The sequence below is a fragment of the Tunturibacter empetritectus genome, from assembly GCF_040358985.1.
Lineage (GTDB): Bacteria > Acidobacteriota > Terriglobia > Terriglobales > Acidobacteriaceae > Edaphobacter > Edaphobacter empetritectus.
In genome coordinates this window covers 3733861-3848221 of sequence record NZ_CP132932.1, presented here as the reverse complement: position 1 = coordinate 3848221, position 114361 = coordinate 3733861, and the positions used below count along the sequence as shown (strand labels likewise).

Annotated in this window: 107 protein-coding genes, 2 tRNA genes and 1 pseudogene (2 of these 110 running past the window's edge); 60 read left to right on the top strand and 50 right to left on the bottom strand. The window is 59.5% G+C overall.

Annotated features, from left to right (window positions below; all coding sequences use genetic code 11):
* Positions 1–851, bottom strand: the 5' portion of a protein-coding gene (locus tag RBB75_RS16055; RefSeq protein ID WP_179637701.1) for a glycosyltransferase. Its footprint begins 241 nt before the window's first position; 851 of the gene's 1092 nt are visible here — the first part of the coding sequence; it begins with the start codon at positions 849–851; the stop codon falls past the left edge of the window.
* A 30-nt stretch (positions 852–881) separates the two neighbouring features.
* On the opposite strand from RBB75_RS16055, the gene RBB75_RS16050 reads away from it, so the two are divergent.
* From RBB75_RS16050 to RBB75_RS16035, 4 genes are all read left to right on the top strand, one after another.
* On the top strand, positions 882–1364 hold the full coding sequence (locus tag RBB75_RS16050) for a TlpA family protein disulfide reductase (RefSeq protein ID WP_353068647.1): 483 nt from the start codon (positions 882–884) through the stop codon (positions 1362–1364).
* Positions 1365–1393: 29 nt separating this feature from the next.
* A complete protein-coding gene (locus RBB75_RS16045; protein WP_353068646.1) occupies positions 1394–1657 on the top strand; it encodes a hypothetical protein in 264 nt (87 codons plus the stop codon).
* A 63-nt stretch (positions 1658–1720) separates the two neighbouring features.
* A tRNA-Arg gene (locus RBB75_RS16040) sits at positions 1721–1797 on the top strand.
* A 198-nt stretch (positions 1798–1995) separates the two neighbouring features.
* Positions 1996–5532 carry a TonB-dependent receptor gene (locus RBB75_RS16035; protein WP_353068645.1) on the top strand — a complete coding sequence of 1179 codons (3537 nt, stop codon included), beginning with the start codon at positions 1996–1998 and terminating at the stop codon, positions 5530–5532.
* 64 nt (positions 5533–5596) lie between these two features.
* Here the strand turns inward: RBB75_RS16035 and RBB75_RS16030 are convergent, their stop codons facing one another.
* Genes RBB75_RS16030 through RBB75_RS16020 form a run of 3 tightly spaced genes read right to left on the bottom strand, consistent with a single transcriptional unit; the run spans position 5597 to position 9546 of the window.
* On the bottom strand, positions 5597–7846 hold the full coding sequence (locus RBB75_RS16030; protein ID WP_179637698.1) for a xanthine dehydrogenase family protein molybdopterin-binding subunit: 2250 nt from the start codon (positions 7844–7846) through the stop codon (positions 5597–5599).
* 10 nt (positions 7847–7856) lie between these two features.
* A complete protein-coding gene (locus RBB75_RS16025) occupies positions 7857–8864 on the bottom strand; it encodes an FAD binding domain-containing protein (RefSeq protein WP_353068644.1) in 1008 nt (335 codons plus the stop codon).
* A gap of 13 nt (positions 8865–8877) precedes the next feature.
* Positions 8878–9546, bottom strand: coding sequence for a (2Fe-2S)-binding protein (locus RBB75_RS16020; RefSeq protein ID WP_257030893.1), 669 nt, complete (start codon positions 9544–9546; stop codon positions 8878–8880).
* Positions 9547–9710: 164 nt separating this feature from the next.
* On the opposite strand from RBB75_RS16020, the gene RBB75_RS16015 reads away from it, so the two are divergent.
* Positions 9711–9787, top strand: a tRNA-Arg gene (locus RBB75_RS16015).
* Positions 9788–9854: 67 nt separating this feature from the next.
* Here RBB75_RS16015 and RBB75_RS16010 read toward each other — a convergent pair.
* Both RBB75_RS16010 and RBB75_RS16005 read right to left on the bottom strand, forming a co-directional pair.
* Positions 9855–10235 carry a hypothetical protein gene (locus RBB75_RS16010; protein WP_179637696.1) on the bottom strand — a complete coding sequence of 127 codons (381 nt, stop codon included), beginning with the start codon at positions 10233–10235 and terminating at the stop codon, positions 9855–9857.
* A gap of 12 nt (positions 10236–10247) precedes the next feature.
* Positions 10248–10958 (bottom strand): GNAT family N-acetyltransferase, encoded by a 711-nt coding sequence (locus tag RBB75_RS16005; protein ID WP_353068643.1) that lies wholly within the window; start codon positions 10956–10958, stop codon positions 10248–10250.
* Between the two features lie 264 nt (positions 10959–11222).
* Between RBB75_RS16005 and RBB75_RS16000 the strand changes: the two genes are divergently transcribed.
* The 4 genes from RBB75_RS16000 to RBB75_RS15985 are packed head-to-tail and all read left to right on the top strand — an operon-like array spanning position 11223 to position 15720.
* Entirely contained in the window at positions 11223–12497 is a 1275-nt protein-coding gene (locus RBB75_RS16000) for a Fe-S-containing protein (RefSeq protein ID WP_179637694.1), read from the top strand.
* 11 nt (positions 12498–12508) lie between these two features.
* Positions 12509–13819, top strand: coding sequence for an ABC transporter permease (locus RBB75_RS15995; protein WP_179637693.1), 1311 nt, complete (start codon positions 12509–12511; stop codon positions 13817–13819).
* Entirely contained in the window at positions 13819–14922 is a 1104-nt protein-coding gene (locus RBB75_RS15990) for an ABC transporter permease (protein WP_353068642.1), read from the top strand. Before RBB75_RS15995 ends, RBB75_RS15990 begins: the two co-directional genes overlap by 1 nt.
* 6 nt (positions 14923–14928) lie before the next feature.
* The gene (locus RBB75_RS15985; RefSeq protein WP_218884513.1) at positions 14929–15720 is read left to right on the top strand and encodes an ABC transporter ATP-binding protein; all 792 of its coding nucleotides are present in this window, start codon (positions 14929–14931) and stop codon (positions 15718–15720) included.
* A gap of 399 nt (positions 15721–16119) precedes the next feature.
* Here the strand turns inward: RBB75_RS15985 and RBB75_RS15980 are convergent, their stop codons facing one another.
* A complete protein-coding gene (locus RBB75_RS15980) occupies positions 16120–16977 on the bottom strand; it encodes an NAD(+)/NADH kinase (RefSeq protein ID WP_353068641.1) in 858 nt (285 codons plus the stop codon).
* 266 nt (positions 16978–17243) lie between these two features.
* Here RBB75_RS15980 and RBB75_RS15975 point away from each other — a divergent pair, with 266 nt between their 5' ends.
* Positions 17244–19484, top strand: coding sequence for an AsmA family protein (locus tag RBB75_RS15975; protein ID WP_353068640.1), 2241 nt, complete (start codon positions 17244–17246; stop codon positions 19482–19484).
* Here RBB75_RS15975 and RBB75_RS15970 read toward each other — a convergent pair.
* Positions 19481–20308: a TlyA family RNA methyltransferase gene (locus tag RBB75_RS15970; RefSeq protein ID WP_353068639.1), complete on the bottom strand. Its 828-nt coding sequence runs from the start codon at positions 20306–20308 to the stop codon at positions 19481–19483. The genes RBB75_RS15975 and RBB75_RS15970 overlap by 4 nt on opposite strands.
* Before the next feature lie 282 nt (positions 20309–20590).
* Here RBB75_RS15970 and RBB75_RS15965 point away from each other — a divergent pair, with 282 nt between their 5' ends.
* Positions 20591–21157 (top strand): RNA polymerase sigma factor, encoded by a 567-nt coding sequence (locus RBB75_RS15965; RefSeq protein ID WP_179637688.1) that lies wholly within the window; start codon positions 20591–20593, stop codon positions 21155–21157.
* On the top strand, positions 21154–22062 hold the full coding sequence (locus RBB75_RS15960) for an anti-sigma factor (RefSeq protein ID WP_353068638.1): 909 nt from the start codon (positions 21154–21156) through the stop codon (positions 22060–22062). The genes RBB75_RS15965 and RBB75_RS15960 overlap by 4 nt, the downstream gene beginning before the upstream one ends.
* A gap of 132 nt (positions 22063–22194) precedes the next feature.
* On the opposite strand, the gene RBB75_RS15955 is transcribed toward RBB75_RS15960, so the two are convergent.
* Positions 22195–23718, bottom strand: coding sequence for a YncE family protein (locus RBB75_RS15955; protein ID WP_353068637.1), 1524 nt, complete (start codon positions 23716–23718; stop codon positions 22195–22197).
* 75 nt (positions 23719–23793) lie between these two features.
* Here RBB75_RS15955 and RBB75_RS15950 point away from each other — a divergent pair, with 75 nt between their 5' ends.
* Entirely contained in the window at positions 23794–24681 is an 888-nt protein-coding gene (locus RBB75_RS15950; RefSeq protein ID WP_353068636.1) for a DUF92 domain-containing protein, read from the top strand.
* A gap of 193 nt (positions 24682–24874) precedes the next feature.
* Here RBB75_RS15950 and RBB75_RS15945 read toward each other — a convergent pair whose 3' ends face one another.
* Together RBB75_RS15945 and RBB75_RS15940 are read right to left on the bottom strand one after the other, a co-directional pair.
* Positions 24875–25546, bottom strand: coding sequence for a YdcF family protein (locus tag RBB75_RS15945; RefSeq protein WP_179637685.1), 672 nt, complete (start codon positions 25544–25546; stop codon positions 24875–24877).
* A 132-nt stretch (positions 25547–25678) separates the two neighbouring features.
* Positions 25679–26323: an L-threonylcarbamoyladenylate synthase gene (locus RBB75_RS15940; protein WP_179637684.1), complete on the bottom strand. Its 645-nt coding sequence runs from the start codon at positions 26321–26323 to the stop codon at positions 25679–25681.
* A 142-nt stretch (positions 26324–26465) separates the two neighbouring features.
* Between RBB75_RS15940 and RBB75_RS15935 the strand changes: the two genes are divergently transcribed.
* The 4 genes from RBB75_RS15935 (at position 26466) to RBB75_RS15920 (ending at position 29706) form a co-directional block, all read left to right on the top strand.
* The gene (locus tag RBB75_RS15935; protein WP_353068635.1) at positions 26466–27269 is read left to right on the top strand and encodes a TrmH family RNA methyltransferase; all 804 of its coding nucleotides are present in this window, start codon (positions 26466–26468) and stop codon (positions 27267–27269) included.
* A 97-nt stretch (positions 27270–27366) separates the two neighbouring features.
* Complete coding sequence (locus RBB75_RS15930; RefSeq protein WP_353068634.1) at positions 27367–27825, top strand: hypothetical protein; 459 nt, start codon at positions 27367–27369, stop codon at positions 27823–27825.
* Positions 27826–27828: 3 nt separating this feature from the next.
* Positions 27829–29199, top strand: coding sequence for a replication-associated recombination protein A (locus tag RBB75_RS15925; protein WP_353068633.1), 1371 nt, complete (start codon positions 27829–27831; stop codon positions 29197–29199).
* A gap of 51 nt (positions 29200–29250) precedes the next feature.
* Positions 29251–29706, top strand: coding sequence for a VOC family protein (locus RBB75_RS15920; protein WP_353068632.1), 456 nt, complete (start codon positions 29251–29253; stop codon positions 29704–29706).
* A 139-nt stretch (positions 29707–29845) separates the two neighbouring features.
* On the opposite strand, the gene RBB75_RS15915 is transcribed toward RBB75_RS15920, so the two are convergent.
* The 7 genes from RBB75_RS15915 to lnt all read right to left on the bottom strand — a co-directional run bounded on the left by RBB75_RS15915 (position 29846) and on the right by lnt (position 37729).
* Positions 29846–31963: a protein-disulfide reductase DsbD family protein gene (locus RBB75_RS15915; RefSeq protein WP_353068631.1), complete on the bottom strand. Its 2118-nt coding sequence runs from the start codon at positions 31961–31963 to the stop codon at positions 29846–29848.
* A gap of 37 nt (positions 31964–32000) precedes the next feature.
* A complete protein-coding gene (locus tag RBB75_RS15910) occupies positions 32001–32420 on the bottom strand; it encodes a CoA-binding protein (protein ID WP_353068630.1) in 420 nt (139 codons plus the stop codon).
* Positions 32421–32447: 27 nt separating this feature from the next.
* Positions 32448–32984, bottom strand: a complete 537-nt coding sequence (locus tag RBB75_RS15905) for a DinB family protein (protein WP_353068629.1) — start codon at positions 32982–32984, stop codon at positions 32448–32450.
* A 51-nt stretch (positions 32985–33035) separates the two neighbouring features.
* Positions 33036–33785, bottom strand: a complete 750-nt coding sequence (locus tag RBB75_RS15900) for a class I SAM-dependent methyltransferase (RefSeq protein WP_353068628.1) — start codon at positions 33783–33785, stop codon at positions 33036–33038.
* Between the two features lie 110 nt (positions 33786–33895).
* Positions 33896–35027 (bottom strand): peptide chain release factor 2 gene (gene prfB, locus RBB75_RS15895; protein ID WP_179637678.1). Its coding sequence is split into 2 segments (ribosomal slippage): positions 33896–34957 and positions 34959–35027, totalling 1131 coding nucleotides; the frame shifts between segments, so codons are not numbered across the junction.
* Between the two features lie 107 nt (positions 35028–35134).
* Positions 35135–35878 (bottom strand): SGNH/GDSL hydrolase family protein, encoded by a 744-nt coding sequence (locus RBB75_RS15890; protein ID WP_179637677.1) that lies wholly within the window; start codon positions 35876–35878, stop codon positions 35135–35137.
* A 171-nt stretch (positions 35879–36049) separates the two neighbouring features.
* A complete protein-coding gene (lnt, locus tag RBB75_RS15885; protein ID WP_353068627.1) occupies positions 36050–37729 on the bottom strand; it encodes an apolipoprotein N-acyltransferase in 1680 nt (559 codons plus the stop codon).
* Between the two features lie 72 nt (positions 37730–37801).
* On the opposite strand from lnt, the gene RBB75_RS15880 reads away from it, so the two are divergent.
* From RBB75_RS15880 to RBB75_RS15870, 3 genes are all read left to right on the top strand, one after another.
* On the top strand, positions 37802–37933 hold the full coding sequence (locus RBB75_RS15880) for a hypothetical protein (RefSeq protein WP_257025438.1): 132 nt from the start codon (positions 37802–37804) through the stop codon (positions 37931–37933).
* A gap of 142 nt (positions 37934–38075) precedes the next feature.
* The gene (locus RBB75_RS15875) at positions 38076–40475 is read left to right on the top strand and encodes an APC family permease (protein WP_179637676.1); all 2400 of its coding nucleotides are present in this window, start codon (positions 38076–38078) and stop codon (positions 40473–40475) included.
* A gap of 125 nt (positions 40476–40600) precedes the next feature.
* Entirely contained in the window at positions 40601–40858 is a 258-nt protein-coding gene (locus RBB75_RS15870; protein WP_179637675.1) for a hypothetical protein, read from the top strand.
* Between the two features lie 123 nt (positions 40859–40981).
* On the opposite strand, the gene RBB75_RS15865 is transcribed toward RBB75_RS15870, so the two are convergent.
* Positions 40982–41620, bottom strand: coding sequence for a class I SAM-dependent methyltransferase (locus RBB75_RS15865; protein WP_257030889.1), 639 nt, complete (start codon positions 41618–41620; stop codon positions 40982–40984).
* Between the two features lie 22 nt (positions 41621–41642).
* Positions 41643–42065 carry a bactofilin family protein gene (locus RBB75_RS15860; RefSeq protein WP_353068626.1) on the bottom strand — a complete coding sequence of 141 codons (423 nt, stop codon included), beginning with the start codon at positions 42063–42065 and terminating at the stop codon, positions 41643–41645.
* Positions 42066–42314: 249 nt separating this feature from the next.
* Between RBB75_RS15860 and RBB75_RS15855 the strand changes: the two genes are divergently transcribed.
* Positions 42315–43187 (top strand): hypothetical protein, encoded by an 873-nt coding sequence (locus RBB75_RS15855; protein ID WP_179637673.1) that lies wholly within the window; start codon positions 42315–42317, stop codon positions 43185–43187.
* A gap of 8 nt (positions 43188–43195) precedes the next feature.
* On the opposite strand, the gene menC is transcribed toward RBB75_RS15855, so the two are convergent.
* The 3 genes from menC to mazG all read right to left on the bottom strand — a co-directional run bounded on the left by menC (position 43196) and on the right by mazG (position 46033).
* Positions 43196–44326, bottom strand: a complete 1131-nt coding sequence (gene menC / locus RBB75_RS15850) for an o-succinylbenzoate synthase (protein WP_179637672.1) — start codon at positions 44324–44326, stop codon at positions 43196–43198.
* An 88-nt stretch (positions 44327–44414) separates the two neighbouring features.
* On the bottom strand, positions 44415–45182 hold the full coding sequence (locus tag RBB75_RS15845; protein ID WP_179637671.1) for a GNAT family N-acetyltransferase: 768 nt from the start codon (positions 45180–45182) through the stop codon (positions 44415–44417).
* Positions 45179–46033, bottom strand: coding sequence for a nucleoside triphosphate pyrophosphohydrolase (gene mazG / locus RBB75_RS15840; protein WP_179637670.1), 855 nt, complete (start codon positions 46031–46033; stop codon positions 45179–45181). The genes RBB75_RS15845 and mazG overlap by 4 nt, the downstream gene beginning before the upstream one ends.
* A gap of 85 nt (positions 46034–46118) precedes the next feature.
* On the opposite strand from mazG, the gene RBB75_RS15835 reads away from it, so the two are divergent.
* The gene (locus tag RBB75_RS15835; RefSeq protein WP_306459696.1) at positions 46119–46358 is read left to right on the top strand and encodes a DUF3311 domain-containing protein; all 240 of its coding nucleotides are present in this window, start codon (positions 46119–46121) and stop codon (positions 46356–46358) included.
* Between the two features lie 126 nt (positions 46359–46484).
* On the opposite strand, the gene RBB75_RS15830 is transcribed toward RBB75_RS15835, so the two are convergent.
* Positions 46485–47246 carry an OmpA family protein gene (locus tag RBB75_RS15830; protein WP_179637669.1) on the bottom strand — a complete coding sequence of 254 codons (762 nt, stop codon included), beginning with the start codon at positions 47244–47246 and terminating at the stop codon, positions 46485–46487.
* A gap of 265 nt (positions 47247–47511) precedes the next feature.
* Here RBB75_RS15830 and uvrC point away from each other — a divergent pair, with 265 nt between their 5' ends.
* On the top strand, positions 47512–49506 hold the full coding sequence (gene uvrC, locus RBB75_RS15825; protein WP_353068625.1) for an excinuclease ABC subunit UvrC: 1995 nt from the start codon (positions 47512–47514) through the stop codon (positions 49504–49506).
* A 2-nt stretch (positions 49507–49508) separates the two neighbouring features.
* Here uvrC and ypfJ read toward each other — a convergent pair whose 3' ends face one another.
* On the bottom strand, positions 49509–50426 hold the full coding sequence (ypfJ, locus tag RBB75_RS15820) for a KPN_02809 family neutral zinc metallopeptidase (protein ID WP_179637667.1): 918 nt from the start codon (positions 50424–50426) through the stop codon (positions 49509–49511).
* 126 nt (positions 50427–50552) lie between these two features.
* Between ypfJ and RBB75_RS15815 the strand changes: the two genes are divergently transcribed.
* Positions 50553–51908 carry an APC family permease gene (locus RBB75_RS15815; protein WP_179637666.1) on the top strand — a complete coding sequence of 452 codons (1356 nt, stop codon included), beginning with the start codon at positions 50553–50555 and terminating at the stop codon, positions 51906–51908.
* On the opposite strand, the gene glgA is transcribed toward RBB75_RS15815, so the two are convergent.
* A complete protein-coding gene (gene glgA / locus RBB75_RS15810) occupies positions 51905–53353 on the bottom strand; it encodes a glycogen synthase GlgA (RefSeq protein WP_179637665.1) in 1449 nt (482 codons plus the stop codon). The two genes, RBB75_RS15815 and glgA, sit on opposite strands and share 4 nt — an antisense overlap.
* A gap of 65 nt (positions 53354–53418) precedes the next feature.
* On the opposite strand from glgA, the gene rsmA reads away from it, so the two are divergent.
* Complete coding sequence (gene rsmA / locus RBB75_RS15805; RefSeq protein ID WP_179637664.1) at positions 53419–54234, top strand: 16S rRNA (adenine(1518)-N(6)/adenine(1519)-N(6))-dimethyltransferase RsmA; 816 nt, start codon at positions 53419–53421, stop codon at positions 54232–54234.
* Between the two features lie 36 nt (positions 54235–54270).
* Here rsmA and RBB75_RS15800 read toward each other — a convergent pair whose 3' ends face one another.
* From RBB75_RS15800 to RBB75_RS15785, 4 genes are all read right to left on the bottom strand, one after another.
* Positions 54271–54966, bottom strand: coding sequence for a hypothetical protein (locus RBB75_RS15800; protein WP_353068624.1), 696 nt, complete (start codon positions 54964–54966; stop codon positions 54271–54273).
* A gap of 17 nt (positions 54967–54983) precedes the next feature.
* Positions 54984–55493: a crossover junction endodeoxyribonuclease RuvC gene (ruvC, locus tag RBB75_RS15795; protein WP_179637662.1), complete on the bottom strand. Its 510-nt coding sequence runs from the start codon at positions 55491–55493 to the stop codon at positions 54984–54986.
* A gap of 197 nt (positions 55494–55690) precedes the next feature.
* Entirely contained in the window at positions 55691–56461 is a 771-nt protein-coding gene (locus RBB75_RS15790; protein WP_179637661.1) for a thiazole synthase, read from the bottom strand.
* Between the two features lie 698 nt (positions 56462–57159).
* Positions 57160–57435, bottom strand: coding sequence for a metal/formaldehyde-sensitive transcriptional repressor (locus RBB75_RS15785; RefSeq protein ID WP_353068623.1), 276 nt, complete (start codon positions 57433–57435; stop codon positions 57160–57162).
* A 156-nt stretch (positions 57436–57591) separates the two neighbouring features.
* Here RBB75_RS15785 and RBB75_RS15780 point away from each other — a divergent pair, with 156 nt between their 5' ends.
* From RBB75_RS15780 to RBB75_RS15700, 17 genes and pseudogenes are all read left to right on the top strand, one after another.
* Positions 57592–59076 (top strand): carbohydrate porin, encoded by a 1485-nt coding sequence (locus RBB75_RS15780; RefSeq protein WP_353068622.1) that lies wholly within the window; start codon positions 57592–57594, stop codon positions 59074–59076.
* Between the two features lie 116 nt (positions 59077–59192).
* Positions 59193–59408, top strand: a pseudogene (locus RBB75_RS15775) (prepilin peptidase); the annotation flags it as partial.
* Between the two features lie 78 nt (positions 59409–59486).
* On the top strand, positions 59487–60134 hold the full coding sequence (locus RBB75_RS15770; protein ID WP_353070400.1) for a prepilin peptidase: 648 nt from the start codon (positions 59487–59489) through the stop codon (positions 60132–60134).
* Between the two features lie 63 nt (positions 60135–60197).
* Positions 60198–60605 (top strand): NADH-quinone oxidoreductase subunit A, encoded by a 408-nt coding sequence (locus tag RBB75_RS15765; protein ID WP_179638823.1) that lies wholly within the window; start codon positions 60198–60200, stop codon positions 60603–60605.
* The gene (locus RBB75_RS15760) at positions 60605–61096 is read left to right on the top strand and encodes an NADH-quinone oxidoreductase subunit C (protein ID WP_353068621.1); all 492 of its coding nucleotides are present in this window, start codon (positions 60605–60607) and stop codon (positions 61094–61096) included. Before RBB75_RS15765 ends, RBB75_RS15760 begins: the two co-directional genes overlap by 1 nt.
* Positions 61096–62364, top strand: a complete 1269-nt coding sequence (gene nuoD / locus RBB75_RS15755) for an NADH dehydrogenase (quinone) subunit D (RefSeq protein WP_353068620.1) — start codon at positions 61096–61098, stop codon at positions 62362–62364. The genes RBB75_RS15760 and nuoD overlap by 1 nt, the downstream gene beginning before the upstream one ends.
* A 6-nt stretch (positions 62365–62370) precedes the next feature.
* Positions 62371–62673: a transcriptional regulator gene (locus RBB75_RS15750; protein ID WP_353068619.1), complete on the top strand. Its 303-nt coding sequence runs from the start codon at positions 62371–62373 to the stop codon at positions 62671–62673.
* Positions 62666–63190: an NAD(P)H-dependent oxidoreductase subunit E gene (locus RBB75_RS15745; RefSeq protein ID WP_353068618.1), complete on the top strand. Its 525-nt coding sequence runs from the start codon at positions 62666–62668 to the stop codon at positions 63188–63190. Before RBB75_RS15750 ends, RBB75_RS15745 begins: the two co-directional genes overlap by 8 nt.
* Positions 63191–64507, top strand: coding sequence for an NADH-quinone oxidoreductase subunit NuoF (gene nuoF / locus RBB75_RS15740; RefSeq protein WP_179637653.1), 1317 nt, complete (start codon positions 63191–63193; stop codon positions 64505–64507). It begins immediately after the preceding gene.
* A 1-nt stretch (position 64508) separates the two neighbouring features.
* Complete coding sequence (locus RBB75_RS15735) at positions 64509–64883, top strand: hypothetical protein (RefSeq protein WP_353068617.1); 375 nt, start codon at positions 64509–64511, stop codon at positions 64881–64883.
* Between the two features lie 12 nt (positions 64884–64895).
* The gene (locus RBB75_RS15730; protein ID WP_353068616.1) at positions 64896–67301 is read left to right on the top strand and encodes a molybdopterin-dependent oxidoreductase; all 2406 of its coding nucleotides are present in this window, start codon (positions 64896–64898) and stop codon (positions 67299–67301) included.
* 50 nt (positions 67302–67351) lie between these two features.
* On the top strand, positions 67352–68413 hold the full coding sequence (gene nuoH / locus RBB75_RS15725) for an NADH-quinone oxidoreductase subunit NuoH (protein WP_179637651.1): 1062 nt from the start codon (positions 67352–67354) through the stop codon (positions 68411–68413).
* Positions 68414–68531: 118 nt separating this feature from the next.
* Entirely contained in the window at positions 68532–69038 is a 507-nt protein-coding gene (locus tag RBB75_RS15720) for an NADH-quinone oxidoreductase subunit J family protein (protein ID WP_179582173.1), read from the top strand.
* On the top strand, positions 69039–69350 hold the full coding sequence (nuoK, locus tag RBB75_RS15715) for an NADH-quinone oxidoreductase subunit NuoK (protein WP_179637650.1): 312 nt from the start codon (positions 69039–69041) through the stop codon (positions 69348–69350).
* Positions 69351–69355: 5 nt separating this feature from the next.
* Complete coding sequence (gene nuoL, locus RBB75_RS15710) at positions 69356–71395, top strand: NADH-quinone oxidoreductase subunit L (protein ID WP_353068615.1); 2040 nt, start codon at positions 69356–69358, stop codon at positions 71393–71395.
* 49 nt (positions 71396–71444) lie between these two features.
* Positions 71445–73010, top strand: a complete 1566-nt coding sequence (locus RBB75_RS15705) for a complex I subunit 4 family protein (RefSeq protein WP_353068614.1) — start codon at positions 71445–71447, stop codon at positions 73008–73010.
* Entirely contained in the window at positions 73010–74530 is a 1521-nt protein-coding gene (locus tag RBB75_RS15700; protein WP_353068613.1) for an NADH-quinone oxidoreductase subunit N, read from the top strand. Before RBB75_RS15705 ends, RBB75_RS15700 begins: the two co-directional genes overlap by 1 nt.
* 320 nt (positions 74531–74850) lie before the next feature.
* On the opposite strand, the gene RBB75_RS15695 is transcribed toward RBB75_RS15700, so the two are convergent.
* The 4 genes from RBB75_RS15695 to RBB75_RS15680 form a co-directional block, all read right to left on the bottom strand.
* Positions 74851–75159 (bottom strand): ATP synthase F0 subunit C, encoded by a 309-nt coding sequence (locus RBB75_RS15695; protein ID WP_183975390.1) that lies wholly within the window; start codon positions 75157–75159, stop codon positions 74851–74853.
* Positions 75160–75317: 158 nt separating this feature from the next.
* On the bottom strand, positions 75318–76049 hold the full coding sequence (gene atpB, locus RBB75_RS15690; protein ID WP_353068612.1) for a F0F1 ATP synthase subunit A: 732 nt from the start codon (positions 76047–76049) through the stop codon (positions 75318–75320).
* Between the two features lie 41 nt (positions 76050–76090).
* Positions 76091–76531 (bottom strand): ATP synthase subunit I, encoded by a 441-nt coding sequence (locus tag RBB75_RS15685; RefSeq protein ID WP_353068611.1) that lies wholly within the window; start codon positions 76529–76531, stop codon positions 76091–76093.
* Complete coding sequence (locus RBB75_RS15680) at positions 76524–76832, bottom strand: AtpZ/AtpI family protein (protein WP_257030886.1); 309 nt, start codon at positions 76830–76832, stop codon at positions 76524–76526. The genes RBB75_RS15685 and RBB75_RS15680 overlap by 8 nt, the downstream gene beginning before the upstream one ends.
* Positions 76833–76896: 64 nt before the next feature.
* Between RBB75_RS15680 and RBB75_RS15675 the strand changes: the two genes are divergently transcribed.
* The 5 genes from RBB75_RS15675 (at position 76897) to RBB75_RS15655 (ending at position 81288) form a co-directional block, all read left to right on the top strand.
* Positions 76897–77505, top strand: a complete 609-nt coding sequence (locus RBB75_RS15675) for a class I SAM-dependent methyltransferase (RefSeq protein ID WP_179637645.1) — start codon at positions 76897–76899, stop codon at positions 77503–77505.
* A gap of 105 nt (positions 77506–77610) precedes the next feature.
* On the top strand, positions 77611–79374 hold the full coding sequence (locus RBB75_RS15670) for a lysine--tRNA ligase (RefSeq protein WP_179637644.1): 1764 nt from the start codon (positions 77611–77613) through the stop codon (positions 79372–79374).
* A 95-nt stretch (positions 79375–79469) separates the two neighbouring features.
* On the top strand, positions 79470–80426 hold the full coding sequence (gene cyoE, locus RBB75_RS15665; protein ID WP_179637643.1) for a heme o synthase: 957 nt from the start codon (positions 79470–79472) through the stop codon (positions 80424–80426).
* Positions 80426–80995 (top strand): DUF420 domain-containing protein, encoded by a 570-nt coding sequence (locus RBB75_RS15660; protein ID WP_353068610.1) that lies wholly within the window; start codon positions 80426–80428, stop codon positions 80993–80995. The genes cyoE and RBB75_RS15660 overlap by 1 nt, the downstream gene beginning before the upstream one ends.
* A gap of 65 nt (positions 80996–81060) precedes the next feature.
* Entirely contained in the window at positions 81061–81288 is a 228-nt protein-coding gene (locus RBB75_RS15655) for a hypothetical protein (protein ID WP_179637641.1), read from the top strand.
* A 70-nt stretch (positions 81289–81358) separates the two neighbouring features.
* Here the strand turns inward: RBB75_RS15655 and RBB75_RS15650 are convergent, their stop codons facing one another.
* The 6 genes from RBB75_RS15650 to RBB75_RS15625 form a co-directional block, all read right to left on the bottom strand.
* Complete coding sequence (locus RBB75_RS15650; RefSeq protein ID WP_353068609.1) at positions 81359–82435, bottom strand: thioredoxin domain-containing protein; 1077 nt, start codon at positions 82433–82435, stop codon at positions 81359–81361.
* A gap of 41 nt (positions 82436–82476) precedes the next feature.
* A complete protein-coding gene (locus tag RBB75_RS15645; RefSeq protein WP_353068608.1) occupies positions 82477–84156 on the bottom strand; it encodes an NAD+ synthase in 1680 nt (559 codons plus the stop codon).
* Positions 84157–84172: 16 nt separating this feature from the next.
* The gene (locus RBB75_RS15640; protein ID WP_179637639.1) at positions 84173–85684 is read right to left on the bottom strand and encodes a sugar transferase; all 1512 of its coding nucleotides are present in this window, start codon (positions 85682–85684) and stop codon (positions 84173–84175) included.
* A 258-nt stretch (positions 85685–85942) separates the two neighbouring features.
* Complete coding sequence (locus RBB75_RS15635) at positions 85943–86863, bottom strand: ABC transporter ATP-binding protein (RefSeq protein ID WP_353068607.1); 921 nt, start codon at positions 86861–86863, stop codon at positions 85943–85945.
* Positions 86864–86934: 71 nt separating this feature from the next.
* Entirely contained in the window at positions 86935–87666 is a 732-nt protein-coding gene (gene mobA, locus RBB75_RS15630) for a molybdenum cofactor guanylyltransferase (RefSeq protein WP_353068606.1), read from the bottom strand.
* Complete coding sequence (locus RBB75_RS15625) at positions 87666–89081, bottom strand: dipeptidase (RefSeq protein WP_353070399.1); 1416 nt, start codon at positions 89079–89081, stop codon at positions 87666–87668. Before RBB75_RS15625 ends, mobA begins: the two co-directional genes overlap by 1 nt.
* A 159-nt stretch (positions 89082–89240) precedes the next feature.
* On the opposite strand from RBB75_RS15625, the gene RBB75_RS15620 reads away from it, so the two are divergent.
* The 3 genes from RBB75_RS15620 to RBB75_RS15610 all read left to right on the top strand — a co-directional run bounded on the left by RBB75_RS15620 (position 89241) and on the right by RBB75_RS15610 (position 91477).
* Complete coding sequence (locus tag RBB75_RS15620) at positions 89241–89648, top strand: cupin domain-containing protein (RefSeq protein WP_353068605.1); 408 nt, start codon at positions 89241–89243, stop codon at positions 89646–89648.
* A gap of 80 nt (positions 89649–89728) precedes the next feature.
* Positions 89729–90526 (top strand): class I SAM-dependent methyltransferase, encoded by a 798-nt coding sequence (locus RBB75_RS15615; RefSeq protein WP_353068604.1) that lies wholly within the window; start codon positions 89729–89731, stop codon positions 90524–90526.
* A gap of 147 nt (positions 90527–90673) precedes the next feature.
* Complete coding sequence (locus RBB75_RS15610; protein ID WP_353068603.1) at positions 90674–91477, top strand: hypothetical protein; 804 nt, start codon at positions 90674–90676, stop codon at positions 91475–91477.
* 62 nt (positions 91478–91539) lie between these two features.
* Here the strand turns inward: RBB75_RS15610 and RBB75_RS15605 are convergent, their stop codons facing one another.
* Positions 91540–92004: a MarR family winged helix-turn-helix transcriptional regulator gene (locus RBB75_RS15605; RefSeq protein WP_353068602.1), complete on the bottom strand. Its 465-nt coding sequence runs from the start codon at positions 92002–92004 to the stop codon at positions 91540–91542.
* A 42-nt stretch (positions 92005–92046) separates the two neighbouring features.
* On the opposite strand from RBB75_RS15605, the gene RBB75_RS15600 reads away from it, so the two are divergent.
* Entirely contained in the window at positions 92047–93675 is a 1629-nt protein-coding gene (locus RBB75_RS15600; protein WP_257031051.1) for a DHA2 family efflux MFS transporter permease subunit, read from the top strand.
* Between the two features lie 121 nt (positions 93676–93796).
* On the opposite strand, the gene RBB75_RS15595 is transcribed toward RBB75_RS15600, so the two are convergent.
* A complete protein-coding gene (locus tag RBB75_RS15595) occupies positions 93797–94564 on the bottom strand; it encodes a DUF4239 domain-containing protein (RefSeq protein WP_353068600.1) in 768 nt (255 codons plus the stop codon).
* 86 nt (positions 94565–94650) lie between these two features.
* Here RBB75_RS15595 and RBB75_RS15590 point away from each other — a divergent pair, with 86 nt between their 5' ends.
* The 3 genes from RBB75_RS15590 to RBB75_RS15580 all read left to right on the top strand — a co-directional run bounded on the left by RBB75_RS15590 (position 94651) and on the right by RBB75_RS15580 (position 99033).
* Positions 94651–95205, top strand: a complete 555-nt coding sequence (locus RBB75_RS15590) for a DUF4232 domain-containing protein (RefSeq protein WP_179637631.1) — start codon at positions 94651–94653, stop codon at positions 95203–95205.
* Between the two features lie 121 nt (positions 95206–95326).
* A complete protein-coding gene (secA, locus tag RBB75_RS15585) occupies positions 95327–98374 on the top strand; it encodes a preprotein translocase subunit SecA (RefSeq protein ID WP_353068599.1) in 3048 nt (1015 codons plus the stop codon).
* Between the two features lie 104 nt (positions 98375–98478).
* The gene (locus tag RBB75_RS15580; protein ID WP_353068598.1) at positions 98479–99033 is read left to right on the top strand and encodes a dihydrofolate reductase family protein; all 555 of its coding nucleotides are present in this window, start codon (positions 98479–98481) and stop codon (positions 99031–99033) included.
* Between the two features lie 89 nt (positions 99034–99122).
* Here the strand turns inward: RBB75_RS15580 and RBB75_RS15575 are convergent, their stop codons facing one another.
* From RBB75_RS15575 to RBB75_RS15560, 4 genes are all read right to left on the bottom strand, one after another.
* The gene (locus RBB75_RS15575; protein WP_353068597.1) at positions 99123–100130 is read right to left on the bottom strand and encodes a plastocyanin/azurin family copper-binding protein; all 1008 of its coding nucleotides are present in this window, start codon (positions 100128–100130) and stop codon (positions 99123–99125) included.
* A gap of 238 nt (positions 100131–100368) precedes the next feature.
* A complete protein-coding gene (locus RBB75_RS15570; protein WP_353068596.1) occupies positions 100369–100944 on the bottom strand; it encodes a hypothetical protein in 576 nt (191 codons plus the stop codon).
* Complete coding sequence (locus RBB75_RS15565; protein ID WP_353068595.1) at positions 100941–102905, bottom strand: sensor histidine kinase; 1965 nt, start codon at positions 102903–102905, stop codon at positions 100941–100943. Before RBB75_RS15565 ends, RBB75_RS15570 begins: the two co-directional genes overlap by 4 nt.
* A gap of 2 nt (positions 102906–102907) precedes the next feature.
* The gene (locus RBB75_RS15560; RefSeq protein WP_353068594.1) at positions 102908–104359 is read right to left on the bottom strand and encodes a sigma-54-dependent transcriptional regulator; all 1452 of its coding nucleotides are present in this window, start codon (positions 104357–104359) and stop codon (positions 102908–102910) included.
* Between the two features lie 267 nt (positions 104360–104626).
* Between RBB75_RS15560 and RBB75_RS15555 the strand changes: the two genes are divergently transcribed.
* Both RBB75_RS15555 and RBB75_RS15550 read left to right on the top strand, forming a co-directional pair.
* On the top strand, positions 104627–104953 hold the full coding sequence (locus RBB75_RS15555; RefSeq protein WP_179637626.1) for a rhodanese-like domain-containing protein: 327 nt from the start codon (positions 104627–104629) through the stop codon (positions 104951–104953).
* Between the two features lie 358 nt (positions 104954–105311).
* The gene (locus tag RBB75_RS15550; protein ID WP_179637625.1) at positions 105312–105983 is read left to right on the top strand and encodes a hypothetical protein; all 672 of its coding nucleotides are present in this window, start codon (positions 105312–105314) and stop codon (positions 105981–105983) included.
* A 72-nt stretch (positions 105984–106055) separates the two neighbouring features.
* Here the strand turns inward: RBB75_RS15550 and RBB75_RS15545 are convergent, their stop codons facing one another.
* The gene (locus RBB75_RS15545) at positions 106056–106391 is read right to left on the bottom strand and encodes a 4Fe-4S dicluster domain-containing protein (protein ID WP_179637624.1); all 336 of its coding nucleotides are present in this window, start codon (positions 106389–106391) and stop codon (positions 106056–106058) included.
* Between the two features lie 170 nt (positions 106392–106561).
* Positions 106562–107143, bottom strand: a complete 582-nt coding sequence (locus RBB75_RS15540) for a hypothetical protein (RefSeq protein WP_353068593.1) — start codon at positions 107141–107143, stop codon at positions 106562–106564.
* 261 nt (positions 107144–107404) lie between these two features.
* On the opposite strand from RBB75_RS15540, the gene RBB75_RS15535 reads away from it, so the two are divergent.
* Positions 107405–108082, top strand: coding sequence for a class I SAM-dependent methyltransferase (locus RBB75_RS15535; RefSeq protein WP_353068592.1), 678 nt, complete (start codon positions 107405–107407; stop codon positions 108080–108082).
* A gap of 341 nt (positions 108083–108423) precedes the next feature.
* Here the strand turns inward: RBB75_RS15535 and RBB75_RS15530 are convergent, their stop codons facing one another.
* Together RBB75_RS15530 and RBB75_RS15525 are read right to left on the bottom strand one after the other, a co-directional pair.
* Positions 108424–109473 carry a tyrosine-type recombinase/integrase gene (locus RBB75_RS15530; RefSeq protein ID WP_353068591.1) on the bottom strand — a complete coding sequence of 350 codons (1050 nt, stop codon included), beginning with the start codon at positions 109471–109473 and terminating at the stop codon, positions 108424–108426.
* Positions 109474–109673: 200 nt separating this feature from the next.
* Entirely contained in the window at positions 109674–110627 is a 954-nt protein-coding gene (locus tag RBB75_RS15525; protein ID WP_179637621.1) for a site-specific tyrosine recombinase, read from the bottom strand.
* A gap of 351 nt (positions 110628–110978) precedes the next feature.
* On the opposite strand from RBB75_RS15525, the gene RBB75_RS15520 reads away from it, so the two are divergent.
* The 3 genes from RBB75_RS15520 to RBB75_RS15510 form a co-directional block, all read left to right on the top strand.
* A complete protein-coding gene (locus RBB75_RS15520) occupies positions 110979–112265 on the top strand; it encodes a POTRA domain-containing protein (protein WP_179637620.1) in 1287 nt (428 codons plus the stop codon).
* Between the two features lie 146 nt (positions 112266–112411).
* Positions 112412–113803 (top strand): signal recognition particle protein, encoded by a 1392-nt coding sequence (gene ffh, locus RBB75_RS15515; RefSeq protein WP_353068590.1) that lies wholly within the window; start codon positions 112412–112414, stop codon positions 113801–113803.
* Positions 113804–113812: 9 nt separating this feature from the next.
* Positions 113813–114361, top strand: the 5' portion of a protein-coding gene (locus RBB75_RS15510; protein ID WP_353068589.1) for a hypothetical protein. It continues 273 nt past the right edge of the window; 549 of the gene's 822 nt are visible here — the first part of the coding sequence; it begins with the start codon at positions 113813–113815; its stop codon lies off the right edge, out of view.

The following is a 114361-nucleotide window of genomic DNA, read 5'->3' as shown; positions in this document are numbered from 1 at the left end:
ACGGGCAGGCCGAAGGAGAGAAGGACATCGAGGATGCGCCAGAGAGCCAGGGCGACGGGCTTTGGGAAGAGGAGGGCGAGGTTCTTCGTCCAGCCTTCGATCATCTCAGCGGTGTTCCAGTACATTCGCGTGGCGAGTGCCTCGGGCGCGTAGCGGAAGCGGATGGTGTGGGAGCCGCGTTTGATGTTTTCGGCGAGCGCTACGTCTTCGAGAATGCTCTTGCCGACGGCACGATGTCCGCCGACGGAGAAGTATGACTCACGTTCGACGAGAAGAAACTGACCATTAGCAGCGGCGAGGCGGCTGGCTGGATCGTTGACCTTCTTTGACGGATAGACAGAGGCTAGTTCCGAGAAGACCAGCGGCATGACGGCATGCTGCCAGAAGCCGGTGACGATCTGGCGTGGCGAGTAGGAGAGCATGACAGCGTGGTGGCGGTCCATCTCTCGGAGGGAGCGGGAGATATCGTTAGTCTCGTGGAGGGTATCGGCGTCGGTGAAGAGAAGGTATCGGCCACGCGCGGCCTGTGCGCCGGTCCAGCAGGCATTTGTCTTGCCGGTAAATCCTCCGTTGGTGCTGAGGTCTAATGGTGGGGCGTCGAGGACGAGGAAACCTGCATGGGTGACGGCAGCTTCGGCGGCGATGTTGCGCGTGTTGTCGGTTGAGTCATCGTTGACGACGATCAACTCCCACTGCTGGCCGAGGAGGAAGCCGGGCTCAGATTGGCTCAAAATAGAAGCGAGACAGGCTGGCAGCGAGCGTTGCTCGTTGCGGGCGGGAATGATAACCGAGAGTTCGAGGTCGGGTGCTTCGGTAGAATTCGGATGCTGTGCGGGGTCGGTGTCGGTCACGACTTCGTATTATAGGAAGTGGAGTGACTTGTGCGTAGATTGTTGATGAGTGCGGTGCTGGGATCGCTGCTGGCTGCGGGGTGCGACCGGGGCAGCCATCCCGGGAATATCGATAAGCCCGCGCCGCAGTTTGTGATGGGAGACGGCACCCGGACGGTCGATTTGAGCAGGCTGCGCGGGCGGGTAGTGGTGCTGAACCTGTGGGCGACCTGGTGCGCGCCCTGCATCGAGGAGCTGCCCAGCCTGCTGGCGCTGGAAAAGCAGATGCCGGAGCTGGCGATCGTCGCGGTGAGTATGGATCAGGATCCGGATGTGTATAAGCGGTTTCTGGTGGACCATCACGTCGACTTGCTGACCGTTCGAGATGAGGATCAGAAGGTCAACGCGCTGTATGGAACGGTGCAGATTCCTGAGACCTACATCATCGATAAGCAGGGCGTGTTGCGACGGAAGTTCATCGGCGCGCAGGTGTGGACCAGTCCCGAAATCACCAGCTATCTTTCGAAGATGTGACTCTGGCGGCTCGCTGGTAGTATCAGTTTATGACACAGCTTGATGTTCTTTACCGCTATGGAGTTCCGCCGACCGAAGCCTCCGTCGTGGCGATGGCCAAGATGCGCGAGGTGTACGGTGTTCGCCATATGGCGCTGGACGAGGCAAAGAAGACGGTGCGAGTGGAATACGATGCGACCCGTCTGACCGAACCGGTGATCCATCAACTGCTGCGACGTGCCGGATTGGATATCGTCGAGACGGTGTCGATGTTCACAGTACCCCCACCACCAGAGCCGGCAGCTGCGAGCTAGTTGCCCGCATACGATTTCTCCGGTATTTTTAGGATGCTCTTGTAGTTTACTTCCCTGTTTTGCGCGCCCGTAGCTCAGCTGGATAGAGCATTTGGCTTCGAACCAAAGGGTCGGGAGTTCGAATCTCTCCGGGCGCACCACACCTGTCAACCATCTTAGTTTAGGCTTTACGGCGATTTCAACAGAATCGCAACTGCACGTTGCAAGCCGTATCAAGCACTCGATCCACCTGCGATTCAGTTATCAACCGTTGATAACCCAAAACAATACTTAGCTCGTAATCCCCCATTCATAGTTCTTTGATCGGAGATTAACCACTCCCCTTGTAACTTAGGGCTATGCGAAAAAAAAGATTTTCTGCTGCACCCAGCCTTGTGGCGGCCATACTGTTTTTCTTCCTCTGCTCCCATCTGCAAGCCCAGTACGAGAACGGCAGCCTCGTCGGAACCATCCATGACTCCAGCGGCGCCACCGTCTCCGGCGTGTCAGTAACCATCACCAACGATGCCACTGGAATCGTTGCCAAGGCGACCTCGAGCGCCTCCGGCGACTACGAAGTTCCCTCTCTGCGCGTCGGCGTCTACACCATCTCCGCCAACTCTCCCGGCTTCTCGGATGCAGTCGCAAAGAACATTACGATCTCCGTCGGCGTTCGCGAACGCATCGACCTCTCCCTGCAGGTCGGCTCCACCCAGACCACGGTTGAAGTCTCGGACGTCGCACTTCAAATCGAGACCGAGACCAGCCAACGCGGCCAGACGATCACCCAGTATCAAAGCGCCGCTTTTCCGCTGGTCAGTCGCAACTACTCTGACCTCCTCGGCCTGGTCACCGGCTCCCGCCAGGCACCCACAGCCGCCACCACCAGCTCCATCAGCTCGCTCGTCCGCGCCGGTGCCTACAACATCAACGGCCAGCGCAGCATGTTCAACAACTTCCTCCTCGACGGCATGGACAACAACGCCTACGGCGAGAGCAATCAGGGCTTTGACAACCAGATCATCGCCATCCCGCCAGACTCCGTCGCCCAGTTCCAGATCGTCACCAATAACGAGAGCGCAGAGTACGGCCGCTCCTCCGGCGCCACTATTAACGTCGCCTCCGCCAGCGGAATTAACCGTTTCCACGCCACCATCTACGAGTTCATCCGCAACACCGACCTCAACGCCGCCGGCTACTTCAAGCCCACCCTCACCGGCAGCAGCGGAAACGTCGTCCCCTTTCAGAAACCAACCTTCAACCGAAACCAGTTCGGCGTCAACTTCGGCGGTCCCATCCTCAAGGACAAGCTCTTCTACTTCGTCGACTACGAAGGCTTCCGCCAGGTCCTCAAGCCGCTCAGTGTCAATACCGTCCCCACCACTAACGAACTCAACGGCAAGCTTGTCGTAGCCGTGCAAAATCCTCTCACCGGCCAGGTCTATCCGGCCGGCACTGCCATCCCAGCCTCCGCTATCAACCCAGTGTCGCAGCAGATCATCAACTACTTCAAGCAGATCCCGACGCAAGGCACCGGCCTCGCCTCCACCGGCCTCGCACAGGACAACTTCGCACGCCTCGTCCCCTTCACCGATAACTCCGACAAGGGCGACCTTCGCCTCGACTACCAGCAGAACTCCAACAGCTCCTGGTTCCTCCGTGTCAGCGACCGCAAGGAGACCGGCGTCAACTCTCCCGTCTTCCCGCTGCCCCTCGACGGCCAGACCAACGGCACCATCCGCGTCCTCGACCAGCAGGTAGCTCTTGGCTACACCCACCTCCTCGGAGCCAACAAGGTCATCGACGCGCGCCTCGGGCTCTCCCGCACCAAGGCCGGCAAGTACTCGCTCTCGATCGGCGACAACGCCATCTCCATCCCCGGCCTGCCCTCCGATCCCACCGTCGCCGGCGGCCTGCCCTCCACCAGCATCAACGGCGGCTTCACCTCCTTCGGCCGTCAAAGCACCAACCCCCAGTGGCAGAACCCGGCCCTGATCGATCCCAAAGTCAACTTCACCTGGATCAAAGGCCACCACTCCCTCAAGTTCGGCTACGAGTACGAGCACATCTGGATGGCCGTCAACGACAACAATCCCCTCTACGGCTCTTTCAGCTACTCCGGCGGCTACAGCCTCTGCCCTAGCACCACCGTCGCCGGCGTCAAGGTACCGACCAACCCGAACGGCCAATCCTGCCCCGACATCAAAGGCGCCGTCGCCGACAACTACTGGGCCGACTTCCTCTTTGGCACCACCAACAACTACTCTCTCGCCAATCTCTTCGTCGCCCATCTTCGCCAGACCCTGCACAGCGTCTACGCGCAGGACGACTGGAAGGTCGATCCCAAGCTGACCCTCAACCTCGGCCTCCGTTGGGAGTACGGCTCGCCCTACTCCGAGCAGCACAACTACATCTCCAACTTTGATCCCATCACCCAGACCGTCCTCACCATCAGCCCTGGCGCGGTCGCCGGCAACGGCATCACCCCGGTCTCTCCAGGCGGAGTCTACGGCAGCACCCTCGTCAACCCCGACCTGAACGACTTTGCGCCCCGTCTCGGCTTTGCCTACGCAGCTACTCCGCGCACCTCCATCCGCGGCGGCTACGGCACCAGCTACGTCCACTACACTCGCGCGGGCTCGGGCGACATCCTCGCCATCAACGCCCCGCAGGCCCAGTTTGTCTCAGTCACCCAGAAGACACCCAGCACCACCAACCATTGCCCGGTAGGCGGAGCCTCTGCAAGCTGCTACGTCACCGCCGACCAGGGCTTTCCCAACGGTATTGCCACCACCTTCAACAAAGCCACCGACAACATCACCTGGGTTCCCAAGAACACCCGCGACAGCTATGTCCAAAGCTACTTTCTCAGCGTGCAGCAAGAGCTCGCCAAGAACACGCTCCTCGACATCGCCTACGTCGGCAACCACGGCAGCAAGCTCCAGGGCTTCCTCAATGGCAACCAACTCAACCCCGCAGTCCGCACTCCCACCGGGGCCTTCACTCGCCCCTTCGCCAACTGGCCCAGCGACATCACCACAGCCCTGAACGAGTTCTACTCCCACTACGACGCGCTCCAGGTTCGTTATGAGCAGCGCTTTGTATCCGGCCTTACGCTCCTCAACTCCTTCACCTGGTCGCACTCACTCGACAATGCCAGTGCCTCCCTCGAGGGCAACAGCCCCTCGCCGCAGGACGCCAACAACATCAACGCCGACTACGGCCAGTCCGACTACAACCTGCCCATCAGCAACGTCACCAGCCTCGTCTACGACCTGCCTGTAGGCCGTGGCCGGCACTTTCTCAACACCGCCAACGCCGTCACCGACACTCTCCTCGGCGGGTGGCAGATCAGCGCCATCAACACCATGCAGGCCGGCACCGTCTTCAACGTTGGCTACTCCCCCAACTCCGCAAATGCCGTCTCTCCTCAGATTCCCGCAACCTACCGCGGAGCCAATGAGTATCGCCCCAACATTGTCGCTGGGCAGAAAGCTATTAAGAAAACCAAGCTGAGCAGCGGCTACCTCCAATACATCAATCTCGCCGCATTCACCCTGCCGGAGACAAAGGACGGAAGCGGAAATCTCGTCAGCCCCTTCGGCAATGCCTCACGCAACCCGGGCCGCTCGCCGGCCTTTTACCAGACTGACGTCGCCCTCAACAAGACCTTCAGCACTCCGCTTGAGAGCCTGCGCGTGCAGTTCCGTGCAGAGTCTTACAACCTTTTCAATCACACCAACTTCTACATCCCCGGCAGCGGCCTCACCGGCACGCTGAGCACGGCAGCCACAAGCACCGCACCGGCGAGCCTCAACAACCCAACCGGAGGCGGCCAGATCACCAGCACCTTCGAGCCGCGCATCTTTCAGTTCGGCTTGAAGATTCTCTACTAGCTACACGCTACCAACACAAAGCCCTGCGCCAACCAGCGCAGGGCTTTTTTGTTGTCCTTTCGGATCAAGCAAGATGCGTTGTTCTGCTCGCGGGCACGAGTAAGTCCTCGATACGCACCGGGAGATCGCGCACACGAATACCCGTCGCGTGATAGACAGCATTGGTAATTGCGGAGGCGATCCCAGCCAGTCCAATCTCTCCGACACCTCGCGCGCCCAGTGCGTTGAGCTGATAGTCCGGATAGTCGAGGAAGGTGACGTCGATCTCCGGCGTGTCCGCGTTCACGGCGACGACATAGTCGGCCAGGTTGTTGTTGATCGGAGCACCCGACCGCGCGTCATACATCGTCTCTTCGAACATGGCCATACCAACACCCATCACCACCGCTCCTTCGATCTGGTTGCGGGCAGGCCGCGGATTCAGGATGCGTCCCGCGTCGATCACCGTGACAACCCGGCTGACGCGGAGGCGCGCTGTCTCGGGCTGCCAGGTCACCTCGGCAAATTGCGCACCGTAGGAGTGAAACGAGACCTTGGGCTTTGCTCCAAAGGTTCCGTCAGACTTGCCTGTACCAGAGACTGAGTTGACTTTGGCGATCCTCAGAATCTCCGCCATCGGTACTGCGCCTTGTTGCTGTCCCTTCAGGCGAACGGTTCCGTCGACGAGTTCGAGCTCTTCCTGCTTCTTGCCCTTGAAGGGCGATCCGTCAGACTTGATCGCAGCAAGCAACAGCGTTTTGCCTGCGTTCTGCGACGCCGCAAGCACTGCGGGTGTCATGGACGCCGTAACCCATGAACCGCCCGAGATTGGTCCTGGTGGAAGCGAGGAGTCGCCGAGTACGACATCGATTCGATTGACTGGAATGCCTGTCTCGTGACTGACCACCTGGGCCATGACGGTATAGGTTCCTCCGCCGATGTCCTGGGTGCCGCAGGCGACGCGCGCTGATCCGTCCTGGAGGAGTTCGACCGTCGCCTCGGTTTCGATTCGCGCCGCCAGCCACGAGCACGCGGCCATGCCCCAGCCCAGCGTCAGGCCGTCACGCTTCATCGATCCGATCTCTGGAGTGCGTTTCGCCCAGCCAAACTTCTCCGACCCGACCGTCAGACACTCCTTCATGTGACGGGAAGAGAATGGAATATTCAGGCTCTCGTCCAGCGCCGGCTCGTTTTTCAAACGCAGCTGAACAGGGTCCATCTTCAACGCGATCGCCAGCTCATCCATCGCCGATTCCAACGCAAACAGTCCCGGCACTGCGCCTGGCCCGCGCATCGCTGTTGGGTTGCCGACGTTACGGCGAACCAGGCCTCCGGTCACAAGCAGGTTCGGCGTGCTGTAGAGGAACGGCGTAATCTCGCCGCAACCTTCGTCGTAGTCATCGAGCATCGATGTGTGGTTGACGTAGTCCTGTTGCACTGCGGTCAACTTGCCATCAGCGTCGGCAGCAAGCTGGATTCGCTGGTCGACTGCGGGCCTGTGACCGACGGTCTGAAACATCATCTGTCGACTTACCACCAGCTTTACCGGACGCCCGAGATTGCGTGCACACGCCGCTGCGAGTAATCCATGGGGCCACGGCCACAACTTGCCGCCGAATCCCGATCCCAGGAATCGCGTAATCACCTGCACCTGCTCCGTAGGAACGCCCAGCATCTGCGCCATCACATCGCGATGATTAACAACCGCCTGCGAGGTCTCATACAGCGTATATTTCTTGCCGTCGAAGACCGCAACTGAGGCATGCAGCTCAATTGGGTTGTGGGTCTCGACCGGAATCTTGTAGACCGCATCCACCTTCACCTTCGCCGCTGTCAATGCCGCAGCCGTATCTCCGCGCTTGCTCTTCTCGTCAGGCTTGTCGGTCGTCAGCGGAGTGCCCAACAGCTTCTCGCCGATATCCGGCTTCTCTTTGTTGCAGGTCGCCTTCACACTTTCGGCCGCGGCTCGTGCCTGTTCGACGGTCTGGGCTACGACGACTGCAACATACTGCCCGTAGTAACGAATCGTATCGTCCTCAAACGGGGGGCGCTTCTCGTCGACGATGAGCGTGAACCCGGTTGACGGCGGCACACGATAGAGCTTCCCGATGTTCTCGCGATGGTAGACGGCAACGACACCGGGCATCTTCTCCGCTCCGGCCGTGTCCATGTGTGCGATCGTTCCGTTTGAGATCGTTGCGCAGACCGGCCATGCGTAGAGCAGGCCCGGGAAATGATGGTCTGAAGCATACATCGCAGAGCCACTTACTTTGAGCGGGCCATCAATCCGAGGCGTCGCGACGCCAATCACCTTCGACTCCGTTACCTGATCCATCGTCGTCTCCTTAGGCGCTTTGGCTCGCTTGTCCCATCGCGTGTGTCAGGCAGCGTTTCGCCAGCTCTACTTTGAATCCGTTCTGGCTCTGAGGCTTTGCACCGTGAAGCGCAACCTCTGCTGCGGTCCGGAAGTTGGCAGAGTTTGCAGCCCTTCCAAGAAGCGCTCTCTCGGCTTCCGTTGAGCGCCACGGCTTTGTTCCAACCCCACCGATCGCGACGCGAATGAATTCGATCTTGCCGCCTGCATCCTGCTTCATAACAATCGCTGCGGAGGCCAGCGCGAACTCGTAGGAGGCACGATCGCGCAGCTTCAAGTACACGCTCTTCGCGCCAGACGGCATCTTCGGCAATGTGACATGCGTGACCAGATCGCCCGGCTCCAACACAGTCTCCCGCTGCGGGGTGGATCCGGGAACGACGTAGAACTCTGCAATCGGCACGGTCCGCTGGCCCTTCACGCCTTCGATATGAACCACAGCATCGAGCACCATCAGCGCGACGTTCTGGTCGGAGGGATTGGTCGCAATGCAGTGTTCACTCGTCCCCAGAATCGCCAGCATGCGGTTGTAGCCACCGATTGCGGAGCAGCCAGAGCCCGGCTCGCGCTTGTTGCATCCAGTCGCCGTATCCCTGTAGTAGACGCAGCGTGTCTTCTGGAGCAGGTTGCCTCCTGTCGTCGCCATGTTGCGCAACTGCGGCGAGGCACCAGCCAGCAGTGCCTGCGACAGAACCGCATACTGCTCCTTCACGGTCGCATCCTGGGCCACGTCCGCGTTCCGTGCGAGAGCGCCGATCTTCAGTGCGCCGTCGGCAGTCTTTTCGATCCGGTCAAGAGGCAGACCGTTGATGTCCACCAAACGGGTAGGCCGCTCGACGTTCAGCTTCATGTAGTCGATCAGGTTGGTGCCGCCTGCGATGAATCGCACCTCTGCGCCATTCTGCGCGGTGGAGGATTTCGCCTGAGCCTTCACTGCCTCCGGGACCGTCTGGGCCGTCACCAGTTCGAAGAGTTCCATCGCCGATCTCCTCCTATGCCATTCGTCGAACTGCCTGGACGGCTGCAACGATGTTGGGGTACGCTCCGCAGCGGCAGATGTTGCCGCTCATCGCCTCCTTCACATCACTATCCCCTGTGCCCCACGGTTCTTTCACCATAGCGACAGCAGACATGATCTGTCCTGAAGTGCAATATCCGCACTGAAAACCGTCGTGCTCCACAAACGCCTCCTGCATGGGGTGCAGGTGGCCGGGTTGACCGAGGCCTTCGATGGTGGTGATCTCAACGTTTTGCTGCATGCCCGCGAAGGTAAGGCAGCTGTTCACGCGCCGGCCATTGATATGCACAGTACACGCGCCACATTGCCCGTGGTCGCAACCTTTTTTGGTGCCGGTCAGATGCAGCGTCTCGCGTAGGGTGTCCAGCAGCGTCGCACGCGGATCGATCTGTACCGAATACGACTGGCCGTTCACCTTAAGAGTGACCGGCATAGTTCCGGGTATCGCCTGTGTTTGAGGAGCTGTTCGCTCCTGCGTCTCCGCTATCGCAGTGGAGACGGCCAGCGGAGTGACTGCTGTCGCCGCCGTAGCAACCCCGGCTGCTCCCATGTGGGACAGAAAGGATCTGCGGCTCAGCTTGCCTAAAGAAGACGCCGGTTCTTTTGCGTCTTTCTCTTTCGCGTCTCTCTCATCAACGGCCAAGTTCCACCTCCGGACACGGCACTGTTTGAACGTACGAAATTATTTCACAGGGGCAGTTTCTCAGTTGCCGGAGACCTTTGTCGATATTCGCCTCGGGACTACGCCCAGTTTGCCCCATAGAGCGAAATCCTATATCTTTAAATGGTTGCAACCCCACGCAATGTGCGCCCGTAGCTCAGTTGGATAGAGCATTTGGCTACGAACCAAAGGGTCGGAGGTTCGAATCCTTCCGGGCGCACCATACAAACTCAAATCCAGAGAATACCTTGCAAAAACCATAGATTCCTCTGTGGAAAGCCTCCTTGTGCCTACTCGAACCGCTGGTTACGTCTGTATTCGTCGCGGACGAGCACCAGGATCAGTCCGAAGATAACGCCGAGCGTGTCGATCATGATGTCGGACCGCTCCAATGCATTCTTGTAGATAACGTGCTCCAGAAACTCCAGAAGATATCCGAAGGACACGACCACCGCGGCCAAGGCAAATCGAGACCACAGCGAGGTTACGCTGCTGACCAGCAGAACAGTTACGGCAAGAAAGGCCAGCACATGCCCCAGGCGGTGGTAGTGTCCGGTGGTGTGCAACAGAAGCTTGTCCTGGTTGGGCAGGAAGGACAACACGGCAAGCAACACCATCGAGACGCAGCCCAGAATAATGACTGCAGAGCGGCGTTTACGTTCTTCCAACATATGCTGATGGTCTCATTCCTTTAGCCTTTGCGAAATACGATGCAGCATAACTCTGCGAGCCTCGACGAATCCTATTCGAAGATAGAGCTGGATTGCGCGATCATTCGTGGCGCTGACATGGAGCCAGGAGACCAAGCCGTCGCGGCGATGTTTTCTCCCCAGATGCCAGATCAGATTTTCGGCATATCCTTTGCCACGGTGGTCGGGATGCGTGCAGACTCCACTGATTTCAGAATAGCTCTTCAGAGGCCCGTCGAGTTTGAGGCGCTCGCCCCCCATGGCGACAAGCTGGCCATCAGACCGCACCCCGAAGTACGAGCCCATCTCGCAGGTTTTGCTGCGAAAGAAGCCCGGAAATGCGAGGTCGGTGAGGGCTACCATCTCCAGTGCCTCCCGGCATGAGAGCTGGGCGATCTCGACCGTCGCGGCAGGCGGCTCGATCTCCGCCGGAAGAACCATCTGGAGACACTCGAGCGTCTGCTCAAAGACCAGCTGCGGCGGATGAGGGTAGCTTTCGCCCACGATCCAGACCGACTCACCAGGCGCCAGGAGAGAGTGAAGCTGCAAGAGTGCCGTCTCGGTGGGGGCAGCGACGGCCGCAAAGGGCACTACCGCAGCAGGATAGCGGCAGGCCTCCCCAGCTGAAATCGCAAACTGGCGGTGCCTGGTGTGGAGAGCGGTCCACACTGGGTTGGCGAAGAGATCCTCGGGCAGATCGAACATTTCTACAGGATACGGTGTCTCCACGTTAGGCCGTATCTCTCAGAGCGGCGCCGAGTTCCGCGATCTTTCCCTGCGATCTTTGCCCGCGATTGTTACCGGTCAAAAAAAATCGCGGCTGATAATCGAGCGTCCTTGATTGACGACCAATTTAGTCCTCATTACACTAGATACTGGCGGCGAGGGTTGATCCAGCCTCATGGAGATTGGGCTCGGGCTGGCTGCCGTCGGCTATCCGGAGTGCCGCCAGGGAAGAAGAAAGACGTTATGTTGCAGGCATTTATCATCACGCTCCGCGAGGGGGTCGAAGCATCGCTGATTGTCGGCATTGTCTTCGCCTACCTGTCCAAGATCGGCAGGCCCGAGCTGAAGCGAACAGTCTTCTGGGCCCTAGGTTCCGCCATCGCTGCAAGCGTCGCGGGCGCAGTCGTGATCGCCCGCAGCCAGTTCAATACGGACATCTTCGAAGGCTGGGTGATGCTGGGCGCCGCCGTCTTCGTAATTAGCATGATCTGGTTTATGCACAAGACCGCCCGCACCATGAAGGGATCGATCGAGGAGAAGATCTCCCAGTACACCGGCCCGGCGGGAGTGTCGAAGGCGGGGCTGTTCTTCTTCGTCTTTCTGCTGGTCCTGCGCGAGGGCGTCGAGACGGTGTTGATTCTGTCCGCTGTCACCCTGAACTCGACCGAGCTGCTCAGCTTTACCGGAACGCTGCTGGGGATCGCAGTTGCGATCGTCTTCGGCGTTCTGTTCATTCGGGGCAGCGTGAAGATCAACCTGCAGCGATTCTTCCGCGTCACCACCGTCATTCTGTACTTCGTGGCCTTCCAGCTGATCGTCAGTGGGCTGCATGAGCTCAGCGAGAATGGGGTGCTTCCGTCTAGTCCCACGGAGATGCGTCTGATCGGCCCCATCGTCCGCAACGATCTCTTCTTCTTCGTCACGATGCTGGCGCTCGCCGGATTGATGATGCTGTTGGAGTACAAGCGCCGCGCACCCGCCGTGCTAAACGCGAGCGCGACCCCTGCCGACAAGCGGCGTGCTGAGTGGACCCAGCGGCGCGAAAAGATGTGGATGACCGCCGTCATTGCAACCAGCTTCGTCTTCATCTTTCTCTCTACAGCCGAGTTCATCTATGCGAAGAGCTCTACCGCCCTCTCCCCCACTGCCGCGGTGACGCTGGTCGGTTCGCAGGTGACGCTGCCTACGGCGGATGTCAACGACGACAAGTTGCATCGCTACGGCGTGCACCTGGACGACGGCAAGGGCGGCAACGTAGAGATCAGGTTTCTGCTCTTCAAAAAGCCAGACGGGAATATCGTCTCGGTTGCCGACGCCTGTCAGATCTGCGGGCCGGTTGGCTTCTACATCGGCGATCAGGGGATCACCTGCAAGATGTGCGCTTCGCCTTTGAATGCGAACTCGATGGGGATGAAGGGCGGCTGCAATCCCATCCCGCTGAAGTCGACCGTGGGTGGTGGGCAGTTGGTGATTGAGGCGGCGGACCTCCGCGAACTGGCTCCGGTCTTTGAACGATGAGGGATCGCTAGATGTTCTTTCGCCTCCTCATGGAGAGCTTTCGCAGGCAGCGCCGCCGCAAGATGCTGGCGGGTGTGGCGATTCTGCTTGGGACGACGGCCGTGACGGCGATGCTTGCACTCGCAACGACGATTGGCGATCGAATCCATAAAGAGCTTGCAGTCTATGGAGCCAATATTGTTGTTTATCCGAAGGCCGATCTGCTTGATGTGAAGGTGGGCGGGGTGGATCTGAAGCCTGCTTCTGGCGGCGCTTACCTGAAGGAGAGCGATCTGGCGAAGCTCAAGACCATCTTCTGGGCGAACAACATCACTGGCGTCTCGCCGGAGTTGCCTGCGCAGATGGCGATTGCGCGAAAGGACGGAGATCCGCTCATTGCCGTAAATGCAGTCGGTTATTGGTTCGATCATGACTTCAACACATTGAAGACGGGAGCGCCGACACTGCATCCGTGGTGGCATCTCGAAGGATCATGGCCTGCGCCACAGAACAGTCCGGGTAGCAGGGGTGTAGTGGTTGGGGCGAATCTTGCGAAGAAGCTTGGCCTCAAGGTCGGCGACACCTTTGTCATGCAGGGTGCGCAGGCTGCGCCCTCTTCGCGACTGTCTGCAGATGTTACCGGCATCGTCACAACGGGCGGCGAAGATGACAATGGCATCCTGCTTACGCTCCACGACGCGCAAGCCTACGCCGGCGCAAACGATGCCGTCCGTCGTGTTGAGGTAAGCGCCCGTACGAAGCCGGAGGATGCGTTTGCGCGGGTCGATCCTGATTCCCTGCCGCCGAAGCAGCGAGAGATCTGGTACTGCCGTCCCTATGCGAACTCAATTGCCTATCAGATTCGTGAAGCGATTCCTGGAGCGCAGGCGGAGCAGGTGCGGCGCGTGGAACAAAGCGAAGGCAATGTGCTGAAGCGAATCTCGGGGCTGATGTGGCTGATCAGCGCGGCAGCACTGCTGGCTGCGGGGTTTGCAGTAAGCGCCGCAATGGCGACTGCGATTCTTGAACGCCAAGGAGAGATTGGCTTGATGCGTTCGCTGGGTGCAAGCAAAGGTGCCATTGCCCTGCTCTTCTATGCAGAGGCCGGACTGCTCGCGCTGATCGCGGGAACTATTGGCTATCTGCTCGGTTCGGGGCTTGCTGCGTGGCTCGGCGCGAGGATCTTTGCCGGAGACGGCGGTGCGGCGGAGGCGGTGTTGATTCCGGTGTTGCTGCCGGTTGTCGTCGCGCTGGCGCTGGTGGTTGCGATTGCGGGAAGCACGCCGTCGATCCGGACGGCTCTGCGTATGGAGCCTTCGGCGATCCTGAGGGCCGATGCCTGATGGTGAAGCTGAGCCTCTTTGGCATGTTGCGACGGTCGCTGGTGCATCGCAGGGCGCGAAGTCTCTCGGCACTGGTGGCGATGACGGTGTCGGCTGGCGTGGCGACAGCGCTTCTGACGCTCTACGCGGATCTCGACGCCAAGCTGCATAAGGAGTTTCGCAGCTTCGGCGCGAACATTGTCCTCTCTGCTCCCGCTTCTTCGCCTCTGCGCACCGACGCTCTGGCCCGCGTGCAGGAGGCGGCGGGGCCTGATGCGTTGGCCGTGGAGTTTGCCTATGCCGTCGCGACGACCGATACGGGGACACCGTTGGTCGTGGCCGGAACAGACTTTGCTGCAGTCAGGCGGCTGGACTCGTGGTGGCAGGTGCAGACGTGGCCCGACGCTACGGCTTCGGACGTCGCGTTGCTTGGCCAGAGGGCGGCGCAGTTTGTTGGGAATGAACACGCGGTTGCCCTTACCTTCGCAGGACACGCCATCACGCTGAATGGTGCAGGACGGATCAAGACAGGTGGCGACGAAGATAGCCGCATTTATATGCCGCTACCCGCCTTCAGTGCGTGGACCGGAGTTGGGCCAAGCGTGATTGAGCTTCAGGTTCCGGGAGGGGCAGCGAAGGTCGAGGCAGCCATAGCGCGTCTGCAGCAGGACTTCCCCGAGATGCAGGTCCAACCCGTACGGCAGCTGGTCGAGGGAGAGTCGAAGATCGTCGATCGCACCCACGCGCTGATGTATGGAGCGGTGCTGCTGATTGCGCTGACTGTGGCGGTGAGTGTGTTAGCGACGCTGTCGGCGAGTGTGCTCGAGCGGCGGAGGGACTTTGCGTTGATGAAGGCGCTGGGCGGATCGCAGATGCAGTTGATGGGAATGTTCTTGCTGGAGGCGTTGGTGCTGGCACTGGCGGGTGTTGCGGTGGGCTTCATCGTCGGATCTGCAGCAGCATGGGCCATCAGCGAAGGGAACTTCCATACTGCGACACTGCCGCGGCCTTCGGTGCTGCCACTGGTGCTGCTGCTGAATGTGGTGATCGCCGCGATGGCGGCACTGTTCCCTGCCCGGGTGCTGCGTGGTCTGCAGCCAGCTGCGCTGCTGAAGGGGGAGTGAGAAGATATGAGCGTGAGCGAAGCGAAGGTAGTGGCGAAGATACAGACCGGGCCGCTGGCTGATCCAACCGGAAGCACGCGGGATGACTGCGCTGTGATTGCGCTGCATCACGTGACCCGTGAGTATGTGGGACATGCAGGCGTGGTGCGTGCGTTGGCTGATGCGAGTTTCTCCATCGTCGCCGGGGAGTGGGTTGCGATCACCGGTCCTTCCGGTTCGGGCAAGAGTACGCTGGTCAATCTCATCGGCTGCCTCGACCGGCCGACGGCGGGTGAGTTGAAGATCGACAACGTCGATACCGCGTCGATGAGTGCCACGGAGCTTGATCGATTTCGCGCAGACAAGATCGGATTTATCTTTCAGCAGTTTCATCTGATTCCTTACTTGTCAGCACTTGAAAACGTAATGCTGGCGCAGTACTTTCATTCGATGACAGATGAGGCGGAGGCGCGGGCGGCGTTGGTGCGCGTTGGGTTGGGCGACCGGGTCTCGCATCTGCCCAGTGAGCTGTCAGGCGGCGAGCAGCAGCGGGTCTGTATCGCGCGGGCGTTGATCAACAATCCGCCCATCCTACTGGCGGATGAACCGACTGGAAATCTCGACGCGGCCAATCAGAAGATCGTGGCGGAGTTGCTGCAGGATCTGCATAGGAACGGCCATACGATCGTGATGGTGACGCATGATCCGGAGATGGCTGGGCTGGCGCAGAGGAGGATCGCGCTGAGCCATGGACAGGTCTTCTGCCATCCTGTCAGTGGGCCGATGGTCACTTTGCGGCGCTCGACGGACCGTTTGTAGCTGGATTTTTATTTTTGTGGTGAATGCGCGTTTTGCTGGGGGTTTTGGCGAAAAGGCGTGTTTTGGTGTGGTGTTTTTGTGGTGGGATTATGGTGAATTGCGTGGCTGATGTGGTGTTTTAGCAGTCACTTTTTGGGCTCTGAAAAATACGCCAACTTTTTCAACTTTATTTTTGGGCTCGCTTGCTGCCGCTTCGCGGATGTCCTGCCGGACGGGCCCACTTCGCTTGCCACCCCACGAACGAAGACCTGTTCGCGGGGACCCCGATTCGGGCGGTCACTTCGTGACTTGCATACCGGTCCTGGTAGGGCTAACTGCTTCGGTCCTCGCGTTGCTCGGAGGAGAGACCTTGTGCCGACCATCGGGAGACCCACCCGAAGGGGTATACCGCACGAAGTGCTAGCGCTCGCCCCATTTTAGTTTTGAGCGGAGGACACTGAAGAGGCCGTTCGGACTGTGGCGCAGGAGGCGGACCGCAGCCTCCGAACGCTGGCAGTGGACCAGGTCGCCTAGCTTGAGCTGGACTGCTTCCTGGCCGTCAACGGTGAGGTAGATCTCGTTGGGAACGCCGACGACCTCGACGCTGACGGTGGAGTCGCCCGGGACCACGATGGGGCGAATGGTGAGCAGGTGGGGACAGATAGGGGTGACCAGCATGGCGTTGACGCTGGGCATGACAATAGGCCCGTCGGCAGCGAGGTTGTAGGCGGTGGAGCCGGTGGGCGTGGAGACGATGATGCCGTCGGCACGAAAGGTGGCTACGGCCTGGCTGTCGATCTCGACCGAGAAGTCACCCATGCGGGCGATAGTTCCTTTGGCGACTACGACGTCGTTGAGGGCATCCCACTGCTTGACGATCTGGCCGTCGCGGATGATCTCTGCTCGCATCATGCTGCGAACCTCGATCTCGGCACAGTTGTCGCACCAGGCTTCGAGGGTGGTGTAGAGCTCGGAGAGGGGGATCTCGGTGAGGAAGCCGAGGGAGCCGAGGTTGACGCTAAGGATTGGGGTGGTGGTGCGGGCGAAGGCTCGGGCTGCGGCGAGGAGGGTGCCGTCGCCACCGAGGACGATGACTAGATTTGGCTTGTGGTTGGGGAGGTCTACGCGGGCGATGGGGTTGGCGCCCGAGACGTAGGCGGCGCTGTCGGGGTCGAGGAGGTAGTGGTAGTAGCGCGCTTCGAGCCACGCGATGAGATCGCGGAGGATTCCGGCGAGTTCCGGCTTCTGGGGCTTGGAGATAATGGCGGCCTGGAGCATGGATCTTTAGTGTAACTGTATGGCAGCAATGCGTTGAGCCCCAACTGCGCAAAGACGTTCAGGTTGCGTCGATGGGCCATGAGACGTAACCTCTACCTCTGACGGTAGCCTGCTGGTACCGGTGGTAGCGGGAGGGGGCAGGTCCTCTCTTTGCGCTGAACTTCTGCTCTCGGGCCTGCTGCCCGGGATGTCCTTTCGATCTGGCGTGCAACATCGATTTTGGCGCTTGCATCTTAACCTGGATACGGTACGGACGAGGTGATGGCATGGGGAAACCGGCACGGTTGGTCCTGATTGCGGTAGGCGCTATTTTGGCGTTGATCGTCCTTGCGGCTGTTTGTGTGCCGCTGTTCCTCAACACGGATAGCTTCAAGGCAAAGATTGAATCGACGCTGACCAAGTCGCTGGGGCGGCAGGTGACGATCGGCAAGGTGAATCTGTCGGTGCTGTCGGGCAGCCTGGTGGCGGAGAATGCGGTGGTTGCGGACGATCCGCGGTTCAGCACGCAGCCGTTTATTCAGGCGGATAAGGTGAAGATTGGGGTGGAGATCTTTCCTCTGATCCTGAGCAAGCAGGTGATTATTCGCGGGTTTTCGATGCAGTCGCCGAAGATCCAACTGCTGCGGGCAGCCAACGGGACCTGGAACTACTCCACGATTGGGACCGGCGGCCAGCAGGCGCAGAGTGAGGAGACCAAGCAGGCGTTTCCGAACCTGACGGTGGGCGAGGTGAACGTCGAAGACGGCAGGATTACCGTGGGTGCCGGACCGGGGACGACTGGCGCGGCGAGTGCGCCCAACCGGGTTTATGAAAATGTGAACTTGAAGGTGAAGGATTTTTCGTTTGCAAAGGCGTTTCCGTTTGAGGCCTCGGCGAATCTGCCTGCGGGCGGATCGGTCGCGCTGAAGGGCTCGGCGGGGCCTTTCAACCAGCAGGATGCTTCGGCCACACCTTTCTCAGGAAACCTTGAAGTGAAACACCTGGATCCGCTGGCGGCGGGGTTTGTGGATGCGTCGGATGGGGTCACGGGCACGATCGACAACATCGTGCTGGATGCGGCGTGGAGCGGAACGCAGATGCACATCACCAAGCTTCTGGTGGATACTCCCAAGCTGACGGTGGTACAGAGCAATGGGCCGAAGCAGCCAAAGCCTAAAGACCCAAATGCGGAGGGGGCGTCGATGCTCGACAACCTGTCCGTGGATGATGCTCAGGTAAAGAATGGAACGATCACGCTGGCGACGGCAGGCAAGACGGGCTCCGCCGTATATAGCCAGGTGAACGCGCAGGTAACGAATCTTTCGCCGAAGAGCGCTTCGCCGTTTAACCTGAGCGGGCAACTGCCGAATGGCGGGGGCGTGAGCGCGAACGGAACGGTTGGACCGTTCAACCAGGCGAACAATGCGAGCACCCCGATAAATGGGCAGGTGACACTGAAGCATGTTGAGATTGGGACGGCAGGAGTGCTGCCGCCGGATGCGGGGATCAGCGGCGTGGCCGATCTGCAGGCGAAGATTCAGTCGAACGGGCAGACGTTGAATGCGCAGGGAGCCGCGACCGTTGTGGGGATCAAACTGGCGAAGGATGGTGTGCCGTCGCCGAAACCGGTGCAGCTGCAGTTCACGCTGACGCAGAACGAGCAGGCGATGAACGGCGTGGTGCAGCAGGCGGTGGTGACGATTGGCAGCGCGGTGATCAATCTGTCGGGGACGTACCAGACGAGCGGACCTTCGACGGCGCTAAATATGAAGGTGGTTGGGAACTCGGTCTCAATTAATGAACTGGAGGCGTTTTTGCCTTCGGTTGGAGTGCATCTGCCGTCGGGCTCGCGGCTGCAGGGAGGGACGCTAACGACGGCGCTGGCGGTGACGGGGACTTCGGCTGCTCCGGTGATCAGCGGGCCGGTGAGGATTAACGACACGCAACTAGCGGGGTTTAATCTGGGATCGAAGCTGGGGGCGCTGTCGTCGCTTACGGGCGGCAGGATTGGGTCTTCTACGGGATCGGGGACGACGATTCGCTCTTTGAGTATGAATGTGCGTGAAGAGGGCGGAAATATTCGGACGGATAATATTGCGCTGGATGTGGCTGGAGTGGGGACGGCGACTGGTGCTGGGAGTGTGAGTGCCGGTGGAGCGCTGAACTACAACGTGGTGCTGAAGCTGACGGGCTTGATGGGTGGCGGAGGTGGGACGCAGCAGGCGAGCTCTGGCGGAGGCGCGGCGGCTGGGCTGGCTGGGGCGCTGGGCGGGTTTATTCCGGGCGGCGGCGCTGGTGGTGCTGCGCTGGGCGGGCTTACGGGAGGATTGCTGAAGGCAGGGATTCCTGTGGCGATTGGCGGGACGACGAGTAATCCTACGTTCAGCCCGAATGTTGCCGGGCTGGCCGGGGCGGTTGGGGCTAATGCGGCAAAGGGTCTGCTGGGCGGTCAGGGGGTACAGAAGAATGGAAAGACTCCCCCCAATCCTCTTGGCAATGCGCTGGGTGGTCTGTTTGGGAAGCATTAGTTGAGGAAAGGTTGATGCCCCTGACGACTCTCGAGAAAGCGGGCGTGGAGGAGGTACTCGTGGTTTCCTTCCATGCCGAGGATGGGAGAGTCGATGAGGTCGATGGCGGTGCCGTGCTGCTCAATGACGCAGTCGCGGACGCGCTCGATGGCAGCTTGACGGGCGTCGGGATCTCGGACGATGCCTCCTTTGCCGATGTTGGCGCGGCCGGCTTCGAACTGCGGTTTGATGAGGATGATGGCGGTGCCTTGCCAGGGCTGATCGGGCGTGCTGAGAGCTGCGAGGACGGCGGGAAGAACGAGGGTCGCGGAGATGAAGGAGACATCCATGGCGAGGAAGGCTGGGGTGGGGGTGTGGGGGGCGAGGAGCTCGCCGGGTGTGAGGAGGCGGGCGTTGGTGCGCTCGCGGAGGGTGACGCGGGGGTCGTCGCGAAGCTTGTGGGCGATCTGGCCGTAGCCGGTGTCGACAGCAAGTACGGAGGCTGCGCCGGACTGGAGCATGCAGTCGGTGAATCCGCCGGTGGAGGCGCCGATGTCGACGCAGGGAAGATTGGTGAGGTTGATGGACCAGTGGGCGAGCGCGTGCTCGAGCTTGAGGCCGCCGCGGCTGACGTATTTGAGATCGGAGCCGAGGAGACGGATGACGGCGTTGGAGGAGATGGAGGTGCCTGGTTTGTCGATACGCTGCTCGTCGACGAGGACGCGGCCGGCGAGGATCAAAGCCTGGGCGCGCTCGCGGGAGGCGGCGTGGCCTTGATCGACGAGCAGCTTGTCGATGCGAGACTTTGGGGACTTATTGCGCTGGGGTGGTGTGGCGTCGCTCATCTCTTCGGGTCTATCGGGTCGGGTCTGTCGGGGGAGTTCTATGAGGCGAGGTTTGGGATGGGGTGTAGAACATGGTGAACAAGAGGAGCTGCATTTCTTTATGAGAATGAAATTGCATATTCGATACGGATGACGAGTAAGTCTGCCACGGGCTGAATTTTCGGGTAAAGTAGCTCTGGTGTGCACTGAATGAAGTAACTTATCTGAGGTTACATGGGGTTGCCTGAGGGAACCTAAATACTTGGCTTTTTTTGCAATCTGCAATTGTAGTGGGTGCGTTTTATGTATAGAGAAACGGGACTCGTAAATTCACCACCGCCCTCGGGGCAGGACGATGCTGTTCTGCTTGGCCTTGTGCAGAGGGGGGACGAGTACGCCATGGCGGCGCTGTTCGACCGCTATTCGAAGGTTGTGTACTCGGTGGCCCTTCGGGTCCTCCGCGACCCGGCTGCGGCGGAGGACGTGCTCCAGGAAATCTTTATGCAGATCTGGCGTAACCCTGATGGCTTTGTAGCAACTCGCGGCAGTCTTGGCGGCTGGCTCGCTGTGGTTTCGAGAAATCGATCGATCGATTCTCTGCGTCGGAAGCGTCCGATGGAATCGGTCGACGATATGTCGCTGGCTTCGAACTACAATCTTGCGAACGAAGCGGAACGAAATAGTTTGATGGAAAAGGCACGGGGCGTGATCAAACTGCTGCCGGTGGAGCAGCGTAAGACTTTGGAGATGGCGTTTTTTGATGGACTGACGCACTCCGAGATCGCCGAGATGACGGGCGATCCACTTGGGACAGTCAAGACAAGAATCCGCAGCGCGCTTACTTCGCTGAGAAAGGCGTTCCCAGCATGAGCGAGCCACGGCGTATTACATCAGAAGATCTGGCGTTGTTTGCCATGCAGCTGCTTCCTGCGGAAGAGATGGCAGAGATTGCCGCCTACGTGGAACGGTCTGAGGAAGCGCGGCGCGAGTTGGCGGAGATACAGGGCGATCTTGCCGTGTATGCCCATACGGTAGAGATGCAATCGCCGTCCGCGGAGGCTCGCGAGCGGCTGATGAAACAGGTTGGGCGGGAGAAGAAGGCGATTCCGATCGATCGGCCGGTTGAGACCGCGGCCGCTGCTGCTACTGCCAGCGCAAGTGCGCGCGTGGCTGCGAATGATGAATTTGGACATGCGGCGGGTAGCCTCTACTCGACGGAGGAAGAGCCACAGAAGCCCGGGTTTGCCGGTAGGGTTCTGCCGTGGGTCGGCTGGGCGGCGGCTGCGGGTCTGGCTGTGGCGGCGGGCTCTCTGTACAAAGAGCGAGAGACGCTTCGCGGCGCCGTGACGGAGCAGAGCAGCAGAATCGATCATTTGACCGCAGATGCTGCGGCGGCGCGACAGGTTCTGGATGCGATGACCGACAGCTCGGCGGTAAGGGTGACCTTGAATGTGAAGGGTGCGCCACCGCCTGTTCCACAAGGCAGGGCGACTTATGTTGCGAGCAAGGGGACGCTGATCTTTCTAGCTACGAATCTTGAACCGCTGCAGCCTTCAAAGACATATGAGCTTTGGCTGATTCCAGCCGGCGCAGGACAGAATCCGATTCCGGCGGGAACGTTCCGTCCGGACGCACGCGGCAATGCCAGTGTAATTATGCCGACTCTGCCGAAGGGCGTCGAGGCGAAGGCGTTCGGAGTGACGGTAGAGGAGGAAGGTGGAGCTGCGACGCCGACTCTGCCGATCATCCTGGTCGGGGCTGCTGCGGGAGAGTGAGTCCGGTGTCAGATCGAATGAAGTGAAAAGGCCATCCTTTGAGGGATGGCCCTTCTTTTTTTATTTAACCCTTATCTCGGAGTCGAGCCACGGAGCATGTGCATTTGCGGCGATCAGGTTGCCTAGTGTGGTCTAGGGTTGGGTGACGCGAACAGCTACGCCTCCGCCCTGCAAGGGGACGGTGGTGTCGATGGCGTCCGTATCGGTGCGGATGACGGTCATGAAGTTCGAGTCTGGCGATACGACATAGACCTTGCCGGTGGGTGTGCCGCTGGTAACAGCAATGTAGTTCGGATGGCCGTTTTTGAATGGTGTTGCTGCATCGACGTTGATGCTGAGAGGAAGTGGGATGGTAGCGATGACGGTGTTGGTGTTGAGGTTGATTACCGAGAGAGTGCAACCGGTGGTGGTGGCCGTGATGGGCGCGCCTGGTGCCGCGCATGCGAGATCCTTATTGCCGCTGTTGATGACGTAGGCGCGGCTGTTGGTGGTGTCCTGCAGGACGCCGACCATGACCGGATTGACGCCAACTGGAACGGTCGCGACGACGGTGCCAAAGCCGATGGCGTCGACGGGATTATTGAGGTCGCAGTTGGGGTTGCCGACCTGGGCGGTCGCCGAGCAGAGGGGGATGCTGATGATGCTGAGTGAGCCCGGGTTGACGCCATCGCCTGCGTTGACGACGACCACCTCATTACGAACCGGCGCGAAGTCTGCCCAGAGCGGCGAGGTGCCGACGGTAATGGGGTTGGTGGCGCCGACGGGAACAGTGTCGAGTGCGTTGGTCTGAGCGTTGATGACCGAGACAGTGCCGTCGCCCTGATTGAGAACGAAGGCGCGCTTGGCGTCGGCAGTCATAACACCGTAGACGGGATTGACGCCTACTGGAATCGGTGTTGGGTCGAGGGTATTGCTGGCTACTTCGATGGTGCTGGCCAAGCCGGGAGCGCCTGGGGGAAGGCTCGCGCTGAGAGCGTAGACGCGTGGGGCGCTGGCGATGCCGACGGTATAGACCGGCGTGTAGGCCGGAGGGATGGCGAGTTGCTGCCGGAGCGCGAGGGGGGCGCCGGTGAACTGCGAGATGTTTCCCTGTCCGGGAGTGTCTGTCGGGTCTGTAACGTAGGTGTTGACGCCTTCCGGAAGGATGGCCACCGGGTTAGCACCGGGGAGCAACGTGGTCTGGAGGATCTGACTGGTAAGCAGGCTGGTGTCGATACTGAAGCTGGTGAAGGTGTGGTCGCTGTTGAGCGTGTATCCGGTGTTGGCGGTTGAGGTGGTTGTGGTGCCGCCGTTGAGGATGAGGTAGTAGGGGTCGACACCTACGTTGGCCGTGATGAGGATGGTGTCTCCAGCGAAGTCGACGAAGGTCAGCAGACCTGGCTGGGGAACGGCCGGGGCACCCGTGATTGGATTAGCCGGCGTGCCGGTGCTGGAGATGGCTACGGCGAACTTTTGCGGCTGAGCGGCGGGGCCGACAGGGTTGATGGCACTGACGACGGGGCGGTAGTTGTTGCCGCATCCGGTGACTGAGGCCATAACGGCGGCGACCGCTGCGAAGCTGAGTGCAGCGCGGAGTGCCTGAGTTGCAGACCTGACTGGGCGCCGGTGTGGCCGCGACTGGGTGATTCCTTTTGCTTCGATACTTGCTAAGTGCAAAACTGCTCCCGCGTTGGTGCTGGTGTTGGCTATGCTCAAGGTTCGATTGTAAATCACGGAAAGGCATGTGTTGGGATGGGCGAGGAAATACAGGGATCAGCGAGAGATACGCAGAGAGATGCGCACTGGGCAAAGGCGATTCCGCGGGCTCGGGACCGCTGGCAGTCGAGGTGGCTGGTCGGGGTGGTGGCTCCTCTGCTGGTGGTGGGGGCGGTAAAAGTTTGCGTTTCGACGGTTGGGGGAGGGTCGATGCAGTCGCTTCTCTTCCCTGTCGGGTTCAGCATGGGATTCGCCGGGTTGGTGTGGATGTTGCGATCGGCTACGCTGCCGGCGGCCGGGGTGGGACTGCTGGTGTGCTTGATTACAGCACTGGTGGTGAGAGTGCCGGGCGGCGGCCTGGGATTTTTTGCGAGGCCTGCGCTGTGTGCTTTGATTGCGCTGTTTGTGCTCACCTTCGTTGCGACTCGATTTGGCAGGCGCAGGAAAGAGGCGCGCGGTCTGGCGGAGGCTCGGAGCGGAAGGCGCGCTTCGCAGGTGGTGGCGAACCTTGGAGTAGCGGCGTTGTGCGCGGCGGTGGGGTGGTATGGAGGGTGCCTTGCAGCGCTGGCGGAGGCTACGGCGGATACGGTGTCCTCCGAGATTGGGCAGGCGCTGGGTGGGCCGACGTGGTTGATCACGAAGTTTAGACGGGTGCCTGCGGGAAGAGATGGAGGAGTGAGTTTTGCGGGGAGTTTAGGTGGGGTGATGGGTGCGGGCGTGGTGGTGATGGCGGGATCGCTTGGGTTTGCGAGTTGGAGAGAGGGTGCCGTTGTGTTCGGCGCTGCTTGCGCTGGCCTGGTGTTTGATAGTGTGCTGGGAGCGACAGTGGAGGAGCGCGGGTGGCTGGGGAATGATCTGGTTAATTTCTTTTCGACACTGTTTGCGGTGGCGACATGGGCTGTTTGGAAGATGATCTTTGGGTAAGGAAGAACAACACAAAAGCGAAATACGGGGATCCTTTACTACGTTCAAGATGACGACTTCAAGAGGCGACGAAAGGGTGAGGGAGTTTTGACGGATGTCGATTGCTTCGGTCGAGATGACGGAGTGAGTGAGCTAGGAACAAAGGCAACAGCAGATCCCCTTCAGGGATGACAATAAAAAGACCAAGAGCAAACTAGACGTCGGGTTTGCCTTCGAGCCAGCTGTGCAGGAAGGCTACGTTGATGTTGAGGCGGAGGGCGGTGTAGCTGATGATCTCGTGGACGTAGCGCATGAAGAGGTCGTAGTTACTGATGTGGCCGAGTGAGGGGCGGGGCGAGGTGTAGACGTCGAGGCCGGCGTCCTGACAGAGCTGGCGGATGCGGAAGAGATGGGTACCGTCGGAGACGACGACGATGTGGTGGAGATTGTTCTCGTGGGCGATGGCGGCGAGGCGATGGACCTGCTGCTCGGTGTCGATGGACTGGGTTTCGGCGATGATGTTGGCGAAGGGGATGCCGTTGGCGAGGAGGTAGTCGCGGCCTACTCCGCCTTCGGTGTTGCCGGAGTCCTTATCGGTACCGCCGCCGAGGGTGATGACGAGCGGGGCGATCTGTTTGCGGTAGAGCTCTACGGCGTGGTCGAGGCGGGCGTGGAGGACGGGCGAAGGATGGCCAAGGTACTCGGCTGCGCCGAAGACGGCGATGGCGTCGGCGGGTTGGGCGTTGTCCTGGCTGGCGACGGCGTCGATCTGCACGTAGACCCAGATGCACCAGGCCGTGGCGATGATGAGAACCAGCGCGAGAAGGCGGCGGAGGAGGCCCCTGCTGGTGCTTCGGCTGCGCAGATTGGATTGAGGCGCGATCATGTTTGTCCAGAGAGCGTGCAAAGGCTCAAGGCTGTGCCAGATGGTTCAACTTTTGCATCGAGTTAGTCTACAGGGTTGAACCTGCGAGGCTCGACGCAAAAGTTGTAGAGAGTTTGGGATGAGGACAAATTGTCAGTGCTGGAGGGCGAGGGCGATCTCGTGGGTAGGGATGGCCCCTTCGCGGAGGATCATCCAGGAGTTGCCGCCGCCGGAGAGATCGACGATGGTGGTGGCGGTGGTACGGGCAGTGGGGCCGCCGTCGACGATGAGGGGGATCTTGTCGCCGAGTTGCTCGCGGACTCCGATGGCGTAGGCGCACTCGGGGTGGCCGGCGAGGTTGGCGGAGGTGGCGGTGATGGGCAGGCCCAGGCGGGTGACGACGGCGCGGGGGATGGCGGCTTCGGGGACGCGGAGGGCGAGGTTGCCGGTGTTGGCGGTGACGCGGAGGGGGAGCTTGGAGCCGGCTTTGACGACGATGGTGAGTGGGCCGGGCCAGAACTTTTCGGCTAGGCGGTCGAAGGCAGAGTCGAGCTGACGGGCTAGCTCGTAGGCTTGGGCTACCTCGGCGATGAGGAGAGAGAGAGGCTTGTGGCGGGCGCGGGCTTTGAGGTCGTAGATGCGGTCGACGGCCTGGAGGTTGACGGGATCGACGGCGAGGCCGTAGAAGGTGTCGGTGGGGAGGGCGACGACGTTGCCGTTGTTGAGGCTGGCGACGACGTAATCGATGAGCGCTGGTTCTGGCTCGTCGGGATGGATACGGAGTGTTTCGGCCGTCAAATCTGGCTCCTGTGCCGGTTAGTCCGTCCGCTGGGGCCGGTTGTTGCTGGTGATGCCGCAGACTCGCACCTTAGCATACCGCCTCTGTGGGCTCAAGGGCAGCGGAGCCGGTGAGAGGCGGGGACGGCGTAAGATTTGGGAGATGCAGACTTCGGAGTTGGTGGTTTCGAGCAGGGCGAATGCGCGGGTGAAGCAACTGCGGGCGGCGTTTCAGGGCCATGCGCGGTTGAGTGGCGGGATGGTCGCGATTGAGGGAGATCATCTGCTGGAAGAGGCTCTGCGGAGTGGGATGGTGCTGAAGACAGTGTTTGTGAGTGAGCGGCGGACGGTGCCGGGGATTGTGCCGCGTGGGGTGGAGGTGGTGCGGCTGACGGAGGAGGTGTTTGGGAGTGTGGTGGAGACACAATCGCCGCAGGGGGTGGCGGCTTTGATGGTGCCTCCGGTGAGGGTTTTGGCGGATTTGTTTGAGGGGGTGGGCGCGGCTTTGATTTTGATTGCGGTAGGGGTTCAGGATCCGGGGAATCTGGGGACGCTGGTGCGGTCGGCGGAGGCGTTTGGGGCTAATGGAGTGCTGACTACGGCGGGGACGGTGAGTGCGTGGAACCAGAAGGCTCTGCGGGCCAGTGTGGGGAGTGTGTTTCGTGTGCCGGTGGTTGGGGTAACGGCTGCTGAGGTTGCGGAGTTGAAAGGGCTAGGGGTTCGGTTGATTGCTGCTGTGGGGGCGGAGGATTCTGGTGTGGTTGCGGCGCGGGAGATGGATTTTTCTGCTGCTTGCGCGGTGATGATTGGGAATGAAGGGAGTGGGTTGGCAGCGGACTGGTTGGAGATGTGTGATGAGCGGGTGACGATTCCCTGCCCTGGGCCGGTGGAGAGCTTGAATGCTGCGGTGGCTGGGAGTCTGTTGTTGTATGAGGCGAGTCGGCAACGGGTAAATGCTGGATTGTGATGGTTCGGGTGGGTCAGTTTGAGGCTCGCAGATGCTGCGCCTAATTGTTAGAGACGTAATAGCATTGGCTGCATGGATTTGTGTCGGTGAAGACAGAATGAGCAAGCGACGCAGTTTCGCGATTTGGGTGTTCGAGATAGTTTGCGAGGCAGTCGGAACCTGTCTGTGGATAACGGCCGCTGCATTCATCTATGCGGATCCGGGACTCCACAATGACTTGAGTTTCCGATTGATTTTCGGGATAAGTGCTTTTGTACTGATTGAATTTGCTCTGACTGGATATTTACTTACGACTGTGATTTCGGCTCTGTATCTGCCCCGGAGACAGAGGTTTCTGTATCCATTGGTATCCGGAGGCCTCTACTTAGTTCATTCAGGAATCTTTTTTGTTGCTGTGGGCAATCATATTCTCGACAAGCACAATCTCTTCATTCAGGTCGGGGGCGCATCTATTTCGTTTGCAGTGACGCTTGTTGGGGATCGTCTGCGGGGATTACCAGAATTGATCGCGAGGCCGCCAGGGAGCGATGACAACACGATGGAACTATTGAGGTAAGGGATGAGTTTGTTTGACACTTCGCCGGTGAGGGCTGCTGCGGAACGTGGGCTGCGTGCGGCACCGTTAGCGGAGAGGATGCGGCCGCGGACTCTTGCGGAGTATGTGGGACAGGATCATTTGCTGGGGCCGGGCAAGCCGCTGCGGCTGGCGATTGAGGGAGATGATCCGACGTCGATGATTTTTTGGGGGCCTCCGGGGACTGGGAAGACTACGCTGGCGAAGATTATTGCGCAGATGACGCAGGCTAGTTTTATCGAGTTCTCCGCGGTGATGAGTGGGATCAAAGAGATTAAGAACGTGATGGTGGAGGCGGAGAAGGCGGCGAGCTTCGGGTCGCGAACGATTTTGTTTGTGGATGAGATTCATCGGTTCAACAAAGCACAGCAGGATGCGTTTCTGCCGTATGTGGAGCGGGGGACGATTCGGCTGATCGGGGCTACGACGGAGAATCCTTCGTTTGAGATTAATGCCGCGCTGCTGTCGCGATGCAGGGTCTATACGCTGGTGGCGTTGACTGAAGAGCAGGTGGTGGGGCTGCTGCAGCGGGCGCTGACGGATGTTGAGCACGGGCTTGGAGCGAGTGGCGTTGAGGCGGACGAGGAGGCATTGGCTACGATTGCTTCTTATTCGAGTGGGGATGCTCGGAATGCTCTGAATGCACTGGATGTGGCGGGGAAGCTGGCTGTCTCTCTAGAACCGGGAGGGCGTGGGGAGAAGCTGATTACAAAGGCGCTGGCTGCGGAGGCTCTGCAGCGGCGCGTGTTGCTGTATGACAAGAAGGGCGAGCAGCACTACGACATTATCTCGGCGCTGCATAAGAGTGTGAGGAACTCGGACCCGGATGCGGCGATGTATTGGTTGGGACGGATGCTGGAGGCGGGGGAAGACCCGATGTACTGCGCACGGCGGATTGTGCGGATGGCGGTGGAGGATATTGGACTGGCGGCTCCGGAGGCTTTGAATCTTTGCCTCAGCGCGCGGGATGCGATGCACTTTCTGGGGCATCCGGAGGGTGAGCTGGCGTTGGCGCAGGCGGTGGTTTATCTGGCTCTCGCGCCGAAGTCGAATGCGGTTTATACAGCTTATGGTGCAGTGAAGGCGGATATTGAAGCGACGGCTGCGGAGCCGGTGCCGCTGCATCTGCGAAATGCTCCGACGAAGCTGATGAAGTCGCTCGACTATGGCAAGGACTATCAGTACGCGCATGATGTAGAGGGTCGCGTGGCGGATATGGAGTGTCTGCCGGCGGGGTTGGCGGGACGGCGCTACTATCATCCGACAAATGAAGGGCGAGAGAAGCTGTTGGCGCAGCGGATGGAGGAGATTTCACGGATCGTTTCACAGAACAGGGGACGAAAGTGGGAGCCGTAACGTGATAAGTTAGCTCGGTTCGCGGATTACTCACTCTCTTGAGGTGCTCGCTTGGAATCGTATCCTCCGCTTATTCCGTATCTGGTTGTTCGCGACGCCGCGGCTGCGATCGAGTTTTACAAGACTGCCCTGGGGGCGATGGAGATCGTGCGGCATCAGATGCCGGAGTCGACCAAAATTACCCATGCTCATCTTGTGATCAGTGATGGAAGCATCGTGCTTTCGGATGATTTCCCCGAGATGAGGGGAGGCAAGGCGTCGACGCCAGAGGCGCTGGGCGGCTCCCCGGTGACGATTCATCTGCAGATGGCCGATGTGGACAGCTTCTGGGAGCGGGCGGTTGCGGGAGGCGTAACTGTAACGATGCCGCTGGCCGATCAGTTCTGGGGGGACCGCTACGGACAGTTCGAAGACCCGTTCGGACATAAGTGGTCGGTGGGGCAGACGAAGGTCTCGTTGAGCGAAGAGCAGCTGAAAGAGGCCGCGAGGGTGTGGTTCAAAATCTAGAGCAGTGTTCTTGAAGGTGAAGAGTTATACGAAGCGCCCTAACGCCGGGCGGGCGCCACGGGGCCTTCGGCAGGACCTTCGTGGAGTATTGGACGCTTCGCGTGAGATGCAACAGCTTTACAGCAATTGGGAATCCGCTCTAGCGGCTTACGTCCTTTTCGAGGGCGGTGAGGACGATGTCTTTGGTGAGGAGCTCGGGGAGGACGTCAGCGGAGGAGTTCTTCATCGCGGGATAGATGACGTAGGTGGGGACGCCGCTGCGGTTGACCGAGGCGAGCTGTTTGGTGATCTCGGGGTCGTACTGGGTCCAGTCGGCTTTGAGGAGAGTGACTTTGTTCTTGTTGAACTCGTGCTGGACTTCGGCGGATTTGAGGACGACGCGCTCGTTGACCTGGCAGCTGAGGCACCAGGCGGCGGTGAAGTCGATGAAGACGGGATGCCCGGCGGCGCGGGCCTGATCGAGGGCTTGTTGCGAGTAAGGGGCCCAGACTAGCGTGGTGTCCTTCGGTTGATAGAGAGGGATGGCAAGGCCTAGGGCGGCGATCAGGAGTGCTGCGATGGCGCTCTTCCAGCTTGCGGGCCACTTGCCGAGAGCCCAACCTGCGATGGCCAGGGCGAGGAAGCACCAGAGAAGACGGGCGACGTGATCGACACCCTGACTGTTGCCGCTGTGGAGGTTGCCATAGACCCAGGCGAGCCAGATGGCGGTGCCGAAGAGCGGGACGGCGGTGAGCTGCTTGAGTATCTCCATCCATGCGCCGGGACGAGGGAGGATGCGGGTCCAGGCGGGTTGGAAGCTGAGGAGGAGATAGGGTGTGGCGAGGCCGAGGCCAAGGGCGGTGAAGACGGCGAAGGTGACTCCGGCGGGTTGGGCGAGGGCAAAGCCGATGGCTGCTCCCATGAGCGGCGCGGTGCAGGGCGTGGCGACGATGGTGGCGAGGACTCCGGTGAAGAAGCTGCCGGTGTAGCCCTGCTTCTGCGCGAGGCCACCGCCTACGCTGGTGAGGGAGAGGCCGAGGTCGAACTGTCCGGCAAGCGAGAGGGCGAAGAAGAAGAGGCCTGCGGCGAGGACGGCGATGAAGGTTGGGGATTGTAGCTGGAAGCCCCATCCCGCCTGGGTGCCGGTGGCTCGGAGGATGAGGAGTGCGGCGACGATGATCCAGAAGGAGACCAGGATGCCGAGGGTATAGACGATGCCGTGGCTGCGGAGGCGGCTGCGCTCTTCGCCGGAGGACTGCACGAGGGCGAGGCCCTTGAGGAAGAGGACCGGGAAGACACAGGGCATCAGGTTGAGGATGATGCCGCCTACGAAGGCGAGGCCGATGGCGCTGAGCGTGGTGACGCTGCTGGTGGCCGGTGCTCCAGGGAGTTTGCTGCCGGGTGCAGCAGCGACTTCGCCTGGGGTGACGGGGGCGGTGATCTCGTAGGCGTCGGTGTCGGAGAGCTTGAGGACGCCGTGGAGTTGAGCGGGGAGGGTTTTGAGGTCTTCGGAGCGGCGGACTCGGAGGCGAACACCGTCTGAGGTGGGCTCGATCTGCTGTGGGGCGGCGTTGGCGATCTGGTCCTGATCGGAGGGATAGAACTCGGCGTTGGTCTCGCGGCCGCCAGTGACGAGGTTCAGGACGAAGTCGGTTTTGCCGCCGGTGATGGTGAGCTTGGCGTCGGCTGGGAGCGGCTTGGGGATGAGACCGAGGGCTTCGCCGACTGCGCCGACGGGCTCGGCTGGAGCAGAGCTTGTGCCATCTCCGGCGACGACGTTGAGGTTAAGGCCGAGATGGGCCTTACCGGGAATGCAGACCTCGCGGCAGACCAGCCAGTTGATCTTGGCGTCGAGGTGGATGGGGCCGGGCTTGAGGCTGCTGGCGGAGGTGAGTTGGACGGGGAAGGCTACCTCGTCTTCGTAGCCGAAGTCCATGAGCGGACCGAGCGGGAGGCGGCTGGGGATGGGAAAGAGCATGGGGCCAGCGGTGATGCCTTCGGGGAGGGTCCAGGTTATCTTGGGTGGTTCGCCGGAGTCGCCGGCGTTGATCCAGTAGACGTGCCAGTGCTCTTCGAGGGTGAGGACGAGGCCGACCTGGAGAGTGCCGCCGGGGGCGATGCTCGGGGAGAGAGAGACGAGTTCGGCGGTGAGATGCTGGGCTTTGACAGGGCCGGGGCCGCCGTCACCGACGACCTGAAGCTGGGCGTGCGCGGGCTTGAAAAGCAAGGAGGCGCAGGCGAAGAGCAGGAAGGCGGAGAGTTTGCGTACGTTATTCATTCACTTCCAATTGTAGGGCTTTGTGCGAGAGGCTTTGTTACCTGGGTGTCAGGTGGCGGTGTTCGACCATGATGCAGCGGTCCATGACGACGTGGATTCCTGCAGCTTCGGCGCGGTCGGCTGCTTCAAGGTTGACGATTCCCTGCTGGACCCAGAGGTTGGGGAGGTTTAGCCGGATCATATCGTCGACGATGGCGGGTATGAACTTTGGGAGGCGGAAGACGTTGACGATGCCGGGCTTGATGGGGAGATCGGAGAGTGACGCGAAGGATCTTTCGCCGAGGACTTCGGGGATGGAGGGGTTGATGGGGTAGAGCCTGTAGCCGTGTTGCTGCATGTAGGCGGAGACATAGTGGCTAGGCTTGGAAGGGTCTTCCGAGAGGCCGATGACCGCGATGGTGCGTGGGTTCTCTTTGGTGGCGCCTAACATGCTGCGGATGATCTCTGACTCGTTCATCTTGTTTTGGGGCCTCGCAGTTAGAGTCTATCTGGGCCATGCGCCTAAAAGACGGCGGATGACAAGCAGTTCGCCGAGGTGGTAGGCGTTGTGGTCGGCGACGAGGAGAGCCTCGCGGAGTAGATTCTGGCCGTCGCCCCAGCGGAAGGGCTTGTAGAGGTCGGAGCTGGGATCTTCGATCAGCGAGTGGAAGTGTTCAGCGTCGGAGCGGATTGCGGCGACGCACTGGTCCCAGGAGTTGGAAGCGGGTGGCTGCGGGGACTTGGGCCAGTACTCGTCCGGCCACTTGAGGCCGTGATAGCCGCCGGTGGGGGGTGCGGAGAAGTTGAGTATGTCGCGCTGTGTGATGCGGAGATGATCGAGGATCTGCCAGGCGGAGTAGGGGAGGTTGGATGGGACAGTGCCGCGAAGATCGGCTGGAAAGTCGTTTATGACTTCGTCGAAGGTGGCGTGGGCCTGACCGCCGTGGAGAAGGGCGGTCAAGTGTTTGCGCAAGGGTGCCTGTTCATCTGGTGTCTTCTTCTTGTCGTTGGTCTTAGCTGTGCTCGGTTTGGATATGCTCACTGAGTTTGCCTCCGATGTCCCATCTTGTTGGATGCGACCGAGGCACCAGAGTTACATCGGTTTGCGGGCAATTACGACGGTGAGAGGCGGGAAGGTGGTGATCAGGCTACCGCGTGTCTTTTCTACGATGAGACCGGCGGCGGCTAATTCTCTGGCGTATTCACCGGTGAGTTTGTAGTCGGAGAGGAGTGCGATGCCGCCAGGTTTGAGGACGCGGATGATCTGGTGAAGTGCCTGAAGGCGGGTTGGCTTGTCGTAGATATTGTGGATGCAGAGGTTGGAGACGATGACGTCAAAGGTGGCGTCGGGGAAGGACATTGTTTGTGCGGGCTGGCTGACGAGGGTGCAGTATTTTGAGATGCCTTCAAGGTCGAGGTTGCGCTGGGTGGCCGCGGAGGAGTTGCCGCCCATGTCGACGTTGGACCAGACGTCGATGCCGGTGGCGTGGCCGGTTCCTGAGAGTGCGGCGATGCGTTTGGCTGCTCCTGCGAGGAGAAGGCCGCGTCCGCAGCCTACGTCGAGGACATTTTCGTCGCCACGCCATTGGTGGAGACTGAGCATGAAATCGCTATGGCGAAACTTTCCAACCTTGACGTAAAGGAGGAAGAGAAAACCTTCTGCAAGAAGAAAGCCTGCAGGCCAGTAGAAGCTGCGGGCATTCAGTTCGACCGGACCGAGGTGAAGGATGTGCGGCGAGAAGATCGCGAAGAGCAGGCAGGCGGTGCCGATGAGAAAGAAGTTGCGCATGACGGCGGGTGCGTCTACGCCGTAGTCGGGCTTCGTTGGCAGCGAGGTGGACAAGGGCTTCTCCAAAGCGACGTCTTCTCAATGCAAGACATCAGCTTGAATGAGTATCCCTTGTCCTCAGCTTGTGCAGTAATGCTGCTTGTCATACCCGAGGATGACAGATGTCATGCCACGTCGTCGTCTTCGGCTTCGGCGGGGAAGTTGCCCTCGCGGCGCATGCGGAGGTAGCCGCGGATGAATGGTTCGAGGTCGCCGTCGAGGACCTTGTCGACGTCGCCTACTTCGACTCGGGTGCGTAGGTCCTTGGCCATGCGATAGGGCTGGAGGACGTAACTGCGTATCTGGGAGCCGAACTTGATGTCGAGCTTGGAGTCTTCGAGCTTGCGTGCTGTGGCCTTCTTCTTGTCTAGCTCGTACTCGTAGAGCTTGGAGCGCATCATCTTCATGGCGCGCTCTTTGTTCTTGTGCTGGGAGCGCTCGTTCTGGCATCCGGTGACGAGGCCGGTGGGGATGTGGGTGATGCGGACAGCGGAGTCGGTGGTGTTGACGTGCTGGCCGCCTTTGCCGCCGGAGCGGTAGGTGTCGATGCGGAGGTCTTCGGTCTTGATGTCGATGACGATGGTGTCGTCGATCTCGGGCGAGACGAAGACGCTGGCGAAGCTGGTGTGGCGGCGCTTGGCGGAGTCGAAGGGTGAGATGCGGACCAGCCTATGAACCCCCGTCTCTCCACTTAACAGGCCGAAGGCGAAGTCGCCAGTGATGGTGAAGGTGGCGGATTTGATGCCGGCCTCGTCGCCGTCCTGAATCTCGTTGATCTCGACCTTGAAGCTTTGGCGCTCGCCCCAGCGGATGTACATGCGCATGAGCATCTCGGCCCAGTCCTGAGACTCTGTACCGCCGGCACCTGGGTGGACGGTGACGATAGCGTTGAGGGGATCTGTCTCCTCCGAGAGCATGGTTTTGGATTCGAGTTTTTCGGCGAAGTCGAGCAGAGCGGGGATCTCGCGGGCGAGGTCGGGCTCGGTGTTTTCGCCTTCGCGGGCTAGGTCGAAGTAGGCTTCGATGTCGTCGGAGCGGCGGGCCAGTTCGGCGTCGTCGGCGAGTAGAGTTTCAAGGCGTTTGCGCTCGCGCATGAGGGGCTGAGAACGCGAGGCGTCGGCCCAGACGGTGGGGTCGGCTATCTTCTCTTCACTGATGGAGAGTTCGCGGCGGAGTCGGGCCGAGTCAAAGATACTCCCGCAGAGCGCGCACTTTGTCACGGACCGGGGAGTAAGAGTATTCGAAGTCAGAGAGCATAAGATTTGATTTTAGTTCATCGAAGGATTTTTATTCTGGCCCCGGCGAGTCTGAACCAAATGTTGTGACAGTTTGACACGGAGTTTTTTGGCTCGACTGGCGCGATGTCATCTGGCGGCCTGGTTTTCAAGGGTTTGCTTAGGCATTAGGTTGATGATAGTTTCTGCAACTAAGTCTGCCCACTGTCTGTATTGGCTTTCGCCGGGATGGAAGCCATCTGCCGCCATCTCCTTTGGATTGGAGGCCCATTGAAGCGAGACATATGCGATATTGCGCTGAGGGGCGATCCATTGTCGAAGGTGTACGTCCAGCAAATGCGCACATCTCCCCAGGTACCAACGAAGTGGTTGAGGAGCAGCAGGGGTAAGGTGCAGCGGAGGCAGACCATTGATCACCGCGAACTGTGCTCCAGTCCGACGTAAAAGTTCGTGGATCAGGATTTCATAGTCCTCAACGAACTGACGCGAAGTCCTCTGCGAAGTGACGTCGTTGACCCCGAGTGCCGTCACGATTACATCGGCTGGCAAAAGCTCCTGCTCTCTCACAAACTCGAAAGCCTGGCTGGTATTGAGACCCGACTTGGCGATGAGCTGCCATCGAACAGACCGGCCGAGTTCCTTTGCAAGAATGGCGGCAATTTGAAAAGCCAGGGCAGCCTTCTGATTTTGAACACCGACTCCAGCCATCGTCGAGTCCCCTACAAAGAGCAGCTTCAACTCCGACTGATTGCCTTCAGCCAAGATGACACCAGTCCGTTCGCCTGCCGCTTCAGCCAGACGACGAGCCGTTCGGCGCATTGTTCGACCCTGGGCTAAGAGAAGGGGGCCAAGAACGATCTTGTAGATCCACATTCTTCTCACGCGAATTATTAGAGCAGTCTGTGCATTGATGTCGAAGACGAACGACCATAAACGAAGGCAAAATGTGGGGATCCTTCGACTGCGTGTCTCACAAAGTGCTGTGAGACACTCCGCGCAGGATGACGGGTTTCTTGGGCGGTCTTTTTATCTACTTGAATACATTTACTGCTTTGCAATACGACTGCGGAGGCTGAAGGCGAGGCCAAGTGTGGTGAGGAGGGCGCAGGCGTAGGCGAAGAGGTCTCCGTGGGAGGCGTAAAAGGTGAGGTCTTGCTCGTAGCCGAAGTGGACGCGCAGGCTGGAGCGCAAGTGACGCGGGAGAGCGGCGGTGACGTGGCCGTAAGGGTTAATGGCTGCGGTGACGCCGGTGTTGGTGGAGCGGAGGATCCAGCGATGGTTTTCGATGGCGCGCATGCGGACCATGTTGAGGTGTTGCCATGCGGCGCTGGTGTCGCCGTACCAGCCGTCGTCGGAGATATTGACTAGAACCTCTGCGCCATTTTTGACAAACTGACGGATCTCGTCGCCGAAGATGGACTCGTAACAGACAAAGGTGCCGTAGTTATGCCCGCGGAAGGAGAAGACGGTGCGGTTGGAGCCGCGATCCATGTCGCCGGCGCCCGCGGTGAGTTTGCTGGCGAAGAAGAAAAAGCTCTTGAAGGGAATGTACTCTCCCCAGGGGACGAGATGGATCTTGTCGTAACGGGCCGGGGAGCTGCCATCGGGAGTGAAGATGGCTGCGGAGTCATATTTGAAGTACGGGCGGTCGCTATGGGTATCGGGATTTGGAACGATGCCGATGCTGCCGATGATCAACAGCGCCTGGCTGGAGGCGGCGAGTTCGTTCATGCGCTGGTGGAAGTTGGGGTCAGTCGTGAAGAAGCCTGAAGGCGCTTCGGGCCAGACGATGAGGTCGGTTGGTATCGGCACAGTCGCACTGGAATCGGTCCCTTCGTCCAACGCGTGCTGACGGAGGAGGAAGACAGTCTGCGTGCCTGGAAGTTCGGGGATTCCGAGGAGGAACTTTGTGGAGGGGCGGCGGCTGAGATAGGAGAAGGAGTCGAGGAGCTGCTGGCTGGTGGGTTGCGGGCCGGTGTTGGCAGCTCCTACTTCGAGATTTTCCTGCACGAGTGTTGCGGTTGCGGACGTGGGCGATGGCTTCGGGTTTGCAATGAGGCGCAGGCCAAGGATGTAGACGACGACGATGATGACGCCTGCAACGGTGAGCGCGGGGCGAGTGTAGCGTCGCTCGCGGAGGCGGATGCGAACCAGCCAGAGGGCGTTGACCGCGGCGATGACGAAGGAGAGGCCGTAGGCTCCGGTGATGGGAGCGAGGCGGGTAAGCATGGGGTTGTCGACCTGGGCGATGCCGAGAAGATCCCACGGGAGACCGGTGATACGGGCGCGGGCGAGTTCTACGGCTACCCAGACGACGGGGACGAAGAGCAGGGTGGTCTGACGGCTGAACCGAGTTCGGAGTGCGGCGAGGAGGGCTGCGAAGAGAGCGTGATAGAGGCCGAGGTAGAGACAGAAGAGGATGAGAATGCCGGCGGAGATGGGCTTGGCGAGGCCGCCGTAGAGATACATCGTCTGGTAGATCCAGTAGCAGTTGCCCATGTACCAGAGAAAGCCGCAGAGGTAACCGAGGGCTGCGCCCTGACGGATGGTAAGTGGGTTGTTGTTCTTGTCGTTAGCAAGAATCGCCCAAATGAGAGGAAGAAGTGCGACCCAGCAGAAGGTGGTTCGCCAGAGAGGCACGGGCCCCGCGATGGGAAAGGGTAAAACCTGGAGGATGCCGGATAACACGGCCATGGCCCAGAGTCGCGGGGGGATAAGTCGCATGCGTTTGCAGTCTAACATTGAGCCGACAATTTCCAGTTAGTTTGCGCCATGTGAGAGATACAATGGTGATGCATGGATTTTGTCATTCATCTCGTTGCGAAGATTGTTGTCCCGCTGTTTTTTATTGGGATGGCGGGTTCGGCGGTGGTGATTGTGGTGAGTTTTGCAGAAGATTTGAAGGAGTTGCTGGGGGATGAAGAATAGCTGTCAGCGGCGGAAGCAGGATCACAGTCTGCTCTTGCCGGTGGGTGTTGGCAGTGTTTCACTGCAGGTGGGGAGTGACCGTCGCATATGCTGAAGCTATTCGGTGTCGATGGTTGTTCGTGGTGTCAAACAGCAAATCATAATGGGATCTAAACAGACGATTACTAAGCCGCAATCGAACCGCGTCCGCCTGGTCGTGGCGTCGTCGGTGATGCTCACCTTTATTTCGTTCTGGCGAGCTGCGGCGATTGTGCTGAACGACCTGGGATCATCGGCATTTTACGCGGGCGGCATCGCGGAGGAGGCAGTGGGCAAGGCTGCGCCGTGGTTCATTCTGGGCGTGATGCTGTTCAGCTTTGCAGTGCGTGCGGTGTATGTCGAGAGCTGCAGCATGTTCACGCGCGGCGGCGTGTACCGAATTGTGAAGGAGGCGCTGGGCGGAACGTTTGCGAAGCTGAGCGTGTCGGCGCTGATGTTCGACTACATTCTGACTGGGCCGATCTCAGGTGTTTCGGCGGGGCAATATATTGTCGGGTTGCTGAATGAGGTGTTGCGGCTTTGCGCGGCGCACCATTGGGCTGTCAAGCTGGTGCTGCATCCCAGCGGCTCGGCTCGGCAGTTGCCGGTGGATGGAACTTCCGCCGCGATTGCGGGGCTTATCACCATCTACTTCTGGTGGCAAAACACGAAGGGGATTGAGGAGTCGAGCGACAAGGCTCTGAAGGTGATGAAGATCACGACTGTGATGGTTGTGATTCTGCTTACGTGGGGAATTTTTTCGGCGATTCATGTTGGGGCACATCTTCCGCCGTGGCCTACGCCGGACAATCTTCACTTCAGCAAGGATGCTCTGGGATTTTTGAAGCACACAGGATTCATGCGGTCGTTGGGCCTGTTCGGTGTGCTGATGGCGTTTGGACACTCGGTGCTGGCGATGAGCGGTGAAGAATCATTAGCTCAGGTAAACCGCGAGATCGAGCATCCGAAGTTGAAGAATTTGAAGCGCGCCGCGATTGTTATTGCGATCTACAGCTTCATCTTCACGGGTATCGGCACGCTGCTGGCGGTGATGCTGATTCCGGATACGGTGCGGGTGCCGGTCTATCGAGATAACCTGATCGCTGGAATGGCGATGTTCATGGTGGGGCCGCTGGCGGTTCGAATCGGCTTCCGCGTCTTTGTGGTGATCGTGGGATTCCTGATTCTTGGCGGGGCAGTCAATACGGCGATCGTGGGTTCGACCGGCGTACTGATGCGAGTGGCTGAGGATGGGGTGCTGTCGGACTGGTTTCGTAAGCCGCAGAGAAAATATGGGACCAGTTATCGCATTGTGAACCTGGTTGCAGGGCTGCAGGTGTTCACGATTCTTGTAACTCGGGGCAACGTGATCATGCTGGGCGAGGCATATGCGTTTGGCGTGATCTGGAGCTTTACCTTCAATGCGCTCGCAATGCTGGTGTTGCGGTGGAAGTACAAGGGCGAACGTGGCTGGAAGGTTCCCCTGAATATTCGAATCGGGAAGACAGAGATTCCTTTGGGGCTCCTTTCTGTCTTCCTGGTGTTGCTTACTACGGCAATTGTCAATTTATTTACAAAGTCGGTAGCTACGGTAAGTGGAATTATCTTTGCGGCTGCATTCTTTGTAATTTTTTCTCTGTCGGAGAGAGATAACAAACGTCGTCACGATCTAACCACGATGCAGATGAAGGAACATTTTCAGCTGGAGCATCAGGATAATGTGGGACGTGAGGCGTTGGAGATTCGTCCAGGCGCAGTCGTGGTGACGATGCGCGACTCCGCTGCACCGTTTGCGCTGAAGTGGGCTTTGACGCATACCAATACGGACGATCAGGATCTGGTGGTGCTGGCTGCTCGAATGATGGGCGCGGGCGGACCGGAGTATGTAGATGCGTCGGAACAGTTATTCAGCGAACATGAGCAGATGCTATTTACCAAGGCGGTGTCTGTCGCTGAGAGCTTTGGGAAACATATTTCTTTGCTGGTAGTTCCTGCCGGAGATATTTTTTCGGCGCTGGTACAGACGGCTAACTCGCTGGATGCAGCGGCGGTGGTCTCTGGACTATCGACCAAGCTTACTGCCGAGGAGCAGGCTTATCACGTTGGCCAGGCGTGGGAGGCGCTGCCTGAGCCGAAGCGGCAATTTACTTTTTATGTGATCAAACCGGATGGTGAGTCCCTGAGCTTCCACATCGGACCACATGCCCCTACGATTGAGCCGCACGAAGTACAGCTTGTGCATCGTCTGTGGCTCAATATTCGACGCGCGCCGGATATGCAGGACCTTCACCACAGTGACATACTCGCCTATGCTCTGACCCGCATGGCGACTGAGTTTGCGCGAGATAAACAAGGAACGCTGAAGGATCTGCAAAGGTGCATTGATGAGTCTCATCATCGTCGCGGGCTGGGGGGCTCGCGGCATGAGGAACTCGATGAAGCTGGACCTGGATATGCGATCCGCGCTCCAAAAACAGCACCTATAGCAGAAGAAGATAATGTCACTATTGTTAAATCAAAGTAGCGGACGAGTTACTTCTTGTTTGCATTGAGTTAGTTACTTCTGTATCGTCATGGGGTGGCAATAAAATTGGTTGACGCAGATAATTTCGAGTAACTCGACCTAGATGACGCCACCGGAGGTAACACGTGGAAGTTAGCCGCATTATTGCCGAGATAGATGCCCAGATCGTAAAGCTCCAGCAAGCTCGCGCGCTGCTGGCTGGGACGACGGCAACGAAAAAGCGCACAGGGCCGGGCCGTCCGAAAGGGAGTAAGAACGCAGCTGCTTCAACAGCAGCAGCGGCCCCTCGCAAACGCAAGTTGAGCCCCGAGGGTCGCAAACGAATCGCCGACGCGATGAAGAAACGCTGGGCGGAGCGTCGGAAGCAGAGTGCTAAGGGCTAGATCTCTGAAGATTTCAACTATGAAAGCGAAGGCGCCTCCAGTTGGGGCGCCTTCCGCTTTTCTCGGGACACTTTTTTCTATACGGCTTAGGGATGAATAACACCCTCGGGATCAGCCGATGGCTTAGCGCGTGATGATGACCTCGCGCAGACTGTCTTTGGCGAGGAAGAATCGGAAGTTACTAAATGCACTAAACAGGTTTTCGATCTTGCGATTGTTGAATATGTTGAGCAGAGGATAGTTTCCTGCGCGCTGCATCTCGACTACGTCGTTATCGGTCAGATGATAGCGACAAAAGAAGGTCTCCGGGCTGCTTGTCTGATGAAAGAAGGCGAGCATGAGTCCGCCGGGCTGTAGAACTTTGTGGATGCGGGCCAGCACAGGCGCTATCAAAGGTTCGGGTAGATAGTCCGCTGTGTCCCAAAAGATGACGACGTCGAAGACGCGACCGGAAAAATTGAGATTGCTCTCGAGAAATCGATCGACATCAAACCTGGGTTCCTGGCCGTCTTCGCCGGGAGTGAGCCACTCCGGCTTTGATGCCTCATCTACGACGCTCGCCATATATATGCTGTGACCCAGGCTGGTGATGTAGTTAATGTTGGTGGACGAGGTAGGACCGATGTCGAGAATGCGCAGAGATTCCTGCGACTGCAGGTGCTTCAATAACTCTTTCCACCCGCTGGAGTGACGCGGGATGCGGCCGGTGTCTCCACCTCGTTGAGTGCTTGTGCTTTCGCTACCGCCGAAAAGGCTGCGCATGAGCCCGCTTCCCTTTCTGGTTCTATGCCTGTGGTTGAGTGAAGAGAGGAGCGCCGGACTCGACTGGAGCGGCGTGCGTTGCGGCAGGAGTGGCGGACTTGGACATTCCTTCGGAGTTGGATTTGAGCTCGACGCTTCCCTTCAGGATCGCGCTTTCTTCGATGCTGAGCCGGCCGGCCAGGATGTCTCCATTGACGATCGCCGACTGACGGAGGTCGACGCGCCCCGTCGCTTGAACGTTGCCGGTAAGATGACCGAAGACGGTGACGTCGCGGACGCTGATATCGGCCCGTACGCGCGCGTTGGGTCCGATGGTCAAAGCGCTCTCTTTGAGAGTGATGGTTCCTTCGATGTCTCCGTCGATGTAAAGGTCTTCCTCGCCGGAGAGTTCTCCTCGAATGACGACCGACTTACCGATGACGGTGGAACCCTCTGCTGGTTTCATAAGCGTTTTGTTCTCCTTGAGGTCGTGCCTGCTGCACATGCACCTTGCCCGAACTATACCCAAGCTCATGCCGCGAGGCAAACGCGAGAATACTTTGTCCCGCTCTGTGAGTCATAAGAAGGAACCATAGAATGGAGAGATGAGAGGTGTGGATTGGTAAGAGGTTCCGGGGATGGATGCGAGGCCGCTTCAGTCAGCAAGTCCCGATTCATAGCTATTTCCGGGCGGATGAGGGCACGGAAGCGGATTTTGCCTGGGTGTCTTCTCTTCCTGACGGCTGTGGCGGGAGGAACTGCAGGCGCACAGAACGCCACTACTACGAAAGATGTAGGCGAGGCAGCACTGCAGTCGATCCCGCCTCGCTCGTGGGTCGTCGACGCGGCCAAAAATGAGTTGGAGGCGCTGCATCACACCGACTCCTACCTGCGCTATCGCACGCACACGGTGAGCGAGAAGGGGGACGTGGTTCGCGACGTGGTGGAGAGTAGAGACGGGACAGTGGCGCGCCTGATCATGAGGGACGGAAAACCGTTAACGGAAGAGCAGGATCAAGGCGAACGGCAAAGACTGAACGACATGATGGCGTCACCTTCGACATACCTTCGACATGTGCGGAATAGCGAGTCGGATCGGAAGATGGCAGATAAGTTAGTGCCTCTGATGCCGGATGCGATGATCTACACCTACACGCCGGGGCAGCCGCAGTCCGGGAAAAACGGCGGGCCTCCGGAGGTCGTGCTCGACTACAAGCCTGACCCGAAGTTCAATCCGCCAAATACGGAGGCTGGGGCGTTAACGGGGCTTGAGGGAAGAGTCTGGATCGATGCAAAGTCGCATACTCTGGTTCGCATGGAAGGGACGATCTCGCGTGGAGTGAACTTCGGCTGGGGAATGCTCGCTCACATCTATCCTGGGGGCAAACTGGTGCTTGATCAGACCAGTGTCGGGGAAAACAGATGGATCTTCACTTACTTTTCGATGAAGCTGAGCGTGCGAGCGCTGATGTTGAAGACGGTCAACGTGAATACTGAGTCAACGGGCAGCGACTTCCAGAAGCTTGGGCCGATGAGCTACCAAGATGCTATCCGGATGATGCTAGCTACGCCACTGCCGGAGCGGTAGACGATAGATCAGGCGATGACGCGAGCCTTGGCATGGAGGGTCTGCCGGCGCACGGTGAGAGACTCGATGCGGTCGCGCTGCACTTCGAATCCTCTGCCGATAGTCGTGGGCACGGTGATCTCTCCGCGTTCACTGACGGTGACCTGCGGCTCAATGATGTCCTCGGTCCAGTAGCGGCTGGAGGCGGAGACGTCGCCGGGCAGCGAGAAGTTAGGCAGAGAGGAGAGGGCGATGTTGTGGGATCGGCCGATGCCGGTTTCGAGCATGCCGCCGCACCAGACCGGAATGGCGCGCTCTTCTGCAACGTTGTGGATGGCGATGGCCTCGCTGAAGCCGCCGACGCGGCCGACTTTGATGTTGATGATGCGACAGGACTCCATGGCGATGGCAGCGAGAGCGTCGCGGCGATTGCGGATGGATTCGTCGAGGCAGATTGAGGTCAAGAGGCGCTTCTGCAGCATGGCGTGGAAGTAGAAGTCGTCGTACCAGAGAGGCTGCTCGATCATGAGCAGATTGAATCGGTCCCATTCGACGAGGTCTTCAAGGTCTTTCATGCGATAGACGGAGTTGGCGTCGCAACTGAGAGTGATATCGGGCCAGCGGTTGCGGACCGCTTCGAAGATGCTGACATCCCAGCCTGGCTTGCACTTTAGCTTGATGCGCTGATAGCCTGCCGCGAGTTCAGTGGCGATCTTATCCATCAGGTGCGCGGGCGAGGGCTGGATGCCGATCGAGACTCCACAGGAAATAACGTCACGGGTTCCACCGAGGAGTTTCGCCAGCGGGACGCGTTTGACCTGCGATTCGAGGTCCCAGACGGCGTTTTCGAGGGCGGCTTTGGCCATGCGGTGGCCGCGGACCTGGTGGAAGATAGCTGGGCAGCTTCCGCCGCACTCCACATCGGCCTCGAGCAGACGGGGACCGAGCTCGGACTCAATGAGGAGCCAGGCGGTGTCGATGGTCTCGTCGCTGAAGAAGGGGTGCTCGCCGGCGACACATTCGCCCCACGCGGTGAGGCCTTCGGATTCGATCTCGACGAGGAGAATGCGACGGCTGGTGGTAAGACCGAAGCTGGTCTCGAAGGGGTGCGCTAACGGCAGGTTGATTTCGCGGAGATGAATGGCGTCGATGTTGAGCATTTGCAGTCCTGTCTTTCCGAGTTGCGGATCGCAGCGGGTCTGGTGGCGTGGCTCAAAGAGATTGTACTGCGATCGAGGGGCGGATAGGTCAGACCTCCGAGGAGTTCTTCCAGGGACCCATGAGGAAGGTACCGTTGCCCTGGGTGTCGCGTTCGTACCCAACGACGGCCAATCCGCGCTGAAACGCCGATTCGAGGGCGGTGCGGTTGTTGCCCTGCAGGGCTCTGGCGAGGCTTCGTTGCTGAGCGTCCTGCTTCCATTGGTAGATGGTGTGGGGAACGGTGATGCGTTCGAGGATCTCCTGGGGCTGCGGCTCGCCACGGAGCAGATCGGCGACATGGCTGGAGCGCAGCCACCACTCTGCATAGAGCCTGTCGGTGGGCAAGCCACCCTGCAAAGGGGAGGAGGAGGGTCCATAGAAGTCTGCTTGATAGCGGCGCACGATGGCGCCGAGCCGGTTGATGTTCAGATGCGAGTTTCTGATCTCGAGAGGATCGAAGGTCCACTCCATGAGGTCAAAGCCGCGGGTGATGGCGTCGTCGCGCTGGGCGAGCTTGAGGCGGCGGCCGATGCCGAGGTTTTGGTACTGCTGGAGGACTGCGAGCATGTAGGAGTGGAGGTAAGATTTGCCCTCGCGATAGCCAGGGAGAGACATGGCGAAACCTATGAGGCTCTGGCCGTCGAAGGCACCAAGGACCTGGCCGCCGATGCGGTGTGCAACGATGAAGACGCGCCGAGGGACGATGTCGTTGTCGCTGTAACTCCAGACCTCGCGCTGGAGGTCGACGCAGCGCTCAAGGTGTTCGAGACTGGTGAGGGACTGGATGGAGATGGCTGTCTGAGGGCTGGCGTTCATGACCTTGTGGGCTCGGTGGCGGCGTTCTTCGCCTGGTTCCATAGTATTTCGAGCTGATCGGGGCTGGAGGCGGCCAGGGCGGCGCTATTGCCTGCGGCGGACTCCATCGCGGCGAAGCGTCGGCGAAATTTTGCGTTTGTAGCGCGTAGAGCAGATTCGGGGTCGACCTTGAGGTGTCGGGCGAGGTTGACGGCGGTGAAGAGAATGTCGCCTAACTCCGCTTCGATCGCTGTTGCTGAGCTGGCGGTCGAGGTGGGATTCAGCTCGGCCTTGAGCTCGCCGATCTCTTCGTGCAGCTTGTCGAAGAGGCCTTCGGAGTTGGGCCAGTCAAATCCTACTTTTGCTGCGCGGGAGCCGAGTTTGCCCGCTTCCATCAAGGCGGGCATGGAGCGAGGGATCTCGTCGAGCATGGAGGTCTGGGTGGATGCGGGCGCCTTCTTTTCGGTCTGCTTGATCTGCTCCCAGTTGCGCAGGACAGCGTTGGAGTCAGTGGCTTCAGCGTCGCCGAAGATGTGGGGATGACGGCGAATCAACTTGGCGTTTAGATTTTCCGCTACATCCTGGATGGTGAAGTAGCCAGCCTCTGAGGCCATCTGGGCGTAGAAGAGAACCTGGAGGAGGAGATCGCCGAGCTCGTCCTTTAGATCGGGCCACGCGCGGCGCTCGATGGCATCGAAGACCTCGTAGGTCTCCTCGAGGGTGTGACGCTTGATAGAGTCGAAGGTCTGCTCGCGGTCCCACGGGCAGCCGTTCGGAGCGCGCAGACGGGCCATGATCGCAATGGCTTCAGCAATCGGATCTTTGGCAGAGACGACATCTTGCGAGAGATTCTTAGGGATGAGATCAGGCATATCTTTCATATCTTCTACCTTCAACTTTACCCGATCATTTCTATCTATGACTTAGTGCTGACATGGGCTTCCGTACTTGAAGTTAATGCATTATGCTTTGCAGCATATGGTGCCGGAGACAGACACGAACGCGAAACCAAAGACCCGCAGAAGCCGCTGGGTGCTGTTGCTTGTCTTGCCTTATATTGGGCTGTGTTTTCCGATAGTTTACGCGCGTTCAACGCCTGAACTTTGGGGATTTCCGTTTTTCTACTGGTATCAGTTTGCCTGGGTCATCCTGGCGTCCGGGTTGTTGGCGATCGTCTATCGCAAGCTCAAGACATAGGCTTCTACATTGCGGCCTTCCAGGCGCAATTTGCTACGTCGGCACGATGTTAAAAACAAACGCGCCGACAATCATGTTGGCGCGTTTTAGTGATTTTGTTTGTCGACTTCGAGTTGAAAAAGCTGCTTACATCTGACCATTCGGTTTGGTGGAAGAAGCGGTGCTCGGCTGGTCGCTGTTCATGTTAGTCATCAGCTTGATGTCGACTCGGCGATTCTTCGCGCGGCCGGCTGCTGTGCTGTCGCTGGCGACCTGCTGGTCTTTGCCGATGCCGATCAGGTAGAACTTATGCGGCGGGATGTTGTACTTCGACGCCAGGTAGTTGACGACCGCGTCGGCGCGATGCTGGCTGAGCTGATAGTTGTAGGCCGCGTCGCCAACTGAGTCCGTTCCGCCGGTGACTTCAAGGATGTAGCCGCGAGTGTTGGTGAGGTTCGCCGCCAAGTCGTCGAGCTGCTTCTTATCAGATGCAGTGAGAACATACTTGTCGAAGGCGAAGGTTACGCCAACATCCGAGACCTGCTTATAGTTGTCCAGGTTGGCTACGACGCCGCTCAGGCTGTCGACCCGGTTGTAAGCTTCCTTCGCGGACTGATTGGCTGCATCGGCGGACTGGCCGGCAGCCAGGGCATGTTGGTCGGCCGTGTTCGCCGCGGATTGTGCACCGGCGATTCCGGTCTTGGCCCGCTCGTCGGTGTCGACGATATTGCGGTGGTCGGCGGCAGTCTTGGTATCCAGATCATTTGTTTGCTGGATGATGGGAGCGGTCTGGGAGCGAACGTAATTTTTCGTCGAGCAGCCGACCGTGAAGGTGAGGGCAAGAGCACTGGCAAATACGGCGGTGCAGGCAGATTTGATCTTCATGTCTTTGTTGTTATTGGATCTCATTCTTTCCACTCTCCTGGTAGTAAGTGCTGCAATAGACCTGCCACAGCAGTTGATAAGATGCAATCAGAGTGCCAAAAATATGCATGGCAGTAGACCATTTCTTTTCAACTAGTTATTAGGATTATCTAACACGCCTGATGAAAGCGCTAGCTGGGAAGCGGGAACTTTTGATCGGCTGTCGCGTCAAATCTACTGAGCAAAGATATGCACACTGCAGGCTCCGTAAGGCTGCGTCTACACTGAGATGCGGGCTCCGATATACGCGATGGATCTTCACCAGAAAATTCGAACTCTCCCCACCCAGCCAGGCTGCTATCTCTATAAAAATGCTGAGGGCGAGGTGATCTACGTCGGCAAGGCGAAGAACCTTCGTGCACGGGTGCGCTCGTATTTTCTGGAGGCGTCGCAGGCGAATGCCAAGACCGGCACCCTGATGCGCGAGGCCATCGATGTGGAGTACATCACGGTCGCCAACGAGCACGAGGCCCTTGCGCTGGAGAACAACCTCATCAAGCAGAAGAAGCCACGCTTCAACATTCTGCTGCGCGATGACAAGACCTACCCCTACATCAAGCTGACGATGAATGACCGCTACCCGAAGGTCTTCGTGACGCGCCGGTTGCGCAAGGACGGCGGGGCCTACTACGGTCCTTACTTTCCGGGGAACCTGGCCTATCGACTGGTGGATCTGATCCATCGCAGCTTTCTGATTCCAAGCTGCAAGGTTGACCTGTCGCGATATCATCCGCGGGCTTGCCTGCAGTACTACATCAAGCGCTGCCTGGGTCCTTGCCTGGAGGGACTAACCACACCGGACGCTTACCGCGAGACCATACGCGATGTGCAGCTCTTTCTGGAGGGGAGGCCGAACGAGCTTGAGCAGTCGCTGACGAAGCGGATGGAGGCGGCAGCAGAGGCGCAGCAGTTTGAGATGGCTGCGCGTCTGCGAGATCAGATCGTTACGGTTCATCAGATGCAGGACAAACAGCGCATGGCGAGCGCGGACAATGAGGACGCCGACGTCTTCGGCTATCACTTTGAGAACGAGATGCTCGCGGTCAACCTGTTCCACATGCGAAGCGGCAAGATTGTGGACCGGCGCGATTTCTTCTGGGAGGATCTGCCGGACTCTCTGCTGGATGCGGCGACGGAGGCGGTCTCCGAGGTGGACGAGTTGGAGGCACTGCCTCGCATGGAGCCTGACCCCGCAACGCCAGCGCCGGAGATCGGCGAGGGTATCGCCATTGTGCAACATGCAGCGGTGTCGGAGATGGGAGGCGCATTCAGTCCGGGGGTGTTTTTCTCTGCGCTTCTGAAACAGCTTTATCTCGATCAGAGTTATGTGCCGCGATCGGTTCTCGTGCCGGTTGAGTTTCCTGACCGAGCGCTGCTGGCAGAGGCCCTGACTGAGAGAACTGGAAAGCGAATCGAGATTCTTGCTCCACAGCGCGGTGAAAAACGATCCCTTGTCGACCTTGTCTGTCAGAATGCGAAACAGTCTTATGATCAGCGGTTCCGCGTGCTGCAGCCTGCGATGAAGGCTATCCAGGAGGCGTTGCAGGATGCGCTTACGCTCGAGGAGCTGCCACGTCGAATCGAGTGCTTCGACATCTCGCATATTCAAGGTGCTGAGACGGTGGCCTCCATGGTGGTGTGGGAGGATGGCGCGATGAAAAAGTCCGACTACAGGAAGTTTCAAGTGAAGACGGTTACAGGCGTCGACGATTTCGCGAGCATGCGTGAGGTAATTCAACGTCGCTACAAGCGACTGCAGGAAGATAAGAAGCCCTTCCCTTCCCTGATCCTGATCGATGGAGGACTAGGGCAGTTGCATGCGGCGTATTCGGCGCTTGAGGAGATCGGCGTCACGCTGCAGCCCTTGGCTTCGATCGCGAAGAAGGAAGAGATCATCTATGTGTATGGGCAGGAGAATGAGCCGGTGGTGCTGGACCGGCGGTCTCCGGTGTTGCACCTGATGCAGAAGATTCGCGACGAGAGCCATCGGTTCGCTGTGACCTATCATCGCAAGCGGCGCCAGATGCGCGACCGCGACAGTGAGTTGCTGTCGATACCGGGCGTTGGGCCGAGAACCCGGCAACGATTGATCGAACACTTTGGCAGCGTGCGCGGGATTAAGCAGGCTGGAACTGATGCGCTCACTGCGGTGGTGAATGCTGCAACGGCCGAGCGAATTCGCAGTTACTTCGCGGCTGAGGCGTCTGGCGATGCGGTGCTGCCGGTGTTGAACGAGGCTTCCTGAGATTACTCGGCGCTGTCTGCCGGCGGAACGGCACCACCGAATTTAAAGGTGTTGCAGGCTGCGATGGTTCCCTGCTGGAATCCGCGTCTGAACCAGCCGACGCGTTGTGCTGACGATCCGTGGGTGAAGCTTTCGGGGCTGACTGTTCCTCGCTCCAGGCGTTGTATATGGTCGTCGCCGACTGCGGCCGCTGCCTGCAGACCAGCTGTGATATCCGAGTCGTGAACTATGTTCCGCTGCGCTGTACTGTGCGCCCATACGCCCGCGAAACAGTCTGCCTGGAGTTCAAGATCGACCGAAAGGCGGTTTCTCTCCGACGGATTTTGACCTGAGAGCTGGCGAACTTTGCCTTCGATCCCGAGGAGATCCTGTACGTGGTGTCCTAGCTCGTGAGCGATGACGTAAGCCTGGGCGAAGTCCGCATTGCTGCCGCCGAGACGTCTCAGCTCATCCCAAAAACTGAGGTCGATGTAGACCTTCTCATCCGCCGGACAGTAGAACGGTCCGCTCTGCGACTGAGCCGTGCCACAGCCTGAGTACGTTCGACCGCGAAAGAGTACGAGCGTGGAGCGCTGGTAGTTTTTGCCGGTCTGTGTGGGTAGAAGCTTTGTCCAAGTGTTCTGCACATCGTCCAGGGTCCAGGAGACGAGTTGTGCCGCCCTCTTCTCCTGAGGCGATTCAGAAGTTATCGGGCGGTTGCCGGCGGAAGGCACGCTCTGTTGCGTGGAGGACGGTGATGTGCTGTGGCCGGAGAGATAGCTGCCGATATAGTTGCGGCCCGTGACCAGGCTGACGACCAGCAGGATCAAAAAACCAACGATACCGATCCCACCGCCGCCAAAGCCTCCGCCACCGCCGCCGGAAGAACCACGTCTGTCTTCAATGTCGCCACTGAGTCCGCCGCCAGGTGTCCAATCCATAGTTCGCTCCAGTTGGTGCGTCTCCATCTTATAAGTAAGATCTTTTCTTTCGTGGCACTCGAGTGAGGTTTTCTCGCCAATTTACTTGCGGTCGTGCGGCGGAGGTGTGCTACTCTCCGGGAACCGATGCCAAACAGCAAGTCCGAACTGCCCCGCGTCCTGAACGCATCCCACGCGACCTCCATTGTCGTGGGCATCATTATCGGGAGCGGCATCTTTCTAGTGCCGCGAGAGATGATGGCTGCGGTGGGCTCGTCCGGCATGGTCTATGTGGTTTGGATCGTGGGTGGTTTGCTCTCGCTCTTCGGCGCAATGACCTATGCGGAGATCGCTGCCGCCAGACCGAAGTATGGCGGCGAATACGCTTTTCTTCGCGAGGCCTATGGAGATCTGACCGGCTTCCTTTATATGTGGACGCAGATTACGGTGGCCAAACCTGCATCCCTGGCTACCATCGCCGCGGGGCTTGCGCGTGTACTGGGGACCTTCGCAGTCTTCAGCTTTTTTGCCCGCCCGGCATTCTTTCATCTCTTTTGGGGACAGATCTTCGCGATCACGGTGACGTGGCTCATCGCCATTCTCAACATTATTGGGACAAGAAGATCTGCCAACGTGCAGCTTCTGCTCACGTGGCTCAAGGGCCTGCTGATTCTAGTGATTGCGGGATTTTGTTTTGGCGCAGCAGGCCAGCATGGTTCGTGGCACAACTTCAGCACAGACTTTACGGGAGCGCGGGGAGGCTTTACCGGCTTCATGATTGCGCTGGTCGCGGCGCTGTGGGCCTATGACGGATGGAGCGACGTCGTCACCATGGCGGGCGAGGTGCAGAAGCCGCAGCGCAGCATGCCGCTAGCCCTGGTTGGAGGGGTTGCCATTGTTGGCGTGCTCTACATGCTGACCAATGCGGCGATTCAATATGTGTTGCCTGCAGCGGCAATCGCTACCGCGGATCGGCCTGCAGCCGATGCAATGCGTCTGGTCACCGGGCCGTGGGGAGCGACGCTGGTGTCGATCGGTATGGCCGTCAGTATCTGCGCGACCTTTGTAGGGTCGTCGCTCTCGGGTGCGCGTGTGCCGTTCGCAGCGGCTCGCGATGGATTGTTCTTCAAACAAATGGCGCATGTGAACTCGCGATTTCAAACGCCGTCGACAGCGTTGATCCTTCAGGCCATCCTGAGTTCTCTGCTGCTGCTGGCCATCGGAAAGTTTCAGGCGCTTTTTTCGCTGGCCATCTTCGGCGAGTGGCTCTTCTACATGTTGACCGCTAGCACGATCTTTGTGTTTCGCAGTCGCGACTCAAGCACGCCCCGGCCGTATAGCATCTGGGGATACCCTGCGTTGCCGGCACTGTTCATTCTTGCGGCGGCAGTGCTGCTGGTGTTTTCGTTTGCTGATCAGCCGCGGAACTCTCTCATCGGAACCGGCATCATTCTGCTGGGAGTTCCGCTGCACTATCTGCTGCAACGAGAGCGAAGCGCCTAGCTGCGATTCTGGATGACGCGCTCGTAGAGGCGAAGGTATTCGCTGGCAGGCTTATCCCAGGAAAAATCCTGCGCCATGCCTCGCTGCATCATCTGGGCCCACTCCTGCTTGTTACGGAAGGTATCAAGGGCACGCTTGAGCGCGTCGAAGAAGGCCCCCGCACTGTAGCCCCAGAATTTGAAACCATTGCCGCCACCGTTTGGCTGTTCGTCGATGGTGTCGTCGAGGCCACCCGTAGCGCGGACGACGGGAATCGTACCGTACTTGAGGCTGTAGAGCTGGTTTAGACCGCCGGGCTCGTAGCGGGACGGCATCAGAAAGATGTCCGCGCCTGCTTCGATCTTGTGCGCCATGACGTTATCGAACTTTACCTTCACGCGCACCTTAGCGGGATGGCGCTCGGCCATCTCCACTAACAGCCGTTCGTAGTACTCTTCGCCGCTCCCAAGAATGACCAGCACCATGTCTTCCTGCGCCAGACGATCCATGATCTCGACGATAAAGTCGGAGCCTTTCTGGGTCGCGAAACGGGTGACCACCCCGATCACAGCGGTGTCGTCACTGACATTCTCGAGTCCGTAAGCGTGAAGCAGATCGCGGCGGCACTCTTTCTTGCCGGCGAGGTTTTCGGCCGTGTAATGCGCTGCAATGTTGGGGTCGGTCGCGGGATTCCACTCCTCGGTGTCGATGCCGTTCGTAATTCCGAGCAGGTCTCCGCTCCGTTGGCGAAAGACCCCTTCGAGCCCGTTGCCGAACTCGCTGGTCTGGAGTTCTTCGGCATACTTGCGGCTGACCGTTGTGATGGCATCCGCATACACCACGCCGCCTTTCAGGAAATCAATCTTCTCGTAGTGTTCGAGCTTGTCGACCGTGTACAGGTCCCAGGGGAGCAGCAACTTTTCGATAGTCTGCGAAGGAAACCAGCCCTGCGATCCCGCGTTGTGAATCGTCAACACGGCTGGGACGTTTCGCAGCACAGGATCGAAGTAATAGATGGAGCGCAACATGACCGGGAGCATCGCCGCCTCCCAGTCATGAACGTGGAAGACATCAGGAATACCGAGGATCTTTGAGGCTTCGATCACGCTGCGGCAGAGCAGGCCGAAGCGCTCTGCGTTGTCGGGGTAATCTCCGGACGGCGTACCGTAGAAGTTTTCGCGGTCGAATAGTTCGGCACAATCGAGGAAGTAGGTCTGGACTCCGCTCTTGACTCCCCCATCGAGAACACGCACGAAGCGGTTATAGCCGGGAAAAGGAATTGTGACGCTGGGCAGCACAACCGTAGGGTTCGGGACAGCCTTCGCGACCTGGCGATAGTAGGGCAGAAAGACGCTAACGCGATGGCCGAGTTGAGCCAATGCGCGTGGGAGTGCGCTGACCACATCTGCCATCCCACCCGACTTGGCCCAGGGGGAGCACTCCGATGCTGCGAAAACAATATGCATACCTTCGTCCTTTATCTTTCCAACCAAACCGTTAGTCTATAGAAGAGCGAGACCGCACACATTGGATGCAGATGAAACGTAAGCCGAAGCTGGGGCAGAATTTTCTGGTCGATGACTCCGCCCGACATGCCATCGTCGATGCCCTTGGTGATCTTAGCAAGCGCACTGTCATCGAGATTGGCCCGGGACATGGGGCGATTACCGATATACTGGCTGCTCGTTGCCACAAGTTGATAGCACTGGAGCTTGACCGGAGCCTGGCGGCGGAGTTGACCTTCCGCTTTCGCGATCATGCGCAGGTACAGATTCTCGAGTGCGATGTTCTGAAGACGAACCTGCGAACGCTGGTGCCGGAAGGCGAGACGGCAGACGTGATCGGCAATCTCCCGTACTACATCACGTCGGATATTCTGCTGCAACTCTTCGCGGCTGGCAGCGCCGGTATAGTCGCCCGAGCTGTTCTGATGATGCAGCGGGAGGTGGCGGACCGCGTTTCGGCGGCGCCCGGAGTTCGTGACTATGGCTTACTCTCGGCAACGGCACAGGTGAACGCGCAGGTCGACAACCTCTTTACGCTGCCGCCATCCGCTTTTTCGCCGCCGCCTGACGTCTACTCCACGGTTTTGCGGCTGCACTTTGCGCCGAGGTTTGCTGAGCTTGGAGTGGACCCTGACGGGTTCAATATCTTCTTGAAGCAGAGCTTTGCGCAGAAGCGTAAGACGCTGCAAAACAATCTTCGTGCCGCTGGCTACTCGGCCGAAGAGTTCTCTGCAGCGTGGCCTGCCAGCGTTCCCACGCAAGCACGCGCCGAATCACTCGCACTCGAATCGATGGCAGAGCTTTATCGTTCTTTGTCGCATGTCGTTGCCGATCGCGACTGAGGAGATTGTTCCCGATACCTGCGGTATTGCAGGATCCTAACGACTGTCCGCTGCAACCTGCTCCAGCATCTTTGCCGCGCGCAATCGAACGCGCTGAATCACTGCTGTGTCGTCTGCGATTGCGGTCAGCGTCGGCAAGATCGTTCCCAGTTCGAGCGCACGTCCTTCCTTCACTTCGTCCGCAAAGGAGTTCATCTCGGCATCGAGGCCGAGGCGATCGTAGCGGTGCAAAAATTCAAGCTTACGGCCTTCATCCAGTGTCGAAGAGACTCCGAGGAAGATGTCGGTCAGCGTACCTACAGTTTTGTTCTCTGAGTAGTTGTAGACACACGATCCCGACCCATCGGAGCCGGCGTAGGTAAGCGTCTTTGTGCCTGAGTCGGCTATGTTCTTCGCCTTGGAGGCGCATTCGACGTTGAAGTGATTCAGCATTCGCGCAGCCTTGAAGACCTTTGCGACGACGTCTGGAGTCAGGTTGATCGGTCGCTCGACATGCTGCGCCGCCTGGCCCCGCATCGAGGTCTGCGTTGCTGGGATCTCTGCCTGATCTGCCTGGTAGGTGCCGGTTCCGTTCTCGTGAATCCGCAGAGTAAAACGCGGAACCGGAAGCCCTGTGCGGTTGAACTGAAAACTGACCTCAGCAGATGGGATGGGAGAGGCCGCCGTCGCAGATTCAGCCGTTTGAGCAGCGGCCACAAAGTAGGGGCCTAGAAAAAGCGCCGCGCCAAGCATTATGCTCCCTCTCGCTTTCATCGGCGCGCGCCCTGGAGCTCGAGTGTCTGGGCGGTATGGATGTGGCAGATCGCAATGGCCAGCGCGTCGGCAGCATCTGCAGAGTCGAAGGCGTTTTCGTTGTCGAGCAAACGCCTCACCATGAACTGCACCTGCTCCTTGGCGGCCAGCCCGTAACCAACCACGGAGCTTTTTATCGAGAGTGGAGCATATTCGGCGATGGGCATTCCGCAGGTCGCGGCGGCCAGCATCGCCACGCCACGCACCTGACCAAGCTTCAGCGCAGACTTTGCATTCGCCGAGAAGAAAACCTCCTCGATGGCGACGATCTCCGGGTGGTGCAGAGTCATCAAGGCGGTCAACTCAGCGTAGACCTGAGCGAGCCTCTGTGGCGTCTTCTCTTTTTTATTGAGCCGGATCGTACCGGCCGCCAGGTGAATGAGCCGAGGCATGCGGGCGTCGCAATCCACCTCCACCACCCCGTAGCCGGTGAACTCCGTTCCGCAGTCGATGCCGAAGACTCGCATGGGCGAAGTTTACTGCATCCGGCCAGCTCTTCCTATGACCAGTCATGCACCTGACGAATTTCTAGATTAATCCGATACCGTTCTTGGCTGAGTGGTCTTTTGATTGAGCCGCCAATAAATAGCTCGACAGATGGTCTCCGAAACAAAAACCTCGAATGCAGCACCAATCAAGTCGAAAAAGAAATCAGCCACGGCCACTACCTCGAGATCCCTTCCAGAGGGGAGCTGGCCGTGGCGTAGAGTTTGCGCTGCATTCTTCCTGCAAGATAGGCCTGCCGCCCTGCCAGCACGGCGTGTTGCATCGCTTCGGCCATCAGCAAGGGGTCCTTCGCCGCAGCTATCGCGGTGTTCATCAGCACGGCATCGAAGCCCAGCTCCATCGCAACCGCAGCATCGGAGGCTGTACCAACGCCTGCATCCACAATCAGCGGGACTTCCGTGATCAGCTCGCGCAGAATGCGCAGGTTGGCCGTATTTTGCAGCCCGAGCCCGCTGCCGATGGGTGCGCCGAGAGGCATGACCGCCGCCGCGCCAGCGTCAATCAGTCGCTTGGCAAAGACGATATCGTCGGACGTATATGGCAGCACGGTGAAGCCTTCTTTGACGAGCACGCGGGTTGCTTCGAGCGTCGCCTGCACATCGGGATAGAGCGTCTGCTGATCTCCGATCACCTCAATCTTGACCCAGTCCGACAACCCCACCTCGCGCCCAAGTCGGGCTGCGCGGATCGCCTCGTCCGCGGTGTAGCACCCAGCCGTATTAGGCAGCAAAAAATAACGCCTTGGATCGATGAAGTCCAGCAGAGACTCGCTCGTGCGATCGAGGTTCACCCGGCGGACCGCGACCGTCACCATCTCCGCTCCCGAAGCTTCGATGGCGGCCTGAGTCTCAGCGCCATCTTTGTACTTCCCTGTCCCGACGATCAGTCGTGATTGAAAGGCTCGTCCTGCGATCACCAGAGGTTTCATAGTTAATATCCTATCGGAAGGATGACGGCAAAACGCAAACGGCTCGCACTCTGAAGAGAGCAGCGAGCCGTCTGGCGGTGAACTGTTGAGATTGACCTGAGGCGTCCATACTCGGACTTGGCCTCGGCGTGGACTTTTTTACTACAAAGACCGCCAGGACTAGAGCTATGGACGCTCTAAGCCTCAGTCACCTCACGTTGCGTTGAACTACATGTACTGTCAATTTTCATAGGCTGGACCATCCTCCTTTCCCGTGTAACTGCAGACTACTCCCGAATTCCGGTTGCATGCAAGTGCGTTGCAAATGCTTGTGATAGTACATCTGCAGAGGTTGCAATCTGCATCAGAGCTTTAGTCGCGATCCCTGATTCGTCTCGGATTGTCGACTCATGGCTCGAAATGAAGAAAGGTTCACTATGAAAGCAGCAACTATTGTTGGAATTCTCCTCATTGTCCTTGGAATTATCGGATTCGCTACCGGCGGTCTCTCCTTTACCCACGAGAAGAAAGTTGTCGACGCGGGACCGGTTCAAATCTCGCACAAGACTCAGGACACGCTTCCACTGTCTCCTATTCTGAGCACCGTAGCTCTCGTAGCAGGAATTGGCTTGGTCGTTGTCGGGGCGAAATCGCGCTGAGCCAGACTTTATAGGCGAGGAAGCACCAGGCTCAATTCTTGAACACAACCAAGCCAGCTGCTATTTGAGATAGGCGCGCACAAGATCAATCAAGTCCTCCCCTAGCTCAGGAGTCAGAGGGGCATGTCCGTCGCGCAACAGATGCAGTCGGATATGGTCTTCGAGCACCTCAGCCATCAGCCCGTTAATTCCGCCACGCGCCGCTGCGAGCAGCATCAGCACCTCGGCGCACTCGTGATCCTCTGATGCCAGAGTGCGTTCCACGCGGTCTATCTGACCTCGAATCTTCTTGACCCGGTTGAGCAATTTGATCTGGGCTGATTTGGTATGTGACATTTCTCTTCTCCAATGTACCCTACCGGGGTATACTATGTCAGGCCGATTCAGTATGGGGGCCATCTCTCAATCAGAGCCGCTCAACCTTTCGAAAGGGTTCAACCCGCCTGGCAAATTTGCACTCTATTCACTTTCAGGCCTGAAGATAACAGTTCCATGACAGGAAAACTCAACCGGACTTGCCTGCTTGCGGGCGCATGCATGTGGCTATCAGCCTCCACGTTCTTGGCGGCCCAGACACAGCTCGCCACAGAGACGACCGCGGCACCCCAGATCGATGCTCCTGCTCCGGTCACTCCTGCTCCGGTCACTCCTGTTCCAGACACTAGTGAAACCGACTCGCCCACCATGTTTCCACACTGGGAGCACTCGCGATTCTTCATCGGCGGGCAGGCCAACATCATCTTTCAGGCGCATGGGCCGTTCCATTCGCCCTACGAGGGCGTCAACAGCCTGCTGTCCCGAGGGGAATATAAGACATCCCTGCTCGGCACGCTTTTTCTAGGTGCGCGAGTCATCACTGATCCGAAGTTCGCGCTGGACGCCCTCTTCGACCTCGAATCTGCGGGCGGCCGGGGCGACAGCGAGGCGCTGGGACTAGCGGGCTTCACGAATCTCGATGTGGTGCGCAATCCGAACCTCGGTTCGACGCCGTACATGGCTCGCGTGCAACTCCATCAGACGATCGGCTTCACCAGCAAGCTCGTGGAAAATGCTCAGTCACAGTTTTATCCTGGCACGGAGCTACCGGAGCGCCGGCTGGAGTTTCACGTGGGCAAGATGAGCCTGCCCGACTTTCTCGACATCAACAGCATCGGCAGCGACAGCCATCTTCAGTTCATGAACTGGACGGTGGACAACAACGGCGCGTGGGACTACGCGGCCGACACGCGCGGCTACACCTACGGCATCGTCAGCGAGTACGACGACAAGGCCTGGTCCGTGCGGTATGCCCTTGCGCTGATGCCAACCGTAGTTAACGGGATCGATCTAGACTGGGCTCTCCGTCGTGCCAGCGGACAGAACTGGGAGTTCGAGCTGCGCAAGCCTCTCCTTGGCCGCATGCTCTCGCCTGAGCGCAAAGGCACGGTCCGCGTGCTGAGTTATGTCAATCACGCCCACATGGGCTTATATCGCGACGCCAATAAGGCTTTTCTTGCCGGCGAAGGCACGCGGCCAGTCATCCAGAATGTTGAGAAGTTCAGCGCGGTGAAGTACGGCTTCGCCTTGAACTTCGAACAGGAACTCACCAGGGACATACGGATGTTTGGCCGTTTCGGATGGAATGAGGGCCAGCACGAGTCCTTCGCTTATACCGAAGTGGATCAGACACTGGAGTTTGGTGGCGACTACTCTGGCCGCAGGTGGTCTCGTCCTAACGACAAGCTGGGCTTAGTCTTCGTCACGAACGCCATCAAAAAAGATCATCAGGATTATCTGAAGCTGGGCGGTCTGGGGTTTTTGCTGGGCGACGGCAAGCTGAACTACGCGCGCGAGGACATCCTCGAGAGCTACTACAACCTGCACACCTGGCGGGGAATCTACTATGCGCTCGATCTTCAATTCATCGAACATCCTGGCTACAATCAGGATCGAGGGCCGGTGCTGGTCGAATCGGTCCGCATGCACGTGGACTTCTAGGCATCACGCCTACCTATACTTTTCTGGTGCAACGTCTTTGAAGGAAGTAACTTAGGTCCGTATTTACGCCTCCTAGCTATTCTGTAAGCGCGGCCTTGAAACCGTATACTCTTCCTGTGCCCGGCATCATTATCTTCTTAGCGTTTGTACTTGGACTTCTCTTCGGCAGCTTCCTCAACGTCTGTATCTCGCGCCTCCCGCAGCGTGAGTCGGTCGTCCATCCACGCTCTCGGTGCCCTGAGTGCGGAGTGCCAATTCGCTGGTACGACAATGTTCCACTTATAAGTTGGATAGTTCTTCGTCGTCGTTGCCGGGACTGCAAACAGGCTATTCCTTGGCTTTATCCCGTCATTGAACTATCCGTGGCTCTTTGGTTCACTTTCATCTCGGTCTACTACTGGATCTCAGCAATGAACCAACACAATGGCCAGGTAGGCCCGTACATGACGGAACAGATCGCCAACGAATACATCTACGGATTTTCACTTCTCGTCCTCGGCTTTCTGCTCATCGGCCTCATGGTCATGGATTGGCAGACCATGATCTTGCCTGACTCCTTCACGCTCGGTGGCATCGCCATCGCTCTCTTTCTCGTTTGTACGCAGGCCCTCTTCCTCGGCCCAAACGAAGACCAGGTGGTCCTCAGCAATCATCACATTCAACTGACTAGTCCTGGCGGAGTAACCGATCGCGGCAATCTCTTCTTTACCGGCCCGGAGAGCCTGATCTTCGGTCGCATTGCTGCGGTCTGCGGAGTAGCGCTCCTGCTCCTCCTCATCCGCTGGCTCTACAAGGCAGTCCGCCATCGCGACGGCATGGGCCTCGGCGACGTCAAACTGCTCGCCATGATCGCGGCGTTTCTCGGCTTCTGGCCTGCGGTCCTCTCCCTCTTTCTTGGAACATTAGCGGCTGCGGTCTATGGAGTCATCCTTCTGGTGCGCGGCAGGGCAGGAGCTATTTCCAGACTCGCCTTCGGAAGCTTTCTTTCGATCGGTGGACTAATCAGCGCACTTTTCGGTAATCGTCTGATCAACATGTACATAGCTCTCCTTCGATAGCCGCACATCGTCGTGACAATCACTTGACACTTGCCAGCCGCAATCTTAGAGTCGAAGATGGCCATGCACAGTTACCCCTACATCTGGAACTACCTTCCACTCGTGCTTCAGGTCCTGGCCGCCCTCGGACTCGCTTTGGGCATGGTGGGCGCCTCTTTTTTCATCGGAAAACACAAAAACTCGCGCACCAAGGCCGGAGCCTACGAGTGCGGCATGGAGCCGGTGGGCGACGCTCGTGGCCGCTTCACCGTCCGCTTCTACATGGTTGCGATGCTCTTCATCCTGTTCGATGTTGAAGCCGTCTTCATGCTTCCCTGGGCTGTAATCTTCCGTCGCCTGCCAGCGATTACCGGCTCGCGCATGTTCGGCTTCTACGAGATGCTCGTCTATCTCGGCTTCGTCGCAGTAGGCCTTTTCTATGTTTGGAAGAAGGGCATCCTGGACTGGGCGAACGATAAGGGAGACCTCTAATGTACGATCCAGCCTCTGCCATCAAGGGCAAACAGGCCGTCTTCGAGGCGCATCCTGAAAACGCCGCCGTGAAAGCTCTGGCCGACCTTGCGACTGACGCCAAGTTCGACCGCGCCGAGCTCACCATCACCGTGGCTCGTGAGAGCATCGTCTCCGCAGCGAAAGCCGTCCAGCAAGCTGGATACAACTTCCTTGAGGATGTCACCGCTGTCGACTGGTACCCCTCTGAACCACGCTTCCAGATCTCTTACAGTATCCTTTCGCACAAGTTGAAAGAGCGTCTGCGCCTCGTCGTTCGTCTTGATGGAGAAGATGCCTCGCTCGACAGCATCACGTCGGTATGGCCCTCTGCCAACTTCTACGAGCGAGAAGTCTTCGATCTCTTTGGAGTTCACTTCGGTGGCCATCCTAATCTTCGCCGAATCATGATGCCGGAAGACTGGAAGGGGCATCCATTACGCAAGGACTACCCCGTGGAGGGCTACCGCTAATGACTCCCCCTGTTGAAGAACTTACCGGCGTGGCAGCGATCGATCCGGGCATTGACGATCTCATCGCCAACTCCGCACGAAATCGACAGAATCCGCCGTCCAAAGATCAGACCATGATCATCAACATGGGTCCGCAGCATCCTTCGACCCACGGTGTTCTGCGCCTCGTCATCGAGGTCGACGGCGAGACCATCGTCGGGCTGGCTCCGGACATCGGCTATCTTCACACTGGCATCGAGAAGACCTGCGAGGCCAAGTTCTACCAGCAGGTCGTCCCCATGACCGACCGCATCGACTATCTCTGTCCCATGACCAACAATCTCGCCTACTGCCTTGCAGTGGAGAAGTTGTTGGGGCTCGAGATTCCCGAACGCGCACAGTATCTCCGCGTCCTCTTCAACGAGCTGACGCGCATTCAGTCACACCTGGTCTGGCTTGGCACCCACGCCATGGACATCGGCGCTCTCACCGTCTTCCTCTACTGCTTCCGCGAGCGCGAGGATCTGCTGCGCATCTTTGAAGCGGTCGCCGGCCAGCGCATGATGACGAGCTACGTCCGCGTCGGCGGCCTTAGCCTGGAGCCGCCGCGGGATATCTACGACAAGATCCGCACCTTCCTCAAGAACTTCCCTGCCCACGTGGAGGAGTATGAGGGTCTGCTGCAGACCAACCCCATCTGGATGAATCGCCTGAAGGGCGTGGGCTACCTCTCAGCCGCAGACGCGATTGCGCTGGGCGTCACCGGCCCCCCGCTGCGAGCCTCTGGAGTCGACTTCGATGTTCGCCGGGATATGCCTTACTCGGGCTACGAGAAGTTTCAGTTCAACGTACCGGTCTCTGATGTCGGCGACGTTTGGGCGCGCTACATCGTTCGCATGCAGGAGTTCCGCGAGTCGGTCAAGATCTGCCTGCAGGCGCTCGATGGCCTTCCTGAAGGACACATCGTCGCGGATGCACCGAAGATCATCCTCCCGAATCGCGAGCAGATGAAGACTCAGATGGAGTCCCTCATCCATCACTTCAAGATTGTGACGGAAGGCTTTGGTGTTCCGGCAGGTGAGGCGACCAGCTCCGTCGAAGCACCGCACGGCATGATGAACTACTACGTTGTCTCCGATGGCACCGCCAAACCCTACCGCGTCCACATGCGCAATCCGGGATTCGCAACCCTGCAAGCACTCGAAACCATGTGCAAAGGCCGCCTCCTCGCCGATGTCGTCGCCGTCATCGGATCGATCGATATCGTTCTAGGCGAGATCGACCGCTAACCTCTGATGCTTGAAGCACGCCTCAGAGCTGAACTTTGGACCTCGTGGGCCTCGCTGCTTCGCTCTTACGCCGCCGCCCACGGAATGAACAGCAAGCACCATGCAGTAGTTGAAGTGGGAGCAGAAGAGATTACACTTCGTGTGGCCAGCCGCTGGCTTCGCTTCACGCACGAGACGATGGAATCAAGTGATGGAAGCCGCTCTGCCTTCAATATGCAGGAGGACGGAACGGTCAAACTGAACGGTATCGCCGAAGAGATGGACCTTGCCGCTGAGAGGCTGGCGCGGGAGATGATGCAGAGTGAGTGAAATAGCCAATACGATCTTTTCGCCAGAGACGGCCGCACGCTTTGACCATCTCGTCACTATCTACCCGCTCAAGCGGTCGGCGCTTGTGCCGATGCTGCTCTACGCACAGGATGAGATCGGCTATATCTCCGACGCCGTCATCTCCGAAATCGCACAGCGCATCGACCTTCTGGAGTTGGACGTACGCAATGTGCTTTCGTACTACTCCATGCTGCGCACCAAGCCCGCGGGCAAGTACAACGTGCAGGTCTGCACCAATATCTCCTGCATGCTGCGCGGTGGGTACGAGATCCTTGACCACTGCAAGCACAAGCTCGGCATCGGCCACAAAGGCACGACACCAGACGGCGTCTTCTCGCTGGAAGAGGTTGAATGCATCGGCGCTTGCTGCTGGGCGCCAGCTATCCAGATCAACTACGACTTCCACGACGACCTCACCACCGAAAAAGTCGACGTTCTGTTTCAGATGTATCGCGACGGGCTGAGTTTCGACGCGACGGGAAAGGACGTGAAGTAGATGCCATCACTCGTCTCGCACCCCGATGAGGTAAAAGTAGTCTCCCGCCGCTTCGGCCTGGGCGCAACCGATATCGACAAGTATGTCGAACTCGATGGCTATAAAGCCGTTCAGCAAGCCATCGCTAAAGGACCTGAGTGGATCATCACTGAGATGAAGGCCAGTGGCCTGCGCGGCCGTGGAGGCGCTGGTTTCCCGACCGGCATGAAGTGGTCCTTCGTCCCAAAGCAATCTGAAAAGCCGAAGTATGTGCTGGTAAACGGTGACGAATCCGAACCGGGCACCTGCAAGGATCACGTCCTCTTCCTGCACGATCCTCATGCCGTCATTGAAGGCACGATGATCGCAGGCCTCGCCATCGGCTCCAAACTCGGCTTCATCTATCTTCGTGGCGAGTATCGCTACCTGCTCAAGATTGTCGAGAAGGCCGTCGCCGACGCTTACGCAAAGGGCTTCCTGGGCAAAAACATCTTCGGCACCGGCGTGGACTTCGACATCATCACCCAGACCGGAGCAGGAGCATACGAGGTCGGCGAAGAGTCCGCCCTGATGGAGTCGCTCGAAGGCAAACGCGGAGTGCCTCGCATTAAGCCTCCCTTCCCTGCCGTTGTTGGGCTCTACGGCGGACCTACCGTCATCAATAATGCCGAAACCATCGCCAACGCGCCGCACATCCTGCTGATGGGCGGCGAGGCTTATGCCAAGCTTGGCAGCGAACGCAACGGCGGCACACGCCTCTTCGGCATCAGCGGTCATGTCGAACGCCCCGGAGTCTACGAGCTTCCGATGGGCTACAACCTCAAGCGAGCCATCTACGAGGTTGCCGGCGGTATTAAGGATGGCAAGAAGCTGAAAGCTGTCGTCCCCGGCGGATCGAGCTGTCCCGTCATGACCGCCGACGAGATCGACGTGGGCCTTGACTTCGACCAGATGGGCAAGGCCGGCACCATGCTCGGCTCGGGTGGCATCGTGGTGCTCGATGAGACCGTCTCCATCGTCGAGTTCGCGCTTCGCACCATCGCGTTCTACCAGCATGAATCCTGCGGCTGGTGCATTCCCTGCCGCGAGGGTACGGACTGGATCAAGAAGACTCTCACGCGCGTCTACAACGGTGGCGGCAATAAAAAAGATGTCGACAACGTTCAATATCTCGCCGAGAACATGCTGGGACGCACCTTCTGCCCGCTGGGCGACGCAGCGGCCATGCCCACCATCGCCTTCGTCAAAAAATTCCGCAAAGAGTTTGAAGACTACATCGAGGGCCACAAGGCCGGAACCCCCATCATCACTGTTGAACAGCTGGTCGGAGCGCACTGAAATGCTATTTGATGTACCCAGCATGAAAAAATTGACGAGAGTGCCTTACGAAGAAACTTACCGCCCACTTCGTCAGGCACTGGACAAAGTTAATCCCAACGCTTTCCCGATAATCCATAACGAACTTACTTCACGGTTTCATGGGCGACAAATAGATACCTCAAGTTGGATTCCCGGTAAAGATTGGACCGGGACTATTTACGATCCAATTTATGTAGCTTGCGGATTGGATGAAGCAGCGGCGGCAAAATTCTTCGGCCAGATCGTTTGGCAGGTTGTAATGGATCTTGATTCATGCTGGGCCTCAGGACATTACGAACTTGACGGCGTTCAGATCAAGGGTCGCACCTATTTCAGCATTGATTGCCCTAAGTAGAATCGGAGTTTTATGGCAGACGTAACCCTTACCGTAGACGGTAAAAAAATCACCGCACCCGCAGGCACGCTTCTGCTCGAGGCCTGCAAGTCCGCCGGTATTGAGATCCCAGCCTTCTGCTACTACCCCGGCCTCTCGTTACAGGCAGCATGCCGGATGTGCGTCGTGCGCATCGAGAAGATGCCGAAGCTCCAGACCGCCTGCACCACGCCGGTCGCCGAGGGCATGGTCGTGACCAGCGAGTCGCCCGAGATCGCCCAGGCCCGCAAGGCTACACTCCAGCTTCTGCTCGGCAACCATCCCCTCGACTGTCCGGTCTGCGACGCCGGCGGCGAGTGCGAGTTGCAGGACATGACCTTCAAGTATGGCGCGGCCGACAGCTTCTACGCCGAACCCAAGAACCATCGCGAAGAACAGAAGTGGTCCCCCGTCGTCTACTTCGATCGTCCGCGCTGCATCCTTTGTTATCGCTGCGTGCGCATGTGCGGCGAAGGCATGGACGTCTTTGCTCTCGGCATTCAAAACCGGGGCAGCTCTTCAGTCATCGCCCCAAATGTCCCCGCGCAGATGTCTCCCGACGATCTCGCCCACGTGGACTGCGAGCAGTGCGGCATGTGCATCGACGCCTGCCCGGTCGGCGCGCTGACCTCCGGCACCTATCGCTACAAGACGCGGCCCTGGGAGATGAATCACGTCTCGACCATCTGCACGCACTGCGGCGATGGATGCAAGACCACCCTCGGCGTTCGCAGCACCACGGACGGCTCCGAGATCGTCCGCGGCGACAACCGCGACAAATCCGGCATCAACGTCGACTTCCTCTGCAACAAGGGCCGCTACGCCTTCGACTTTGCCAACAATGAAGACCGCATCACCCAGCCGCTTGTTCGCCAGCCCAACGGCGAGATGAAGCCCGTCAGCTGGGAGGTTGCACTCGACCACGTCGGCAAGAGGCTCCGCGAACTTCGCGACACGCGCGGCGGCAAGAGCATTGGCGTCATCGGCTCCAATCGCACCACCAACGAAGAGGCCTACCTGCTACAGAAGTTCGCTCGCACCGTGCTGGGCACCAACAACATCGATCACCATCGCACCGCGGACTACGTAGCCTTTGCCCGCGCCCTAGCAGGAACCACAGATCGTACCGCCAGCCTGAAGGACACGCTGACCGCGCCGGCCATCATGATCCTCGGCGGCGACCCCACCATCCAGGCACCCGCCACCGCGTGGAATATCCGCACCAACGTCCGCAACAACCGCGCCCGGCTCTACATCGCCAACTCTGCCGAGATCAAGCTTCGCCGCCAGGCCAAGGCCTTCGCGCACATTGCACCCTTCAGCTACGGCGCACTGGCCAGCTTCATCGCCGGAGACGACAGTGCCGTTGATGCCCTCACCCACTCCGGCGCAGACGCATCCTCCTTTCACGAATTCCGCAAGGCCATCCGCGCCGAGGAGAGCCTCCTCGTCCTTCTCGGATCGGAGTTCCGCGACGCAGATCTGCAGCGCCTCCTCGCTTTCGGCAAGACGCTGCCGAACCGCAAGTTCGCCCTCATCTCCGACTACGTCAACTCACGCGGCGCAGCAGACATGGGCCTGCTCCCCGACCTGCTTCCCGGCTACACTCCACTCGCAGGCAACACCACCTTCGCCGAGTACAACACTCCTACCACTCCAGGTCTCGATCTGCTCGAGATGTTCGAAGCCGCTGGACGTGGCGAACTCTCAGCGCTCTACGTCGTCGGAACGAACCCAGTCTCCCGATACAGCGTCGATCCCGCATCCCTCAAGGACACCTTCGTGGTGGTGCAGGATATGTTCCTCACCGAGACCGCAGCCGTGGCCGATGTCATTCTTCCGGCCTCGAACCTCTACGAGAAGTCCGGCTCCGTGACCAACAGCTACGGCGACCTTCAGCTCGTAAACAAGGCTGGCGATCGTGCCGGAGTCCGCAGCGACTTCGAGTTGATCGTCCGGATCGCCGACAAGATGGGCGCGAACATGAAGGTTCTGGTTCCCTTCGGCAAAGGCACGCGGGCCGATATGGGCCAGTCCCGCGGCGCACAGTCCGGCGAGGCCGACCGCCATGCAGTGTGGCTTTCAGCGAACAACATGGAGCCGAAGCTCAGCCCCTTCGATCCCTTCGCAATTCTCGACGAGATACAGCGCCTCGTCCCCGGATACAACCTGCTACGCCTTCAGCTGCTCAGTGGCAACGACCAGCATCTGCAGCCAGCTGTAACCGTAACCGACCTCGTTCAAATAAGCAAACGCCGCGACCTCGTCCTTCCGGCGAACGATACACTATTTACCTCGGGCACCCTGGGACGCTACTCCGCCATGCTCTCCGACCTGCAGCATAACGAGAGCCTTCGTCCTCCAACCGGCCTCACCCAGATTCAGACTGCAGCCGACTAAGTAGACTCAACCGCAGACTCGAAACAACCACAGGAGCCCAACCCACCGCCGTGAGCCACCTCAGCCCATTTCAGACATTTCTGCTGCTCAGCATCCTCAAGGTTGCGGTGGTCACCGTCCTCACGCTGATGGCGGTCGCTTATACCGTTCTGCTGGAGAGAAAGTTCCTGGGCCGCATCCAGAATCGCTGGGGACCCTCCCGCGTCGGACCCTTCGGCCTGATGCAGCCGATGGCTGATGGCATCAAGCTCTTCCTCAAAGAGGACCTCCTGCCTATCGCGGCAGAACGGCCCCTCTTCATCGCCGCGCCGATCATCGCGCTGACCTGTGCACTGATCTCCATCGCGGTTGTCCCCTTCGGCGGTATGCAAACGGTTAAGGGCGTCGAGATGTTCAACATCGCCGACCTCAACATCGGGCTGCTCGTCATCCTGGGCATCACCTCCATCGGGGTCTACGGGATCGCACTCTCGGGGTGGTCCTCGAACAATAAGTTCTCCCTCCTCGGCAGCCTTCGTGCGACCTCGCAGATGATCAGCTACGAGTTGGCTCTCGGTCTGTCTCTTGTCGGCGTCGTTCTCCGTGCGCAGTCGCTCAGTCTGCGCGATATCGTCAACAGCCAGGGCGCACACGGCCTGCTTAGCTGGAACGTCTTTGGCGGCTTCCAGTTCGTTGGCTTCTTCATCTACATCATGGCCGCCTATGCTGAGACCAATCGCGCGCCCTTCGACCTTCCCGAAGCCGAGTCCGAGCTCGTCGCCGGCTATCACACCGAGTACAGCTCCATGAAGTTCGCCATGTTCTTCATGGCCGAGTACGCGAACATGATCACCGTAAGCTGCGTCGCTAGCTTGCTCTTCTTTGGCGGAGCCTCCAGCCCTCTCGGCCATCTGCTCCCAGCGGACTTTGGCGGCCCCATCCTCTCCGCCATCTTCCCAATCCTCTGGTTCGTAGGCAAGGTTCTAGGCTTCCTTCTGCTCTTTATCTGGGTACGTGGCACGCTGCCGCGCTTCCGTTACGACCAGCTCATGAGCTTCGGCTGGAAGTTTCTCCTGCCGCTTGCCATGGCCAACATCATCGTCACAAGTTTAGTCATTGCCTTACGGAGTTAGCTCCACGGAATAAGCAACAAGGTGTTTTACAATCAGCAGATAGCCCAGTTCTTCAAAATCGGCCTCTGCCCTGTTTTAAGCGTCTCAAGCGATTCACAAAGGACCTGACGGAAACATCATGCAACTGGCACTCTTTCTCATCTTTGGTGGGCTGGCCGTAGCAGGGGCGCTTAACCTCCTCCTGCAGCGCCATCCCATCAACAGCGCACTCTCGCTGGTCGTCGTCATGATGTCGCTGGCGGTCCTCTACTGGTCGCTGGGGGCCGAGTTCCTCGCCGCCTCCCAGGTCATCGTCTACTCGGGCGCCATCATGGTCTTCTTCGTCTTCGTCATCATGCTCCTGAACGCAGGCGAAGAGGAGCGAACCACTGGCAGCCGAGCCGCGTACCTCGTCGGCTTCCCCGGTGCCGCTGCCATCTTCTGTCTGCTCAGCTTCGTCTTCCTTTCAGAGCGCAAGGCTCTCGGCTACACCAACATCGGCGGCTATCTCAACCACGTCACCAGCAACATCTCCGAGATCAGCACCATCCTCTTCACCAAGCTGCTTCTGCCCTTCGAAGTCACCTCGATCCTCATCCTGGTAGCCATCCTCGGAGCCGTTGTGCTCGCGCGAAAGGAGCAATAGATGCTTCCACAAGTGCCCATCGCCGCCTACCTCATCCTCGCTGCTGTACTGTTCTCCACCGGCGTCGCGGCCTTCCTCATCAAACGCAACCTCATCACCATCTTCATGTCGATTGAGCTCATGCTCAACGCCGTCAACCTCACCTTCGTCGCCTTCGCGCATATGTGGCACCAGGTCTCCGGCCAAATCTTCGTCTTCTTCGTGATGGTGGTCGCCGCAGCCGAGGCCGCCGTCGGCCTTGCCATCATCATCGCCATCTTCCGCACGCGTGAAACGCTGAACGTCGACCAGATCGACCTGATGAAATCGTGACCTCTATGCCCTCTGCCTCCATGATCTCCGACTACCTCTGGCTGATCCCGCTCGTCCCCTTTGCCGGCTTTCTGATCAACGGCACAGTGGGCCGCAAGTTTCCCCGTCCTCTGATCTCCGCCGTCGCTCTGCTCTGCACTGCTATTCCAGCCGCGATCGTTGCGTGGCTCTGGATCGTCATGAAGGCCGAAGGTGCGCCCGAAGTCCTCCGCGTCGTCAGCCAGCCGTGGATCGCAATCACCGGCCTCCAGATCGACTTCGCCCTTACCGTCGATCACCTCACCCTCATCATGCTCGGCGTCGTCACCGGCGTCGGCTTCCTCATTCACGTTTATTCGGTCGGCTATATGGCGCATGAAGAGGGATACTGGCGTTTCTTCGCCTACCTGAACCTCTTCATGTTCTTCATGCTCGTCCTCGTCCTCGCTGAGAGCTTCCTCCTGCTCTTCGTCGGTTGGGAGGGAGTAGGTCTCGCCTCCTACCTACTCATCGGCTTCTACTTCACCAAGGACTCCGCCGCCAACGCCGGGAAAAAAGCATTCATCGTCAACCGCATCGGCGACTTCGGCTTCCTCCTCGCGATGTTCCTCCTCGTTCGCGAGTTCGGCTCCCTCGACTTCTCGCACATCTTTCAGGCGATCAGCGTCAACCCCGGCTGGAACGGCGGCATTCTCACCGCGATCGCCCTTCTGCTTGTCCTCGGTGCGGCGGGCAAATCCGCGCAGATCCCGCTGTACGTCTGGCTCCCCGACGCGATGGAAGGTCCCACCCCCGTCTCCGCGCTCATCCATGCGGCGACGATGGTCACCGCCGGCATCTACATGGTCGCGCGCTGCCATGTGCTCTTCGACCGCAGCCCCTACGCGCTCGGCGTCGTTGCTATCATCGGCGCGGCTACGGCCATCTTTGCCGCCTGCATCGGCATGGTACAGCACGATATCAAACGCGTCCTCGCCTACTCCACCGTCTCTCAGCTCGGCTATATGTTCCTGGCCTGCGGAGTCGGAGCCTACACGGCAGGCATCTTCCATCTGCTCACCCACGCCTTCTTCAAGGCGCTGCTCTTCCTCTCTGCCGGCTCGGTCATCCACGCGCTCTCCGGCGAGCAGGACATGCGCAAGATGGGCGGTCTCCGCAAGCGCATCCCGGTCACCTTCTGGACGATGACGATGGGCGTCTTCGCCATCTCCGGCATCCCGCCACTGGCCGGTTTCTTCTCCAAGGACGAGATCCTCTACCAGGCCTTCGTCTCGAACAATCCTCTAGGCAAACTGCTATGGCTAGTCGGCCTCATCACAGCGGGAATGACCTCCTTCTATATGTTCCGCCTCTGGTTCAAGACCTTCTTTGGTCCTGAACACTTTGAGGAGCGTACGGATCTCCACGATCACGGAGCAGCCGTCCACACTCACTCCGGCAGCCACGCCGTTATGGTCGTCGACCCAGAAGACAACCATACGCACGGCGTCCACGAGTCCCCCGCGATCATGACCGTTCCGCTCGCTATCCTCGCGCTGCTGTCGATTATTGGCGGGTGGGTAGGCGTTCCCGCAGCTATGGGCGGCCATAACGAGATCGAACACTTCCTGGATCCCGTCTTCAGCACAGGTGCCGCCGTCGAAGCAGCATCCACCAGCCACGGTTCCGAGCTTGGTCTCGCCGTAGTCTCCGTCCTCGTCGCACTCGCAGGTCTCGGCATCGCCTACCTCTTCTATTACAAGAAGCCCGGCACCGCCGCAGCCCTCGCAGCAAAAATGCCAGCCCTCTACAACCTCGTCGACCACAAGTTCTACATCGACGAGATCTATGGCGCCCTCATCGTCTCCCCGCTGCTCATGTTCAGCCGACTCTTCCTCGGCGGCATCATCGATGGCGGCATCGTCAACGGCTCTGGCGCCGCCGCTGGCGCAACTACGCGAGGCTTCAGCTCTCTCGTCCGCCGCGTTCAGTCTGGAAACATTCGCTCTTACGCCGGTTGGCTCGCACTCGGGGCCGCCGCCGTTCTACTCGTCATGATCTTCGGCCGCTCCATCTGGATGCACTAAGCAAGCTCGTTCTACCAGTACCCTGCTCTTGCACCACCCAAAGGAAACGATGAATATCGACCACACCATCCTGACCGTCCTCATCTTCGTCCCGCTCGCGGGCGCGGTCCTGCTGGCCTTGCTGCCCGACAAGGGCAAGCTGATGCAATGGGGTGCGCTCGCCGTCACCCTCATCACCTTCGTCTGCACCCTGCATCTGCCCGCACACTACGACTACTCCGCCGTCGCCGGCAGCTTCCAGTTCGAACAGAATCACGAGTGGATCACCTCGCCCGCCATCCGCTATCATCTCGGCGTTGACGGCCTTTCTATGTGGCTCGTCGTTCTCACAGGCTTCCTCGCCCCCCTCGGCGTCCTCGTCTCCTGGAACACCATCGGCGATCGCAAGAAGCTCTTCTACACTCTCTTCCTCCTGCAGCAGGTCGCGATGATCGGTATCTTCGTCTCGCTCGACCTCTTCCTCTACTACGCCTTCTGGGAACTCTCGCTGGTTCCCATGACATTGCTCATCGCAACCTTCGGCCGCAGCGCCAACCGTCGACGCGCCGCCATCAAATACTTCCTCTACACCTTCATCCCCTCAGCGATCCTCCTAGTCGGCATGCTCTGGGTCTACGCCCGCACCGGCACCTTCCAGCTCCCTGAGCTAGCCCAGCTTGCAGCCACCCACAATATCTCCAGCAATAACGCGGCACTCTGGCTGGCCTCGCTCGCCTTCCTCGTAGCCTTCGCGGTGAAAGTTCCAGTCTTCCCGCTCCACGGCTGGCTCTCTGACGCAATCGCCGAAGCCCCTACCGCCGCCGTGATGGTGTTGGTTGGCAAACTTGGCCTCTACTCCATCCTGCGCTTCTCCTTCAGCATCTTCCCCGAGCAGTCCCGCCAGATCGCCCCCCTCATGATCGCCCTCGGAGCCATCGGCATCGTCTACGGGGCACTCTTCGCTCTCGTTCAAAAAGATCTCAAGCAACTAGCCGCATACGGCGCACTCGGGCACGTCAGCGTCGTCATCCTCGGCATCTTCACCTTCACCATCGCGGGTATCGATGGAGGCATCTACGCCACCCTCAACGAAGGCATCGGCGCCGGAGCTTTCTTCATCCTTCTCGGCATCCTCTACGAGCGCTACGGCACCTACGACATGCGCGACTACGGTGGTCTCGCCGCCAAGCTTCCCTGGATGGTGACCCTCTTCGTCATCACAACCCTATCGGTGATCGGCTTGCCGATGCTCAACGGCTTCGTAGGCGAGTTCCTCGTCCTCACCGGCGGCATGCAGTCCGCAGTTACTCATCACACTCGCTGGACGGTGCTCGCCACCACTGGCGTCATCCTCACCGCCTCCTACATGCTCTGGATGATTCAGCGCGTCTTCTATGGCGATCTGAACGAGAACACAGCCGACGTTCCAGTCCCTGACGTCACCGCCCGCGAACACCTCGCACTCTGGCCTCTCATCGCCGTGATGTTGTTCATGGGCATCGCGTCCCCCTACTGGCTGCGCGCCATCGACACCGCAGGCACCTACCTCGCGCAGGAGCCGCAGCCCATCGAACCCGCAGCCGCCGTCAGCACCATCGTCCCACAGACATCCGCCGCCCAGGAGGCCACGAAGTAATGTCCCCTAACGTCCTGGCCCTCCTTCCCGAGCTTATCCTCACCCTCACCGGTGTCGTTGTCATGCTCGCGGAGCCATGCCTGAAGCCAGGCTCCAGCCGCAAGCCTCTCGGCTGGCTAGCTATCGCGGGCACCGTCGCCGCTCTCGCAGCAAGCTGGTATCAGATTCAGTTCGGCACCGTCCACGCCTTCTCCGGCACCATTCAGGTCGACGCCTTTTCTGTACTCTTCCACTTCGTCATCGGCTCCGTTGTCCTGGTCACCCTGCTAGGCTCACTCGATTTCTTCGAAGGCAATGCCAGCCACGCGGGCGAGTACTTTGCCCTCACGCTCTTCGGCGCAGTCGGCATGATGCTGATGACCTGCTCGGTCGAACTGCTCATGATCTTCGTCGGTCTGGAGATCTCCTCGATCTCAACCTACATTATGTGCGGCTTCCGCAAGGGTCAAGCCACCGGCACCGAGTCCTCAATCAAATATTTCCTGCTCGGCTCCTTCGCCACGGCCTTCTTCCTCTACGGCGTAGCCCTCGCGTTCGGAGCCACGGGCTCGACCAACATCTACGCTATCGCCCACGGCCTCGAGACCACTACAACTCCTGCCCTCGCCTTTACCGCCCTCGCGCTCATCGTTATCGGTCTCGGCTTTAAAGTCTCCGCCGCGCCCTTCCATGTCTGGACCCCTGATGTCTATCAGGGCGCACCAGCGCCGGTCGTTGGCCTCATGTCGACCGCTCCCAAAGCCGCTGCCTTCGCCGTCCTGCTGCGCATCACCTTCACCGGCTTCCCCACCTATCAACATCGCTGGGCCATCCTGATGTGGATTCTCGCCGCCCTGTCGATGACCATCGGCAACTTGGGCGCCCTGATGCAGCGCGACGTCAAGCGCATGCTCGCTTACTCCAGCATCGCCCACGCCGGCTACCTCCTCGTCGCCTTTACTGCTTTTCCCTACGACGGTATCGCCGCAGCCTGCTTTTACACAGCGACCTACGCCGCGATGAACGTCGGTGCCTTCGCGGTCGTCACGCAGATCTCCGGCTACGACGAGTGCGCTCGCAGCATCGACGACTTTACCGGCCTCGGCCAGAAGCGTCCCTACCTCGCCGCTCTGCTCAGCTTCTTCCTGCTTTCGCTCATCGGAATCCCCTTCACCGGCGGCTTCTTCGGCAAGTTCTACGTCTTCTCGGCGGCGATTCACGGCGGCAATGTGTGGCTGGCGGTCATCGGCCTGCTCAACAGTGGCGTCGCCTGCTTCTACTACCTGCGTCTACTGGCTGCGATCTACACGCGCCCCGGCAGCGAAAGTACCCGCCTCAACCAGCTTCGCCGCATCAGTGTTCCTGCGGCGATTGGGATTGGTCTTGCTGCTGTGGCGACGGGCGCTCTCGGCATTCTCCCCAGCGGTGCGGTCTCCTTTGCGGAGTACGCCAGCCACTCGACTCTCATCGAACAGGGCCGACAGGAGTGTGCCGCCTCTCCCGATAGCTGCCACCTCCAGCTGCAGTTCGACGAGAAGTAACTGCGTCCTGCCGGACGGGCCTCCTGCGCTCAGTCACCCCACAAACGAAGGCCTGTTTATGGGGACCCCGATTCAGCGGCCACCTCGTGGCGTGTATACCGGTTTTGCAAACACATAAATCTAGTTCCTCCCGCTGGTCGGCATGAATTTCTTCCGACCAACGGGAGGACCACACTTATCGCATCACCCAAAACAAGGTACACAAGTCACGAAGTGACCGCCCCGCGCGCAGCGGGCCCGTCCGGCAGGACATCTATCTTCTAACCAAAAGAAAGCCCCCGCATATAGCGGAGGCTTTCTTTTCCCACACTTCCCAAAGCTTACTGGACCTTGAGAAAGATGATGACAAACGTGAACAGCGCGAGCGACTCAATAAACGCCAGACCAAGAATCAGGAAGATAAAGATTCCAGGACGAGCGCCCGGGTTACGTGCCAGCGCCTCGGTTGCCGAAGCGGTCGCCTTACCCTGACCCAGACCGCAAAGACCAGCAGCCAGCGCCATGCCCAGACCCGCAGCCAGAGGAACCCACTGGGCTCCGGGGCTTGGGGCGGCAGCGCCCTGCGCAAAAGCCGGCGTTGCGAAAAGCAGCGCGGCCAACGACATAAAAAGATATTGCAGCTTCTTCATCGTGTTACTCCTGCCTCCGTGGATACGCCGCCAGTGGGTGGTTGATGCTCACCGTGCTGGCACCCTCACGCTATGCGGCGTTGTTGCACACTGCGAGAGGAGGCCCCAACGCAGCGAAACTTGATAGCCCAAGGCTTTAGCCTTGGGTATGCGAAGCATCAATGATCGTGCGCCGTTGCCAGCGAGAGATAGATCGCCGCCAGCAGAAAGAACACGTAAGCCTGCACCACAGCCACGCCAAGGTGCAGCCCCAGGAAGATCAGCGGAATTCCAACCGGAACCAGCGAGAAGAATGCGATCGTCACCAGGTCTCCCGCAAACATATTCGCGTAGAGACGAACCGTCAGCGAGAGAACGCGAGCGAGGTGCGAGATGATCTCAATCGGCAGCAGCAGCGGGTACAACCACCACACCGGACCCAGAAACTGCTTAATGTATGCCCAGCCGTTCTCGCGAATCCCGTGATAGTGGTAGTAGATGAACGTCACCAGCGCGAAGCCTAGCGGCACCACGGCATAAGCCGTAGGAGACTTCAGCCCGGGAATGATGCCCATCAGGTTGGCCAGCAAAATAAACAGCCCCAGGGATGTCAGGTAGCTCGTGAAACGCTCCGACCCGTGGCCGATGATCTGCTCGCCCTGCTCCGAGACAAACTCATGGGTCATCTCTGCCAGGTGCTGCGCGCCGGCTGGCTTCTCAACGCTCAACGTCGTCCGTACCAGGGTGAAGTACGCGATCAGCAAGAGAAAAACCAGCAACTCCATCGCAAACGAATCCGTAATCGGATAGGCCGGGTACTTCGGATGCACATGCAGCGTCTGCAGCAGCGAGGTCGTGAACGCACCGAAGTGCTGATTCAAAAATTGAGTGAAGAGTGTCTGTGTTGGCATATAAATAAACTTCTTTTCAGTCTGATCCGCGAACGCCCGGCCTAAACCGTCCACGCCTTCATTAGCCTCAAACCCTCGATCGTCAGTGCAAACACACCCAGAGCGAGGCCAGCGGCAAGCGCGTAGACCGAACCATTCAGAATCTTAAGGCTAACATAAAGCAGCACTACGGTCAGCCCCAGCCGCAGGAAGAAACCGAACAAAATCAGTCCCATCGGCTTCGCTTTTCCTCCGCCATCCATCCGAACCATCACCGCCGTCATCAACCGCAGCCACTCAAACAGACCCGACCCCGAGATCAGCGCCCCCACCAGCAGCAAAACCGCGGACTGCCAGCCCATCTTCCACCACACCAGCGGCGCTGCAACCACGGTAATGACCACCAGCAACCGCAACGCGCTCAAGATCGTCCGTTTGAAGTCCGCGTCGCTGAAGCTCTCCATCGTCTTCACAAGATCATCCTCACCTGCGCTCTTATCCACGCTTGATATACCGCGACGCCGTCCGAAAGATCTGGACGAATCCCGCCGCTGCCCCAAGCAGTATCCCGACAACCGTGATCCAGCCTTGATGAAAGTGCCGATCCAGCCAGCTCCCCACTAACCACCCGATGACGCACCCAGCCGGCAGAGCAATCGCCAACTGAATCATCGATTCAGCCTTCACCAACTCACCGAGCGCACCTTTGCCGCCTCCACTCGCGCCGTTACCGCCGTTCCCTGCTCCATCATCCGCCATAGCAGGACTATTACACCACGCATACAGCGTCCGATGGGATCTCATCTTCGATTTCCGTCCTCCGAAAGGATCCATCTCCTCAACCCTCGGTACGTCGTAGAATTTTTCGATGAGCACCGACTCCGATTGCGTTATCGACCTCTATGAAAGGCACGCCGCAGCCTGGGCTAACGAGCGGCTGCGCGAGAATAACTTTTGCGAACGCGGGTGGTTGAATCGCTTTTGCGCGCTGATTCCAACGGGCGGATCGGTCTTGGACATCGGCTGCGGAGCCGGTGCTCCAATCGCAAAACATCTTAGCGAAAGCGGCTACGCCGTGACCGGCATTGACTCCTCGGCCACGATGATCGCCATGTTTCAAGCGCGTTTGCCCAGTCAGCAGGCGCTTCTTTCAGATATGCGCACATTGTGTCTTGAGCAACGTTTTGACGGCATCCTCGCCTGGGATAGCTTCTTTCACTTGAATCATGAGAACCAGAGGCGGATGTTTTCGATATTCAAAGCGCACGCCGCCCCGCACGCCGCGCTGATGTTCACGAGCGGAAGTTCGTATGGTGAGGCGATTGGGCAGCTTCATGGTGAGCCGTTGTATCATGCGAGTCTTGACTCGGCCGAGTACATCAGGTTGCTCAGCGAGCACGGCTTCGCGGTCGTCGCCACTGTATCAGAGGATCAAACTTGCGGCGGCCGCGCCGTTTGGCTCGCCCAACTGCAATAGGACGCTTTACACCTTTAAGCAAGAATTCAAAGTGAGACGCTCCCCACTCGCTTCACACACTCTCATATACTGGGGTGTCAGCAACATCCAGCCAAAGGAATCCCTGTGTACGAGTCGGAGTTCGAAAAAAATCTCTATCAGCAGCGCCGCGACAAGCTCCAGCAGATTGCCGCCCTCGGTCAGCTCGAAGGCCTCAGCCACGCCGAGGCGACCTACCCCAATCACTACGCCGCCAGCCACACCATCCCCGAGATCCGCGCCGCCTACGACCCCCTCGCCGCCGAGCAGCTCGACGCCGACCCCATCCTCGTCAGCATCGCCGGCCGCATCATGGCCATCCGCGTTCAGGGCAAGGCTGGCTTCGCGCAGCTCCAGCAAGGCGGCCAGCGCTTCCAGATCTACGTCCGCAAAGACGACGTTGGTGAAAACACCTTCGCTCTCTACAAGCTCCTCGACCTCGGCGACCACATCGGCGTCCGCGGCCATCTCTTCCGCACCCGCACCGGCGAGCTCACCATCCACGTTGGCGGCTTCGACAACCTGCCCGCGCTAACCTTCCTCACCAAGGCCATGCTGTCTTTGCCAGATAAGTATCACGGCCTCGAAGACACCGAGCTTCGCTACCGCCAGCGCTACGTCGACCTCTTCATGAACACCGGCGCCACCAAGCCCGCCACCTCAGGCGAAGCACCAGCCGAGCCGGCCGAACCCGAAACGCCCAACGTCCGCGAGGTCTTCGTCAAGCGCGCCGCCATCCTCCGCGCCATCCGCAAGTTCTTCGACCGCCGCGGCTACCTCGAAGTCGAAACCCCCATGATGCATCAGGTAGCCGGAGGCGCAGCCGCCCAGCCCTTTACCACCCATCACAATGCGCTCGACCTCGACCTCTTCCTTCGCATCGCGCCCGAGCTCTACCTCAAGCGCCTCGTCGTAGGCGGCCTCGATCGCGTCTACGAGATCAACCGCAACTTCCGCAACGAAGGCATCAGCACCCGCCACAACCCCGAGTTCACCATGCTCGAGTTCTACCAAGCCTACGCGAACTATCACGATCTGATGACCCTCAGCGAAGAACTTGTAATCTGCGTCGCCAAAGAGGTCAACGGCTCGACCATCACCCACTTCAACGGACACGAGATCGATCTCAGCAAATGGACCAAGCTCTCCATGCGCGAGGCCATCATCAAGTGGTGGCCGCCGAACGCACCAATTCAACCAACCGTAGAAGATTTTTCTTCTGAGGAAAAATTCAGAGCGCTCATCGACGAAGGAGAAAAGTTCGCCGACCCGGAGAAGTCGTCCTTCGATCGCGCCCTCAATCGCCTCGGCGCAGACTGCCACTTCGTTCGCGAGTTCGTCCTCGACAAGGGCGCACCCTACGGCAAAGCCATCTCCGATCTCTTCGAGCTGAGAGCCGAAGCCCTGCGAGGCGGCGAGATGGGCATCGAAGAACCACTCATCCAGCCCACCATCATCTACGACTTCCCCCTGGCCGTAAGCCCCCTCTCGAAGATCAAACCCGACGAGCCCGGCTGGGTCGAGCGTTTCGAGTTCTACATCGGAGGCTTCGAGGTCGGCAACGCCTTCTCCGAGCTCAACGACCCCGACGACCAGCGCACCCGCTTCGAGCAGCAGATGGCCGAAAAGGCACGTGGCGACAACGAAGCCCACCAGATGGACGAGGATTACGTTCGCGCCCTCGGCTACGGCCTGCCCCCGACAGCAGGCGAAGGCATCGGCATCGACCGCCTCACCATGCTCCTCACCAACTCCAAATCCATCCGCGACGTCATCCTCTTTCCCCTCCTGCGCCCCCATGTCAAACAGTCCGACGCAGCCGAAGCCAAACACGGCGCGTCAGCCGAATAAACCATAGTCAGCCGAATAGAACACAGCCGCTCGAATAGCGCACACGCGGCGACGCCAGCCCCGTCGCCGCGCCCCAAACGCGTTATCCTTATCCTGTGGCCACCTCCGCGACAACCGATCACGTCCTCGCGCCCGCGAAGTCCCATTCGCTGCTCGCCGACTACGCCACTCTCTTCAAACTCCGCGTCTCAACCATGGTCATCATCACCGCCGGAGCAGGCTTCTATCTGGGCAGCCTCCGCAGCGGCATCAGCCCCTTCCACGCCGGTCTCCTCCAGGCTCTCGCAGGAATCGCCGTCGTAACCTGCGGCAGCAGCGCGCTCAACCAGGCCCTCGAACGCAAAACCGACTCGCTTATGCGCCGCACCGCCTCACGCCCCATGGCAGCCGGTAGAATCTCGCTCACGCACGGCCTCATCCTTGGTTTCGCGGCCATCTTCCTCGGCTCGCTCTACCTCGCCTACACCACCAACCTGCTCACCGGAACCCTCACACTCCTCACCGCGATCGGCTACGTCGCCATCTACACCCCGCTCAAGCGCGTCACCACCATCAACACCTTCATCGGCGCATTCCCCGGCGCACTGCCCCCCCTCATCGGCTGGACCGCCGCACGCGGCATCATCGAGTGGCCCGGCGTAGCTCTCTTCGCCATCCTCTTCGTCTGGCAGTTCCCCCACTTCATGGCCATCGGCTGGATGTACCGCGACGACTACGCCCGCGCCGGCATCCGCCTCACACCCAACCTGCCAAATACCCAGTACGCCGCACAGAGCACAGTCATTCAGGCCCTCTTCTACGCGGTCCTTATGATCCCAGCCAGCCTGTGGCCCGCAGCGCTACACACCACCGGCTACTTCTACGCAGTCGCAGCGACGATCCTGGGTACAGGCTACCTCTGGTACACCATTCGCTTCGCGCGCATCCTCCGCAATCCCGACTCCGACTCCTCGCGCCTCGTAGCCCGCGATCTCCTCCGCGCCTCAGTGATTTATCTCCCGCTACTTTTAGCCGCCATGATGCTAGACGCCAAAGGACGTCTTCTCTTCTAATGCCCGCGCAAACTGCTCTGCCCAACAAAAATCCCGGCGCAAACCTGCGCACTCCGCCAAGCATCATCGCGACTATCATCGTCGTCAGCGCCGCGGCCAGCGCACTCATCTGCTACCTCGTCTACTTCCATGCGCCGCTTGATATCACCGGCAATCATCTTCGCTCGCTCCCGCTACTCAATGCGATCCTCAACGCCCTCTGCACCATCGCGCTTATCATTGGCTTCGGCTATATCAGAGCTCGCCGCGTTACCCAACACCGCGCGGCCATGTTCACGGCGTTCTTCTTCTCCACCATCTTTCTCGTCTCCTACCTGACCAACTTCACCCTCCATGGCGAAACTCACTTCAACCGCCTCAGCCCATGGTGGCCCTTCTACTGGAAGCTCCTCGCCTCCCACATCTTCCTCTCGGTCGTCGCCCTGCCGATGATCCTGATCACATTCTTCCTTTCGCTCACCGGCCGCTTCCCGACGCACAAAAAACTTGCACGCTACACCTTCCCCATCTGGCTCTACGTCTCCGTCACCGGAGTCATCGTATACGCCATGCAAGCCTTGATTCACTAAGGAAGATCCACTCACGCAGATTCACAACAAAGCAACATCAAACCACCGCACGAAGCACCGTCCCTATGCAACCAGACACCCGCAAGCTCCTCCGTACCGGCCTCCTCATCTTCGGGACTGGAGTCATCGCAGCAGCACTCATCTTCACCAGCTTCGGAGGCATCTCCCGCCATCAGGGTCCGCACACCAACCTCGGCTGGCTGTCCCTGATGCTCGCAATGGGCTGCCTCCCCACCGGTTTTCTCACGCTTCTTTTGGCAGCTATCAAACTCCTCGGCGACCGCCACCGCTGACCCTCCACACATAAAAAAGCCCCGATCGCCATGATCAGAGCTTTCTCATCAAACCGAAACGCAGAAGCAGCTACTTTCCCAGTGTCGGAGGATTCGAGCTGCTACCCACCGCCGGCCCGGTCGCTCCCGTGCTCACGCCATCGAGCGAAGCCTGGTACGAAATGATCGTCTTCAGCGTCTCGTACGGAATCCCAGCCAGCGGCAATAGGTGCCCATTCACCGCAAGCATCGGCGTCTGCTCAACACCCACATCCTGCGCCAGCTTGATCGAGGCATTCACCTGCTCCTTGGTTGCCGGAGTCGCCGCGCACGCATCGATCGCTGCCGGATCTAGTCCAGCCTTGGTCACAGCATCCTTCAGCGTCTGATTCCCAGTCTCGTCCGTCAAAGCAGCCTGGGTATCAAACACCGCAGCCGAGTAGACAAAGAACGCGTCGTTCTTCTGCTTCTGCACGCAGTACCCATACGCCGCCGCCTTGAACGCAAAGGGGTGCAGATCCACCAGAGGAAAGCTCTGATACACCACACGGGCGTTCGGGAAGTCCTTCACCAGCTGATTCATCGTGGACTGCGCGTCTTTGCAATGCGGACACTGCAGATCGGAAAACTCTACCAGAAGAAGGTCCTTGCTCGTCGCGCCCCGCGTCGCACCATCTGCCCGAGCCTGTAGCGTCTTGCGCAGATCGGCAAACGGCGTCGCGCCAAACGGCACTACCGCATCGCCCGCAACCGCATGCTTTCCATCCGGCGTCACAAAAAACGCCGTCGGCTGCACCTTCGCATTCGGAGTCTTGTCCGACACAAACACAATCACCTTGGTCACATTCGGCGCCGAGGTGGTCTGAATCGCCTCCACCCGCCAGATGCGGTTCGAATCATAACCCCACAGCGCCTTCAGAAACGCATTGACCGTATCCACCGTAGGCGTAGACGCCGTGAAGTACTTCTGATTCACCGGAGGAAAAGGATCCGCCTTGGTATCCTGCCCCAGGCTCTGCAGCTTCAGGGGAGCATCAGACTTCTGCCCGGCAGGAGCCGTCTGCGCTCCCGCACCCGCTGCCGTCTGCGCCGCCGCCACTGCCGTAGCACTCAGAGCCACCACTCCCGCCAACATCCAATTCGAAATCTTCCTGTTTAAAATCTTCAAAGACACCATCCTTCGCCGTCGCTATCCGCGCAGCTCCTCTATTACACCTGAACCTTGACCGCAATGGGAAACCGGCGCCCCATTCCGAACGACTTTCTCGTAACTTTCAACACCGGAGCCGCCTGCTGCCGCTTGTATTCGCTCTTCTCCACCAGCTGCAGCACCGACCTCACCAAAGCCACATCCAATCCCTGCTCTTCAGCAATCTGCTCCGCCGAACAATACCGCTCCACATACGCCTCCAGGATCGGATCAAGCACCTCATACGGTGGCAACGAGTCGGTATCCCGCTGCTCTGGCCGCAGCTCCGCTGAAGGTGGTTTCGAGATCGTCTCCCACGGAATGATCTCCTTCACGCGATTCACATACCGGCTCAACGCATACACCCGCATCTTCATCACATCACCAATCACGGCCAGCGCACCCACCATATCGCCGTACAGCGTGCAGTACCCGGTCGACATCTCGCTCTTATTCCCAGTCGTCAACACCAGCGCGCCAAACTTGTTCGACAACGCCATCAGCAGCGTCCCACGAATGCGCGGCTGCAGGTTCTCCTCTGCAAGCCCAAACGGCGTCCCTGCAAACAGCGGCTGCAACACATGTTGAAACTGCGCGAACACATCATGGATCGGCAGCAGTTCAAACCTCACCCCCAGGTTCTTCGCCAGCTTCCGCGCATCCTCAATCGAGCCCAGCGACGAGTACTCCGTCGGCATTCCCACACCAATTACGTTTTCCTTGCCAAGAGCCTCCACTGCAATCGCCGCCACCAGCGCCGAATCGATCCCCCCGCTCAACCCCACCAGCACCTTGCTGAACCCGCACTTCCTCACGTAGTCCCGCGTCCCCAGCACCAGCGCACTCCACATCGCAGCGACCTCGTCCACCTGAGTCGCTGCCGCGATCGCCTCGCCATCCCGTGTGTCGAAGACCACCAGATCCTCAGCAAACGAAGCAGCCCGCGCCACGACATGACCATCCGGCCGAATCACCAGCGACGAACCATCAAACACCAGGCTGTCGTTCCCGCCCACCTGGTTCGTCATCGCCACAAACGCATGATGCCGCCGTGCCAGCGCAGCCAGCATATTCTGCCGGATCTGCGGCTTTCCCTGCCAATAAGGCGAAGCCGAGATATTCAAGATCACCCGCTGCTGTCCCGCCAGCTCCGTCGACTGCGACTCCCACCGCCCCATCAGCCTCTCAACAGGATCCACCGGATACATCTGCCGGGGCCAGAATCCTTTGTCGTTCCAGGCGTCCTCGCAGATCGTAATCGCAAGCGGCTCCCCGCCGACACAGACCAGCGCCTGCTCCGTCGCCGGCTCAAAGTATCTCTGCTCGTCGAAGACGTCATAGAACGGCAGCAGCATCTTCTGCTGCACAAAGCTCACGCTGCCTCCATCCATCAATGCCGCGACGTTCCGCACCTGCTTGCCCACGCTGGCCTTCGAAGCCATCACCGTGCCGCACAGAATCGCCGGTCGGCCCGCAACCGCGGTCCAGCCTGCAAGCTCCGCAACCACCTGCTCTGCCCTCTCAACGAAGGATGCTTTCTCAAGAAAATCCGCCGGCGGATACCCGCACACCGCAAGCTCGGGAAACACTACAAGGCCCACGCCCAACTCCTCGGCACGAGACGCATATTCAAGAATCTTCTTCGCATTCCCGGCGAAGTCACCCACCGTCGGGTTGATCTGGGCAAGCGCTATCTTCACCCTTCAAGTCTACCGCTTAGGAGCCTGTCCCGCTCAACACCACACCCACTGTGCGCGCCAGAATCCGAAGATCCATAATCAGACTCCAGTTCTCCACGTACGCCGTATCCAGCGAGATATAGCTGTCGAATGAAGGATCCTGCCGCGCCTCCACCTGCCACAGCCCGGTAATCCCCGGCAGCACATCCAGCCGCCGCAGATGCGCCAGATCGTACTGCTCCACCTCAGCCGCCATCGGAGGCCGCGGCCCCACCAGGCTCATATCGCCCTTCAGCACGTTATAAAACTGCGGCAGCTCATCCAGCGAATACTTCCGCAGCACCTTGCCTACCTTCGTAATCCGAGGGTCCTTCTTGATCTTGAACAGCACGCTATCCCGTTCATTCATGTGTTCCAGATCCGCCTTCAACTTATCCGCGTTCTGCACCATCGTCCGGAACTTGTAGCACGAGAACGCGCGGCCTTTTCGCCCGATCCGCTGAGCCTTATAAAAGATCGGCCCCGGAGAATCCAGCCGAATCGCAGCGGCAATCGCCAGCATCACCGGCGCAGTCAAAGCCAGCCCAATCACGGAAACCGTCGTGTCGAGCACCCGCTTCAGCAAAAATCCGCCGATCGGAAAGTCTCTGCGATGCAGCGGAATCGTCGGGAACTGACCGACATATTCCACCCTGGCATTCCACGCCAGGCCATCGTACATATCCGGAACCACGCGAACGTCGATGCCGGCAATCCGAGCCTCCTCCACCATGCGGATCACCATCTTCTCCTCTGCCGGCACCGAGAAGAAGATCTCGTCCACAAACAACGATCGCGCCAGCGACAGGCAGTTCCTCGCATCGCCGATCACATCTGCATTGCCGGACTCCGCCTCGCGCTCCGTCAATGCAACAAAGCCCTTGAATCGAAATCCGAGATGCTGCAGCGTGTCGATATGGTTCCTCAGCGCATGCCCCACACGCCCCGCCCCCACAATCAAAACATTCCGCGTCTCGATACCGGCGCGGAATCGCCGATAGACCATCCTCCGCCACAACGCGCGCCGCAGGCACAGCAGCACCGTCGTAAACACCACCATCAACCCAACCACGATTCGCGAGATCGCCTCGCCGCTCGACAGATAAAGCGTCCCGCACAGAAGCAAGCCCGAGGTCAGCGATGCCTGAATCGTCATCCTCTGCTCATGCAATCCGCTATGGTGCTGAATCGTCCCGTACAGCCCATAAGACCGCGTAAAGAAGATCAGGCAGATTCCATACCAGCCAATGTAAAAAAACAGAAGATTCGGGGAGGACTTGATCAGATGCGGGAGCACATGCAGCGTAGGCACATTCGCGGGCGTCTCAACACGGAACCTTAAAGCTGCAACCGCCGCAATCACCACGGTCAGCAGGTCCAGCGAGGCCCACACCGTACTCGTGATCGACGGCCTGCGGAAGACCCCGTCGGCCCTTGACGCGCGCCTTCCATTCCCCGTGTATTTTCTCTCTGAAACGATGACCTGCTGCAGATAATCCGGTGTCGCCATAGCGAACGCCTTTCAACTCAAATAATCCCAGGGCCTTGTAGTCGATAGGATGCCCAAATTGAAGCTCATGGGTATCGTCGATAAAAAAAGACGCAAAATAAGACAGTGCTGCGGGTCATTGATAATTTTGGATGCTATCTGGAGCATACGTCTCAGACCGGGGCTTGGCAACTGATACTGCAACAGTTTGCACGACACATCTAACATCTTCGTGGGAGGCGCTTTACCGAAGCCGCGCCCTGCCTCACGCCCGTAACCCTAGACCGGAGTTACCAACTCATCGAGCGCCAGAAACTCCTGAAGTATCGGGTCCTGGCTGCGTTCCATCTCTTCCATTGTTCCAAAGAAAATCGCTTTGCCTGCGCTCAAAAACACCACTCGGTCCGCCAGCTTCTTTGCCAGCCGCATATCGTGAGTTACCACAATGCTCGTCAGATGCAGTTGTTGTTTCAGCCGTTCGATTAAATCTCCAAGAAGATGTGCCATCAGCGGGTCCACCATCGTTGTCGGCTCGTCATACAACACCGCCTCCGGCTGCGATGCCAGCGCCCGCGCAATCGCGATGGAACGCTTCATCCCCGTCGACAGGTCCGACGGCAGCAGACCCTCCATCCCCGCAACCCCCACCATCTCCAGCAACCCCTTCACTACCTGCAGAATCTGGTCCTCGGCCATCTCCCCGCGCTCCCGCATCGGAAACGCAACGTTCTCTCCCACCGTAATCGAGTCGAACAATGCTCCGTTCTGAAAGACCATCGTCACCTTTCGGCGGATCTCTTGTAACTCCTTCTCCTGAAAGCCGCAGATATTCTCCCCCGCAACCTTGATCATCCCCTTATCCGGCTTCAAAAAACCCAGCAGCATCTGCAGAGACACCGACTTGCCCACGCCGCTTCGACCCAGGATGCACAGCGTCTCTCCCGGCAGTACATAGAAGCTCACATCCTCCAGCACCACAAACTCGCCGAACGACTTATACACATGCTCAAACGAGATGTAGGGCGCAGGCTTGTTCTTGATATCCGGCAAAGCCTCGGCAGCCGCCTCATTCTGTTCCGCCGCCTGCTGAATGAAATCACCCACCTCAGCCGACACGTCCTCCGACACGCTCTCAATCAGCGGAGTATCCGCGGTCACCTCGTGCGGCTGTTCCTCGATCTTGTCATCCGGCTCTGCCATCTAAGCGACTCCTACCCACCAAAAAATCAAGACACAAATCTAGCCTAACCCATCGCCCGCTTCGTATCCCGCTATGTATCCAGTGCATCGACATGCCGCTCCGCCTCGGCAAACTCCTCCGGCGTATTCAAATTCGCAAACCACAGATGCTTCGCCGACTGCTGCGCCTCGGTCGTTGCCATCCAGCCTTCTTGGCGTGGACCGTACAAGTTTGGCGTTGCTTGAAATGTCGATTCATCGTTCCATGGCAAATTGCGGAATGTCCTTCCGAGCACGCCCCCCTGCTTCGCCGCCAGTTCCCTGCCCGCCCGCTCCAATACCGGATACAACTTGAACTCCCCCCGCTCTACAGCACTCGCCACAAAGGGGGCGACGTGCCGGTGAACCATCGCCAATGTAGGCTGCGGAACACCATCCACCGTAAACATTGCCAGCCTCGCTCCCCTCTTTTCCTCCGTCATCGTTCTGCGAACCCACTGACTCAAAAACGCCGTCGGAAGAAACGGCATATCCACCGGCAGAAACAGGCTCCAATCAAAAGTGGAATGCATAAGCGCCGCCTCCAGCCCTCCAAGAGGTCCACAACCTGGATGCAGATCAGCCACAATCGGCGCGAACTCCGCGAGTTCCGGGTTTCCGCTCAGTATGCGAACATCCATGCACACCCGCCGCAGCTTCTTCACCGCATGGCGCACCAGCGGCTTCCCCGCCAGCTCCAGCAAAGCCTTGTCCCGCCCCATGCGCAAACTCTTTCCACCCGCCAGCACATAGCCGCCGACCTCTTCCGGGACCGAGCACGCCATCAGGCACCCACGCCACTCAAAAACCGCACGATCGACTCAATTCCACGATGAAAGTTCGCCAGATGAAACTTCTCGTTCGGCGCGTGAAGGTTGTCATCCGGCAGCCCGAATCCCATCATCACCGTCGGCACCTTCAGCTCCCGCACAAAGTCCCCCACAATCGGAATCGACCCGCCCCCACGCACAAACACCGTCTCCTTACCGAACACCTCGCGCATCGCCTCGGTCGCGGCCCTCACGTAAGAGTTATCCGTGCTCACCACGATCGGATCGCCCGCATGAATCAACCGCACCTCCAGCGCAACTCCCTTCGGCGCGATCGACTCCACATAGGCCTTATACTTCGCGAAGCTCTCCGCCGGTGTCATATCCGGCACCAGCCGCATGCTCACCTTCGCCACGGCCTTCGCTGGAATCACAGTCTTCGCGCCCACTCCAACGAACCCACCCGGCATCCCATGCACATCGAGCGTTGGCCTCGCCCACGTCCGTTCCTGCACACTCAATCCCGGCTCGCCGGTCAGCACACTCGATCCAACCTCCGTCGCGCGATAGTGCTCTTCATCAAACGGCAACGCCTTCCAAGCCTTCAACTCATCTGCGGTCGGCTTCTGCACCTCGTCATAAAATCCCGGAATCAAAATTTTCCCACTCTCATCCTTCAACTTCGCAATCACCTGCGCCAGCGCCACGAAAGGATTCGGAGCCGCCCCGCCGTACATCCCCGAGTGCAGATCCGTCTTCGCCCCGCGAGCTTCAATCTCCGTATAGATCATTCCGCGCAGGCCCACGCACAGCGTCGGCAGCTCCGGCGCAAACATCTCCGTATCGCTCACCAGCGCCACATCCGCCTTCAGCTGATCGCCGTGCTCCCGCACAAACGCCGCAATCCCCTCGCCGCCAACCTCCTCCTCACCCTCAACGATCACCCGCACATTCACCGGCAGCTTCCCGCCACCCGCAGCCATCAGCGACTCGAGCGCCTTCACATGCATCCACATCTGCCCCTTGTCATCCACGGCCCCGCGAGCATAGATGTTCCCATCCCTCTCCGTCGGCTCGAACGGCGGCGTCTTCCACTCCTCCAACGGCTCTGCCGGCTGAACATCATAGTGCCCATAGCAAAGCACCGTAGGCTTAGCCTTCCCATCCGCTCCCGGCCCATTTGCTTCTGGCGCCGCATGCAGCCAGTCCGCATACACCAGCGGATGTCCCCTCCGCTCCGCCGTCGTCGTCTCAATCAGACGAACGTTCTCCATCCCAATCCTCTTCAACTCCGCCGCAACAAACTCCGCAGCCCGCCGCACATCCCCCGCATGCTCAGGATCCGTAGACACCGAGGGAATCCGCAGCAGAGCCTTCAGCTCTTCGACAAAACGCCCCTTGTTCTCCCGCCCAAATTCAACCGCCGTCATCGTCTTCGTCGTCACCGATTCACTCCTGGAACAGTCTCACGCCAGCAAAGTCCCTTCCCGGCAAAACACAAGTATATGTCCGCTCTGCGCGGCCCAATCATTCCCCTTGCATCTGGTCCATCCCAGAGCGTAATTAATGCGGGCTAAGAGGAAAACGAAATGACCACCTCCCTCAAAGACGGCACCATGATTGACAAGCTGGCGCAGTTCGACCTGCCTCAGGAGATCGCCGACTCCGAACAGAAGAAGCCCTGGCAATCCGGCCACTACGCCAAAACCCTCTTCAAGAAGCACGACCTCCGTGTCGTCCTCATCGTCATGGAAAACGCAGCGCGGATGAAGGAGCATCACGCAGACGGAACCCTCTCCGTCCAGGTCCTCAAGGGTCAGATACGCTTCACCGTTCACGGCAAGCCCCATGACCTCAAGACAGGAGACCTCATCACTCTCAGCGCCTCCATCCGCCACGAAGTAGAAGCCCTTCAGGACTCCGCCTTCCTCCTAACACTCTCCTGGCCCAGCAATCAGGATCTGCTGGCAATGAAGCACCGCGGCTACGGCACCTGACCACCTGCCCCGAGCTTATCCCCACACAGAAAATTCTTATCTTCCTCGCAAAGCGGCGCGCTTCGGCGAACAATAAGCAGATGAGCGCCCAACCCACCGGTCAAACCTGGAACACCGAAGCCTATGCCGCCAACGGCCGATTCGTAGCCAACCTCGCCTCCAACGTCGTCGCTCTCCTCGCTCCCCAACCCGGCGAACGCATCCTCGATCTTGGCTGTGGCGACGGCGCTCTCACCGAACAACTCGCCGCTACCGGCGCCATCCTCACCGGCGTCGACGCCTCACCCGCCATGCTCGCCGCAGCCCGTCAACGCAACCTCCACAGCGCAGCAAAATTTGAGGTCGATCAGTATGACGCCACGGCACTCCCCTACAACAACCAGTTCGACGCCGTCTTCTCCAACGCCGCTCTTCACTGGATCCCCGGCATCTCCGGCCACCATGCCACGCTCGCCGGCGTTCACCGCGCCCTCCGCAGCACCAATCCACAGGCCCGCTTCGTCGCCGAGATGGGCGGCTACGGCAACGTCGCTGCCATCCGCACCGCACTCCAGGCCACCCTCGCGCCCTTCCACATCGACGCAGAAGCCACCGCCGCCAGTTTCTTCCCGTCGCCCGCGCTCTATCGCCATCTCCTCGAATCCGCCGGCTTCACCGTCCAATCCATCGAACTCATCCCTCGCCCCACACCGCTTCCCACAGGCATGGAGTCCTGGCTCAACACCTTCCGCAACGGTGTCCTCGACCGCCTCGATCCACACGATCGCGCAGCCGCAGTCGCCAACACTATTGCCCTGCTCGAGCCCATCCTCCGCGACGCCGACGGCAACTGGATCGCCGACTACGTTCGCCTTCGCTTCCACGCCACCCTCCGCTAAGCCCCGTAAATTCCCCGGCAAAAGCGCGCATCTTACATCATCTCCCCAACCCTTCCCGCAGGGAGAATCAGATAAAGTCGATGAATCATCTCCGTAAGACGAAACATCCTATTTTTGCGTCTAACGAATCAATAAAACGATTAGCCTATGAAAATAAAATCAAGCCTCCCCCTCAGCGCCACCAATTTGTTCCTGTCACTGTATCTTTTTTGTGGCAGCGCGCATGCACAAGATAAGCCAGCAACGTTTACCCAGGTCAGTGTCGAAACCTCTTCCTCGTCCTTGCTCGACAACTCCGATCTACCCGACGCGCCCCAGGCCCCGGTCTCAGGCCCGGTCGCAGAGCAGGAAGGCGTTCAAACCAAGCGCATCCTCGGCATCTTTCCAAACTTCCGCGCCGTCAGCGCCAACACTCATCTCCCGCCGCAAACTGTCCTGGAAAAGTTCAAAACTGCCTCGCAGGACAGCTTTGACTACTCCTCCATCTTTCTGCCGGCCGCCGTCGCCGGCATCAATCAGGCGACAAACAGCACTCCGGAATTTCGCCAGGGAGCCGCCGGCTACGGACGCTACTACTGGCATGCCTTCGCCGATCAGGCCGTGGAAAACTACACCGTCGAGGCCATCTTCCCCGTCATCACCCGGGAAGACAACCGCTATTACACCTTGGGACGCGGCGGCTTCATGAAGCGCGCTGGCTACTCTCTAAGCCGCGTCGTAATCACGCGCAATGATGCCGGAAATGAGACCTTCAACATTAGCGAGATCGTCGGTGCAGGCGCCGGCGCCGGACTCTCCAACCTTTACTACCCCTCGAGAGAACGTACCCTCGGCAACACCGTCAGCAAATGGGGGTCAAACATCGGTATCGACGCCGGCACCTTCCTCTTTCACGAGTTCTGGCCCGACATCAACCACAAACTGTTCCACGGCAAACAACCCAGCCAGTAAAACCAACGGCCTGCCCTTCCCCACGGCAGGCCCTTCTGGCTTCTCTTCTCAGGCGCTAGCGGTCATTCCGACTCCGGTCCAAGATTCGCAAGGCACTGCTCCAGCACCCCATTCAAAGCCTCAATCGAACTCTCAGCCACCCCTCGCCACAGCTTCCCTTCAATCACCTTCACCATCTTCTCCGCCTCCTGAAGCAGCTCTTCCCCCTCAGCCGTCAGTCGCGCCGCAAGAATCCGGTCATTCCCCCGCCCTTTATTCCTTACAATCCACCCATCTCTCGCCAGCCCCGTCAACAGCGACTGCGCCGACTGCGGCGTCACATAGCACAGCCGCGCCAACTGGGCACCCGACACCCCCGGCTCCCCCCGAAGCGTCTTTAGTATGTGCAGCTGAGCCGTCGTCACACCCTGGGGTCGCAGCGCTTCATCCATCTGGCTGCGAAAGTGGATCAGGATGCGCTTCATCATCTGCGCCGCCCTCCGCCTCTCAGCCTGCCGCTTTACTCCGTTAGAATTTAAAGAAACCATATCAGTCTCCTGATATCATATCAGGAGACTGATATGGCAACAATGACTGCACCCTCGCCCTCGCTCGCCCGGCCCATGCCTATCGCCGCGCCCGCCGCGTGGAAGCCTCACCATAATCCCTGGGCCATCGCGCTCACCGTGACACTCGCCACCTTCATGGAGGTACTCGACACCTCCATCGCCAACGTTGCCCTGCCCCACATCGCCGGCACCCTCGGCGCGAGCTCTGAAGAAGCCACCTGGGTCCTCACCAGCTACCTCGTCTCCAGCGCCATCGTCCTGCCCATCTCCGGCTGGCTCTCCAACCGCTTCGGCCGCAAGCGCTTCTACATGGTCTGCGTCGCCCTCTTCACCATCTGCTCGTTCCTATGCGGCATCGCCAACACGCTTCCTCTTCTCATCGTCGCGCGCATCCTTCAAGGCGCAGGCGGCGGCGGCCTCGCTCCCAGCGAGCAGGCCATCCTCGCCGACACCTTCCCCATCGAAAAACGAGGCCAGGCCTTCGCAGTCTATGGCATGGCCGTCGTCGTCGCACCCGCCATCGGCCCAACCCTCGGCGGCTGGATCACCGACAACTTCAACTGGCACTGGATCTTCTTCATCAACATCCCCATCGGCCTCATCTCGCTCTATCTCAGCAACCGCATGGTCGAAGATCCACCCCATCTCAAAGAGCGCATGGAGCAGGCCAAGCACCTCAAGATCGACTTCCTCGGTCTGGGCCTCGTAGCCGTCGGTGTCGGCTGCCTCGAGTTCACCCTCGATAAAGGCCAGGAGAAGGACTGGTTCGGAGATCCCATGATCCGCACCTTCGCCATCCTCGCCGCCGCCACGCTGATCTTCTTCACCTGGTGGGAGTGGCACCATCCCGATCCCATCGTCGACCTCAAGCTCCTCAAGAACCGAAACTTCGGAACTGCCGTCTTCCTCCAGCTCATCCTCGGCATGGTCCTCTTCGGCTCGACCGTGCTCATCCCGCAGTACCTCCAAGGCCTGCTCGGCTACACCGCCGAACGCGCCGGCATGGTCCTCTCCCCCGCTGGCTTCGTCATGATGATCATGATGTTCGTCGCCGGCCGCAGCCTCGGCAAATTCGATCCACGCCTCATGGTCTGCCTCGGCTATCTCGTCACCGCCATCGGCATCTACAACCTCACGCGGCTCGACCTCAACACAGCCTTCGGCACCGTCACCCTCTGGCGAATGCTCCAGGTCATCGGTCTCGCCTTCATCTTCATCCCCATCAGCACGCTCAACTACGTCGGCGTGCCCGCCAGCAAGACCAACCAGATCTCCAGCCTCTCCAACTTCGCCCGCAACCTCGGCGGCAGCGCCGGCACCGCGCTCCTCACCACCTATCTGGCGCGCAACTCCCAGGTTCAGCAGGTCGCTCTCTCCGCCAACGTCGTCCGCGGCAGCGTCCCCTACAACCTCTACATGGACCGCATGAAAGAGATGCTGATGTCGCAGGGCATGTCTGCCGCCAGCGCCTCACAGATGGCCCTCGGCCAGGCCTACCAGGAAATGCTCCGCCAGGCCTCGATGCTCAGCTACAAGAACGCCTTCGCCATCCTCGCCTGCACCATCTTTTTGCTCACGCCGCTGCCCTTCATCATGCGTCTCCCCACCAAAGCCGCAAAACCCGACCCCGAAGCCATGGGCGGACACTAACCCCTGGCCTCAACGCCCTAATCCAGCATCTCGAACACACCCTACAGCCGCAAAAAGCGGGTGCCCCACATCTCGACTTTGATGTGTGCTCTCGGCAACGCTTTGAATAAGCGAGTAGCCGCTAACGAGCCGCATCCAGCTGCATAATCGTCTGCACACGCTCAAACGCAACCGGGCTCACCGACACCGAACCCTCAAATGGCCGCGCCAGGTCCGCAATCGCCGACAACGTCACCGCCACCACAAACGTCAACGCCAGCACCTGACAATAGTGCAGCCATTTATTGTCATTCCCCAGCAGACACGAAGACCCTACCGTCGCGCCCCCGCCAGCCAGCAGCAAGATCCACAGCACCACGGGCAGCCGCACGCGAAGTTGCTCCTCCCGCAGACTGCGCCTCTCCGACAGCTCACTCAACACCCTTGTCAGGTGGTCCACGCTATTCGCCGCGCCGGCATCGTCCTTCAGCCCCGCGAGCAGCTTCCACATCTCTACCTCGATCCTCTCTCCCGCACGGCTCTCCTCCTGACGCTGCATCGCCGGCCACTCCTGGTGCACTACCGCATCCGCATACTGCATCCCCAACCCGCGAAACGCCTCCCTCTCCGCAGCCGGTAGCGCCGACGCCACCCGCGTCACCGTCAACAGCGAACTCGCCTCCTGCGTCGCATTCACCTCCGCCGCCCGAAAGTCTATCCAGACCGTATACAGCATGAATCCCAGGATCACCCCATACGTCGTCCCCAAAATTCCCAGCTGCCATTCCGTCACATCATTGATCAGCTTGCGATTCGGAATCGGCCATGCCCGATTGAGCACCAGCACCAACGCCACCGAAACCAGCATCGCCAAAACCACCAGCAAGCTACTCTGCACGTAACTCAGCATAAGATTCCCGCCTCAATCAAATTCCGCAACTGACAAGTCAGCTTACAATCTCACCAGAGACACAAAGAAAGACTAAAATTCTTTCAGTGACCAAACCAGCCTCCAACGCGGTCTATGTTGTCGTCGCCGTGGTCCTCATCCTAGCCTCTTCTGCGAGCGCGACCTCTCTGCCCTCAGCGTCCACCCTGCTGGCCTGCACCGCCGCCCAACTCTCGCTCTCCTTCGACGGCGAAGGCGGCAACTTCGACGGCATGTCGCACTCCGGAACCCTGCTGGTGCTCCGCAACATCGGCGCGCAAACCTGCACCGTCCCCGGTCGCCCTGCACTCGTCTTCGAAGACGCCTCCAACACCAAACTCCCCATCTCCGTCGAACTCCCGCCCGGCATGCACCCCGGCCCCGTCATCCTGCCCGTAGCAATCCCTGCCAACGCCGAAGCCACCGGCGAACTCTATTGGGTCTCCGGCGAAGTCTTCGACAACAGCAAATGCTACACCCCAGCTTTCGTAGCAATATCTTTCGGCGCCGAAACCCTCCGCGCTCCCTTCACCGGCCACCTCTGCGCCCCCTCAGGCCAGGATGCCAAGTACCGCTTCGCCTACCTCAAGCGCGATCCGGTCTACGTCCGCTCGAAGTCCTAGCTCGCTAGCGCCACCCGAGCCTGATCCGCCGTATCTCCAACGGCCAACTTCACCTCCAACCGCGCCACCCATACCAGTTACACTAGTATTTGGGACAAAGTGCGCCCCGAAGGATACCGTTTTGCTCAACTCAGTCATTGCAAAAGTCTTTGGCACCAGTAACGAACGCGCCGTCAAGCGCATCCAGCCCACCGTCGCGCAGATCAACGCGCTCGAGCCGACCACCCTGGCGCTCTCCGACGAGGCTCTGCGCAACAAGACCGCCGAGTTCCGCCAGCGCATCGCCGCGGCCATCGCCAACATCCCCGACACCCCCGAGAACGCCGACGAGCGCAACGCCGCCGAAAAAGAAGCACTCAACGCCATCCTTCCCGAAGCCTTCGCCGTCGTCCGCGAAGCCGGCAAGCGCACTGTCGGCATGCGCCACTTCGACGTGCAGATGCTGGGCGGCATCGTCCTCCACTCCGGCAAGATCGCCGAGATGAAGACCGGCGAAGGAAAAACCCTGGTCGCCACCCTCCCCTGCTATCTCAACGCCCTCGCTGGCCGCGGCGTCCACGTCGTCACCGTCAACGACTACCTCGCCAAGCGCGACGCCGAGTGGATGGGCAAGATCTACGGCTTCCTCGGCCTGTCTGTAGGGGTGATAGTGCATGACCTCGATGATGCTCAGCGCCGCGAAGCCTACGCCTCCGATATCACCTACGGCACCAACAACGAGTTCGGCTTCGACTACCTGCGCGACAACATGAAGTTCGAGCTCAAGGATCAGGTCCAGCGCGGGCACTACTACTGCATCGTCGACGAGGTGGACTCCATCCTCATCGACGAGGCCCGCACCCCTCTCATCATCTCCGGCCCCACCGACCAGACCACGGACAAGTACGCACGCGTCAACATCATCATCCCCAAGCTCGAACTGGGCGAACTCATCGAGACCGTCGAAACCAAAACCTGGTCCGGCGACTACGTCGTAGACGAAAAAACCCGCTCCATCACCGTCACCGACGAGGGCTGGGAAAAGATCGAAGGACTCCTCGGCATCGGCAACATCGCCGACCCCGAAAATTGGGACCTCAAACACCACGTCGAAGTCGCCATCAAGGCCCACTCCCTCTACAAACGCGACGTCGAGTACGTCGTCAAAGAGGGCGAAGTCATCATCGTCGACGAGTTCACTGGCCGCCTCATGCCCGGTCGCCGCTGGTCGGATGGATTGCATCAAGCCGTCGAAGCCAAAGAAGGCGTGGCCATCCGCAAGGAAGATCAGACCCTCGCCACCATCACCTTCCAGAACTACTTCCGCATGTATAAAAAACTCAGCGGCATGACCGGCACCGCCGAGACCGAAGCCGCCGAGTTCGACAAGATCTACAAACTCGACATCGTCGTCACGCCCACCAACCGCAAGATGCTCCGCATCGAGAACGCCGACGTCGTCTACCGCACCGCGCAAGAGAAGTACTTCGCCGTCGCCGACGAGATCGCCCGCCTCCACGGCGAAAAGCAGCCCGTCCTCGTCGGCACCACGTCGATCGAAAAATCCGAGCTCCTCTCCGAGATCCTCAAGCGCAAAGGCGTTCGCCACGTCGTCCTCAACGCCAAGTTCCACGAGAAGGAAGCAGAGATCGTCGCCCAGGCCGGTCGTCTCGGCATGGTCACCATCGCCACCAACATGGCAGGCCGCGGAACCGACATCCTCCTCGGCGGCAACGCGGAGTTCATGGCCCGTCAGGACCTCGTCCGCAAGCAACAGGCCCGCGCCGTCTCCGCAGCCGAAGGCATCATCAACCCCGTCGCAGGCCCCGGCATGGTCCGCTTCTACTACACCGGCCAGGAGTTCGAAACCACGCAACCCAACTGGGACGCCGCCACCGCTGCCCACGAAGGCGCAGCCAAAGCCGAGCACGAATCCGTCATCGGCGCAGGCGGCCTCCACATCCTCGGCACCGAGCGCCACGAGTCCCGCCGCGTCGACAACCAGCTCCGCGGACGCGCCGGACGTCAGGGCGACCCCGGCTCCTCGCGCTTCTTCCTCTCCCTCGAAGACGACCTCATGCGCATCTTCGCCCGCGAGTGGGTCTCCACCTTGCTCCAGCGCCTCGGCATGGAAGAGGGAGTTCCCATCGAGTCCGGCATGATCTCCCGCCGCATCGAAGCCGCGCAGAAAGCCGTCGAAACCCAGAACTTCGAGTCCCGCAAACACGTCCTCGAGTACGACGACGTCATGAACAAGCAGCGCGAAGCCGTCTATGGTCTCCGCCGCCAGCTCATGGAAGGAGTCGACCAGAAGCAGCTCATCACCGACGACTACACCTCCACCATCCTCTCCAACATCCTCGACGAGAACGCCCCCGAAAAGGTCCACGCCGACGTGTGGAAGCTCGAGCCACTCTTCGCGCAGGTCTACGACATCTTCGGCGCACACCTCGAAAAAGAAGTCGATGCCACGGCACTCAACCGCCACGAGCTAGGCGAAGCTATCTTCCAAAACCTCCGCGGCCGCTACGACATCAAGGAGAGCATCCTCGGCGCCGAAGCCATGCGCTACCACGAGCGCATCGTCATGCTCTCCGTCCTCGACGGCCTCTGGAAGGACCACCTCCTCGCCATGGACCACCTCAAAGAGGGCATCGGCCTCCGCGGGTACGCACAGCAAGACCCGCTCGTCGCCTACAAGAAGGAGTCCTTCGAGATGTTCGAAGGCATGATGATGCGCTTCCAGGAAGACACCGCACGCCACCTCTTCCGCATGCAGATCATCGGCCCCGACGGGACCCCCATCGAGTCCGCCGAGCAACTCGCGCAAGCCCAGGCCCACGCGCAGGCTCTAGCCCAGGCGCAACAAGCCCAGCAGCTAGCCGCAGCCAACGCCCAAAACGCACTCCCACCTTCCGCCCCCCCGCAACACACCAACGCCCCAGCGGCGCGTCAAAATCCGCCAGCACCACCACCCAACCGAGCACCCTCCACCACCATCGACGCACTCGAGCGCGAGTTCCAAAAGAAGAAGCAGCGCGAACTGGAGCAGGCCCGCTCCGTCAGCTCAGCCTCCGCCGATACCAACGGCTCCGGCCCACGCCACGCCGGCGAAAAAGTAGGCCGCAACGACGAGTGCCCCTGCGGCTCCGGGAAAAAATACAAAAAATGCCACGGTGCCACCGCGTAAGCCAGCGAAGAAGCTGGCCTCCGAAGTGGCAAGCGAATAAAGTAGCATCATGGTCGAGTGTTTCGTGCCACGCCTGCAACTTCGAAACAACGGAGTAAAACGGTATGAACGCCCCGCGAAAGATCATCGTCTATATCGCGACAAGCGCTGACGGCTACATCGCCAGGCCAGACGGCGATATCGAATGGCTGAATCGCATGCCCACCACAAACGACTACGGCATGCGCGCGTTCTATCGCACAATTGACACCATCCTGTGGGGGCGCAAGACATACGACTGGGCTCTCGACTATGACAAGCAGCATGGCAACAAAGGCGGAATCTTCGACACTAAGCTCGCCAACTTCGTCTTCTCCGGAAGACCGCCCAAACACGAGACCCCAGGCGTGGAGTTCGTCTCGGAACCGGTAAAGAAGTTTGCGCAGCACCTCCGCGCGACGCCGGGAAAACATATCTGGATGATGGGCGGCGGAGAACTGATCGCCTCATTTCTCGACGCAGGCGAGATCGACGAGTTCGACATCCACGTCATGCCTACCCTGATCGGTGAGGGCATCCCACTCATCGCACCGCGGCATCGCGACGTGCCCCTTCACTTGCGCTCAGTCAAAAAGTACGCAGACAGCGTGGTCCGCCTCCGCTATGAGATCCCGCGCTAGCTGACTCGCTGCCTTTCGCTGACTCGCTACTTCTCCAAATCATCCAGCAACAACTTCGCCTCCGTCGCAAGCGTCGCCGTACCCTCTGTCTACCAATTGGACCGGACAATCACCTTGCCAATCATCCCAAGATTATCGTGCAGCGCGCAGATGTAGTTATACGTCCCCGCCTCCGTGAAGGTAATGCGAAAACGCGTATTGCCCGGAGGAGACTGCCCCACGCCAACCTGGTTTTGAGGCGATGCAACAATCAGCCCCGAATGCACATTGTCCCCCTGCGAACTGATCGTCGCATGCAACACACCATCAGCGTCCAGAGTCAAGGGCACATTGCCGGACGGAGGCCCGGGATTCGACGGCTCCTTTCCGAAGGTGATCGTATGCGGCAAGGCCGGGTCTAAATTGACCCACTCGATCGTGTCCCCCTTATGGACTTCAATGGTTCCCTTCAGAAAGCGCACGACCGAAAGCGATTCAAACCCAGCGCCGGTCACCGTCATCTCTCCAATGCCTGCAGTCACGCTATTCTTGTTTGCCAGCAAGTGCGCCGACAGCATGTCATCCATGTCCCTCTGCTTGTCTGTATCGGTAAGCAGACTCCTCCGCTGTTCCGCCGCCTGCGCGTCATAGAAGGCCTGATCGTGCGGCAGAGTCGCCGACGCGGCTAGGACGTGTATGACCCCAGTCATGTGCGTGTGCACCAGGCAGATCAGGCTAAAGTTGCCGGGTTTGGGAAAGCTCACAATGAAGCTCTGCCCCTCTACCAGCGGAGGCGCGCTCACGCACTTGGTGCCGTCGAAACTCGCGCCACTCGGCGAGAACCCAGGACAACCCACCGTAAAGTCTTCAAACGCCTGACCGGCGATGAAGAAGGACACCGTATGGATGTCTCCGCTGCCGGAGGTCCAGGTGATGCTGTCGCCCTCGTGAATCCACAGCTCGTTGGGAAGAAAAGCCACTGCCTGCCTGCCCATATCGCTACTTTGACCGCCCAACGCCGCTTTCCAGTTCTGTTGGGCATACACGCTACTCGGGACAAAAAAAGTCAGCGCCGCCAGCGCCGCCACGGACACAAACATCGAGATTCTCGATTTCATGATCGCCTCTTGGAAATATAGATTTTTGGGGGAGCAGGCCCGGAGCCCGGCAAAATTATAGGCCCCGTCCCAGCAATGTCAACTTCGCCACAGGTCGACGCACCGAGGCTAAGCGCATCGTTGAAGACGCGCCAACTGCCAGCCTCTGAAAATAAAAGAAGTTACAGAGCCACCGGCTCGCTGACTCGCTGACCGGTTTAACTGCCGACTAGCTAACTCGCTGCCTTTAGCTGACTCGCTATTTCTCCAAGTCATCCAGCAGCAGCTTAGCCTTCGTCGCCAGCGTCTTCGCCCCTTCGGCATCGCCGGACTTCAACGCATCCTGCGCATCCTTCCAGAAGTTCCGCACCTTGCTCACCTGCGCCTTCTGCTCTTCCACCTTCTGTGCCGGCAGCGCACTCAGCCTCTTGTCGATCGAAGCGATCAGCTCCTCGGCATCCTGCTTCGTCTGCGGATTCGTCTCTCCCCCCGCCGTCAGAGCACCCACAGCCGCATCCGGCGAAGGCGCTGCCGCACTGGCAACCTGCATCTCAGACACGGGCTCAGGTGGCGCAATGACCTTCGGTGGCTGCTTCTTCCTCTTCTTCGGCTTCCCTGCCTCGGTCGACACCGGCACCGTCGGCAGCTTCGCCGGCGGCTCTTCCACCATCGGCAGATCATCCGGCTCAGGAATATCTTCAAGCGCCACCGGAGACATCACCGGCGGCAGCGGCGCGAGCTGCGGCTTATGCCGGCATCCTGCCATCCCCATCGTCAAACCAAACCAGAGAGTCGTCCATGCGATCTTCTGCGTAATGTTGCCCGTACCCTTCAAACCCGTTCCCCTAGCTCTTTCTGAACTGCACCTGCGGCCTTCCTGCTCTCGCCGCCAACTCCCGACGCAACCGGCACTCGAAACGTAAACGTCGTCCCCCGCTCGACCGAACCCGGGTCGGCATTGGATCGTACCTCCATCGCTCCGCCATGCAGCTGCAAAATCCGATACGTCATCGCCAATCCGATTCCGCTGCCCTTTGGTTTGGTGGTGAAGTACAGTTCGAAGATACGCGGTAATAGCTCCTCAGGTATACCCTCTCCTTCGTCAATCACCTCAACCACCGCCATCTGGTGGTCCCGCCGCATTCGCACCACCATCGCCCCGCCCTCGGGCATCGCCTGCATCCCATTCAGCAAAAGGTTTAGCAGCGCCTGCTGCATCAGCTGCGCATCCACTCTCACCATCAACGGCTCGCGCGGACCATCCACCATCACCTGCACCCTATTCTCCTGCATCTCGGCAGCAGTCAGCTCCATTACCACCTCCACCACTTGGCGCAGGTCCTGCTCCTTCAAATGCAGCTCCATCGGCCGCGAAAAGTCTGCCAGCGTCTGCACCACCCTGTCCAGCCGCTGCATCTCTCCCGACAAAATCTCCACATGCCGCTGCGCCCCGCCAAACGCCTCCGCACCGCCCGGCGCCAGCTTCCCGCGCAGCAGCTCCAGGTGCAGCACCATCGCGTTGATCGGGTTCTTCACCTCATGCCCCACCCCAGCCGTCAGCCTTCCAATCGCCGCCAGCCTCCGCGCCACCTCCAACTCCTGCCCCAGCTGCGCCACCGACTCCATATCCCGCAGCGTCAGCAGCGTCGCCACACTCCCCGCCCCTGCCAGTTCCTCATCGATCTGGCCCGAGATCCGGTCCAGCGAGAACTGCACCTGCCGCCCATCCTCCAACGTCAACGCCTGCGCACTCACCTGGCCGCCCTCCGCAAACGCTTCGAGCACCGCCTCTCCCAGCACGCTATCCGGCGCAAAGATCTCTTCCAGCCGCATCCCCACCAGCTTTTCGTGATCCTGGTTCAACGGAGCACCCAGAAAATAAGCCACCGCATCCGACACCATCACCGCCCGCCGATCTGCCGTAAACAGCAGCACGCCGTCACGCAACGTATCCAGCATCTGGTTCAGATTCGCCTGCAGCGCCGTATACCCGGCCTCCTGCGTACGCATCTGCTCTCCCAGCCGGTCCAGCGTCTTCGTCACCCGAACCACCGCATCGCTTCGAGTATTTCGGCTTTCCAGCATCCTCTCCGGAATCGCGCCGCCCGCCTTCGTCAAGCTCTCAAGCCGCGCGCTGATCGACTCCAGCGGACGCAGCGCCACATTCGCCAGCAGCCCCGCCGACAACATCGCCGCCAGTGCCGCCAGCGCAGCAAAGATCAGTGCATCCAGCAGCCACGGCTCATATGCATTCTTCAAAAACGTCGACCGCACCCCAACATGCACCACCAGAAACGGCGCCCCATTCCGCTCCAGCGACTGCGAGATATCCAATACCCGCGGCTTGCCGAACACCACCCGCATCTGCCGCGAGATCGGCCCATTCTGAACACTCGCCAGGCTGAACCGGAACACCGCCGGCTGATCCACTGCATCCGGGTCCGTACTCAACAGCGTCAGCCCATGCGCATCCGTTACGCTCACATCCTGAACCGTAGGCGAGTAGCGCACAATCGTATTCATCACCTGCATCAGCGCCGTCTCGCTCCTCAGCGCGTCCACCACCGCCCGATGCAGCGCCTCGTCGCTCCGGTCCACCGGCGGATTCGCCCGCAGCCCCGTCTCCACCGCCTTCCGCATCTCCAGCCAGACCTCGTGCACCAGCACATCATTCGCCGCAGCCGTCTGCTCGATCCTCTGCCGCAGCAGCTCGCTCAAGAACAGTGCCGAAAGCACCAGCACGATCGCAAACGTCAGCCCCGTTGCCGACAGCACCAGCTTCGTCTTCAGCCGCATCGTTACTCCGTCACAGCAGCGTTCGAATATTCCTTCAGCTTATTCTGCAGCGTCTTCGAACTGATCCCCAGAATCTCCGCAGCCTTCGTCTTGTTGTTATGCGTCGCCACCAGCGTCTTCAGAATCAGCTGCCGTTCTGCCTCATCCACCGTCGTCCCCACCTCCACCCGCACCGAGTTCGACTCATCCAATCGCCGCTGTCCATCCTCAAACTGAGCCGCCTGCGCAGCTGCGACAACCGCAGCCTCCACGCCGGCCACGCGATTCGGCGGAGGAGCAAATCCCGGTTCCCCAAAGTGCGGCGGCAGATGTTCAATCCCCAGCATCCCCGACCCCGCCAGAATCACCGCCCTCTCAATCGTGTTGCGCAGCTCCCGCACATTGCCCGGCCAGTTATATCCCTCCAGCCGGATCATCAGCGAGTCCTTCAACCCCGCCACCGTGCAGTGATGCCGCTCGTTCATATCGTCGATCATCTTCTCCGCAATCGCCGACACATCCATCAGGTGATCGCGCAGCGGAGGCATCTGAATATTAAAAACATTCAGCCGATAGTAAAGGTCCCCACGCAACTCCCCACTCGCCACAGCCTTCTCCGGATCCTTATTCGTCGCCGCCACCACCCGTACATCCACCGGCGTCTCAATCTTGCTGCCCAGCCGTCTTAGCTTCCGATCCTCCAGCACCCGCAGCAGCTTTGCCTGCGTCGCCATAGGCATCTCGCCAATCTCATCGAGCAGCAGCGTCCCCTCCTCTGCCAACTCAAAGCATCCAGCCCTTCGCTCCAGCGCCCCGGTAAACGCGCCCTTCTCATGCCCGAAGATCTCGCTCTCGATCAGCGTCTCCGGAATCGCCGCGCAGTTCACCGCAACAAAAGGCTTCAGCCTCCGCGCACTCAGGTCATGCAGCGCCCGCGCCACCAGCTCTTTGCCGGTCCCGCTCTCCCCCGTCACCAGCACCGACACATTCGACGGAGCAATCCTCTCAATCATCGCAAAGATATCGACCATCTGCGGCGACGACCCCACCATCGGCCCCAGCACGCCCGTATCCCTCAGCTGCCGACCCGTTGCCTCGAGCTCTGCATCAGCCTCGCGCTGACGGCTCGCATTATGCAGAATCGTCTTCAGCCGAACCGGGTCCACCGGCTTCGGAATATAGTCGTACGCCCCCATCCGCATCGCATCCACAGCCGACTCAATCGACCCCTGCGCCGTCAGCATCACCACCGCAATCCTCTGTGGCAGCTCGCCAATCCGGCTCAGCAGCTCCATCCCATCCATCCGCGGCATCTTCAGGTCGGTCACAATAATCGCTGGAGCCCACGCCACCGCCTTCTCCAGACCCTCCATCCCATCCGCAGCACACTCAGCCCTGTAGCCCCAGCTCTCAATCAACTCCGTAAGGCCACTCCGAGCGTGGACCTCGTCTTCAACAATCAGTACCTTCTCCAATACACTCTCCAAACCAAAACCGTTCGCAGAACCCAAGACAGTCTCCAAGGCAGCCACCGTCCATAATGAAATTCGTGAGCACTCTCAGGATGCACCCTGCTCAACCGCATCCCCAACAACATACCCAGCCCGGCACACTCCGCCGAACCGCCGGCATTAACCCGGCTCTCGCCCAAGCCTCGCCCCAACTCTCGTCAAAGCCAGGCGCGGAACCCTGTGCCTGATGCCATCTCTCCTAATGCCATCTCTAAGGATATCCTTGAAATCATGCTAGAGCCCGAAATTACCGCAGAAGCCTTCTCCATGCTCCGCCAGCAGCCCAATGCCCCCCTCCTGTTGGACGTCCGCGAGCCCTGGGAGTACCAAACCGCTCACCTCCCCGACTCCACCCTCATTCCCATGGGCGATATCCCCTCCCGCGCCCACACCGAGCTCGATCCCGACGCCCCCATCGTCGTCCTCTGTCATCACGGAGCCCGCTCCCTCAGCGTCACCATGTGGCTGCGTAATCAAGGCTTCGACCACGTTCAGTCTCTCGCCGGTGGCATCGACGGCTGGTCCCGCTCCATCGACCCCACCATCCCCCGCTACTAACGCAAACGCAACCACTTCAAAGGCCATCATTCTAAACAAAGGCCGTCATCCTAAACAAAGGCCGTCATCTTGAACAAAGGCCATCATCCTGAACAAAGGTCGTCATCCAAAATGCAGCGAACCATCTTAAAGAGCCGTCATCCTGAACGCAGTGAAGGATCCCCGTATTTGCAGTTGTCGTTGCAGTTGTCGTTGCAGTTCTTGTTGTCATCCCCGAAGGGGATCTGCGGTTGCCTTTGCCTTCGCCCATTTGCTTCTCATTCAGCACCCTGAGCGTAGTCGAACACGGTGAAAAGCCTGCTGCTGCCTTCTCATAGGCGCCAATAGCCCCAAGCATCACAACCCCAGGAGGCCCAGATTGAAAACCCTTCTCCCCCTGCTCCTCTCCCTAACCCTAACCACCCCAGCCCAACAACCACTCCCACCCAACTACCAGACCATCCTCACCAACCAAACCTTCAACGTCATCCGCGTCCACTACGGCCCCCACGAGAAAGTCCCCGTCCACGACCACCCCGCCACCTCCACCGTCTACGTCTACCTCAACAACTCCGGCCCCGTAAACATCATCCACGAGAACCCGCCCGAAACCATCACCCGCCCGCCCACGCATCTCGGAGCCTACCGCATCAGCCGAGGCATCCTCGAGCGCCACTCCATAGAAAACCTCAGCGACCTCCCCTCAGACTTCCTCCGCGTCGAACTCCCCCACCTCGACCTAGGCAACACCCCTGACTTCCGCGGCCCCGCCCCCACCGACCTCACCCACAACATCAGCTCCACCGAGTTCTCCTCCGCCGGCCTCTCCGTCCGCAGAGTCGTCTGCGCTACCTCTGCTCCCTGCGCAGTCCCACCCTCGCCAGACCGATCCCTCGTAGTAACCCTCTCCCCTACGACCATCCTCCACAACAGCCACCCCACAAAGATCTCACTGGGCACCGTAGTCGCCATCGCCCCCAACCAGCCCTTCGAGATCGCCCCCGCCACCCCCGCCGAACCAGCCCACATCCTCCTCATCTCGGCCCATTGACGAAGTTGCCTCCGCCCACAGACATCAATCTGCCATGCATTGGACCAACCGGAAAGCCGCACTTCGGCGCAGTCAGCGTCGCAGTTGCAGCTTCTGAAGTGTAATCGCCTTCTCTGGGCAGGCTGTGACGCACAAGCCGCATCCCCGGCAAGCTTCAGGGACGAGAACGAACGCCTGCTTGCCGCCATGCACCAGCAACTTGAACCTCCCGACCCAAGGAAGCCCAGCCTTCTCCTCAGGCGTGACGGTGCGGATAACGAGAACATCGTAAGGACAAATGGGAACGCATGGTCCCTTCGCTTCGCAGCGCATGGGATCGATTACCGGCACCATGACGCCCGGCTCGAATCTGCAATCTGAATCAGGCTTGCTTGCTGACTGCAACGCCTCGCCTTGAAAACTTGCCATAAAGCTCACCTGCGTCTACGCGCTCGAGTCGCACCTGTGCGGGCCTGCCTGCCAGATCGGTCACGATCTCACGCCACCCCAGGGTGCGCTACTGTAATGACGTCTCAGAGCCTCAGATATTGTGGCGGCAGAACAGCATTCCAATGGAAGGGAGAGAATCCACCCTCCCATTAGCTCTGCGGTGGCAGTGGCTGCGGCTGAGCAGAATTCGTACCGTCCGGCGCAGACTCCCCATCCGAAGGCGCCGGCTGCTCCGGCTCGGCCTCAGGCATCCGCGCGGGATTATCCTGGATCCGCTGGCCAGGCACCCCCGGCAGCGGACGATCGATCGGAGCCTCCGGAGCCTCCTGAATCCGCGGCTCATCCTGCTGAGCCTGCCGAATCTTCGCGCTCCGCTCGACCACCCCGTTCAGCTCCTGCTGCTGCCGCTGCGAAGCCGCCTGCTGCCTCTGCAACAGACTCGCATCCCGCTGTCTTTGCGCCTCAGCCAGAGCATTCGGATCAACCGCCGGTGGCCGAGCCGGCGCCAAAGCAGGCGCAGCCGCCCGCCGCACCGGGTGATGTGTGCCTCTATCGGCGACCACAGGCACTGGCGGCGGATCATCAGGAAAGCCCGGTTGTGCCGCCCGGGGCACCGTCCGAACCACAGGCTGCACAGCAGCCGGAGCCTGTTTCTTCTTGCAACCCTGCCCCGCCATCAGCGCCAACCCCACCGTCGCCAACCCCGCACCCTTCGCGAATCCTTGCAGCATTCCGTACCTCGCCCTCATTGGATGCAGCCCCCTTCCCGAAGACCGCAAAGGTTAAATCGTTTGAGGTGATCAAACAACTCCTGTGCCATAATGCTTCTCAGGGAGGGACTACGACAAACTCAAGAAGGTCAACACTTAGCAATCAAATATTCATGATTAAAAGTGCTTAAATCGGCCAACCGATCTTCCCTTAATGCATCGAATGTGGCAGTACCATATAGCCAACTATTCCTCCCAACTCCCCAGGATGATGGTGACTAAATGATCGCAAGTGTTAAATCCTTTCTCAAGAACGTCCCACTGATTGGTCCAGGCCTCGTTCAACTTCGCCGAGCACACTTCAGAAACTCGGTTGACTACTGGGAGCGACGCTACCGCAAAGGTGGCGACTCAGGCCCGGGCAGCTACAACCGCCTCGCCCACTTCAAGGCCAACTTCCTTAACACCTTCGTCCAGCAGCACCACATCGCCTCCGTCATCGAGCACGGCTCGGGCGACGGCGCGCAGCTCAAACTTGCCAGTTACCCGGCCTACACCGGCGTCGATGTCTCCCCCAAAGCCATCGAAATCTGCCGCTCCCTCTTCGCCAACGACCCCAGCAAACGCTTCTTCGAAGCCAGTCTCCTCCCCGCAGGCACTAAGGCGGACCTCGCTCTCTCACTCGACGTCATCTACCACCTCGTCGAGGATCACGTCTTCGACGACTACATGCGTAAACTCTTCGCCTCCGGCAGCCGCTTCGTAGTCGTCTACTCCAGCAACATAACCAAGGAGTGGCACTACAAACACGTCCATCACCGCGCGTTCACCGACTGGGTGGCCAAACATCAACCCCAATGGTCTCTCCACTCCACAATTGCCAACGACTACCCCTACGACCCATCCAACCCAGACGACACCTCCTTCTCCGACTTCTACGTCTACGCCACCACCCACTAGAGCAGTATCGCCGTAGAGCACGACCGAAGATCTGTCATTTCCATCGAAGGGCACCGGCCTGTTGTCGCACGCAGTGGAGAAACCCGCTGTGTACCACCGCCAATTCCAGACACGAAAATAAATCTCAAAACGCTGTCACTTTTTTCGCCACCACAAATCACACCACCCATCAGCCACGAACTCACCACAAGCCACCACCATCTCACCATCAAAAAACCACGTTCAAAACCCCGTTTTACGCAAAACCTCCAGCAAAAACCAACACTCCCGCATCTTCAAAAAAATCCAGCACAAAACCAGCTCTTCAAAAGTATCTGCGGAGATCTCACTTCGCCCTGTTCTCACTTAGCCCGAGGATGCGTCTCGTCATATACCTTCTGCACCTGACCCACCGTCAACTGCGTATACCTCTGCGTCGTCGACAGCCGCTCATGCCCCAGCATCTCCTGGATCGCCCGCAGATCCGCACCCTCCTCCAGCATATGCGTTCCAAACGCATGCCGCAGCGTATGCGGATGCACATCCGCCGCCAGCCCCCGGCTCAGGGCGATCGCCTTCACAATCCGCCCCACACTCCGCGTCGTCAGCCTGCAATCGCCACGCATCCGCAGATTCATCATCAACGGCCCCTCATGCACCAGCGCGCCCTTGCCCGCCGCCACCAGCTTCGCCTCCCGCAGCGGCAGATACGCCCTCAACGCCACCGCAGCCTCGTCTCCCAGCGGCACCAGCCGCTCCTTCCGCCCCTTGCCGCGCACCAGCACCGCATCATCGCGCCACTTCACGCTGCCCATATTTAAACCCACCAGCTCCGAGTTACGAATCCCGCACCCATACAGCAGTTCGAAGATCACCCGGTCCCGCTCTGGCCACGCCGAAGCATCTCCCTCCTCCGCATCGCCACCACCGTCCGGGTGCCCCATCCTTCGCGTACTTTGCGAAGGGTGGGAGGCTACACCGTCCGCTCCGCCAGCCCTCTTCTCAGTCGAACCATCCAGCGAATTCAAAACTCGATTCACCTCTTCCATACTCGGCACCCGCGGCAGATGCTTCGGCAACTTCGGCGTACTCACCAGCAGCGCCGGATTCTGCGCCACATGCCCCTCCTTCGCCAGCCATTTGAACCAGCTCCTCACCGCCGCCAGCGCCCGCGCCGCACTCGCCTTGGTCAGCCCCCGTTCATACAGCGCCCCCAGGTAACCGCGAATATGCAGATGCTCCACCGCACTCACCTTCGCATCCTTCCCCAAAGTCTCATTCAGATAAGCCGCAAAGCTCCGCACCTCGCGCGCATAAGCCCGCACCGTATGCTCCGACGCGCCTCGCTCATTCGCGAGCATCGCCAGAAACCCTTCGGCCAATCCGTTAATCCCGCCAGCCTTATCCCGCATTTCGCCTCTGCCTTGCTCTGCCGTTGCCTTGTCTTTGTCGTTGCCTTTGTCTCTGCCGTTGCCTTTGTCTTTGCCGTTGCCGTTCTTGTTGTCATCCCTGAAGGGGATCTGCGGTTGCCTTTGCTGTCATCCTGAGCGGAGCGAAGGATCCCGAAGACCCTCGCTCGCCCCAACATCCCAAACCTTTCAACCCCAACCCTTTAAACCACCCGCCTTTTCCCCCGCGGATGATGCTCCCGATGCACCTTCTTCAAATGCCCCAACGCCACATGTGTATAAACCTGCGTCGTAGCAATATCCGCATGCCCCAGCAAAGTCTGCACACTCCTCAAATCCGCACCATGCTCCACCATGTGCGTAGCGCAGCTATGCCTCAGCATATGCGGACTAGCCTTACCCGTCCCCGAAGCCGACCGCACCATCTCCCAAACCCACTGCCGCGTCAGCGCATTTCCCCGCACACTAAGAAACAGCGCCCTCTGCACCGCATGGCCTCCCCGCTCCAGCCCGCTCCTCACCAACCCCGGCCTCCCCACCACCAGATACCTCTCCAAAGCCTCCACCGCCGACCGCCCCAGCGGCACAATCCTCTCCTTATCGCCTTTGCCCCTCACCTGCGCCCGCGCCTGGTCCAGATGCACATCCTCCACCCGCAGTGCGCATATCTCCCCCACCCTCAGCCCGCCCGCATACAGCAGCTCCAAGATCGCATGATCCCGCAGCGCCAGCCCATCCGCACCGTCACTCCGGGCAGCAACTCCGGTCCGCTCCAGCATCTCCGCCACCTCGCCCTCGGCCAGCGACTTCGGCAGCACCTTCCAGCTCGCAGGAGTCTCCACATTCACTGTCGGATCATGAGTAATCCGTTTATCCATCAGCAGCCAGCGATAGAACCCACGCAGGCAGCTCAGCTTCCGCGCAATCGACCTCGACTCCACCGCGTGCCCACGCAGCCCCTCCATAAACCCGCTCACATCCGCCTGGGTCGCCCCCACCAGCAACCCGTCGCGCCCCTCAACATGCTCCGCAAACTGCTCCAGATCCCTTTGATATGCCTCACAACTGGCCGGTCGAAGCCCTTTCTCCACCCGCAGATACGCCACAAACTCCCGCACTGTCCGCGCGTTCCCTCCAGCCTGCCCAATCTCGTGCATAGAACTCGATTATCCCGCCCGCCAAACCTCCGTGCCTGCCGACTCGCAACCCGAACCAACCTGGCCACGCACCAAGCCCGTCACTTGCCAAGGCGAGCGTCCTGCCGGACGGGCCTCCTGCGCGGAGAGCGGTCACTTCGTGACGCGCATACCCGTCTTTGCGAACGAGAAAGCATAGCTCCTCCCGTTGGTCGGCACGGACTTCAACCTGCGAACAACGGGAGCACCAAGCGAAGCGGTAAACAAGTCACGAAGTGACCGCCCCACGCGTAGTGGGCCCGCTGGCAGGACGCACTTGTCCCTAAAAAAGTCTCTTCTCTCCCATCGCGGCATGGGGTATCTTCCATTCAAATGCGCTCTACCACCCTCAGGCCCGCTCTCCTCGCTCTCTGCCTCTCCGTCCTCACCCTCCAACTCCCCGCCCAGACCTTCACCCTGCCGCCCATCACCTTCACAGGCGCACCCGCCTTCTCCCAAGCCGACCTCCTCAAAGTCAGCGGCCTGCAACCAGGCGCAGCCGCCACACAGGCAGACGTTCAAGCTGCCGCCCAACACCTCAGCGACACCGGCCTCTTCTCCGACATCAGCTTCGAATCCAACGCCACCGGCCTGGTCTACGATCTCAAGCCGATGCCGCCAGAAAATCTCCTCCCCGCCACCTTCACCAACTTCGTCTGGTGGTCCCCCTCCGAACTCACCTCCGCACTCACCGCCCGAGTCCCCCTCTACATCGGAGTCGTCCCGACCACCGGCAACCTCCAGGACAACATCACCTCCGCCCTCAAAGCGATGGTCGCCGAAAAAGGAGTCACCGCCAACGTCGTGGCCCTTGCCGTCAGCTCTCAACCCGGAGCCACCCCAACCGCCATCGCCTTCGCCATCCAGTCGCCTGAGATCCGCGTCCACAAACTAACCGTCGTGCATGCCTCCCCCGCCATGCAGCCCAGGCTCGACACCGTCATCAAAGACCAGACTAATCAGCCCTTCGACACCAACACCACCCGCACCACCATCACCAAAGCACTCACCTCGGCCTACCACGACGCGGGCTATCTCGACATGGCCGTCCTCAACCTCTCCCAAACCCCGCCCCAGGCCACCCCCAGCGTCATCGATCTCGACTTCACCGCCACGCTCAGCGAAGGCCAGCCCTACCAACTCTTCCAACTCACCTGGCCCGGCTCCGAGGTCATCAGCACCGCCGACTTCAACAAGCAAGCCAAGATGAAGCCCGGCGACATGGCCTCCGAAGCCGCTCTCCGCCAAAGCCTCTCCATCATCGCCGGCGCCTACTTTGCCAAAGGCTTTCAGGACGCCAAAGTCCAGGCCCCCGCCACCTTCGACCACCTCAGCCACCACGTCTCCTACACCATCATCGTCGACCCCGGCCCGCAGTACCACATCCACAGCGTCAAAGCCCTCGGCCTCTCCACCGAGCAGCAGAAGCAGTTCGACTCCGCCTGGCACATGAACCCCGGCGACTTCTACGACACCACCTACCTCACCGGGTTCCTCCACAACAACAGCGCCCTCCAGTCCCTCGCCGGCTACTCCGCCACCTACAACGCCGTCGCCGACCCCAACACCCACCTCGTCGACCTCACCATCACCTTCGCCAAAGGCGGCATCCTCAACTAAGCCCAATCATCTTCCGCCGCAACTCCGTATCGCGACCATCGGAAGCACTAGCCGAAGGGGTATACAAGTCACGAAGTGACCGCACCGCGCGCAGCGGACCCGGCCGGTAGGCCATCGCCGCCATTCCCTGTAAACTTGTAGCAGTCATGTTTGAAAACCTAAGCGACAAACTCCAGCGTTCCTTCAAGACCCTCCGCGGCCAGGGCACCATCTCCGACGAGAACATCTCCGACGCCATCCGCGAGATCCGCCTCGCCCTCCTCGAGTCCGACGTCAACCTCACCGTCGTCAACGAGCTCGTCGAGCACATTCGCACCCGTGCCATCGGCGAAAAAGTCGCCACCGCCCTAAGCCCGTCAGAACAAATCGTCAAAATCGTTCACGACGAGCTAGTCAATCTCCTCGGCCGCGACACCGCCCGCTTCCAGAAAGCCTCCCAGCCGCCGAGCGTCATCCTCATGGCTGGCCTGCAAGGCTCCGGCAAAACTACCACCAGCGGCAAGCTAGCCCAGTGGCTTAAAAAAGCCGGCCACCGCCCCATGCTCGTCTCAGTCGACGTCTACCGTCCCGCCGCCCGCGAACAGCTGGCCATCGTAGCCCGCTCCATCAGCGCGCAACTCTACGAAGGCAGCCTGACAACTGACAACGGACCACTGGGAACCCCCGACGTCCTCCGCCTCGCCAAAGAGGCCAAACGCGACGCCGCCAACTTCGGCTGCGACATGCTCATCGTCGACACCGCCGGCCGCAACCAGATCGACGCGTCGCTGATGGACGAGATGGCGCAGCTCAAAAAGCTCCTCTCGCCCTCCGAGATCCTCTTCGTCGCCGACGCCATGACCGGCCAGGACGCCGTCAACTCCGCCAAGGCCTTCAACGATCTCCTCACCATCACCGGCGCCATCCTCACTAAGATGGACGGCGACGCACGAGGAGGCGCTGCCCTCTCCATCCGCCACGTGACGGGAGCGCCGATAAAATTTCTGGGAACAGGCGAAAAGCCCGACGCCTTCGAGCCCTTCCACCCCGACCGCATCGTCTCCCGCATCATGGGCCACGGCGACATCGCCACCCTCCTCGAGCGCGCCGAATCCACCCTCGACCGCGGCAAAGCCGAGCAGTTCGCCAAAAAAGCCCTCTCCGGCGACGGCTTCACCCTCGACGACTTCCGCGACCAGCTCCGTCAGATCAAAAAGATGGGCTCCATGAAGTCCATCCTCAAGATGCTCCCCTCCGTCGGCCCCTTCGCGGGCATGCAGCAGGCCGTCGAAAACGTAGACGAAGGCCAGTTCACCCGCGTCGAATCCATCATTAATTCGATGACCAACAAAGAGCGCCTCGACCACGAGATCATCAACGGCAACCGCCGCAAGCGCATCGCCAAGGGCTCAGGCACATCCGTACAAGACGTAAACAACCTCCTCCGCCAGTACGCCCAGATGCGCAAGATGTTCAAGTCACTCGGCGGTGGCGGCGGCATCAAAGCCCAACAACGCATGATGAGCCAAATGCAAGGCAAACAAAAATTCGGCAGGTAATATCAATTTATGTTCGGTGATCACAACTCGGTTCAAACGAAGAGCTTTACCACGGACGAAGTCTATGGTGTTACTCGAGATGTCCCCCTCAACTATGTAACGCGGAAAAAAGTCGATGATTCGTTCGTCAGCACGTTGACTCGCGACAAACATGTCGTCATTTTCGGAAGTTCGAAGCAAGGCAAAACGTGTCTTAGAAAACATTGCCTAAAGGACGACGATTACATTCTTGTTCAATGTTCCAACAAGTGGAATATCCAAGAACTCCACTCCAACATACTAAAACGCGCAGGATTTCAAGTTGTTCAGTCCGAGAAGAAAACCATAGAAGGAACAAACAAAATAAACGCTGGCCTAAAAGCTGGTTTCATGGGAATCAGCGCGGAATTGGGGGGAGAGAAAGGATCGACTGAGACGAGCGAAGTGGAAGTCCACGATTTGGAACTCGATCCTGGTGATGTTAATGACATCATTGCCGCACTGAAGGCTGCCAACTTTCAAAAATTCATCGTTCTTGATGATTTTCACTACTTACCTGTTTCGACACAAATAGACTTT

What these genes read in the sequence shown, in the direction of transcription:
- glgA (WP_179637665.1), bottom strand. Translation starts at nt 53,353, where the DNA reads ATGCATATTGTTTTCGCAGCATCGGAGTGCTCCCCCTGGGCCAAGTCG.
- RBB75_RS15580 (WP_353068598.1), top strand. Translation starts at nt 98,479, where the DNA reads ATGAACGCCCCGCGAAAGATCATCGTCTATATCGCGACAAGCGCTGAC.
- RBB75_RS15660 (WP_353068610.1), top strand. Translation starts at nt 80,426, where the DNA reads ATGCCCGCGCAAACTGCTCTGCCCAACAAAAATCCCGGCGCAAACCTG.
- ffh (WP_353068590.1), top strand. Translation starts at nt 112,412, where the DNA reads ATGTTTGAAAACCTAAGCGACAAACTCCAGCGTTCCTTCAAGACCCTC.
- RBB75_RS16005 (WP_353068643.1), bottom strand. Translation starts at nt 10,958, where the DNA reads ATGTTCGATCTGCCCGAGGATCTCTTCGCCAACCCAGTGTGGACCGCT.
- RBB75_RS15800 (WP_353068624.1), bottom strand. Translation starts at nt 54,966, where the DNA reads ATGCTTGGCGCGGCGCTTTTTCTAGGCCCCTACTTTGTGGCCGCTGCT.
- RBB75_RS15965 (WP_179637688.1), top strand. Translation starts at nt 20,591, where the DNA reads ATGTATAGAGAAACGGGACTCGTAAATTCACCACCGCCCTCGGGGCAG.
- RBB75_RS15860 (WP_353068626.1), bottom strand. Translation starts at nt 42,065, where the DNA reads ATGAAACCAGCAGAGGGTTCCACCGTCATCGGTAAGTCGGTCGTCATT.
- RBB75_RS15730 (WP_353068616.1), top strand. Translation starts at nt 64,896, where the DNA reads ATGGCAGACGTAACCCTTACCGTAGACGGTAAAAAAATCACCGCACCC.
- RBB75_RS15980 (WP_353068641.1), bottom strand. Translation starts at nt 16,977, where the DNA reads ATGCTCCAGGCCGCCATTATCTCCAAGCCCCAGAAGCCGGAACTCGCC.
- RBB75_RS15990 (WP_353068642.1), top strand. Translation starts at nt 13,819, where the DNA reads ATGGTGAAGCTGAGCCTCTTTGGCATGTTGCGACGGTCGCTGGTGCAT.
- RBB75_RS15555 (WP_179637626.1), top strand. Translation starts at nt 104,627, where the DNA reads ATGCTAGAGCCCGAAATTACCGCAGAAGCCTTCTCCATGCTCCGCCAG.
- RBB75_RS15525 (WP_179637621.1), bottom strand. Translation starts at nt 110,627, where the DNA reads ATGCACGAGATTGGGCAGGCTGGAGGGAACGCGCGGACAGTGCGGGAG.
- RBB75_RS15960 (WP_353068638.1), top strand. Translation starts at nt 21,154, where the DNA reads ATGAGCGAGCCACGGCGTATTACATCAGAAGATCTGGCGTTGTTTGCC.
- RBB75_RS15790 (WP_179637661.1), bottom strand. Translation starts at nt 56,461, where the DNA reads ATGAAACCTCTGGTGATCGCAGGACGAGCCTTTCAATCACGACTGATC.
- nuoD (WP_353068620.1), top strand. Translation starts at nt 61,096, where the DNA reads ATGACTCCCCCTGTTGAAGAACTTACCGGCGTGGCAGCGATCGATCCG.
- RBB75_RS16030 (WP_179637698.1), bottom strand. Translation starts at nt 7,846, where the DNA reads ATGGATCAGGTAACGGAGTCGAAGGTGATTGGCGTCGCGACGCCTCGG.
- menC (WP_179637672.1), bottom strand. Translation starts at nt 44,326, where the DNA reads ATGCTCAACATCGACGCCATTCATCTCCGCGAAATCAACCTGCCGTTA.
- mazG (WP_179637670.1), bottom strand. Translation starts at nt 46,033, where the DNA reads ATGCCTGATCTCATCCCTAAGAATCTCTCGCAAGATGTCGTCTCTGCC.
- RBB75_RS15700 (WP_353068613.1), top strand. Translation starts at nt 73,010, where the DNA reads ATGTCCCCTAACGTCCTGGCCCTCCTTCCCGAGCTTATCCTCACCCTC.
- RBB75_RS15785 (WP_353068623.1), bottom strand. Translation starts at nt 57,435, where the DNA reads ATGTCACATACCAAATCAGCCCAGATCAAATTGCTCAACCGGGTCAAG.
- RBB75_RS15615 (WP_353068604.1), top strand. Translation starts at nt 89,729, where the DNA reads ATGAGCGCCCAACCCACCGGTCAAACCTGGAACACCGAAGCCTATGCC.
- RBB75_RS15880 (WP_257025438.1), top strand. Translation starts at nt 37,802, where the DNA reads ATGGATTTTGTCATTCATCTCGTTGCGAAGATTGTTGTCCCGCTGTTT.
- uvrC (WP_353068625.1), top strand. Translation starts at nt 47,512, where the DNA reads ATGGATCTTCACCAGAAAATTCGAACTCTCCCCACCCAGCCAGGCTGC.
- RBB75_RS15520 (WP_179637620.1), top strand. Translation starts at nt 110,979, where the DNA reads ATGCGCTCTACCACCCTCAGGCCCGCTCTCCTCGCTCTCTGCCTCTCC.
- RBB75_RS15830 (WP_179637669.1), bottom strand. Translation starts at nt 47,246, where the DNA reads ATGAGATCCAATAACAACAAAGACATGAAGATCAAATCTGCCTGCACC.
- mobA (WP_353068606.1), bottom strand. Translation starts at nt 87,666, where the DNA reads ATGGCGTGCTCGGTCCCGGAAGAGGTCGGCGGCTATGTGCTGGCGGGT.
- RBB75_RS15975 (WP_353068640.1), top strand. Translation starts at nt 17,244, where the DNA reads ATGGGGAAACCGGCACGGTTGGTCCTGATTGCGGTAGGCGCTATTTTG.
- RBB75_RS15675 (WP_179637645.1), top strand. Translation starts at nt 76,897, where the DNA reads ATGAGCACCGACTCCGATTGCGTTATCGACCTCTATGAAAGGCACGCC.
- RBB75_RS15640 (WP_179637639.1), bottom strand. Translation starts at nt 85,684, where the DNA reads ATGGCGACACCGGATTATCTGCAGCAGGTCATCGTTTCAGAGAGAAAA.
- RBB75_RS15655 (WP_179637641.1), top strand. Translation starts at nt 81,061, where the DNA reads ATGCAACCAGACACCCGCAAGCTCCTCCGTACCGGCCTCCTCATCTTC.
- RBB75_RS15565 (WP_353068595.1), bottom strand. Translation starts at nt 102,905, where the DNA reads ATGCGGCTGAAGACGAAGCTGGTGCTGTCGGCAACGGGGCTGACGTTT.
- RBB75_RS15945 (WP_179637685.1), bottom strand. Translation starts at nt 25,546, where the DNA reads ATGATCGCGCCTCAATCCAATCTGCGCAGCCGAAGCACCAGCAGGGGC.
- RBB75_RS15535 (WP_353068592.1), top strand. Translation starts at nt 107,405, where the DNA reads ATGATCGCAAGTGTTAAATCCTTTCTCAAGAACGTCCCACTGATTGGT.
- RBB75_RS15930 (WP_353068634.1), top strand. Translation starts at nt 27,367, where the DNA reads ATGAGCAAGCGACGCAGTTTCGCGATTTGGGTGTTCGAGATAGTTTGC.
- ypfJ (WP_179637667.1), bottom strand. Translation starts at nt 50,426, where the DNA reads ATGGATTGGACACCTGGCGGCGGACTCAGTGGCGACATTGAAGACAGA.
- RBB75_RS15720 (WP_179582173.1), top strand. Translation starts at nt 68,532, where the DNA reads ATGCAACTGGCACTCTTTCTCATCTTTGGTGGGCTGGCCGTAGCAGGG.
- RBB75_RS15620 (WP_353068605.1), top strand. Translation starts at nt 89,241, where the DNA reads ATGACCACCTCCCTCAAAGACGGCACCATGATTGACAAGCTGGCGCAG.
- nuoL (WP_353068615.1), top strand. Translation starts at nt 69,356, where the DNA reads ATGCCCTCTGCCTCCATGATCTCCGACTACCTCTGGCTGATCCCGCTC.
- RBB75_RS15625 (WP_353070399.1), bottom strand. Translation starts at nt 89,081, where the DNA reads ATGACGGCGGTTGAATTTGGGCGGGAGAACAAGGGGCGTTTTGTCGAA.
- RBB75_RS15925 (WP_353068633.1), top strand. Translation starts at nt 27,829, where the DNA reads ATGAGTTTGTTTGACACTTCGCCGGTGAGGGCTGCTGCGGAACGTGGG.
- RBB75_RS16035 (WP_353068645.1), top strand. Translation starts at nt 1,996, where the DNA reads ATGCGAAAAAAAAGATTTTCTGCTGCACCCAGCCTTGTGGCGGCCATA.
- RBB75_RS15540 (WP_353068593.1), bottom strand. Translation starts at nt 107,143, where the DNA reads ATGCTGCAAGGATTCGCGAAGGGTGCGGGGTTGGCGACGGTGGGGTTG.
- RBB75_RS15845 (WP_179637671.1), bottom strand. Translation starts at nt 45,182, where the DNA reads ATGAACGCCAGCCCTCAGACAGCCATCTCCATCCAGTCCCTCACCAGT.
- RBB75_RS15575 (WP_353068597.1), bottom strand. Translation starts at nt 100,130, where the DNA reads ATGAAATCGAGAATCTCGATGTTTGTGTCCGTGGCGGCGCTGGCGGCG.
- RBB75_RS15865 (WP_257030889.1), bottom strand. Translation starts at nt 41,620, where the DNA reads ATGCGCAGCCTTTTCGGCGGTAGCGAAAGCACAAGCACTCAACGAGGT.
- RBB75_RS15950 (WP_353068636.1), top strand. Translation starts at nt 23,794, where the DNA reads ATGGGCGAGGAAATACAGGGATCAGCGAGAGATACGCAGAGAGATGCG.
- RBB75_RS15915 (WP_353068631.1), bottom strand. Translation starts at nt 31,963, where the DNA reads ATGAATAACGTACGCAAACTCTCCGCCTTCCTGCTCTTCGCCTGCGCC.
- RBB75_RS15750 (WP_353068619.1), top strand. Translation starts at nt 62,371, where the DNA reads ATGCTTGAAGCACGCCTCAGAGCTGAACTTTGGACCTCGTGGGCCTCG.
- RBB75_RS15595 (WP_353068600.1), bottom strand. Translation starts at nt 94,564, where the DNA reads ATGCTGAGTTACGTGCAGAGTAGCTTGCTGGTGGTTTTGGCGATGCTG.
- RBB75_RS15635 (WP_353068607.1), bottom strand. Translation starts at nt 86,863, where the DNA reads ATGGCAGAGCCGGATGACAAGATCGAGGAACAGCCGCACGAGGTGACC.
- RBB75_RS15910 (WP_353068630.1), bottom strand. Translation starts at nt 32,420, where the DNA reads ATGAACGAGTCAGAGATCATCCGCAGCATGTTAGGCGCCACCAAAGAG.
- RBB75_RS15890 (WP_179637677.1), bottom strand. Translation starts at nt 35,878, where the DNA reads ATGTGGATCTACAAGATCGTTCTTGGCCCCCTTCTCTTAGCCCAGGGT.
- RBB75_RS16010 (WP_179637696.1), bottom strand. Translation starts at nt 10,235, where the DNA reads ATGTTGGAAGAACGTAAACGCCGCTCTGCAGTCATTATTCTGGGCTGC.
- rsmA (WP_179637664.1), top strand. Translation starts at nt 53,419, where the DNA reads ATGCAGATGAAACGTAAGCCGAAGCTGGGGCAGAATTTTCTGGTCGAT.
- RBB75_RS15600 (WP_257031051.1), top strand. Translation starts at nt 92,047, where the DNA reads ATGACTGCACCCTCGCCCTCGCTCGCCCGGCCCATGCCTATCGCCGCG.
- RBB75_RS15780 (WP_353068622.1), top strand. Translation starts at nt 57,592, where the DNA reads ATGACAGGAAAACTCAACCGGACTTGCCTGCTTGCGGGCGCATGCATG.
- RBB75_RS15610 (WP_353068603.1), top strand. Translation starts at nt 90,674, where the DNA reads ATGAAAATAAAATCAAGCCTCCCCCTCAGCGCCACCAATTTGTTCCTG.
- RBB75_RS15705 (WP_353068614.1), top strand. Translation starts at nt 71,445, where the DNA reads ATGAATATCGACCACACCATCCTGACCGTCCTCATCTTCGTCCCGCTC.
- nuoK (WP_179637650.1), top strand. Translation starts at nt 69,039, where the DNA reads ATGCTTCCACAAGTGCCCATCGCCGCCTACCTCATCCTCGCTGCTGTA.
- nuoF (WP_179637653.1), top strand. Translation starts at nt 63,191, where the DNA reads ATGCCATCACTCGTCTCGCACCCCGATGAGGTAAAAGTAGTCTCCCGC.
- RBB75_RS15545 (WP_179637624.1), bottom strand. Translation starts at nt 106,391, where the DNA reads ATGGCAAGTTTTCAAGGCGAGGCGTTGCAGTCAGCAAGCAAGCCTGAT.
- RBB75_RS15695 (WP_183975390.1), bottom strand. Translation starts at nt 75,159, where the DNA reads ATGAAGAAGCTGCAATATCTTTTTATGTCGTTGGCCGCGCTGCTTTTC.
- ruvC (WP_179637662.1), bottom strand. Translation starts at nt 55,493, where the DNA reads ATGCGAGTCTTCGGCATCGACTGCGGAACGGAGTTCACCGGCTACGGG.
- RBB75_RS15875 (WP_179637676.1), top strand. Translation starts at nt 38,076, where the DNA reads ATGGGATCTAAACAGACGATTACTAAGCCGCAATCGAACCGCGTCCGC.
- RBB75_RS15530 (WP_353068591.1), bottom strand. Translation starts at nt 109,473, where the DNA reads ATGCGGGATAAGGCTGGCGGGATTAACGGATTGGCCGAAGGGTTTCTG.
- atpB (WP_353068612.1), bottom strand. Translation starts at nt 76,049, where the DNA reads ATGCCAACACAGACACTCTTCACTCAATTTTTGAATCAGCACTTCGGT.
- RBB75_RS16000 (WP_179637694.1), top strand. Translation starts at nt 11,223, where the DNA reads ATGTTGCAGGCATTTATCATCACGCTCCGCGAGGGGGTCGAAGCATCG.
- RBB75_RS15765 (WP_179638823.1), top strand. Translation starts at nt 60,198, where the DNA reads ATGCACAGTTACCCCTACATCTGGAACTACCTTCCACTCGTGCTTCAG.
- RBB75_RS15605 (WP_353068602.1), bottom strand. Translation starts at nt 92,004, where the DNA reads ATGGTTTCTTTAAATTCTAACGGAGTAAAGCGGCAGGCTGAGAGGCGG.
- RBB75_RS16045 (WP_353068646.1), top strand. Translation starts at nt 1,394, where the DNA reads ATGACACAGCTTGATGTTCTTTACCGCTATGGAGTTCCGCCGACCGAA.
- RBB75_RS15995 (WP_179637693.1), top strand. Translation starts at nt 12,509, where the DNA reads ATGTTCTTTCGCCTCCTCATGGAGAGCTTTCGCAGGCAGCGCCGCCGC.
- RBB75_RS16025 (WP_353068644.1), bottom strand. Translation starts at nt 8,864, where the DNA reads ATGGAACTCTTCGAACTGGTGACGGCCCAGACGGTCCCGGAGGCAGTG.
- lnt (WP_353068627.1), bottom strand. Translation starts at nt 37,729, where the DNA reads ATGCGACTTATCCCCCCGCGACTCTGGGCCATGGCCGTGTTATCCGGC.
- RBB75_RS15970 (WP_353068639.1), bottom strand. Translation starts at nt 20,308, where the DNA reads ATGAGCGACGCCACACCACCCCAGCGCAATAAGTCCCCAAAGTCTCGC.
- RBB75_RS15770 (WP_353070400.1), top strand. Translation starts at nt 59,487, where the DNA reads ATGAACCAACACAATGGCCAGGTAGGCCCGTACATGACGGAACAGATC.
- RBB75_RS15680 (WP_257030886.1), bottom strand. Translation starts at nt 76,832, where the DNA reads ATGAGATCCCATCGGACGCTGTATGCGTGGTGTAATAGTCCTGCTATG.
- RBB75_RS15835 (WP_306459696.1), top strand. Translation starts at nt 46,119, where the DNA reads ATGCATTATGCTTTGCAGCATATGGTGCCGGAGACAGACACGAACGCG.
- RBB75_RS15935 (WP_353068635.1), top strand. Translation starts at nt 26,466, where the DNA reads ATGCAGACTTCGGAGTTGGTGGTTTCGAGCAGGGCGAATGCGCGGGTG.
- RBB75_RS15760 (WP_353068621.1), top strand. Translation starts at nt 60,605, where the DNA reads ATGTACGATCCAGCCTCTGCCATCAAGGGCAAACAGGCCGTCTTCGAG.
- RBB75_RS15985 (WP_218884513.1), top strand. Translation starts at nt 14,929, where the DNA reads ATGAGCGTGAGCGAAGCGAAGGTAGTGGCGAAGATACAGACCGGGCCG.
- RBB75_RS15815 (WP_179637666.1), top strand. Translation starts at nt 50,553, where the DNA reads ATGCCAAACAGCAAGTCCGAACTGCCCCGCGTCCTGAACGCATCCCAC.
- RBB75_RS15735 (WP_353068617.1), top strand. Translation starts at nt 64,509, where the DNA reads ATGCTATTTGATGTACCCAGCATGAAAAAATTGACGAGAGTGCCTTAC.